This is a genomic window from Streptomyces sp. NPDC107500, from assembly GCF_055582785.1.
The window spans coordinates 169433-284775 of sequence record NZ_JBVJPF010000002.1; the positions used below are offsets into that span (position 1 = coordinate 169433).

The following is a 115343-nucleotide window of genomic DNA, read 5'->3' on the forward strand; positions in this document are numbered from 1 at the left end:
TACGTCCTGCCCAAGTCGGACCGGCCCTTCCCCGCCGGGCACACCGAGCTGTACTCGACCACCCTGGGCTGGCGCATGGTCAACCCGAGGATGGACCCGCAGTGGACGATCCCGCTCGGGGAGTCGGCGGAGCTGATCGCCGACAAGCACGGGATCACGCGCGAGCGGCAGGACGAGTACGCGCTCGCCTCCCACCACAAGGCCGCCCGCGCCCAGGCGGACGGCCTGTTCGACGCCGAACTCGCGCCGGTCCCGGTGGAGCGGCGCAAGGGCGACCCCGCGGACTTCGCCGCCGACGAGTGCGTACGCCCGACCGCCTCGCTGGAGGCGATGGCGAAGCTCAAGCCGTCGTTCCGGAAGACCGACGGCACGGTGACCGCGGGCAACGCCTCGCCGCTCAACGACGGCGCGGCAGCCCTGCTCCTCACCGACGCGGAGGGGCTGAAGGCCACCGGACGCGAACCGCTCGCCCGGATCTCCGCCACCGGCGTCTCGGCCACCGACCCGCACTACTTCGGTCTCGCCCCCGTCGAAGCCGTGCACCGTGCCCTGGCCAAGGCCGGGCGGACCTTCGCCGACCTGGACGTCCTCGAACTCAACGAGGCCTTCGCCGCCCAGGTGCTCGGCTGTGTCGCCGAGTGGCCGGAGTTCGACCCCGCGATCCTCAACCCCCGGGGCGGAGCCATCGCGCTGGGCCACCCGCTGGGCGCCTCCGGTGCCCGCCTCGCCGGGACCGTCGCCCACCAGCTGGCCCGCAAGGGCGGCGGCACCGGCGTCGCCACCCTCTGCATCGGTGTCGGCCAGGGCCTGGCCCTCGTCCTCGACCGCTAGCCAAGCCCCCTGTCACCCACGGGAATCCCCATGCCTCTCACCCAGCACGACATCGACGCGGAGATCGCGGCCGAGCACGCCGCGTACGAGAAGCGGGTCGCCGACGGCGCGCCCGTCGAGCACCACCCGCGCCGCGACTACGCCCCGTACCGCTCCTCGGTGCTGCGCCACCCGAAGCAGCCGCCGATCGCCATCGACGTCCGCCAGGACCCGGAGCTGGTGGAGCTGTCCTCCCCGGCCTTCGGGGAGCGGGACCTCACCGGGATCGACAACGACCTGACCCGGCAGCACACCGGCGAGCCGGTCGGCGAGCGCATCACCGTCTCGGGCCGGCTCCTCGACCGCGACGGCCGGCCCGTGCGCGGCCAGCTCGTGGAGATCTGGCAGGCCAACTCGGCGGGTCGGTACGCGCACCAGCGCGAGCAGCACGACGCGCCGCTGGACCCGAACTTCACCGGGGTGGGCCGCACCCTCTCCGACGACGACGGCCACTACCGCTTCACCACCGTGCAGCCCGGGCCCTACCCGTGGCGCAACCACGTCAACGCATGGCGTCCGGCGCACATCCACTTCTCGGTGTTCGGGTCGGCGTTCACCCAGCGGCTCGTGACACAGATGTACTTCCCGAACGACCCGCTGTTCCCGTACGACCCGATCCTCCAGTCCGTGACCGACGACGCCGCCCGGCAGCGGCTGATCGCGACGTACGACCACGGCCTGTCCGTGCCCGAGTTCTCGCTCGGCTACCACTGGGACATCGTGCTCGACGGCCCGAACGCCACCTGGATCGAAGAAGGACGCTGACCCCCATGACGAAGATCGACAACAGCGAGCCGGGGCGGGTCCCGCCCACTCCGTCGCACACGGTCGGCCCGTTCTACGGGTACGCGCTGCCCTTCCCCGGCGGCGAGGACATCGCCCCGGCCGGTCATCCGGACACGATCACCGTGCACGGGTACGTGTACGACGGGGAGGGCGCCCCGCTGCCGGACGCGCTCGTGGAGCTGTGGGGTCCGGACACCGAGGGCAGGACGCCGACCGCCGACGGCTCCATGCGGCGCGACCCCGCCTCCGGCGGCTTCCTGGGCCGCAACGGAGTGGAGTTCACCGGCTTCGGCCGGATCCAGACCGACGCTAACGGCCACTGGTACGCGCGGACACTGCGGCCCGGGGCACGCGGGCGGAGCGCGCCCTGCGTCAGCGTGTGCGTCTTCGCGCGCGGACTCCTCGTGCACCTGTACACCCGGATCTACCTGCCGGACGACCAGGCGCTGCTCGCCGCCGACCCGCTGCTGGCCCGGGTGCCGGCGGAGCGCCGCGACACGCTGGTCGCGGCGGACGAGGGCCGTGGGACGTACCGTTTCGACATCCGCCTTCAGGGCGAGGGCGAGACGGTCTTCCTGGAGTTCCAGTGACATCACCCGCGGATCCCGGCGACGCCGGCACCAGCCTGCTCGCCCCCGGCCGGGCGGGCTCACCGGCCGCGGCGGCGACCGGCGACCACGCCTACCTGCGGGCCCTGCTGGACGCGGAGGCGGCCCTGACCCGCGCCCAGGCCGCGCTGGGACTGGCGCCCGCCGGGGCGGCGGCCGCGGTGACGGAGGCCGCCGGTGATCCGGCCCGGTTCGACGTGCGGTCCCTGGCGGAACGCGCCCGCAGCGGCGGAAACCCGGTCATCCCCCTGGTGGCCGACCTGATCGGGGCGGTCGGTGAGGAGTACGGGCCGTACGTCCACCGGGGTGCGACCAGCCAGGACATCATGGACACGGCGACGATGCTGGTCGCCGCCCGCACCCTGGACCTGCTCCTCCCCGACCTCACGCGTACGGAACGCGCGCTGGCCGTGCTGGCCGCCGGGCACCGGGACACGGCGATGCCGGGCCGGACGCTCACCCAGCACGCCGTACCGACGACCTTCGGGCTGAAGGCGGCCGGATGGCGCGCGCTGGTCCTGGACGCCCGGGACCGGGTCGCCGCCGTACGCGACACCCTGCCCGCACAGCTCGGCGGCGCGGCGGGCACCCTGGCCGCCTTCGGGGCCTACGGCGCACCGGACCCGATGGCACTTCCTGCCGCCTACGCCCGCGAACTGGGCCTGCGGGCACCTCTGTTGCCGTGGCACACGCTGCGGACCCCGGTCGCCGACCTGGCCGGGGCCCTCACCTTCACCGCGGGGGCCCTCGGGAAGATCGCCGCCGACGTGCTGACACTCTCCCGCACCGAGATCGGCGAGGTCGCCGAGGGCGGGGGCGGCGGCTCCTCGGCGATGCCGCACAAGGCCAACCCCGTACGGTCCACGCTGATCGCGGCGGCGGCCCGGCGCGCGCCGCAGCTCGCGGCGGTGCTGTACGGCTCGCTGACCGCCGAGGACGAGCGTCCGGCGGGCGCCTGGCACGCCGAGTGGGAGCCGCTGCGCGACCTGCTGCGGCTGGCCGGCGGCGCGGCCCGGGACGCCGCCGAGCTGACCGAGGGGCTGCGGGTGCGGCCGGACGTGATGCGCGCGCACCTCGGCCTCACCCACGGGCTGATCGTGTCCGAGCGGCTCGCCGCCGGACTGACGCCGGTGCTCGGCCGGTCCCGCGCCAGGGCGCTGCTCACCGAACTGGCGGCGCGTACGTACGCCGAGGACCGGACCCTGGGTGAACTGCTCGCCGAGGTACCGGAGTTGCGCGGTCTAGACCTCGACGCCCTCACCGACCCCGTCCGCTACACCGGCTCCGCGGGAGCCCTGACCGACCGTGCCCTGGAGCGACGTTGACCATGCTCGACCACCTGGCCGAAGGCCCCGCCTCCGCACCCCCGCTGCTGCTCGGGCCCTCGCTGGGCACCTCGTACGCCCTGTGGGACGCGGTGGCACCCGAACTGTCCACGGGGCACCGGGTGATCCGCTGGGACCTGCCCGGGCACGGCGGTTCCGCGGCCGACCTCATCGGACCGGGCGCCACCGTCGGTGACCTCGCCGGGCTGGTGCTGGCCCTCGCCGACTCGCTCGGCGTGGAGCGGTTCGCCTACGCCGGGGTGTCGCTGGGCGGGGCGGTGGGCCTGCACCTGGCCGTGCACCATCCGGAGCGGGTGTCGTCGCTGGCGGTCGTCTGCTCGTCGGCGCACTTCAACGGCGCGAAGCCGTGGGAGGAGAGGGCCGCACAGGTACGCGCGGAGGGGCTGGCGCGGCTGGCGGACGGCGCGGACGCCCGGTGGTTCACCCCCGGGTTCACCGTGCCGCGGCTGGTCCGCGACCACCGGGACGCCGACCCCGGCGCCTACGCCGCCTGCTGCGACGCGCTGGCCGCCTTCGACCTGCGGGACCGGCTCGGCGACATCACCGCGCCGACGCTGCTGATCGCCGGGCGCGAGGATCCGGCCACACCGCCCGCGCATCTGCGGGAGATCGCCGACGCGGTGCCGGGCGCGACGCTCACGGAGATCCCCGGCGCCTCGCACCTGACGCCGGCCGAGCGTCCTGAGGCGGTGCTGACCGCCCTGCGGGCGCATCTGGGCGGCGACGCCCGGCGGGGCATGGCGGTACGGCGCGAGGTGCTGGGCGACGCGCACGTGGACCGGGCGCAGGCCCGCCAGTCCCCGTTCACCGCCCGTTTCCAGGACTTCATCTCGCGCTACGCGTGGGGCGAGATCTGGACCGACGAGACGCTGTCCCGGCGCGAGCGCAGCCTGGTCACGCTGACCGCGCTGGTCGCGCACGGCCACTACGAGGAGCTGGCCATGCACGTGCGGGCGGCCCGGCGCAACGGGCTGACGCCGGACGAGATCGGTGCGGTGCTGCTCCAGACGGCGGTGTACTGCGGGGTGCCGGCGGCGAACTCGGCGTTCGCGACGGCCCAGCGGGTGCTGGCCGAGGAGGACGGCACCCCGGGGTGAGGTCCCCGGTGCGGCGGCCGGTCAGCCCGTGTGCACCACCGCCAGCGCCTCGCGGGCCCGGGCCACCAGCCCGTCGGCGCCGCACGAGTCGGCCAGCGCCAGGCCCCGGTTCAGCTCGGCCGCCGAACGGGCCGCGATGCCGTACTCCACACGGGCGGCGGCGTGTTCGTACTGGCAGGGCGAGGCCTCCAGGTAGGTGACGGCCTGGGCGGCGAGCCGGACCGCGCGCTGGCCGGTCTCCAGCGCGGCGGCGCAGCGCAGGGCCTCTCCTATGGCGGTGTCGGTGCCGAAGCGCTCGGCCTGGCGGCGGGCGTCACTGGCCAGCCGGGCGGCGCGGCCGGGGTCCTCGGTGGCGAGGGCGCGGGCCAGTTCGGTCGCCCAGGGCACCACCACGGGGTTGTGCCGGCCGCGGGCGGCCGCGGCCTTCTCGGCGGCCTCCAGCTCGCCCACGCCCTCCTCGGTGCGGCCGGTCGCCAGCAGCAGCCGGCCGCGCACGGAGCGGGGGTCGGGGAGCACGATCGTCGACGGGTAGGGCGGGGCGAAGCCGTACTGGTCGGCGAGGGTGCGGGCCTCGGCGACGTGGCCGCGGGCGAGCAGGGTGTCGATCAGGTTGCAGATCGCCGACCAGTACAACGGCAGTCCGCGGCCGACGCGTTCGGCGATGCGCAGGGATTCCCGCAGCGACGTCTCGGCCTCCTTGAGGCGTCCTCGCCTGCGGTGGCCGAGGCCGACGTAGGCGTGCGCGAGGGAGAGGTGGCCGCCGCTCCAGCCCGCCGTCTCGTAGGCGCGCAGGGCCTCGGTGAACAGTGCCTCGGCGCGGTCGAGCCGGTCGGCGTAGGCGTAGGAGCTGGCCAGCATCATGGGCAGTTCCAGGCCCCACTCGGTGTCGGTCCAGCCGAGCCCGGGTGCGAGGCGGCCGTTGACCAGGGCCCGGTCGCACAGTTCGACGACCTCCTCGACGCTCTCGCCGTGCGTCATGGCGTCGAAGCCGCGCAGGATGAGCAGGGCGCGTTCGGCGTTGTCGCGGCCGGTGCAGGTGGCGGCGAGTTCGGCCAGGCGGGCGGAGCGGCGGGGCGAGGACGTCTCGCCCGCGTGGATGCCCTCCCACATGTACTGGGCGGCCTGGAGCCGCAGCCGCGCGGACGGGTCCGGGTTGCGGGCGGCCTCCGCCTCGACGGTGCGGACGGCCTCCTCCAGCTGGTCGTTGTGGAGCAGGGCCTGGGAGAGCCTGAAGACGGCGTCGACGCGCTGCTCGCCGTCGAGTCCCGGCATGGCGAGCGCGGTGCGCAGGTGGCCGATGGTGGTGGCGGGCGCGGTGAGGAGGGTGGCGCAGCCCAGCTCGAAGAGCACGCGCGCGTGCGTGTCGGGCAACGGCGGTTCCTGCAGGGCGCGTTCCAGGCAGCGGCGGGCCGCGTCCGGGGCGCCGACGGCCAGGTGTTCCCGGGCGGCCTCGCGCAGTTGCCCGACGACTTCCTGGTCGTCGTCGGGATAGACCTGGAGCAGGTGGCGGGAGGCGGCCGCGGCGCCGAGGCCGGAGTCGGTGACCAGTTGGGCCGCTATGCCGTGCATCGCCGTGCGCAGCGCGTCCGGGATGGAGCTGTAGACGGCGGTGGCGATCAGCGGGTGGACGAACTCCAGGTCGTCGTCGCCCGGTCGGCCGGGTGCGGGGCCGGCCGCGGCGAGGATGCGGGCGTCGGACAGCAGCTCGGCGCAGCGGGCGGCGTCGGCGCGGTCGAGGGTGGCGAGGCGGGCCACCATGTCGACGGTGATACCGCTGCCGAGGATGGCCGCGGCCCAGGCGAACCGGGTGGAGTCGACGCCGAGTTGTTCCAGGCGGGCGACGAGTCCGCCGCCCCGCGCGGAGCGGTTCAGGGCGCGCAGCTCGGCGGCCTCCGCCTCGACCGGCTGAAGCTCGCTGTCCTGGACCTTGGCGAGGAGTTCGACGGTCTCGTAGGGGTTGCCGCCGGTGACGGCCCACACCTCGCGGCAGAACGCGGCGTCGGCGTGGGCTCCCAGCGTGGCGCGGGTGAGTCCGGCCGTCGCGTCGGGGGTGAGGGCGTTGAGCGGGGTGAGGGGCCGGCCCACGGCGGCGGCCTCGTCGAGGTGGCGGGCGCTGTCGCCGCTCACGTCGCCGGGACGGCGGGCGAGGACGATCAACACCGAGGTCTCGTCGAGCCGGCCGGCGAGCGCGGCGAGCCAGCGCAGGGTCTCCTGGTCGGCCCAGTGGGCGTCGTCGACGAGCAGCACCAGCGGCCACTCCCGGCGGGCGAGGCGGCGCACGGCGGCGACCAGGCCGTCGCACACGCCCTGCGGGTCGGCCTGCCGCTCGCCGGGGTCCGCTATGCCGAGGGCGGGGCCGGCGATGTCGTACCAGTCGCCGAGGTACTCGCGGGCCTCCTCGGGCAGCATCGACACCAGTGCGGGCTGGAGGAGTTGGCGTACGACGTTGAAGGGGACGGACCTGAGGGTCTCGCCGCCGCGTGCCGACCAGACGGTGCAGCCGAGCGCCTCGGCGATGCGGCGCGTCTCGGCGAGCAGCGCGCTCTTGCCCACGCCGGCCTCGCCGCGCGCCTCCAGCAGCAGGCCGGGGGACGAGCGGTCGGCGCGGAGGGTGTGGACCGCCCGCGTGATGGTGGCGACTTCCTCGTCGCGCTCCCAGAGGGAGGCCGAGGCGGCGACCGCCCGCCGTACCTCCGTCATCCCGCTACCTCCCCAAGTCGCCCGAATGACGTACGAGCACTGAGCCTAGCCCTCCGGCCGGGCACGTGGTGCGTGGTCCGGCGAGCAGTTGCCGTGACGGGTGACTTGGGGTAAAGCCGGGACGACGCGCCGGGCCCGTCATCTGCGGCGGCGTCTGGCGGGCGGCGTCAACTCGTCGCTGCCGCGGGGCGTGGCGGGTCGGCGGCGGACTTCGTCGCGGGGCCTCTCATCCGGCTTTCACCGACGCCTCATACGGTGGGCACATGACGCAGGTGACTCCTCCCGGGTGGTACCCGGACCCCGGACAGAAGCAGGACGGTCCCGCCACCGAACGCTGGTGGGACGGCAAGGCGTGGACGGACCAGGTCCGCCCCGCCGGGCAGGACGCCGCGTGGGCCCCTCCCGCGCAGCCGCCGGCGCCGGGCGCGGCGCCGGGGCCGTACCCCGTGCACCAGGGATATCCGGGCATGCCCGTGCAGCCGCCGTCCGCGCGGCGGCGCCGGCTGACCACCGGCATAGCCGTCGCGGCGGCGGTGGCGGTGCTGGCCGGCATCGGTGTCGGTGTGTACGCGCTGGCCGGTGACGGCTCGGACGGCGACAGCGCGGGATCCTCGCAGCAGGACCGGCGCGGCCCCGGCGGCGAGGACGCCCCCTTCGGCGACCCGCCCGGAGGCGAGGGCGGAGGTGACGGCGAGTCGCCCGCGCCGGACTCGCCGGGCGAGTCGGAGCCGCCGACGATCGACAGCGGGTCGGTGCCGGACCTGCTGAGCGGGATCACCCTGCCCATCCCGGACGGCTGGTCCGGGCAGCAGTTGGAGGTCGGCGCGTCGGTGACGTCCGACGACAGCTACAAGTGCCCCGGCGACTCCTCCGCGACCTGCACCAAGGGCGGCGCCTACTCGGCCCCGTCGATGGTGCTGCGCACCAAGGGGGACACCGCGGAGGAGGTCGCGAAGGCCGACATCGAGGCGAACGCCGAGGAGTCCTACGGCGGCAAGTCCTACGGCGGGATCACCTCGCACAAGGAACTGGCGTCCAAGGCGGTCACGGTCGCCGGGCAGAAGGGCTACCTGGTCCGCTGGCAGGCGGTCACGGCCAAGGGCGCCGACGGGTACGTCCAGTCGCTCGCCTTCCCCTCGCCGGCCGATCCCGAGCGCATCGTCGTCGTCCGCTTCGGCGTCGACGTCGGGGAGAAGCAGGCCGTGCTCGACGAGATCACCAAGGGCATCGAGGCGGGCGCCGCCGGCGGCGGCAACGGGCAGGACGTCTGACCCGACCCGGACCGCACAATGATCGGCCGGGCGGGGCGCCCCTCCGCTCAGAGGGCGCCCCGGCCCGGCCGGGGGTGCGCGCCGCCCCCGTCCCCACGGTGCGGCGCGGGCAGACCACCGTCCAGTCATCCCATGGACGGCGGCCTGGGTCTCAGGGGAGGCCGAGCGCGGGGAGCACGACGGCCTCCACGAACCGGACGAGGTACTCCGCGTCGGCGTACTCGCCCTCGACGACGGGCCGCATCCGCAGCACGCCGAACATCTGCGCCGGCACGTACTCCAGGGCCGGATGGTCCGCGTCGACCTCGCCGCGCTCCACCCCGCGCCGCAGGATCTCCCGCAGCGCGGCGATCTCCGGTTCCACCAGCGCCTCGCGCAGCGCGCGCTGGAGCTCCGGGTCCTGCATGACCGCGTGCCCGAGCGCCTGGAGCAGGGTGTCCTTGCCGGACCACTCCCCCGCGATGCGGGCCGCCTGGCGCAGGTCCTCGGCGAGCGATCCGCTGTCGATGCCGGCGAAGCGCACCCGCCGGTGGGAGCGCAGGGCGGCGGCCACGAACTGGGGCTTGGTCCTCCACTGCCGGTAGAGCGTGGACTTGCTGCACCTGGTGCTGGCGGCGATGCCCTCCATGGTGACGGCGTCGTACCCGCAGGCCCGGATCTGTTCGAGCACGGCGTCGAAGAACTCCTGCTCACGCTCGGGCGTGATCTTGGAGCGGCGCGAGGTGCCGACCGGTTCCGGTCGGTCCGCGGCCTGCGACGTCATGGTCCCTGCTCCTCGTCCCGGTGTGCCTCGAGCGTGCCTCGAGTGTCTATCGATACGCCAGTGTACCGGTACCCGAGCGTATCGGTACACTGTCGTATCGGAACGAGGTCGTATCGATGAGAGGACGGGGGATGAAAGCCCGCAGCGAGCCCGCCGGAGCGGAGCCCCCACAGGCGGGGCCGGGCACGTCCGCGCGCCCGCCGCTCGTCCGCGAGCTGCTGCTCGTGGCCGGGCTCTTCCTCGTGTACAAGCTCGGCCGGCAGCTGGCGACGGGGCACACGGCGGAGGCCTTCCGCAACGCCCGCCGGGTGTGGGACGGGGAACGGGCGCTGCGCCTGCCCGACGAGGGCTCGGTGCAGTCCCTGCTCCTGCACGGCGACGCGCTGGTCCACTCGGCGAACACCTACTACGCCGCCGTGCACTTCCCGGCCACCGTGGCCTTCCTGGTCTGGCTCTACCTGCGGCGGCCCGCGCACTACGTGTGGGCGCGCCGGGTGCTGGCCGCCGTGACCGGCGCGGCGCTGGCGCTGCACCTGCTGTTCCCGCTCGCGCCGCCGCGCATGCTGGGCGCCGCCGGGATGATCGACACGGCCCGGGTGTACGGCCCCTCGGTGTACGGGCCGCCCGCCACGGACGAGTTGTCGAACCAGTTCGCGGCGATGCCGTCGCTGCATCTCGGCTGGGCACTGATGGTGGCGGTCGGCCTGGTCGTCGCGACCCGGTCGCGGCTGCGGTGGCTGTGGCTGCTGCATCCGCTGCTGACCCTGCTGGTGATCGTGGGCACCGCGAACCACTACTGGCTGGACGCGGTCGCGGCCACGGCGCTGCTCGGTCTGGCGCTCGCGGTGCTGCGCCCGCCGCACCGGCGGCGGTGCGCGCTGCCGCCGCGCCGGGCGCAGCCGCGGCGCCGGGCGGCGGCCGGGCCCGAGCTGGTCGGGGCGGCCCGGTGAACGCCGCTCTCGTCGCCGTCCTGCTGTCCCTGGTCTCCGCGTGCGCCTACGCCGCCGCGGCCGTCGCCCAGGAACGGCTGGCCAAGCGCGGCGCCGGGGCGGGGGCGCTCCGGCTGCTGGCGTCCGGTGCCTGGTGGTGGTCGGTCGCGCTCAACGCGTCGGCCGCCCTGCTGCACGTCGTGGCGCTGCGGTACGGGCCCCTCACCGTGGTGCAACCGCTCGGGGCGCTCACCCTCGTCGCGGCGGTGCCCCTCGGGGCGCGGCTGGCGGGCCGGCGAGTGAGCGCCGTGGAGTGGCGGGGCACCGGGCTGACCCTGCTGGGGCTGGGCGCACTGCTTCTCACCGCGTCGGGGCCCGCGCCCGACGACTCCCTGAGCGTGGCCGAGGCGCTGGCGGTGTCCGGCGCGACGGCCGCGCTGATCGGCGTGCTGGCCTGGCCCGGCTCCCGGCCGGGGCTGCGGCACGCGACGGGGTCCGGCATCGCCTCCGGGGTCGCCTCGGCGCTCACCCAGACGGTCACGGTCGCCGTCACGGACCGCTCGGCCCCCGTGCTCAGCGCGCAGGTCATCGGGGTGGCGGTGCTGGTGGCGGCCTTCGCGGCGGGCGGCCTGCTGCTGTCGCAGACCGCCTACCGGGGCGGCCTGGGCGCCCCCCTCGCCGTGGTGACGCTGGCCAATCCGGTGGCCGCCGCGGTGATCGGACTCTCGCTGCTCGGCGAGCGGCTGCGCGGCGGCCCGGGCGGCATACTCCTCGCCCTGACCGGCGCCGCGCTGGCCGGCTGGGGCGTGATCCATTTGAGCCGCGCGGCACCACACGCGCCCGACACCCTTGCCGCGGCCCCCGTACCGGACGCGGCGGCGGCACTGGTGCCCCGGCAGCCGGGGCCGGGGCACCTCAGCCGGCTCTGAAGGCCGGTCGTCGTCAGTCCGTGACGAGGGCCGGGTCGCTCACCCCGGGGTGGCCGTTCTCCACGTGCCCGCAGAAGCGGCGCAGGAACGCCGGGTCGGAGTCGGAGGTGACGGTCAGGTCGTACCAGCGCCCGCTCCGCTCCAGGTCGACGGTGTGGCGCACGGTGGTGCCTGGACGCACGGTGAGGGTCTTGCTCCGGCCGCCGTACGCGTTCTCCACCTTCAGCCGGACCACCGAGGTCCCGGCGTTGGTGAGGGTCAGCCGGACGTCGTCGCCGGTGTGCCGGGCGGTGGCCTCGGGTCCCGCGGTCTTGTTCGGCCCCTTGAAGACGCGCAGGAAGCCGTTGGGGCCGTGCACGGTCAGGTCGTACGAGCCCTTCGAGTACGCCGAGTTCCAGGTGTCCGCGACGGACTTGCCGGCCTCGGTGGTGTACGTCCAGGGACCGTCGGTGCGGTTGCCGGAGGTGATGAGGAAGGCGGCACCGGCCGCGGCGCCGGAGGCGAAGGTGAGCGTGAACTTCCCGGCCGCGGCGTCCACGGCGCCGTCGACGTGCGGGGCGTAGCGCAGCGGGCGGGTGGGGCGCCGGCCGCGCTCCTGCCGGGGCATGTCCGGGTCCGCGGGCGGCTTCGGGCGGTAGTCGGGGTGGCGTTCGCGGTCCGGCGGCTCGTAGGCGTCGGTGTCCGGCAGGGCGGCCGGGCGGCTGTCCTTGCGCGAGAAGTCGAAGGCGCTGGTCAGGTCACCGCAGATGGCCCGCCGCCACGGCGAGATCTGGGGCTCGCGCACACCGAAGCGGCGTTCCATGAACCGGATGACCGAGGTGTGGTCGAAGGTCTCGGAGCAGACGTATCCCCCCTTGCTCCAGGGTGAGACGACCAGCATGGGCACGCGCGGGCCGAGCCCGTAGAAGCCCTCGCGGTGACTGGCGCTGCCCTGGAAGACGTCGAGGGAGACGTCGACGGTGGACCGGCCCTGCGCGGCGGACTTCGGCGGCAGCGGCGGCACCAGGTGATCGAAGAAGCCGTCGTTCTCGTCGTACGTGATGAACAGCGCGGTCTTCGCCCAGACCGCCGGGTTGGCGGTGAGCGCGTCCAGGACCTGGGAGATGTACCAGGCGCCGTAGTTGGACGGCCAGTTGGAGTGCTCGGAGAACGCCTCGGGCGCGGCGATCCAGGAGACCTTCGGCAGCCGGTCCGCCTTGACGTCGGCGCGGAGCCGGTCGAAGTACCCCTCGCCGCTCTTCGCGTCGGTGCCGGTGCGCGCCTTGTCGTACAGGGGGTCGCCGGGCTTCGCGTTGCGGTACTTGTTGAAGTACAGCAGCGAGTTGTCGCCGTAGTTGCCGCGGTAGGCGTCGTCGATCCAGCCCCAGTGGCCGGCCGCGTCCAGGCCGTCGCCGATGTCCTGGTAGATCTTCCAGGAGATTCCGGCCGCCTCCAGCCGCTCGGGGTACGTGGTCCAGTCGTAGCCCAGTTCGTCGTTGCCGAGGACCGGGCCGCCGCCGGTGCCGTCGTTGCCGGTGTGGCCCGACCACAGGTAGTAGCGGTTGGGGTCGGTGGAGCCGATGAAGGAGCAGTGGTAGGCGTCGCAGACGGTGAAGGTGTCGGCGAGCGCGTAGTGGAAGGGGATGTCCTCGCGCGTCAGGTACGCCATGGTGGTGGTGCCCTTGGCGGGCAGCCAGCGGTCGTACTTCGCGTCGTGGTAGGCGTCCTGGCCGTCGGACCAGCCGTGCGGGAGCCCTTCGAGGAACTGCATGCCGAGGTCGTCGGCCTCCGGGTGGAACGGCAGCACCTCCTTGCCGTCGCTGCCCGGCTGGTGCCACACCGACCGGCCGCTGCCCAGCGTCACCGGATGCGGGTCGCCGAAGCCGCGGACACCGCGCAGCTTGCCGAAGTAGTGGTCGAAAGAACGGTTCTCCTGCATCAGGACGACGATGTGCTCGACATCCTCGATCGTCCCCGAACGGTGGTTCGCCGGGAGCGCCGCGGCCCGCTCGATGCTCGCGGACAGGGCGCTGAACGCGGAGGTGGCGCCCGCGAGTTGGAGGAACCTGCGGCGGTTGACGTCTGGCATGGGGGTGGGAGACCTCTCGCCTCGGGGGGTTCAACCGGCCGGGACGGTGCCGGATGATGACGGATTGCGCGCGAAAGGAGTGTTCCAGGAGCAGCAAACGTCAGGGAAGGGTCCGGTGGCGCTGGTGTGAAAGTCGCCGGTACGTGAGGTGTGCCGGGCCGGTCACCCGGGGATGGTCGCGATCATGACAGGCATGCACACGGAAGCACCCCCGGCCCGACGGCCCGTCCGCCAGCTCCTCGCCGCCTCGGTGGGCAACGCCGTGGAGTGGTACGACTGGTTCTCCTACACGGGCACGCCTGCACTCTACGTGCAGGCGCCCGACCTGCAAAACTTCAGGTCAGCACGGCTATCTGAGCGGATGCCCATGTGCAGATATCGCAGGGTGTCTCCACCTCTGATCACATCCATGCTGACCCATCGCTGACTTTCGTGACGACACGTCATTTCGTGGTCGGACCGCCGCGGGACCGACCCAGCGCCTGGCCAGCCGACACGCGTGCCGGATCATCCAGTTGGTCCCCCGCCGGAGCCCCTTCTTTGGGCGCCGGCGGCGTGCTGATGAGCCCGGTTGATCGTGAAGTTCACCAACACCGTCTACTACACGACTTCGACGGAGTCTTCGCGGACCTGAGCCTGTCCGAGCAGACTGGCCCAGGTGCCGTCCGCCTCCCAGCGGGCGAACCGTTGATAAGCCGTCTGCCATGGCCCGTAGCGTTCCGACAGGTCACGCCGCGGGACACCGGTCCGCAACCGCCACAACACCCCATTACTCACTTGCCGGTGATCTCGCCACGGCCACACACGGCCATCGACACCTGGCAACAAGGGCGCTATCCGCTCTCCCGCTCCATCCGTCAGCTCACCACGACCCACCATGAGATCAATTATCAGACAGGTCCTAGCACGCCACTACTCACAGCAAGCGGAGGCTGAACGATTGCAAAGACAGACTGCGGCGATACACTTCACAAGTCTTCCGGTAACCCTACGACCCACCACTCATCAGGGTCTTCCTCCGACGCCTCCGTGAGTGCATCAGCGGTCCCGGACGACGCAGTTTCCGGCAAGGTGCATTCGAACCACACAATCTTGCCCGTGCTTAGCCGGTCGCTGCCCCAGCGCCTGGACAACTTGTTAACTAGGAACAGCCCCATCCCACGGATCTCGCCCGCCTGCGGCTGCCTCATGCGGGGCATCCTTGACGCGTCGTCGCCGACCTCGCAGCGCAGCACGTCGGTGCGGAGCAGGCGCAGGGTGATCGGCCGTGAGGCGTACCGCACCGCGTTCGTGACGACCTCGCTGATGAGTAACTCGACCGAGCCCGTCATCTCCTCCAGGCCCCAGCGAGCCAGGGCGCTGCGGGCGAAGCGGCGGGCGCGGCCTGGCGCCGCGTCCTCCGGGTCAAGTAACCAGTACGCCACGTCGCTGGGCGCGATCCCGTCGAACCGGGCCGCGAGCAGCGCGATGTCATCGTCCCGGTCACCCGGGCCGAGCATATTAAGGACGTCGTCGCAGAGCGCCTCCAGCGGCGGCAGATGGCCCGGGCCGGTCGCCTGGGCCGCCTCGGCAAGGCGCACGCGCAGCTGCTCTATGCCGGTCCACACGTCCCGCAGCCGCGACTCGACCAGGCCGTCGGTGTACAGCAGCAGCGTCGCACCCGCGGGCGCGTCCAGCTCGACCGCCTCGAAGTCCACGCCGCCCACCCCGATCGGCACCCCCGGCGGCACCCGCAACACCTCGGCACGCCCACCCGGGTGCAGCAGCACCGGCGGCGGATGCCCGGCGCTGGCAATGGTGATGCGGTGCGCGACCGGGTCATACACGGCGTACATGCACGTCGCCACCCGGTCCGTGCCCAGCCGCTGCGCCTGCTCGTCGAGGTGGTGCAGAACCTCCTGCGGCGGTAGGTCGAGCCCGGCCAACGTCTGCGCCGTCGTACGCAGCTGCCCCATGATCGCGGCCGAGGTCATGGAGTGGCCCATGACGTCGCCGACGACGAGAGCGACCCGGCTGCCGGGCAGCGGTATCGCGTCGTACCAGTCGCCGCCGACCCGTGCCGTCTCCGCCGCAGCCAGATAGCGAGCCGCGAGCCGCACCCCGGTCACGCGCGGCAGCGACTCCGGCAGCATCGTGCGCTGCAACTTGTCCGCGATGTACGCCTCACGTCCGTACAGAATCGCCTTGTCAATGCCCAGCGCGCTGTGCGTGGCCAGCTGTCCGGCCACCAGGAGGTCGTCCGCGTCGAACACGGGCCTGTTCGACTGGCGCAGGAAGACCGCCGCGCCGATCACCCGCCGCCGCCCCCGCAGCGGCGCCAGGATTGCGCAGCGGCGTCCCAGCGGCACCGACCGGTCGCCGCCAAGCAGTTCGGGCAATGCGGCGAGCGCGATCGGCGAATCCGCGAACACTGCCCGGACGCCGCGCAATACTTCGGCAAGCGCACTGCCAGAGCGCACCTGACACAACTCAGCACTGCCCGTGCCCAATTCTCCCTTTGACGCGATGACTGCGGACAGTGGGGCAGCGTCTGTCTTCACGCGGTTTACCTCGCCGGCACTACGCTCAGTGCGGCGCAACCGCAGCACCATCGGCCCGGTCGGGCGCTCGTCACCGACCGGCAGCGGCTCGCGCAGGTAGACAAGCAGAGTGTCGGCGAAGCCCGGTACAGCGGTTTCAGAGAGGGCGCGCAAGATCTCGTCGACATCGAGCCCACCGGCAATGCGGGCCGTAGCAGAGGCAACAATCGACACCTTGCCATCTGGCTCCGGTTCGCTACTAATGCCCCCAAGTGTGCGAAGAACCTCATGGGCGGCTTGACCAAACGGCCTTACTTCGGCAGGAAGGCGGCGTAGCGCGTCGGGATTGTGCAGCACTGCGGGCACGCTCGTTGAGCGGTCCACCCGGGCGCTCACGTACTTCTCGAGCATTCCACACATGCGCCAGGCTTCGTGTTGAGGCAGGAGCTGCTTCAGCTCGTCCTCTACACCATCACGGAAGGCCATGACGAACACACCGCTACTCTGTGAGTGAAGTGACACGATGCCACTTGTGATCAGCTCGGCAATGTCGGCAGCGCCGGCTGCGGGCAGAAGCTCTTGCCGGATCAGTTGCAGCACAGGCAAACTCATCCGCCCTGCCAAGGAGCTCAGCACAGCTAGCTTGACCGCACCGGGTGAAGCAGTGCGGATAAATGCTTGGGCTAGGTCGATACGCGCAGCGTGGGGGCGCGAAGAACTGCCCCGCTGGACGCGTCCCGTGGCGGGGATGAGTATCGAGTCACAGCCAGCCGGGTCACCGCGCATCTGTGCGCGTGCCCATCGGCCGAGCGAGTGCGGGCTGAGTGACAGGACTGGGAGAGGGAACCATGACGGCAGACTGTCCCGAGGACTCTCGAGCAGCAGTGGTACGTCGAAGCGCAGTGTGGTACTACCGCCGCCCGGCACCGCTTGGGTGGCCGTTACTCCGGGAAGGTCGAGTGCTTTGCGTCGCCATAGTTTCGAGGGCAACGGATTTAGTAGCGCCACTGATGTCGACTGGGCCCACGCACGTAATTGCTGCCAGATTGTTTGCTGGTACCAGCCTGGGGCCGAGCAGTCCGAGACGACCAGGACCAGACGTCTGCCCTGCGGAGAAAGCGCATGGTCGGGCCCCGCCACCGCCCCCCGATGATCGTGAAGGATGGGCTGTGAGTCCTCGAATGTCAGTCCCCAGGTACGCAGAAGCCGGAAGGCTCCCAAATGGTCGAGGACACCTTCCAGTTCGGCGATCGTTTGCTTCCACACCTGCATGGACAGCGACCGGTCAACGATAAGCAGCAGGTCGAACCATCGTTCTGGAGCTGCTCGGAACGCCGGGATGAGCTCGCCACTGCGCGCGTACCCATGGATCGTCCGCTCGATGTCGAGTTCTGCATGAAGGCCGGTTTCCCACGGACGTTTGTAGGCCCGCAGGGCACGTAGGAGGTCCAGCGCATCGGGAAGAGCCCGCCCCTTGGCAACCCCGACTGGTTCACCCGACACGCTTCCAGGACTGTCAGCCAATTGCTCGTGCACGGCGACACCTGGATGGGATAACGTCCCTGCTGCCGTGCTGCTCTGCGGCCGCTCGCGCTCCCGAGCGCCGTCAACTCTAGGCGGTACCGGCCCCTGCGCGTCGGTGCGCGAGCGCCAGTGCTGGCTCCTCCCGCTGAGTGTGGCAGCCAGCCACACGGCTTCAGCCAGCGCCGTGGCGTCCAGGTTTGCCCCTTCTGCACGGAGATTTTGTAGCACGCGTGACAAATGGTCAGGCACGTGACAGCTCTCGCATGAGAAGGTCGGCGACCTCCTGCCGTCCCGCACTTTCTGGAGCAGCGGTGCCGGACATCACGTGGACGGCATTGAGCAGTTGGTCAATGGCTAGGCTGTCGCCGCCTTCCAATCGCGCGACGAAGTCCTCAACGAGGTCCCTGACCGGCCCCCCGTCATCGATGTCGATCTGCAGGTGAGCCATGATCATTCGTCGGAGGAGTGGAACTGTCGGAGGCGCCATGGTGTATCGGATGCACCTACGCAAAAAGGCGGCGGGGAAGTCGCGTTCACCATTGCTGGTCATCACAATGAAGGGAAATTCTGCGCAGCGTACACGACCTCGTTCGATGGCGTGATGGCCGTCACTCCCCCACTGCCGGACAGACACAACGTCGTCCTGATAGCGGGCGAGTTCGGGAATCTCGTATTCACCGCGTTCCAGAACATCGAGGAGGTCACTGGGTAGGTCGAGATCGCTTTTGTCTACCTCATCGATCAGCAACGCACGGGGATGGCGCGACGGCAGCAGAGCTGTGCCGAGCGGCCCTAGTTGCATGAATGGAGCGATGTCATCGACCCCGTCGGCCTGGCCGAGCCGCTGTGCATGAATCCGCCCCAGGGCGTCGTACCGGTACAGGGCCTCGCTTAGCGAGCTACGGGACGTGATGTGCCAGCGCAACACGGATCCAAGCTTCAGCTCATTGGCCACCTGCTCGATCACGGTCGACTTACCCGATCCAGCAGGTCCTGTCACAAGCAGCGGCCGACGCAGATGAAGCGCTGCGTTTACGGATTCCACCAGCCCCGCAGGCGGCTGGAACTCCTTCGCCATCGCGCCGCGCGGGAACGTCCGCCACGGCGGCGGGGGCGCCAGTTCAACCTCGCGCGGCACTCCATCCCCGGTGTAGTACGGATTCCAAGTCATGAAGCGCTCCCATTTACAGCATCGGGACTGTCGAACCAACTGCAGAAATCAAGCCATTCGATGTCGTGCCACACCGACCTCAGGTCAGCGAGCCGGTCGGATGGGTTCACGGAACCGCCCTGCCAACGTCGCCGGTACGCCTCAGCTAGTTCGGCAGGCAAGCGATCCCAAAAGATGTCAAGTAGTTCTTGCTCTGATGGTGGGAAGGTCCTGTTCGCATCAGGCCACAGCACGACCGGCACGTACGCCAACAGCATCTCCATCACCTGCTTCAGGTGGGAAGGCCGGTTCGAGAACGCCACCGCACGGGTGTACCTGCCAGCCTTCAATTGATCTCCGAGCTGCTGCGATTGACTCGCTTCGTGTTCCGCCAGCCAGTCGACAGGTGCCTTGGCCGTGCAGGTGCCCATCTGCTCCAGACCGGCCCGCGCGTGATCATTGATCCACCAGAGGTGAGCAGGAGGGTTCAGACGCATACTCCAGCGCACGACCACATCATGGTGCACGCCCAAACGGACGCCGAAGTCGGTTTCTTCAGGTTTCCAGCGCAGGAGAAGGGAGGTGGGCACGGCAACGTCCACCTGCCGCAGCGGTGCCCCGCGAAGCCGCGCGTGTTTGCACCCCCAGGCAACAGCTTCCCCGAGTTTCGCTTCGACAGCCGTCTGCGTCGGGGCACAGGTGATCTCCTCTCGTTCACCTACCTTGCCGTTGTCCAGCAGCCATAGGTCCAGCGACTCGGGCCAGTCATCCGCCACGGTCGCGTGCAGGCTGACCACAAGCCGCAGCCGTCGTGTCACCTGGCCTCGGCTGAGGGCCTCAATAGCGTCATTGAGCTCAATCCGCGCTCCGCAAGAATCAGCCCAATCAGCTATGTCGTCAGCGGAGAGGTCTCGGCCCACGTCAGCACCGAGAGCAGCGACGAAACGGGTGAGCAACGCTGTATCACTTGCGCCAACTCGTGGTGCACGTAGGACGAGCAGTTCGAGGAGGTCAGTGAGCAGGGCAGTACCTGTGCTGTCCGGCATCAATGCATACACGTCAGCAGGTAGCGTGGGTAACGCTCTGCGCAGGCGCTGGGTTGTGAGCTTGTCGCCTATCCAGGAGGTGAGGAAGGATTGGGTGACGAAGCAGGTGCGCAGGCTGTCCACGATGTGTACAGCCCGGTGGACGAGCGTAACCGGGCCTATCCCTGTGCCCGTTTCCTTGATCGTCTGGATGTCGTGCCGGAGCCGGTCCAGCTCAAGCAATGACCATGGTTCCGGCCAAGCCATCGCAGGGCCAACTGCTTCTATAGCCGACTTAAGGTCTGCGGCACCGAGCCAGCCAGGGCCTGGACGCTCACCACCCACGACGCGGGGGTTGCGTGACAACCACAGCGCTTGCGCCGCGAAATGATCGCCGTCATGCTCCAGGCTGACGACGTCTTGGCCAATCACCGAGTGCCGCAGCACCTCCCGCAACTCGGACACGCCGGCGTACTTTCCCGCGGTCGGGATGCCCTGTCTCACCAGCTCAGCAAGCCGACGGCTGAACACCATGCCGTGCGCCTTCTGATCGGCACCCGACGCCATGAGTAGCGACACTCGTGTACGTCCGCCCCGTACACCTGCGACGAGGGCCTTGACGTCCGGCACGGCTCCCGCGGCGTGGCAGGTATCAACCAGCGCAATGACGCCGTCGACGCCTGGCTGCTCCGCTGCCTGAACAATCAGGTGGCCGACATTCACCGCAGTGCTCAGTACGTCCGGCTCCGCGTCTGCGCCCATCACGTACAGCTCCGAACGTCCGCTTCCTGCCATCCCATGGCCGAGGAAGGCCAGAACTAGAGTGGCGCCGGCCTCCCCGGCCCGCCGGGTGGCGGCACGCACCGCAGCCTCGATCTGTGCCTGCGTGACGGCGGGGCCGTACAACAGGACGCCCCCGTCGCCCAACGCTGGCGCGCAGGCACCCAAGTCCTCTTGCTGTAGCACCTGCCCCAAGACCCGCGCGGCGCCTTCCAGCTCGATCAGATGACCCATGGCCTGATTCTGAGGGGCCACGATGAGAAGCAGTCGTGAGACGGTCACGCCGATGGCCTCTGCCCGGCAAGGCGGATAGCCTCCACGATCGGGCCAGCCACGCTGGCTTGCGCCAGATACTTGGTAGCCGTGTGGGCCCAGATGCCGTCGGAGTCCACCCGGTCACTGACAGGCAGGCAGCCTCCGGCGTTAGGCAGCACATCACGATCGAGCCACGGCCGAGGGGCAATGATGTCGTCCCGGTCCCAGTAATTGAGCCAGCGTTCCACGCAGTCCGGAGTGGCCGGTGGCTGCGGCTGCAGCCTGGGAAGCACAACGGTGCGCATGCCGATCGGGGAACCTATGGTCACCAGCAGTGGTACGGCGCCCCGATGCTGGTGCAGAGCCTCCAGGGCGACGATGCTTCCCAGAGAATGAGCGATGATGACCGTCGGCCGATCACCATTCAGAAAGCTGAGCATCCGTTCACGGATGCACTCGTCGAGCGTGCTCCCAGCATCGTCTGCTTCCGCTCTGCTCAGGTAACGGGTCACCTGAGCAAGATCACCCGCCATAAGCCGACCGCTCACCCATTGCCCCCCGCGCCGCATTCCGGGCAAAGCTAACAGAGTCGTACAGACGTTTACCAGGCGCCGTATGAGGTCTCCGCTGCCTTGGGTTTGCTGGTCCGCCATAAGTTCCACGCGCGCGTGCTGCAGCACACGTCGCTCCCCCATGTCAGGGTCGCCAGCCAACTGGGCGTCGATCATGCCCTCAAGCAGCCGCCGGAGCTCTTCACTCTCGCCTGCTGTAGCACCCGGCGTCGCCGCTCCTTGAGCCTGCGGAGACGTGAACAAATCCCCGTAATAGGCAAAGGCCGTGTCGCAGAAGGCGTTTTCGGCCAGTGCCGACCCCTCCGATGAATGGCCTGCCTTGCGGGCGCCGATGGCCAGGGCTGCGAGCCAAGAGTCGCGCTCAGCCTTGGGGTCCCGCGAACTACCTATGCCATGAACGAATAACAAAGCCGGTCTCACGCACTGGTCCCCTCCCGCGCCTGTGTTTCTCCACTTGCTGCACGAGGCCAACGCCACGACGTACAAGTGCAGTCGACGCAGTCCGCATGCCTGGAGAAGGATCGAGAGTAGCAAGTGAACCCCCCAGTCCGGGCTGTACCGCACAAGGTTGACCGACGAGTCACTGCAGCATCCTCAAGCAGGCGGTCACGTAGTTCGGCTTGCCGCCGGCAACAGGGCCTACCCACACCTGGCTGCGACGGCTCGGCATCAGCCCATCCGCGAACGGGGCGAACCAGTCGGAACATGGTCCGGGGCGCCGCTGCGGCGGGCGACCGCTCCCCTTACTGATCGTTTCAGAATGAGTTGAGCCACGTGTCTTGTGCTCGGCGATCTTGGTCGGCAGGGTGTTCCGGGTGCGTTCTGATCTTGTGGCCGATGATCTGTGGGAGCGCATAGCTCCGCTACTGCCTCCCACTCCTGAGCGGCGCCATCGTTACCCCGGACGCCTGCGTGTTCCGGACCGGACGGCGCTCGCGGGCGTCCTGTATGTGCTGCGGACCGGTGTCGCATGGCGTGACGTTCCCGCCGAGGCCGTCGGCTGTTCAGGGGTGACTGCGTGGCGTCGGCTTCGGGACTGGACCGAGGCTGGCATCTGGCCGCGCCTGCATGCCGCGCTACTGACCGAGCTGCGTCGCGCGGGGCTGCTGGATATGGACGACTGCGCTGTCGAGGGCTCACACGTGCGGGCCCTCAAAGGGGGGATCACGTCGGACCCTCGCCCGTGGATCGTGCCCGTCCCGGCACCAAGCACCATTTGATCGTCGACCGCCACGGAACTCCACTCGCCCTCACGCTCACCGGCGGGAACCGCCATGACGTCACCCAGCTCCTCCCGCTGCTGAACGAAGTCCCGCCGATTCGGGGCCGGCGAGGGCGGCCCCGCCGCAAGCCCCGGCGCCTGTACGCCGACCGCGGCTACGACTTCGACAAGTACCGCCGCCTGCTCTGGAAGCGCGGCATCAAGCCGATGATCGCTCGGCGCGGCGTAGCCCACGGTTCCGGACTCGGCAAGGTGCGCTGGGTCGTCGAGCGCACCTTCGCCTGGCTTCACCACTTCAAGCGCCTGCGAATCCGCTACGAACGCCGGGCCGACCTCCATCTCGGCCTACTCCAACTCGCGTGCAGCATCATCTGCCTGCGTCGGCTCCGCGTATCAGGATGAAGAAGGCGTCAGGACTGTGGACTCCGAGGGCCAGCCGAGAACGGTCAGCTCAGGCCACTGCTGTTGCCAGCGGGCCGCCTTGGCCTCATACACTTCGCGCGGGGCAAGCACCGGATTGGGGCGCACAACCAGGTTGAACACGTCGGAAAGCCCGTGCGGCGCGTAGACGCGCCACTGACCGCCCGGCTCCAGACGCACGCCCAGGCAGCAGGTGGTCGCCGCGAAGCTGTCGATAGCCGCCTCTGTGGACGCATGAGGAGCGCAGGCGACGCCGAACTTCTGTTCGTACCAGAGGTGGACGCGAGCCTCGTTACGGACCTCGACCTCCGCCGGTAGTCCTGTGAACACTTCGCCGGCGGCCTTGATCACTGCGTCCTCCGCCTCCCAGGACAAGTCCCGGTCATCAAAGTAGAAGACGTCGTAGTCCTTGATCCCGCTGGTGGGAAGTTCGTCCGTAACCACGTTCCAGACTGTCTGGAACAGGCAACCCGCCGTCACGTACCAATTGGGCAGGCCCAGTCCTGCCGTGCGGTTCAGCACCTCCACCAGCACCTCGTTACGGGCCAGCGCAGACTTCAGGGCGGCGAGCTGCTCGTCGAGCGGGAGGCGACCAATCATTGCCCATGCCTACCACGTGACGGGCCTACAACGCCCGCAGCCCCCTCCTGCGAGGCCCTCCCGAAGGATCTGATTCTGAAACGGTCAGTTAGTGCGTGCGCGTCTCATCAACAACCCAGGACAGATATGCCTCAGCTCCTCCGGTCACGGGCAGCGTGACCCACTGAGGGACGTCATACGGGTGCTTCTCATGCAGCCATGCCTCCAGGGCAGGGAGTCGGTCCGACGACGTCATGTAGGAGATCCGCCACTCCCGAGCCGTTTCGACCTTCCCCTGCCACCAGTAGTAGGCAGTGATGGGTGCATCGATGTGAACGCCCGCCGCCAACTTGCCCTCGACAGCGCCTCGGGCGAGCGACTTCGCCAGCTGCTCGTCGTCACTGGTCGTCTGCGCGATCACGATCTCGTGGTTCATGCGGCTGCCTTTCCGGCTCGGGTATGGCGACCCTATCCAGACGTCCGAAAGAGGCCGACGGGTGGTAAGGCTTCACTCAACTGCTGCCCCTGCTCGACGAGTAGCCGGCCATCGCGGGCTGGGGTGGGCAGGCTGCGCCGCTGTCCGGCTGCTCTGCCGAGAAGTCGCGGGCACGACCACCCCATCAACGGGTGTCCAGCAACGCACGGTACGTCCCGTGATCGCACGGCGGGGCGATCTCTACAGCACCGGCTTCATCCCCTCGGCCCGAGAATCCCTGCAGCGGGAAACCAGCAATGCCAGAGGTGGCAGGCTGTCCATGTGGCAGATGACTACCTTGGTCAGGATGTGTTGCTCGGCGGGCTTGCGCCGTCTCGTGTCGCGTACGTCATCAGGTTTGGGGATGACGATGGCTTCCGGCAGGCTGTGCGGTCGGCCAGTATGCGTTGGGGCGGTGAAGGTGAGCCCATCATCCAGCTGGCGCCCTCGGGTATCAGTCCCGGAGACCGAGATGTGGTCACCAGAGCGCGTGTCGAGGCCTTCGTACCGATTCGGCTTGGTCGCGATGAGGTAGAGCTGGTCGGCCGGGAACTGGGCCTCGCGGGTGTGGCGGTGAACCAGCTCACAGAGAACTCGATGTCACGACACAGTTACCCCCTCTCCGCGTTTACGCCCGGCGAAACAGCGCTGGTCGCCCAGCCGAGCGGTCCCCTATGGCAGGTGGCTGCAGCCGGTGACGTGGCGGCCCAGATGGTTGGCAGTTCACTCCTCCCAAACGTGCAGGCCCCGCTAGACGGTGTCATCGGGACCGTCCAGGGCCATTGGGGCACGCTTATCGCACGCACTGGCAGTCAGCTCGCTGCCTCTCAGACGGCCTTCAACGATCCGCTTGTGCTGTGGTTTGCTAACGAGTCGAACGCGCTGCCCGACTGTGTAGCGTTCTGGAACTTCCGAGCCTTGCGTCACCGTTCAGCCGGAGGCGGGGCTGCTTGGCTGCTGCCGGCCACGGAGGTTGGTGCCTGGACGGGCTTCGCTGAACAGCTGAGCTCCCGGCTCGCGATCGACGGATGGCGGAGCGTCGACGCGGTGCTCTGGAGTCTACAGGTGAGTCCGGAGAGGATGCACACGCTGGCTCAGGAGTGGTGCCTTACAGAAGGATCTTCGGATCTCTCACAGTTCGGCTGGCTTCCACCCGCATACGAGCAGGATGGAGACGACCAACGTGACCCAACGTATGCGGTCGTGGATCCCACACCTTTCCTGACGACCGTGTGGGACTGGGCTCCGACCGCTGATTTTGATGCACACCTGTTCAGGAGTCCTCGTGAAACACGCATCCGTTTCACAGCGCCAATACATCTCTACGACCGGGCAAGAGTACTACTCCGCATGACCAGTCCTTATTTCGACCGACTCCCCCGGGTGGGCGAGGTAGCAGAACTGATTCACCCCGAAAGCCGTTGGCAGGAGCACCGGCTACAGGTTCCGGTCCCCATCAGTGCCGGGGAGGTGAATCTAGCAATTACCTTGCCCACTCCGTATGAAGCACTATGCACGGTACTCGACAGGGCCACGGACCAGTGGGCCTTGTCGTCGAAGGGACGGCTAGCGGACTCCCTGCCGGACGAAGCCGGTGCTCTGGCCCTGGAGCCGGGTCTCTTCGCCGTGCTAACTGAGCTGATGACGCCCCGCTCAAAGGAGCTCGTCAAGGCGCTTAAGCGGGCAGTTCTCAGCGGAGCGGAATCTGTGGAGCTGGAAAGGTTGGCGTCGACATGGGGTGGCCGCACGCGAAGGCGCTACCGGCCGGTGAGTTCCCTGCCTGGGAGAGCAGAGGTGGCACGCACAGCCGCAGAACGTCTTGTCTCACACGGCTGGGCGCAGCGAGGGTTCCAGTGCTCATGCAGACGGTGCGGGTCGGATACGTTCGTCCCGCTCGACGAAGTAACGGCCCAGGCAATCTGCCCGGGCTGCGGCGTGCCTGCGGTCTACACGAGTGGCACGGATGGGCCAATCGTGCACTATCAGCTCAACACTTTTATCGACCAGGCAGTTGACCAGGGCATCTTCCCGCACCTGATGGCGATCGCCGTGCTGCAAGCAGAGGACCGCCACGCGTGTCTCCTGCCTGGGGTGGATGTGTGGCTTTATGACGAAAGCAACTCCAAAGAGGCAGACGTACTGGGTATTTTCCGAGGCGAGCTGCTTTCCGGCGAGGTCAAGACGAGCCCAGGGGACTTCACTGAGGACCAGATCAACCACGATGTAGATATCAGCACTCGTTTGGGTGCCACATATCACCTGATGGCAGCCGTACATCCGCTGTCGCCAGACAGCAGGGCGCTGGCTGAGCAAGCCTGCCACGTGCAGGGACTGAAGCTGATCACTCGCGACAACCTCCGGCTTCAAGAAGGCGCGGGAGTGAATACACAGGGCGAAGGCGGCGCTGCATAATTGTTTGATGACGCTGCGACCGCGCGATCTGCGGTGTCCGTCGTGGAGAGTCTCACCTCCCTCCCTAAGAGGGCATGCTCATCCCGGCCCGGCTGGCCCCCTCGCAGGTGGCCAAGATCAGATGGAGCTTCAGCAGGCCATCAAGGCGCTGAATCTCTGTAGCAGATTTTCCCGGCCGCCCCAAGCTGCACTCATTCGGCACCGTTGCACACCGGCCCGCTTATCACGGGCAGACGTCGACACCTGAGAGACGCAAGATGACTGCCGAATTCATGAACGTCAAAGAGACCGCCGACTACCTGAACATGTCTGTGACGTGGGTCTACCGCGAAGTACCGAAACAAGGGCTGTCGCCGTACAAGTTCGGGCGCGGTCGTAACGCCAAGGTGCAGTACAAGCTGTCAGAGGTGAAGTCCTGGGTGCTGCAGCAGCGAGTCGAATGACCGCCTGCCATGCCCTTCGGGCCCGGACCCCGGAGCGGGGTCCGGGCCCGAAGGGCATGATCGGTCCTCGACTCGTCGCACTCTCAGGCAGCGAGGTCGTGCAGCCCCCGGTCCAGGAGCCTGGCGGCTCGACCAATCGAGGCCGGCATCAGATGCCGGTAGATCCGGAAGGTGACCTCGATGCTCTTGTGCCCCATCCAGTCCGCGACATCAGTAATGGGGATGTTGTGCGCCAGGCAGTTTGACGCGAAGAAGTGCCGGTGCCCATAGATCGTCATGCCCCTGGGGATGTACAGGTTCTTGGCCGGCAGCTTCCGGTACCAGATGGCGTTGATCGTGCCATGATTCATGTGCTTCCCCTGGGTCCCCTGCAGGACGTAGCCGTCCTCGGTCGTGCCGTGCTTCTCGGCGAAGCGCTCGATCGACTCCCTGATGCTCCGGGGCAGCGGGACCTCGCGGAACTCACCCGGCTTGCGATGCTTGAGCTTTTCGAGCTTCTTCGTGCGGTAGTGGACCTGCTCCGTGACGCGGTAGACGTCGTCGGCCACGATGTTGTTCACGTTTAGTGCCAGTGCCTCGCCATTGCGCAGTCCGCAACCTGCCATCATGTCGACGAACATCGAGAAGCGATCGCTGGCGGCCGCCGCCTTTATCGCGATCACCTGCTCCTTGGTAGGAACGACCGCCCGCTCGGCCTCGTACTGCGGCGCGTCGACGCCCTCGAGCGGGTGCCCTTCGATCGCACCCTTCCGGTGGGCGTCGAGCAGTAGCGTCTTCAAGAGGACGAAGACCTTGAACTGCGTGGGGTCCGGTGTACCCAGGCGGTCCATGGTCGTCAGGAAGTTCTCCACCACCAGCGGAGTGAAGGTCTCCACGCGCCGTGATCCAAGCTCCGGAATCAGGTGGTTCCGCGCGAGGTGCTCATACTCGTACACCGTGCCGTAGGACAGCCGACGCTGCCGCCCCATGTAGTCACCGACGAAGTTCTCGAACCGCATCTGCCCGTAGTGGCGGATGAGCTCGGCTTTGGACGCAGGCGTCTTCGACTTCTGCGCGTACAGCGCGACGAGGCGGTCCTTAGCGTCGTCCTGGGTTCGGAAGCCGCTCTCCTCGCGTTGGTGGCCGCCGGCGTCGCGGTACCGGATGAAGTAGGGGTGCGGGCACTGGGTGGGGCGCTTGCAGTTGCACGCCTTGTCGAACGTGCCCATACCGCGAGCGAGCTGCTTGAAAGTGGATGGCAATGTACTGACCTCGGGCTCATGCTGACCTTTTGCTGACTCAGCGCCCGTGATTATGGATCTGGATGTCGGCCGCACCAAACGACACCGCCGGTCGGCGGGGGCGACTGGAGGAGGCCGGCGGCAGTGGGTCGAACGCTTCGACCCACGCGTGAGCAGGGATCCTTCTGGGAACGGGTCAGGATCATGACAGAGACCACCACGACCACGACCCGTCCTGCTCACCCGCTGCGCCAACTCCTCGCCGCCTCCGTCGGCAACGCCGTGGAGTGGTACGACTGGTACGCCTACACCTTCCTGGCCACCTACATCGCCGACCAGGTCTTTCCCGAGAGCGCGGACAACTCGCTGGTGCCGCTGCTGTCGACGTTCGCGGTGTTCGCCGTGGGCTTCTTCATGCGGCCCGTGGGCGGGCTGCTGATGGGCGCCATCGCCGACCGGAGCGGACGGCGCGCCGCGCTGACGGTCACCATCCTGCTGATGGGCGGCAGCAGCCTGCTGGTCGGCCTGACTCCGACCTACGCGGCGGCCGGGCTGCTGGCCCCGGTGGTGCTGGTGGTCGCGCGGCTGCTCCAGGGGCTCTCGGTGGGCGGCGAGTTCGCGGCCTCGACGACCTTCCTGGTGGAGTCGGCGGGGCCGGGGCGGCGCGGCCTGTTCTCCAGCTTCCAGTACGTCTCGACGACGGCCGGGCAGCTCGTCGCCTCCGGTGTCGCGACGGTGCTGGTGAACACGCTGAGCGAGGAGCGGATGAACGGCTGGGGCTGGCGCGTCCCCTTCGTCCTCGGGGCGGTGCTCAGCCTGGTCGGCTTCTGGATCCGGCAGGGCGCGCAGGAGACCCGCAGCGAGGAGCAGCGGCAGGCCCCGCGACCCGGCCTGTTCGAGGCGCTGCGCCGCCATCCGCGCGAGTCGCTGCTGATCTGCGGCATCACGGCGGGCGGCACCATCGCTTACTACACCTGGACGTCGTACCTGCCGACCTACGCCGAACTCAACACGGGCCTCGCCAAGTCGGACGCGCTGCTCGCGGGCACCATCTCGCTGGCCTTCTTCGCGCTGCTTCAGCCGGTGGGCGGCATGCTCTCCGACCGCTTCGGGCGCCGCCCCCTGCTGCTCTTCTTCGGCGTGGGTTTCGCCCTGCTGAGCGTGCCGCTGCTGCACTCCCTGCGGGACTCCTTCGCCGTCCTGTTGCTGGTGCAGTGCGCCGGGATGATCCTGCTGACCGGCTTCACCTCCATCAGCGCCGCGGTGAACGCCGAGATCTTCCCGCCCCGGGTGCGGGCGGCCGGTATCGGCTTCCCCTACTCGCTCACGGTCGCCCTGTTCGGCGGGACGGCGCCCTACGTGGGCACGCTCTTCAAGGACCTGGGCCATTCCGGCCTGTTCCCCTGGTACGTCGCCGTGCTGTGCCTGCTGTCCTCGCTGGTGTACCTGCGGCTGCCGGAGACGGCGCACAAGGAGCTGGAGCGCTGACGCCGCTGGGCGGCAGCGCCCCGGCCCACCTCAGCGCCGGCGCCCGCGCGGTCGCGGCACCTCCATGTCCTCCGGCCGCGGGCCCTGCCCGGCCACGACCCGCCGCCACGCCTCCCGGTACACGTCGGCCACCGGCCGGGCGGGGACGACGACGCCCAGGACGGGCGACTCGCCGTCGAGCAGGCCGTACAGCGGCAGCTTCCACCGCTCCAGCGGGAGGTGCGGGCCGGCGAGCCGGGTCCACCCGCCGGGCAGGAACAGCGAGCGTCCGGCCTTGGCCCGGCTGCCCTCCAGTACGAGGCCGGTGGCCGCGAGTTCGGCGCGGGCGGCCCGCAGCCTGGCGGTGCCGCCGCGCCGGGCGCCCCAACCGGTCCAGCGCGCGGTGTTGCGGTCCGTGGGGTCCGGCATGGCGAGCAGCATCAGGTAGAGGACGGCGGCGTCCTCGCCGATGTCGTGCCGTGCGGCCACCTCGGCGACCAGGCCGGGCACGGACCGGGCGGGGTCCTGCGGCCACCACAGGCCGTCCTGGTCGCGCTCGCCGGCCACCGGGTTCCCGGGGTCGGCGAGCAGTTCGGCGAACGGGCCGTCGTGGACCAGACGCAGCGCGGTCCGCTGCGCGTTCGGCCGCTGCCCGGCGAACAGCGCCGCCAGGTACGGGTCGTGACCGGCCGCGTCCAGCAGGACCGGACGGACGGCGGGGACGGGGTCGGACGCCGACCGCTCGGTGCCCAGCACGACCGCGCCGTAGCGGACGAAATCGTCACCGGTCTCGGTCGGTTCGCCCGCGGCCTGCCGGAACGCCTCCCAGTCGGTCTTGCCGTCCAAACCGATCAGCAGCCCGGGATGGGCCAGCCGGGCGCGCAGCGCGGTCAGTACGCCGGGCAGGACGGCACGGACCGGGTCGCCGGACGGGAGCCGGTGGGCGAGCCACGCGGCCATCGCCACCGCGCCCTTGAGGACGTGGCCGTCGAAGCCGGGCGTCCGCTCGGCGGACGTCAGGTAATAACGGCCGATGGTCCAGGTCAGGTCCTGGGTGAGGCGGGGCTCCGTGGCGAGGTCGACGAAGCCGCGCAGGGCGGCGGCCGGTGCCCAGCCCACGGGCTCCACGGTGCGGGCAGCGTCGTGCACCACCTCCTCGGGAACGGGGGTGCGCCGGCCCAGCCGCTCGTTCCAGACCCCGGCCGCGCGGGCGGCGTCGGGGCCGTGGGTCCACAGCCGGGACGGGTCGGCGGGCAGCAGCGCCGCCACGACGGCCTGCCGGGCGCCCGCGTCGAGGCCCCTCAGCTCCTCCTTGGCCACGCGGGCGTCGGCCGACCTCACCCCGATGGCCTTCAGCGTCGCGGAGGGCACGGCCTGCCGTACGTCGTCGATCAGGGGCAGGCCGGCGACCACCAGCCGGGCCATGGTCGGGGTGACGCCGGTGAGCCGGGCGAGCTCCTCGGCGGCGGCCGGGTACCAGGGTGCGGGACCGCGTTCCGCGAGCGTGGCGCGGAAGGCGGCGGCCCAGCCGGGCGCCCGGGCCGGCTCCGGCACGAACGGTTCCTGGGCGACCGCGGTGTACGGCGCGGGTGTCTCGAACCTGCCGGCCGGGTCGTGGTGGAGGGCCCCGTAGTGGCGGCCGGGGATCTCGTGCGCGCCGTGCTCCCGGACGAACTGGTACCAGCGGTCGGGGAAGACCAGGAACGCGCCGTCGGCCAGGTCGAGCACGGCGGCCCTGGTGTAGCCCTTCACGGCGTCCGGCCCGGTGAACAGGCCACCGTCCAGGCACAGGCGGACACGGCGCCAGTGGTCCGGGTCCAGTTCCGTGAGCTGCCGCGCGTCCAGTTCCGCGAGGAACGCCTCCAGTGCCTCCCGGTGTTCCGGCACGGTGGCCTCGGTGCCGGCCCGCAGGGCGACGACGGCCGGGAGGTGGGGCAGGGCCAGTGCGTTGAGGCGCTCGAGCGACGGCTGCCCGGGCAGGTCGGCATGGACCCGGCCCTCGGGTGCCGGTTCGGCCTCGCCCCGCGCGGACGGGCCGAGCAGGCCCGGCAGTCCGAAGAGGTGGTGGTCGAAGTCGTAGTACCGGCGGCGCTCGCCGTCGGTGAGGCCGACGCCGTTCAACGCGGATGCCAGCAGGAGGTCGCCGACGGCGGCCGGGTCCTCCCGCGGGGTGTCGCCCGCAACGGCGGCGTCGAGCCGTGCGCGCGCCTCGTCCAGGACGCGCTGCAACTCGGCGGCGTACCGCGTCACTCCGGCGATGCCCGCGCGCAGCGCCTCGTGGCCGACCCGCGGCAGCAGGCCGCGGACCAGGCCGGGCAGCGCGTCCCCGTCCTCGGACTCGTCCCCGGGTGTCTCCGCGACGGCCGCCGCGAGCAGTTCGGCAGCGGTGTCGTCGCCGATCCGACGCAGTGCGGCGGAGCCCTGCGGGTCGCGGGGCCGGAGCAGGTGCCAGTAGCGCAGGGGCGGCAGCAGGGCGGTGCCCGCGCTGAACGGGCCGGCCGTGTGGCCGCGCGTGACCTCGGCGAGGACCTTGCCGTCGCCGTCGAGCAGCCGGATGTCGGTGCCCGACCACCGCAGCACGGTCACCGGCCGGTCGGTGCCGGGGAAGACCAGCGCGTGCTCCGGGTCCTTGCCCACGCCGGGCGGTACGACGACCGACCGTCCGGCCAGGTCCTCGCCCCGCCGCGAACCGTCGGGCAGCGTGATCACCCGCCAGCCGAGCACTCCGCCCACCGGGGCGCCCACCGGGCCAGGCACCGCGGTGGGGGCGGGCAGCAGCCAGGCGGTGCCGAGGGTGCTGCCCTCCGGCGCGGCACGCAGCCCTTCGCCGAACCAGTCCGGCACGGCGGGCTCGCCCACCGCGCGGCCGTACGGGTCGTACGCGTGCCAGGCGCTGTTGGTCTCGTCGGACCAGTCCTCGATCCACACCCAGTACGAGGTGCCGTCGCCGATCACCGGCCGCCCGGACGGGACGTGGGTGTCGCCCCGCCGCAGGATGCCCTGGCCGGTGGTCCGGCCGCCCTCCGGGAGCGGGAGGGAGGCGGGTGGCAGGCCGTTGCCCCCTCCACTCCCGCCGCTCCCGTCCGCCTGGCATGCCTGGGAGTAGCGGACGGCGCCGTCCACCGCCGTCGGTGACGAGGGGTCGCCGTCGTGCCAGTAGCCGTGCGTGCTGGAGGTGGAGAACGAGTACCAGGTGACGAGCAGGCCGCCGTCCACGTAGCGGACATCGGGACGCCAGCGGTCGCCGTTGTCCGGGAGGCGCAGTTCGTGGCTGAGTACCGTGCCCTCCGCGTCGATCACCCGGGCGTGGTCGCCCTTGAGGACGATCAGCTGGGGCCACGCCTCACCCACCATCGTCTTGCGCGCCGCCTCCGGGGGCTCGGGCGAGCCGACCGCCTCGTCCCAGGCGGGCCAGCCCAGTTCGTCCAGGATGCCGGTGCGCAGGGTGCGCGCGAGGGCCGGGGCCATGCCGGGGGCCAGCGCTTCGCGTACGGCCTGCTCGGCGGTGGCCAGGACCTCGCCCGGCAGCCATCTCAGGGTCGTGAGGGGTTCCAGGTAGCCGGTGAATCCGCCCAGTTCGGCCGTGAGGTAACGGCGGCCGACCTCGGCCACCCACTCGGCCAGCATGGGGCGGCCGCCGGGCGACTCGGCGAGGGTGGTGACGGTGCGCCGATCCTTGTCCGCCCGCTCGTGGTCGGGACAGCCCGCCCGGAAGGCCGCGCGGAAACGGGGGTCGGCCGCCAGGGCGAGCAGGTCACGGCGCTCGTCGCGGGCCGCCCAGTTCTTCAGTCCGAGCCCCGGGCGGTCCTCGGGGTCCGCGACGGGTATCCGCAGGGCCAGGAGCTGGTCGAGGAGGTCGACGTCGCCGACCGGAGGCGGCAACATGGCTCCGGAGGACTGGAGTTCGGCGCGGAGCGGGTCGGCCATGCGGTCGACGAGCGGATACAGCTCCGCCGGGGCCAGGGACCGGTTGTCGGCGCCGCACAGTGCGAGGAACCTGCGCGCCCAGCCGGCCGTGCCGTCGGGGGAACGCTCCTCGGCGGGCCGTGCGGCGTCGCAGAGTCCGGCGGTGGCGCCGGACTTCTCCAGCAGCTCCAGCCACTGGGGCAGGTCCTCAGGCTCCCACTCGACGGGCAGCAGTCCCAGCAGGGTGCCGCGGACGGCGGGCTCCCGCCCGGCCAGTTCGAGAAGCGCGGCCCGGTGGGCCTTCCACCAGCCGGGCGGTGCCTTGACGGTGCCGGGCAGCGACAGCATCTCGCGCAGGTAGGCGATCTCCTCCGCCCGCGCGTTCTTGCCCGCGGCCGCCTTCGCGAGCCGGCGCAGGTCGGCCGCGCCCGGGCTGGACGGCGGCAGTCCGTGCGCCGCGAGCCGCGTGAACAGACCGCGCAGGTGCCGGAACGCGGTCGCGGCCGGCACCCGGGAGGACAGCCCCTTGGCGTATCCGGACAGGACCTTGGTCGGCACGGCGTCGGCCAGGGCGAACTCCAGGAACACCGCGTCCATGCGGGCCTCGTCGAACGGCAGCGCGTACGCAGTCTCGGCCTTGCGCGCGTTGACGAACATCTGGGCGGCGTACGACTGCTCCCCGGCGGCCAGGAACACCCGGCCGGCCTCCTCGTAGAAGGTCGGCAGGAAGTGCGGCACGGAACCGGCGAGGCGCTCGCCGATCGACTCGTACGTGGCGCGTGCTCTCTTGGCGCGGGAGCGCACCGTCCGCGCGACCCTGTTCATCTCCTCGACCAGGGACATGGCCAGATGGCCGTCCGAGGGATGCCGGACCAGGACCCATTCGGGGAAGCCCATGGCCCGGTGCTGCCCGACGCCGACCTCCACCGGTCCGCCCTCGGGCCTGAGTCCGAGGAACGGGGCGCCGGTGTCCCCGGAGGGGTCCTCGGCGATCAGCCGCACGACGGTCCGGCCGTCCAGGCCCGGATGCCGGTAGGCCCGCGTGAACACGGGCACCGCCCGGTCGCCGCCCCCGGTGGTGCCCGGCGGCAGGACGGCGCCGGCCCGGAGCAGTTCCGCCACCTCCTCCGCCGTCGTCCCGACCTCAGTGGTGCCGTCACTCATGCTCGCGTGCCTTTCTTGGAGGTGCGTACCGCCGTGCCGTTCACCGGGCGTCGTCCGTGGGCGCGGTGCGGCCGGCGTGCAGGGCGGCGGCCATGCGCATGCCTTCGGACCAGGCCACGGGGCCGATCTCGGCGAGTGGGAGGTACCGTCGGCCGTCCTCGACGCTCCAGGCCAGGCCGCCGGTCCAGGCCCTCTCCTCGGTGAAGGGGTCGCTCATGCCGACGGAGGCGGTGACGATCCGTCCGGCGTCCCGGATCCGGTCCACGACGCTGCTGCCGGAGATCCGGTAGCCGAGGGAGGTGGCGCGGGAGGAGAGGTGGAACCACGAGCGGTACTCGGCGCCGGCGAACTCGGTGACGTTGTGGGCCGTGGTACCGCTCCCACTGGGCCTGGTCCAGGTGCGGCGGTCGATCTGCTCGACGCCCTGGACCACGCCCGACTCGGCCGCGAACCGGCGCAGTTCCTCCAGCCGGGGCAGGAGGACGGGGTGGGGCATCGTCACCGTGCGCGGGGCCAGGCGGACGGTCGCGCCGTCCAGGCCGGCCAGCCGCAGTTCGCCCGACTCGGCCGCGTCGCGCAGGAAACCGGTCTCGTCGGGGTGGTCGCCGACGACAACGATGTCCCGCAGGGCCGCCCGCCACGCCTCGTCGGGCCAGACCCGCCCCAGCAGCCCCGTCGGTACCGGCAGCGAGGACACCATCCAGCGCTCGACCTGGGCGGCGCACTCGGCGGCGTGCCGGTCCAGCCATTCGGCGAACCGCTGGAGTTCGAGCACCTCGGGCCGGTCCCGTATCCCCTCCGGCAGGGACCTCTCCCGCTTCCCCTCCCGTCCGTCCGCGGACCGCGCCACCGCCGACCGGGCCACCACCCGGCCCTCCACCAGGGCGACTTCGTACTCGTCGCCCGCTGCCAGCCACCCCATGGATCCTTCGCCTCTCCGCTGCCGGGAACACGGCACAGCGCGTCCGGCGGCCCGGATCGGCGCGCCCCGCTGTGACGTTGGCGAAAGACTAGGGGCACCCACCGACAGTCCCCCGCGCGCACCGCTCCGTGCGAGCGGTCAAGGGAACCGTCCGCACGGGGCGGTGGATTTCGCGCCAGATTGAAGGACGACGTTTTCCGGCCGACTCCCACCCGAACGGACGTCCGTTCGCCTTGGCCGGTTTCGCGGACGGGGCTGCCCCGTGGGGCCGGTGTGCCGCCGTGGCCAGGATGACCGGGCCGACGACGCGCACAAGAGGGCGGAAGGCCGGATTCCCTACGGAGCCGGACCCGGTGCGGATGGGTGTGTTCTCCGCCTTGTCGGCCAGGACGGAGGCCGTTGTTCCGCCCCTGACGGGGCGCCGACAACGGCGGATTGACTCGGGTGCCGTTCGCACGTGCGTACGCTCCGTGTTCCACCCGCACGGATCAGGGCAGATGGCCTCGTGGCGCGGGGACGAGTGACTATCGGCTGTCCGAACCGGACGGGCCGAGACAAGGGGTGGGGGAGATGGTCCGTACGGTCGTGGTGCACGACGAGGCACTACTGCGGTCGGCGTTGGCGCAACTGCTCAGATCCGACGACACGCTGGAGGTCTCGGCGCTGTGTCCGGACAACGAGGCCCCGGACACCGAGGCGTTACCGGCGGACGTGTGTGTCGTGGACGGCGAGTGCCTCCAGGGACCGGACGACGCCCGGGCGGAGCGCCTGCGGGGCCGGTACGGGGACCGGCTCGTCGTCCTGACGACCGCCAAGCGGCCGGGGGTGCTGCGCCGGGCGTTCGAAGGGGGCGCGCTCGGGCTGGTGGACAAGAACGCCCCGGCGCACCGGCTGATCACGGCGGTGCACACCGTGGCCAAGGGCGAGCGCTTCCTGGACGAGACCCTCACCGTGGCCCTGCTGAAGGGCGCGGAGATGCCGCTGACCACCCGCGAACTGGGCGTGCTGTCCCTGGCCTCCCAGGGAGCGCCGATCGCCGAGATCGCCGCCCGGCTGCACCTGTCGCGGGGAACGGTCCGCAACTACATGGCGACGGCCATCCGGAAGGTGGGCGCCCGCAACCGGGTCGACGCGATACGCATCGTCCAGAGCGCCGGCTGGACGTGACGCGGCCGCGCCGTTGGCCGGCCGCGTCCCGCACGGACGTCCGCGGTCACGGCCGCCGCGACGGCTCTCCGTGCCAGTGGCCCGTCAGGTCGCGGTAGAGCGGAGACCGGTCCAGCACCTCCTCGTGGGTGCCGCAGACCGCGGCCACACCGTCCAGCACCAGTACCCGGTCGGCCCGGACGGCCGACGACAGACGGTGCGCCACCACCACCAGCGTGCCCGGCCGCCGGGCCAGGGCCTCCTCCGCGCGGGCCTCCGCGGCCGGGTCGAGGTGGCAGGTGGCCTCGTCGAGCAGCAGCAGGGGGGCGGGCGAGAGGTACGCGCGGGCCAGCGCGACGAGTTGCCGCTCCGCGTGGGTCAGTTCGGCGGGCCGCAACGGACCGTCGAGCCCGCCCAGGCGCTCGACCAGCGGCCGCAGCCCGAGTTCCCGGACGGCGGCGTCCAGGTCCGCCCGGTCCGCGTCCGGGCGGAGATAGGCGAGGTTGTCGCCGACGGTGCCGGTGAAGACGTACGCCTCCTGCGGGACCAGCGTGCGCAGGGCGGCGAGTTCGGCGACGGCGCGTCCGGTCACCGCCCGGCCGGCCACCCGGACCTCGCCGCCGCTCGGCGCGAGCGTTCCCGCGACGAGGCGGGTGAGGGTCGACTTGCCGATGCCGCTCGGTCCGACGACGGCGAGGTGTTCGCCCCGGACGACGCACAGGTCGAGCGAGTCGAGCACCGGCTCCGCGCGGACGCCGTAGGACAGGGTGACGGACCGCAGTTCCACCGCCGGGGCAGGCCGGGCGCCGGGCTCCTGCGGTCCGTCGGGTGCGGGTGCGCGGGCGGGGGCGGGGGACGCGGGTGCGGGCTCCGGCACCGGCGCGGGGCCGAGGATCCGGTCGAGGACGACGAGCAGCCGGGAGCCCGCCGCGCCCAGGGCGGTCATCAGCGTGTGCAGGGCCGGCAGCAGGGACTGCACGAGATAGGTGAACGCGCCGAGCAGCGCTCCCGCCGTCACGCCCCGCCCGCGCAGCCACGGCACCGCCACGAGCAGCGCGAGCACGGGCAGGTTACCGGCGACGCCGAGCGCCGTCGTGCGCACCGCCGCCCACCGGGCCAGGACACGGGCCGTCGCGGCGGCCTCGGCGACCAGTTCCACGCCGCGCCGCTCCGTCTCGGGCCCGGTCCCGCAGGCGGTGAGGTCCCGCAGGGCGGCACGTGAGCGGGTCGCGTGGTCGCCGAGCGCCTCGTCGGCGGCCAGGGCGCGGCGTTGGGCCGCCGCCATGGGCCGCAGGGTCGACAGGAACAGGGCGAGACCGACCGCCAGGGGCGGCAGGACCACCACGAGCAGCGCCGGATGCAGGGACAGCAGGCCGATCAGGGCTCCCGCGGCGGTGAAGACGAACGAGCGCAGGGTGATGACGAGACCGGCGAAGCTGTCCCGGGCGATCTCGACCTGGTTGGTCAGCCGGGAGACGGCCGCCCGGTCCGTTCCGCCGGGCCCGCCGAGGGCCGCCAGGGCCATGGACCGGTCGACCGCGCGCCGCACCAGACCGTCCCGCAGCGGCTCCGTCAACCCGGCGAGCTGCGCGAACACCCCTCGCACGACCGGAGCGCCGGACAGTACGGCGACCAGGGCGACCGCGAGCCACAGCAGCCCCCGGCGCGTGTCACCGGCGAGAAAGCCCTCGTCGACGGCGTGGGCGACCGCGAAGCCCACCAGGAACGCCTGCGCCGACTCCACCAGCGACCAGAGCCCGAGCCGGGCCAGCACGCCCTTGCGCCGGGCGAGGAAGCGGTGCGCCGGCGGGACGACGCGGCGCAGCGCCCCCGCCCCGTCGTCGGCCGGTGCGGGCGCGTGGCGGTCCCCCGCGGACGCGGACGTCACGGCCGTGCCTCCTCGGGCTCGGAGGCGGGGTCGAAGGCGGACTCGGAGGCGGAGTCGGATGCGGACTCGGAAGCGAGTTCGGACCCGGGCGTCGACGCGGGCTTCGACGCGGGTTCAGGCCCGGTCCGACGGCCGGACCCCGCGCGTGCCGCCGCGCCCCCGGTGCCCGCGGCGCCGAAGACGGCCCGGTAGTCCTCCGTCCGCCACAGGTCGTGGTGCGTCCCCACGGCCCGCACGCTCCCCTCCTCCAGCCACAGCACCAGATCCGCCCGGGCCGCCACCGAGGGGCGGTGCGCGATCACGAGCCTGGTCCCGGGCCGCACCGAGCGGCGCAGGGCGAGGTTCACCTCGTGTTCCGTGGCGGTGTCCAGACTGGACGTCGCGTCGTCCATCACCAGGAGCCGTCCGGCCTGTGCGAACGCCCGTGCCAGGCCGAGCCGCTGGTGCTCCCCGCCGGAGAGCGGCGCCCCCGGCAGCGGGGTGTCGTAGCCGTCCGGCAACCGGCGTACGAAGCCGTCGGCCCCCGCCGCCCGGGCCGCTCGCCGTACCTCCTCGGGGGAGGCCCGCCGCGCGCCGGAGGCGACCGCTTCGGCGACCGTGCCCTCCCCCAGTGCCGGGCGTTCGAAGGCGAACGCCACCTCGGTGCGCAGCGCCTCGCGCGTCAGCCGGTCGAGGCGGACACCGTCGAGCAGCACCTGGCCCTCGTCGGGGTCGATCAGCCGCCCCGCCACGGCCGCCAGGACGGACTTGCCCGCGCCGCTGCGGCCGACCACCGCGACCGTGGAGCCGCCCGGCACGCGCACGTGGTCGGCGCGCAGCACCTCCCTGCCGTCGCGCACCACGCGCACACCGCGCAGTTCGAGTTCGCCGGTGCCCGCCGGGGGCAGATGGCCCGTCCCGTGGGACAGCGCGGGCAGCCGTTCCAGCTCCAGGGTCCGTTTGCGTGCCTCGCGGCCCCGCACGACGGCGCCCAGCAGGGACGCCGCGCCGCCGACGCCGGCCGTGAGCTGTGCGTACCGGCCGGCGGCGAGCAGCTCCCCCACGCTCAGGTCCCCGGAGGCCAGGCGCAGTCCGCCGACCCCCGTGGCGACCAGGACCAGCAGCGGCACCAGGACGCCGCTCCGGCCCAGCGCCCGTCCGTGCAGGGCCCACATGTCCCGGCCCTGGGCGCCGAGTTCCGCCAACGGCGCCAGCACCCGGGCGCGTTCCCGGCCGGCGGTCCCCGCGGCGCCGATCGTCGCCGTGCCCTCCAGGGCCTCCAGCAACCCCGACGCGATCCTGGACTGGGTGCGCTGGTAGGCGGCGACCGAGGCGCCGGTGTCGCGGGCGAAGGTCCGCAGTACCAGGGCCAGGGCGGGCAGCCCGGCGCACACGCAGGCCGCCACCCACACGTCGACGAAGGCCAGCGCCACCAGGGCGCCCAGCGGGGTGACCAGCGAGGCCGCCAAGGCCGCCCGGGCCGCCGGGGCACCGCCCGCGTCGGCGGCGTTGAGGGTCAGGCGGGTGCCGACGTCCCCCGGCGGAAAGGGCCGGACGCGGTCCGGTACGGCGCCCAGCAGGCCGGTGAGGGCCCGGGAGCGGACGGATGCCGTCCATGCGGCGTTGCAGCCTCCGGTGAACAGCGCGGTCAGGCTGTCGAGGAGCAGTTCCCCCAGGAGGAGCCCGGCGCTCAGCGCGAGCCAGGGGCCGGCGTCGCCGCCGCCGTCGCGCAGCATCAGGTCGAGTGTGCGGCCGAGGACGACCGGCTGGGCCACCGCCGTCAGGGCGCCCGCGACCGAGCACAGCAGCACCAGTACCTCCGGCGCGCGCCCGGGACTCGCGGCGCCGGTCCCGTCCCGCGCCTCGGGCGCCCGCCGCGCCGGGGACCTGCTCGTTCGCACCAGCCAAGACCTTCCGTCCGTCCCACCGTGCCGGGACGCCGGTCGCGCGCCCCGTGGGGCCGTGGGGTGCGCGGACAGGCGTCGGCGCCCCGGGAGAGACCCGGGGCGCCAGGGCCGGGCGACACGGCTCACCATGTCGCCGCGGCGGTCAACTCCGGCGTCAGTTACAGGTCGTGACGCTCAGGCTGCTGTCGCCGCAGAGCAGCAGGCTGGCGCGGCTGCCTCCGGTCTCGACGTCGCCCATGGCCTCGTCCTTGGGGGTCTCCATCGACTGCAGGTCGAAAAGGTTCATGACTCTTCCCTTCGTACGGCAACAGGTGTGCTTTTTCACGACCCCGGGCGGGGCCGAGTCGGAGGGCCGCTGCTCGTGCGCAGCGGCGGCAGGAACGGCAGCCCGGCGGGCTCGTCGCCGAGGACGGAGGCGACGGCCAGCAGGCATCCGGCCGTTCCGGTGGAGAGGTCCATGGAGAGCCGCATCATCTGCTCACCGGGGAAGGCGAGCCGGTCGCGGTAGGACATGGCGTGCCAGGACAGCGCGTCGAGCTGGCGGCGCAGGGCCTCGGGGCCGGTGCCGGGTGCCGTGGCCGTGGTGCGGCCGAGGTGCAGCACCATTCCGGCGACGCCGCGGTAGAGGCCGGGCTGGGCGTAGAACATGGCCTGTGCGGCGGCCACGATCTCGCCTCTCGCCCGCTCGAACTCCTCGTCCTCGCGGTGCGCCAGGTAGTCGTCGAGGACCATGCCGATGCCCACGCTGCCCGCGCCCAGGTAGGGCATGGTGCGCCAGCCCTCGTCGACCTGGAGCGCGCCGCCCGCGCCGCGGACGCATTGGGCGAGGTCCTGGCGCAGCGCGTCGCGGGCGAGGTCGAGCAGGGCGCCGTCCCCGGTGCGTTCGTAAAGCCGCAGGAAGAGCAGGGCGCGTCCCGAGGCGCCGTACAGCAGCCCGGCGCGGGTCCGGCCGGACTTCTCCGCCGTGGTCCGCGTTCCGCCTGCCGCCAGGTCGGCGCAGCGCAGGGCGACCGTGCGCAGCGCGCTCTCCCCGGTGGTGGCGGCGAGCGAGTCCAGGGCCAGGCCCAGTCCGGCGGTGCCGCTGTGCAGGTCGGGGGCCAGGTCGTCGAGGGGCTGGTCGAGGAGGAGTTCGGCGAGGTCGAGCGCGCGGTCGCGGTGACCGAGGCGGTCGAGGGTCCAGGCGATTCCGGCGAGCCCGTCGTGGAAGCCGAGCGGCATGCCCGAGGGCGGTTGCTTGGTCCGCTCCAGCAGCCACTGCTCCCCGTCCTCGTCCCGGCCCGCCCCGCTCTCGGCCAGGGCGTACAGCACCCCCGCCGCTCCGTGGCCGAAGGCGAGGCCGCCGCCGGCGGTGGCGAACTGCGCGATGTCGCCGGGGTAGAGGCGGTCCGTGCGGGACGGCGTCGCGGAGGCGCGGACGGCCTCGGCCATCGAGTCCCGGCTGCGGGGCCAGTCGTCCGGGCGGACGGGCGCCACCGGCCCGGCCGGCCGTGGCACGGCGGGGACGCCGTCGGCGCCGGCCGTGATCTCGTCGACCGCCGCGTCCAGGAAGGCCCGGTCCACGGGGAACTGTTCGGCCACCACGTCGGCGAGGTGGGCCGCCTTGCGCCGGTCGAGCGCCAGCAGGCTGGTGAGCGGGAGGAACAGCGCGAGCCGCAGGCACGCCAGCGCGTACCGGTCCACGGCCACGCCCCGCCGGTCGGCGGGGGCCACGAACCCCGGGTTGGCCACGATCTGCCGGCCCGGTTCACCGACGTGGTGGGCGGCCTCGAAGTCCAGCAGGGCGATGCTGTCGTCCTCGCGGATCATGATGTTGAACAGGTGCAGGTCGTTGAAGACCACGCCGCGGGCGTGCACGTCGGCGACGGCACGCTCCACTCTCGCGTGGACGTCGAGGGCCCAGTCGGTGTACTCGGCCAGTCGGCGCTCGCCCGGCTCGGCCTCGATGAGCGGATGGCGGCGGGCGAAGAACGTGTTGAGCGGCTTGCCGTCGAGGTACTCCAGGACGAGGAAGTGGTGTTCCCCGATCGTGAGGTGGTCGCGCACCTCGGGCGTGCAGCCGAGGCCCGACAGCATCTCCAGCGCCCGGCGTTCGCGGTGCAGCCGGGTCACGGCGTCCGCCCCGTCGGCCGCGAGACCGGCGTGCGGACGGGCCTCCTTGAGGACGACCTGCTCGCCGGTGCGGCTGTCCCGGGCGAGGTAGACACCGCCGCCGTTGGAGAAGTGCAGCGCCGACTCGACGGTGTAGGGCAGCTCGGCCAGGGTCACCGCGGACCGGGCTTCGAGGTGCGGGCCCAGGAAGGCGAGCGGGGTGACCCAGTCCGGTACCCGGAAGACCGGGCCGCGCAGGTCGGGCACCAGGACGCCGTCGGGGCCGGTGACGGCGGGACGCAGCTCGCCGTCCGCGTCGTAGCAGTTGCGGCGGGTGAAGCCGCCGTAGCGGACGTGCACGGGGCCGTCGCCGATCCGGAGGTCGCTGAGGATGTGCGGTCCGGGTTCGCCGGCCAGCAGGCCGGACAGTTCTCCCACGAGCCGTTCGAAGTCCGCCTCGTCCGCCGGGTACACGGTGATGAACTTGCCGCTGCCGGCGCGGTCCGCGTACTTCGCGTTGCGCTGGTGCAGCAGGTAGCGGCTGGGCACGAACTTGAAGGCGGTGCCGCCGTCGACGCAGTGCCGCAGGACGCGCTCCAGCACGGACTCGGCGTTGTCGAGGCAGGCGGAGACGTGGATCTTCCAGCCCTGGTCGGGCAGGTCGGTCTCGACCGGGCGCAGGGCGAGCCAGTCCCCGCTCTCGTTGCGCTGCCACCCGGCCGGCACGGGGGCCAGGGCCGCGGCGTACCGGGCGTGCCGGGTGCCGCCGCGCAGGGCCGTGCGGTGCGGGGCGTCGTAGAAGGACGGATCCGCGTCGCAGTAGACGGCATAGCCCTTGTTCACGCCTTCTCCCTCCGCCGGTCGCTGACGGGGATGACGCTGTCACGCGGCGTACCGCTGCGGACAGTTACCGCTGTCATGACTCCGACGTGCGGAACGCACGGGTAACTTCGCGGGACGGTCGGCCGGGCGGAAGGTTTCCGCTGGACGGAAGGATCCTTGCCGGGGTGGGGACACGTCGCCATGGTGTGAGCCACACGACGTCGACGACGACGGGAGCGCCCATGCCGCACACGACCGCCTTCGCCAGGAACCAGTGGTACGTCGCCGCCTACCGCCACGAGGTGGGACGTGAGTTGCTGGGGCGCACGGTCCTCGGTGAGCCGCTGGTCCTCTTCCGCACACGGGGCGGCGCCCCGGTGGTCCTGCACGACCGCTGTGTGCACCGCCGCTTTCCGCTCTCCGAGGCGCCGACACGGCTGGACGGGGACAGGATCGTGTGCGGGTACCACGGCTTCACCTACGACCCGACCGGCACCTGCGTGTACGTGCCGGGCCAGAAACGCGTCCCGCGCACGGCCCGTGTCGCCTCCTATCCGGTGGCCGAGCGGGACTCCCTGGTGTGGGTGTGGATCGGCGACCCCGTCGCGGCCGACCCGGAGGCGATACCGCGCGCCCGGCACCTCGACTCCCCCGGCTGGGTCACGGTCCGCGGCATGGAGCCGATCGACGCCGACTACGGCCTGCTGGTCGACAACCTGCTCGACCTCTCGCACGAGACGTATCTGCACGGCGGCTACATCGGTACGCCCGAGGTCGCCGAGACGCCGATCACCACGGAGGTCGACGAGGGCGCCGGGATCGTCCGGGTGAGCCGGCACATGGACGACGCCGAGTGCCCGCCGTTCTACGCGAAGTCCACGGGTGTCCGGGGCCGCATCGACCGCTGGCAGGACATCGAGTACCACGCCCCCTGCCTGTACCTGCTGCACAGCAGGGTCGCCCCGACCGGTGTACCGCCCGCCCCCGACGGCGGCGACCCGGACGGCTTCCACACCGAGATCACCTACGCCATCACACCGTCCGCCGACGGGAAGGTGTACGACTTCTGGGCGGTCTCCCGGGACTGGGCGACGGATGACGCCGAGGTCACCGAGTTCCTGCGGAAGAACAACCACACGGTCGTCATGCAGGACGTGGACGCGCTCAACCTGCTCCAGCGCGCGCTCGGCACCGAGCGGGCCGGCTACCAGGAGCTGAGCATCAACATCGACACCGGCGGCCTGGCCGCCCGCCGCATCCTGGCCCGGCTGGCCGACGAGGGCGGGCGGCCGGCGGAGCGGGCGGCCCGGTGAGCGCCCGCCCCGGCGAGGTCTACCGCGTCGACTGGCTGCCCGGCACCGACGTCCTGCACGGCACCTGTCACTGCGGCGCCGAGCACACGGCCGGGGATCCGGTCGCGATGTGGGAGTGGATGCTCGCGCACCCGCGCGGGCACCAGCCCGTGGGCAGCGGCTCATGACCTCGCACGAGACCGGACTCGTCGTCGCGCGTCGGCAGCCGGCGGCGGAGGGCGTGCTCGCCCTGACCCTGCGCCACCCCCGGGGCGAGGAGCTGCCCCGCTGGCAGCCGGGCGCCCATGTCGACGTCGTCCTCGGCCCGGGCCTGGAGAGGCAGTACTCGCTGTGCGGCGACCCGGCCGACCGGGCGGTGTGGCGGATCGCGGTGCTGCGCGAGCCCGTCGGCCGGGGTGGATCGGCCTACGTGCACGAGGAGTTGAACGTGGGCGACCGGGTGCGGGTGCGCGGGCCGCGCAATCACTTCCGCCTGGAGGCCGCCCGCCGCTACCGCTTCGTCGCCGGAGGCATCGGCATCACCCCGATCCTGCCGATGCTGGCCGCCGCCGAGGAGGCGGGCGCCGAGTGGAGCCTGCTGTACGGCGGACGCACCCGGGCCGGCATGGCGTTCACCAGTGAGCTGGAGCGGTACGGCGAGCGGGTCACGCTCGTTCCCGAGGACGAGTCGGGGCGGCTGGACCTCGCCCCGGTGCTCGACGACGTGCCCGGGGACACCCTCGTCTACTGCTGCGGGCCCGGTCCGCTGCTGGACGCCGCCGGGGAGCGCTGCCCGGCGGGGAGGCTGCGCGTGGAGCGTTTCTCCCCCGCCCAGGCGCAGCCGGCGGGCCCGGAAACGCGGTTCGAGGTGGTGCTCGCCCGCAGTGGCCGCACGGTCGTCGTGGAGCCGGACGTGTCGGTGCTGGACGCGGTGCGCGGAGCCGGCGTCGAGGTGCTGTTCTCCTGCACGGAGGGCACCTGCGGCACCTGTGAGACCGAGGTCGTGTCGGGCGAGCCCGAGCACCGGGACTCGGTGCTCACCGAGGAGGAGCGGGCGGCCGGGGAGACGATGCTCATCTGCGTGTCCCGCTGTCGTGGCCGGCGGCTCGTGCTGGACCTGTGATCCGCAGGTCGGCGTCGATCCGGGCGACGGCCGCCAGGAGGTGCGGCAGCAGGTCGCGGCGCACCGACTCCAGGGAGTTGCGGCCGGCGTGCACCGCGATGTTCACCCCGGCCAGCACCTCGCCGTCCCGGTCGCGCACCGGTGCGGCGACCGACCTGAGGCCGTCCTCCAGCTCCTGGTCGACCAGTGCGTAGCCCTGGCGGCGCACCCGGCGCAGTTCGGCGCGCAGGGCGTCCACGGAGGAGAGGGTGCGGGCGGTGACCGGGCGCAGGTCGGCACGGGCCAGCCGGGTCTCGATCTCGGCGTCCGGCAGATCGGCGAGCATCACCCGGCCCACGGAGGTCAGGTGCGCCGGGAAGCGGGTGCCCACGGTGATCGACGCGGTCATGATGCGGCTGGTCGGGACCCGCGCGACGTACACGACGTCGTCGCCGTCCAGGACGCACAGCGAGGACGACTCCCGTACCTGCGCCACCAGTTGCTCCAGGTACGGCTCGGCGATCTGCGCCAGGGTGAAGCCCGCCAGATAGGAGTAGCCCAGCTCCAGCACGCGCGGGGTGAGGCGGAAGCGCCGGCCGTCGGTGTGGACGTAGCCGAGGTCGGCCAGGGTGAGCAGGAAGCGGCGGGCGGCGGCGCGGGTCAGGTCGCAGGCGCGGGCGACCTCGCTCAGGGTGCGGGCGGGATGGTCGGCGTCGAAGGCCCGGATGACCGCCAGGCCGCGTTCGAAGGACTTCACGAAGTGCGGGGCGCGGGGCGCGTCTTCGGACATCTGGCCTCCGGCGAAGGCCGCACGGCGAGCCGCGCGGCGGGACGGGCTGCACGAACGACCGTACGCGCTGCGCACGCTATGAGTGCGCCGCGCGCGGTGTCAACGAGCCGCGGTTGAATCCTCAACGGCCCATCGTGCCAAGCCCATTGACCCGGACTCCCCGGCGGCCCTACGTTCCCGCTGAGCACGTTCGTGCTGTCTGCGCACAACCTGTCGGAGTACCTGGTCCGGTCCCACAGGAGGAGCCATGCGTCGTCTGTTCGTCGGCCTCACGGCCGTGTCCGTCCTGACCGCCGCGACGGCGTGCGGCTCGTCCGACGACTCCGGGGAGCCGGGCGGGGCGGGCTCGTCCGGCTCCACCACCTCGGTCGAGGTCGGCCTCATCCCGATCGTCGATGTCGCGCCCCTGTACCTGGGGCAGAAGAAGGGCTTCTTCGAGGAGCGGGGGCTGAAGCTGTCGTTCGCCAGTGCGCAGGGCGGCGCGGCGATCGTGCCCGGCGTGGTCAGCGGCCAGTTCCAGTTCGGCTTCAGCAACATGACGTCCCTGATGATCGCCCAGTCCAACGGCGTACCCGTGAAGGCGGTGGCGAACGGCATCGCCTCCACCGGGGAAGTGGGCAAGGACTTCGAGGCGCTGACCGTCAAGGGCGACAGCCCGGTCAAGTCTCCGAAGGACCTGGAGGGCAGGAAGGTCGCCATCAATACGCTGAAGAACATCAACGAGACCGCGGTACGGGCCTCGGTGCGCGAGGCGGGCGGCGACCCGGACAAGGTGGAGCTGGTGGAGCTGGCCTTCGACCAGATGCCCGCCGCGCTCGACGCCGGCCGGATCGACGCGGCGATGGTGGTGGAACCGGCGCTGGCCACCGTCAAGAGCCAGGGCGGCCGGGAGATCGCCTCCCCCATGATCGACATCGCTCCGAAGCTCACGGTCGCCATGTACTTCACCTCCACGCGGTACGCGCAGGAGAACCCGGAGGTGGTGCGGAAGTTCCAGGAGGCCACCGCCGAGTCCCTCGCCTACGCCGACGCCCACCCGGACGAGGTGCGCGAGATCGTCACCACGTACACCAAGATCCCGGCGGACGTGCTGGCGAAGGTGACCCTGCCGAAGTGGCCGGCCGAGCCGAACCGCGCCGCCATCGAGGAACTGGCCCGGCTCGGCGAGGCGGACGGCCTCTTCGAGGAGTCGCCCGACCTGGACGAGCTGCTGCCGTGAGGGGTGGCAACGCCGTACTCGGTGCGGCCGGGCTCACGGCCTTCCTCGCGCTGGGCGAGGCGGTGCCGAGGCTCGGCCTGGTGAAGGAGGAGTACTTCCCGCCCACCACCCGGATCGCCGACGCGCTCGGCACCGAGGTCGCGGACGGCGCCTTCTGGACGGCGCTGTGCGACACCCTCACCGGCTGGGCGCTGGGCCTGGCGATCGCGGCCGTCGCCGGGATCGCCACCGGCGTGGTCCTCTCCGTGGTGCCGTACCTGCGCGAGGCCACGGCGTCCACGATCGAGTTCCTGCGCCCGATCCCGTCGGTCGCGCTGATCCCGCTGGCGGTACTGCTGTACGGCACCGGACTGCGGTCGGTGCTGCTGCTGGTCGTGTACGCGGCCTTCTGGCAGGTGCTGATCCAGGTCCTGTACGGCGTCCGGGACGTGGACCCGGTCGCCGAGGAGACGGCGCGGTCCTACGGTCTGGGCACCTGGGCGCGGATCCGGCACGTGCTGTGGCCGACCGCCCTGCCGTACGTGATGACCGGGGTGCGGCTGGCGGCGGCGGTCGCGCTGATCCTCGCCATCACCGCCGAACTCGTCATCGGCGCGCCGGGGCTCGGGGCCCGGATCGCCGTCGCGCAGACCTCTCAGGCGGTGCCCGAGATGTACGCGCTGATCGTCGTGGCCGGTCTGCTGGGGCTGCTGATCAACGTGGGGGCCCGGTCGGTGGAGCGGCGGGCGCTGGCCTGGCACCAGTCGGTGCGCGGGGAGGTGGCGGTGTGATGCGGGTGCTGTCGCGGCTGGTCCTCGCGCTCGCGCTGCCGCTGGCGCTCGTGGCCGTCTGGTGGGTGTCGTCGGCCGGCAGCCAGGACGTGTACTGGCCGCCGCTGCGCACCGTCCTGGAGTCCTTCCCCGAGGTGTGGACCGGCGAGCGCTGGCGCGGTGACGTGCTGCCCAGCGTCCTCAGGCTCGCGGCGGGCTACGCGCTCGCGGCCGTCACGGGCGTGGCGGTCGGCATCCTGGTCGGCTCCCACCGCCGGGTGCGGGCGGTGTGCGAGCCGGTGCTGGAGTTCCTGCGCGCGGTGCCGCCGCCGGTGCTGGTGCCGGTGATCATGCTGTTCGCGGGCATCGGCGACACCATGAAGATCGTCGTCATCGCGGCCGGCTGCGTCTGGCCGGTCCTGCTCAACACGGTGGAGGGCGTCCGGGCCGTCGACGCGGTGATGGCGGACACGGCTCGGTGCTACGGCGTCACCGGCGCCGCGCGGTTGCGGCACGTGGTGCTGCGCGCGGCCAGTCCGCAGATCTTCGCGGGTCTGCGGCAGGCGCTGTCGATCGGCATCATCCTGATGGTGATCAGCGAGATGTTCGCGGCGAGCAACGGGCTCGGCTTCACCATCGTGCAGTTCCAGCGGTCCTTCGCGATCCCCGGCATGTGGACCGGCATCCTGCTGCTCGGTCTGCTCGGCTTCGTGCTCTCGGTCCTCTTCCAGTTGGTCGAGCGGCGGGCGCTGGGCTGGTACCACGGCCTGCGCGCCGCCGCCCGGCGGTCCCCGTGACGTCTCCTCGAAAGGGCGGTCCATGCTCGACGTACGCGGCCTGAAGAAGGTGTACGAGGGGTCGGGGCGGCGCGTGGAGGCGGTGCGCGACCTGACCTTCAGCGTGGCGGCGGGGGAACTGGTCTGTCTGGTCGGCCCGTCGGGCTGCGGCAAGACGACGCTGCTGAGGTGTGTGGGCGGGCTGCTCGAACCGACGGCCGGGGAGGTGTTCCTGGCGGGCCGGAGGGTGGACGGCCCGCCGCCCGGCATGGCGTTCGTCTTCCAGGAGTACGGGCGCAGCCTCTTCCCGTGGATGCGGGTCGGCGAGAACGTCGAACTGCCGCTGCGGCAGAAGGACCTGGGCAGGGCCCGGCGCCGGGAACTGGTCGCGGACGCGCTGGCCTCGGTCGGCCTCGCGGACGCCGCCGGAGCCTACCCCTGGCAGCTCTCCGGCGGCATGCAGCAGCGGGTGGCCATCGCGCGGGCGCTGGCGTACGAGCCCGGGGTGCTGCTGATGGACGAGCCGTTCGCGGCGGTCGACGCGCAGACCCGTGCCGACCTGGAGGACCTGGTGCGGCGGCTGTGGCGGGAGCGCGGGATCACCGTCCTGTTCGTCACCCACGACATCGACGAGGCCGTCTACCTGGGCGAACGGGTGGTGGTGCTGTCCGCCTCCCCCACGGTCGTGCGCGAGCAGCTCGACGTCGACCTGCCGGCCGAGCGGGACCAGGTGCACACCCGGGTGTCGCCGCGCTTCGCCGAGCTGCGCACCCGTGTGTACGAGCAGATCCAGGCGGCGAAGCGGGGCACGCCCTCTCCCGTGAAGACCGACGCGCCGCCGTCTCACTGACCCGGGGCCGCCCACAGCCCCCGTACGTGCCCCAGGTGCCGTGTCATCACCGCGCGCACGGCCTCCTCGTCGCGGGCGAGCAGCGCGTCGAGGATCTCCAGGTGCTCCTCCGCCGACGCCTGGAGCCGCCCCTGTTCCACCAGCGCCGTCAGCCCGTAGAGCCGGGAGCGGCGGCGCAGGTCCCGTACGACCTCCACCAGGTGGGCGTTGCCCGCGAGTTCCAGCAGGCCCAGGTGGAAGCGGAGGTCGGCGTCGACGTACGCGATGAGGTCGCCGGCCAGCGCGGAGGTGACGATCTCCTCGGCGACGGGGCGCAGCGCCTGGAGGGCGACGGTGTCGGCGGTGGTGGCGAGCCCGGTCGTGGTGGGGATCTCGATCAGCGAGCGGATGTGGGTGTACTCGTCGAGCTGCCGTTCGGAGACGGCGGTGACCCGGAACCCCTTGTTGGGCACGGTGTCGACCAGGCCCTCCCTGACCAGGTCGAGCATCGCCTCGCGGACGGGGGTGGCGGAGACACCGAAGCGGGCGGCGAGGCCGGGCGCCGAGTAGACCTCGCCGGGGCGCAGTTCGCCCGCGATCAGGGCGGCGCGCAGCGCCTCGACGACCCGCTCGCGGTGGCTGGGCTTGCGGCCGCCGAGGACGGGCAGCGCGGGACCGGAGGCGCTCACAGCACGAATCCCGCCGGGAAGGGGTCCTCGGGGTCCAGCAGGTACTGGGCGGTTCCGGTGATCCAGGCGCGGCCGGTGAAGCTGGGCAGGACGGCCGGGTGTCCGGCGACCTCGGTGGTGCCGAGCAGCCGGCCGGTGAACCGGGTGCCGATGAAGGACTCGTTCACGAACTCGGTGTGCGGCGGGAGTTCGCCCCGGGCGTGCAGCTGTGCCATGCGGGCGCTGGTGCCGGTGCCGCAGGGCGAGCGGTCGAACCAGCCGGGGTGGATCACCATGGCGTGCCGGGAGTGGCGGGCGGTGGAGTCGGGTGCGGTCACCTGGACATGGTGGCAGCCGTGGATGGACGGGTCGTCGGGGTGTACGGGTTCGCCCTCGGCGTTGATCGCCGCCATCAGGGACAGACCGGCGGCGAGGATGTCGTCCTTGCGGGACCGGTCGAAGGGCAGCCCGAGCCGTTCCAGCGGCAGGATCGCGTAGAAGTTCCCGCCGTAGGCGAGGTCGTAGGACACCGTCCGGCCGTCGGGCAGGGTCGCCTCGCGGTCGAGGCCGACGGCGAAGGACGGCACGTTCCGCAGGGTCACGGCCCTGGCCGCGCCGCCCTCCACCGCGACCTCGGCGACGACGACCCCGGCGGGGGTGTCGAGGCGGATGGTGGTGACGGGTTCGACGACCTCGACCATGCCGGTCTCCACCAGGACGGTCGCCACGCCGATGGTGCCGTGGCCGCACATGGGGAGGTAGCCGGAGACCTCGATGTAGACCACGCCCCAGTCGCAGTCGTTCCGGGTGGGCGGCTGGAGGATCGCACCGCTCATGGCGGCGTGCCCGCGCGGCTCGTTCATCAGCAACCGCTTGACTTGGTCCCGGTGTTGGCGGAAGTACAGCCGCCGTTCGTTCATGGTCGCGCCGGGGATGGTGCCGATGCCGCCGGTGATCACCCGGGTGGGCATGCCCTCGGTGTGCGAGTCGACGGCGTGCAGGACGAGCTTGCTGCGCATGGTGCTCCCTTCCTCGCGGTCCCGCTACGCCAGTCCGGCCGCGAGGGCCTTCTCGGTGGCGGCGCGGACTGCGGCCTCCTGCGCGGGCAGCAGCGGCACGCGGGGTGGGCGGCAGGGGCCGCCGCGGCGTCCGGCGAGGTCCATGGAGACCTTGATGGCCTGGACGAACTCGACCTTGGAGTCCCAGCGCAGCAGGGGGTGCAGCTGCCGGTAGAGCGGTGCGGCCGTGGCCAGGTCGCCGGCGACGGCCGCGCGGTACAGCTCGACGCAGGCGGCGGGCAGCGCGTTGGGGAACCCTGCGATCCAGCCCTTCGCCCCGGCGGCCGCCAGCTCCAGCAGGACGTCGTCGGCGCCGGCCAGCAGGTCGAGGTCGGGGGCGAGTTCGGCGATGCGGTAGGCCCGGCGGACGTCGCCGGAGAACTCCTTCACCCCTTGGACGTGTCCCTCGCCGTGCAGTCGGGCCAGCAGTTCGGGCACCAGGTCGACCTTGGTGTCGATGGGGTTGTTGTAGGCGACCACCGGCAGCCCGGTCCGGGCGACCTCGGCGTAGTGCGCGAGGACGGAACGCTCGTCGGCCCGGTAGGCGTTGGGCGGCAGCAGCATCACCGCCCCGCAGCCCGCCTCGCCCGCCTGCTCGGCCCAGCGGCGGGCCTCGGCGGACCCGTAGGCGGCGACGCCGGGCATGACGCGCTGTCCGCCGACCGCGGCGACGGCGGTCTCGACGACCCGGGCGCGTTCCTCGGGGGTGAGTACCTGGTACTCGCCGAGGGAGCCGTTGGGGACCACGCCGTCGCAGCCGTTGGCGACGAGCCAGGCGCAGTGCTCGGCGTAGGCGTCGTGGTCGACGGAGAGGTCGTCGTGGAGCGGGAGCGCGGTGGCGACGAGGACGCCGCGCCAGGGACGGTGGTCGGTCATGAGGTTCCTCTCGCGGGATGCTGGGGGTCTTCTCTTCGCGGTTCGGGGTTCTCTTCTCGGGGTTCGGGGTCGTCTTCTCGCGGTTCGGGTTCGAGTTCGGGTTCGGGGCGGGCGAGGACGCCCAGCGGTACGGGGCGGGCGAAGACACGCCGTGAGGGCGCGGGTTCGCATCCGGCGAGGCCCGCGACGGCGGCGCCGCACATCCGGCCCTGGCACCAGCCCATCCCGGCCCGCGTCAGCAGCTTCACGGTGCGGACGTCGCCCGCGCCCAGCTCGTCGACGGCCTCGCGGACGGCACCGGCGGTGACCTCCTCGCAGCGGCAGACGAGGGTGTCGTCGGTGATCCGCCCGGCCCAGGCGGCGGGTGGGGTGAAGGCCGCGGCGAGGGCGTCCGCGGACCGCCGCAGCCGGGCGCGGGTCCTGGCGGCCGGTGCCCATCCGGCGGGGTCGGGCTCGGTGCCGCGCAGCCGGGCGGCGACCGATCGTCCGGCGATGTGTCCCTCGGCGAGCGCGAGCCCGGCGCCGCCGACACCGGTGGCCTCCCCCGCCGCCCACACGCCGGGGACGCTGGTGCGCTGTTCGGCGTCGACGGCCACCGTGGGTCCGTCCGGGCGGCAGCCGAGCCCGTCGGCGAGGTCGGTGTGCGGGAGCATGCCGTGGCCGACGGCCAGGGTGTCGCAGGGCAGGTACCGTCCGGTGCCGCGCCGCACGCGTCCGTCGGTGCCGAGGGCGGCGACGGTGACTCCGGTGAGGCGGTCGTCGCCGTGGGCGCGGACGACGGTGTGCCGGGTGCGGGGGCGGACGCGGTGGCGCAGCAGCCGGGCCGCGTATCCGGCGGCCTCGGGGAACTTGCCGGCCAGGTCGCGGGCGCACCGGGCGACGTGGCGCGGGTCGGCCGACTCCACCAGCGCCGCGACCCGCACCCCGGCCGCCGCGAGGCCGGTGGCCACGGGCAGCAGCAGCGGTCCGGTCCCGGCGACGACGGCGACCCCTCCGGGCACCACGAGGCCGCCCTTGAGCATGGCCTGGGCGCCGCCGGCCGTGACGACGCCGGGAAGTGTCCAGCCGGGGAAGGGCAGGACGTGTTCGTAGCCGCCGGTGGCGAGCAGCACCGCGTCGGCGTGCACGGTGGCCGGCTCCTCCTGCTCGGGGCCGAGCAGAGCGTGCACGGTGAAGGCACCGGACCCCGCCTCCACGTACCAGACGTGATGGTCCGGCAGGACGCGTACGCCGCTGGTGGCGAGTGCGTCCCGGAGCCGCTCCCAGGTGCGCCACTGGTGGTGCAGCGCCCGTGGCCGACGGGCGGCCAGTGCGGCGGCGGGCTGCCGGAAGTACTGCCCGCCCGGCCCGTCCGCGCCGTCCAGGACGGTGACCCGTACCCCTCGCGCGTCCGCCGCCAGCGCCGCCGCGAGCCCGGCCGGACCCGCACCGACGACCACGAGTTCAGTCCGCATGGCCCGTGCCCTCCTGGGTGCGGATCACGTCGCCGGGCCGCGCCGGCACCAGGCAGGCCCGCTGGTTGGGGCGGTCGTTGACGGTGACCAGGCAGTCGAAGCACACCCCGATACCGCAGAACACCCCGCGCGGGCGGCCCGACCCCAGCGTGGTGCGCCAGGAGGTGACGCCGGCCGCCCAGAGCACGGCGGCGACCGTCCGGCCGGGCAGCGCCTCGGTCGGCCTGCCGTCGACGGTGACCGTGAAGGGGGGCGCGGGCCGCGCCCGGACCAGCCGCAGCGGATTCACCGGACCTCCTCGGGAAAGCGGTCGGGGCGGAACGGGGCCAGGTCGAGGGCGGGCCGCGCGCCGCTCAGCAGCCCGGCGACCAGGTGCCCGGTGCCGGTGGACAGGCCGATGCCGGCGCCCTCGTGCCCGCACGCGTGGTAGAGGCCGGGCACCCTGGGGTCCGCGCCGACGGCCGGCAGGTGGTCGGGGAGGTACGGCCGGAAGCCGGCGTAGGCGCGCAGGGCCCGCACCCGTGCGAGGAAGGGGAAGAGCCGGGTCGCGCCGGAGGCCAGGGCCCGCAGCGCCGGGAGGGACACGGAGCGGTCGAAGCCGACCCGTTCCCGGCTGGCGCCGATGAGCACCGGACCGGCGGCGGTGCCCTCGACCACCGGTGAGGTCTGCAGGGCAGCCGAGTCGCTGGCCACGTCGGCGACGTAGTCCGCCGCGTACACCTTGTGCCGTACCCGGGGCGGCAGCGGTTCGGTGACGAGGACGTAGCCGCGCCGGGGCAGGACCGGCAGCCGTACGCCCGCCAGCGCGGCCACCTCGCCGCCCCAGGGCCCGGCCGCGTTCACGACCGCCGGGGCGTGCAGTGCGCCCCGGTCGGTGCGCACCCCGCGTACGGCGCCGTCCGGGGCGCGCAGGAAGCCGGTCACCGTGCGGCCGGTGTGCAGCCGGGCGCCGGAGGCCCGCAGCAGGTGGGCGGCGGCCAGGGCGGGCATGACCTGGGCGTCCTGCGGATAGTGCACGGCGCCCGCCAGGCCGGGGGCGAGGTGGGGTTCGAGGTCGGGCAGCCGGTCGGCGGGCACGGACACCGCCTCCACCCCGGCCGCCCGCTGCCCCGCGGCGAACGTCTCCAGACCGGTCAGCGCCTCGGGGGTGCCGGCGACGACGACTCCGCCCTTGGGCTCGTACTCGACCTCCCGGCCCAGTTCCCCGGCGAGCGCGGTCCACAGGCGGGCGGAGAGCAGGGCGAGGTCCAGCTCGGGGCCGGGCTCCTTGTCGGAGACCAGGAGGTTGCCCTCCCCCGCTCCGGTGGTGCCGCCGGCCACGTGGCCACGGTCCACCACGATCACGTCGAGCCCCTCGCGGGCGGCGTACAAGGCACAGGCCGCGCCCACCATCCCGGCTCCGACCACTACGACATCGCAGGTCAGCGACTCCGTCACGCCAGTACTATGTCACACACCACAGTGTCTGGGAACAGTGCCGCGGGCGGCCGTACCGCCGTTCACTCGGCTACGGGGACGACCCTCAGGTGGGAGGCGGCGGCGCGGCGGGCACGCTGCGGGCGATGCGAGGTGCGGCGCGGCTCGCGCAGGACGAGCGTCAGCCGGGTGTACCCCAACTCCTCCAGCGCCTGGGGCGTTTCGACCACGACCCGGCACTCGGTGGTGCCGCGGCGCGGGTCGGGGTGGTGCAGCGGCCGTACGGCACCGTCGTGTTCGACGGCCCGGGCGCCGACGGCGCGGACCCAGTGGGGCAGGCCCTGACGGTAGGCGGCCTCCATGATCGGGTCCTGGGCGATGTCGCGGCGCACCGCCTGGAGGCCCGGGTCGTGGCCGTACCGCTCCAGGGTGGCGGCGAAGTGCGCCAGCATGGGCAGGCACCAGCTCGACTCGTGCTCACCGAGCACCTCGGCGGCGTCCGGGTGGAACAGCACGAAGCGCAGGAAGTTGTCGTCCGGCATGGCCGTCGGGTGCGGTCCGGCGCCCCGGAAGAGTGTCCGGAAGGCGCCGTTGGCCAGCACCACGTCCCAGCGGTGGTCGACGACGAGAGAAGGGAAGGGCACGGCGTCCAGGAGGGCGGTGTAGTCCTGGAGATACGCCTGGGTCTCGGGGGTCGCGGGGCCGGGCGGCGGCGCCGGCCGCTGCCCTCCTGCCTGAAATGCCATCGGGAGGTCACCCCTCTTGCCTATGCGGCCTTCTCGCGGCGTCCCGATCCTGGTGCCCCGACGCGAGGCGTGTCAACTATCGTGGCATTTCGTGCCTGTTGACGGCTGAAATAGGCCACAGTTGTGGCGAGACCTGGATGTGAGTTCGAGCGGCAGGCTACTCTCCGGGAGTTCACGGCAACCGCTTGTGAGAAGCCTGTGAGGCCTGTGAGAGACATAGGGGAGCTGTCGGTGACGGGTGGCTTCGAGGATCCGGGCGCCATGCCGGCCACCGCGCCGGCCGCCGTAGTCGCCCGGGTCGCCGCGCTCGCGGACCGGCTCGGTGTGCCGCACGCCGAGGTCTTCGACGTCGGACGGCTGTCCGCGGCCTCCGGCGTCCCCGAGCCCGTGGTCGGCGCCCTGCTGGGCGGGCGGCCCGCGGGCGAGCCCGACGTGCAGACGCGTTTCCTGCAACGGCTCGACCTGCTGCGCCGCACCCGGCTGAAGCCGAACGGCCGCAAGTACACCCAGCAGGAGATCGCCGACGGCGCCGGCATGTCGCGGCAGCAGGCGGGCGCGCTCATCAACGGCGACCGGCGGCCGACCATGGAGCACTGCGACGCGCTCCAGCGCTTCTTCCGGGTGCACGCCGGATTCCTCACGGCCGAGGACCCCGAGGCGCTCGTGGGCGCCCTCCAGCACACCGAGCAGGAGTTGCTCCAGCAGCTCGCCGACCGGGAGCGGAGGGCGGCGGCCGTCGCCGACGACCCGCTGGAGCGGCTGTTGCAGGACCACGGGGTGCGCGGCATCGCCTGGCGCGCCGCCCAACTGCCCACCGACCAGCACCGCGACAAGGTCGCCGAGTGGCTGGACATGCTCCTGGAGAGCGTCAAGCGGCCCGAGTCGTGAGCCAGTCGTGAGCGTGGGGAGAACCGTGGGCATCGGCAAGGAGATGCGCCGCCTGTGCGGCGAACTGGTCGAGGAGCTGGCCCTCCCCGCACCCGCGCGGCCCACCGAGCTGTACGCGGCCCTGTGCGCGGCGATGAGCCGGCGGCGGGGCCGTCCCGTGGTCTTCCGGATGGCCGCCTTTCCCCCGGGGACGGCCAGCGGACTGTGGCTCGACATGACCGACCGGGACCTGGTCGTCGTCGAGGAACGCACCGCGCCGGAACACCAGTTGGTGATCCTCGGGCACGAGCTGTGGCACATGAAGGCCGGGCATCGCGGCCACCACGTCGAGGGCGCCACGGTGGCGGCCCGGCTACTGGGCGGGGACGGCGCGGACCGGGACGAGGAGGCGCTGCGGGCCACCGTGCGCGCGGTCGCCGCCCGCTCCCGCTTCGACCTCGCCGAGGAGAAGGAGGCGGAGGCCTTCGGTCTGCTGCTGGCCAGTAAGTGCCGGACGTGGCTGGCGGGTTCGGCGCTGCGCGGTCCGGTGCAGCGGGACCATCTGGCGGGGCGGATCGGCGCGTCGCTCGGCTACCTGGGCTGACGCCCCCCGGCGGGCGGGTGCGCGGGGCGCGGTCCGGCGGGATTGTCAGTGGTGGACGGCAAGCTGGAAGGGTGCCACCGCCGTGCGGGGGCACGTGACCGCCGACGTCGTTGTGGGGAGAGCCGGGCGATGACCACCGCCACCGTACTGACCGACCACGAGCGCGCCGCCGTGCAGGCCTATCTGCGCCTCCTGCACACGGTGCGGGCCGGCTTCGACACCGCGCCGGGACCGCCCGGCACGTCCCGCCCGCCGATCGTCCCGCCCTCGGTACTGGCCGAGGCGGACCGGGCCCTTCGGGCGGCGGGCCTCACGGGGAACGAGGAGGAGTTCTTCCGGCTGCTGCGAAGCCGGTGCCCCCGACCCTGACGCCCCCTCAGGCGAGCGGCACCGTGACCGCCGTCGCGACCAGACCGTCGCGGGCGTTCCAGCGGCCGTCGAAGTGGGTCACGCGCCGCCCGCCCACGCTCGGGCCGGGCACGAGGAGGGCGGCGCGCAGGGTGCCGCGGCACGGATCGACCGCGTCCACCGTCAGCTCGATGTCCGCCTCCGAGAAGTCCAGCCACAGCCCGGTGAGGGGGAACCACGCCTTGTAGACGGACTCCTTGGCGCTGAACAGCAGCCGGTCCCAGTGGATGCCGGGCCACCGCTCGGCCAGCAGCCGCAGCCGCTCCACCTCGGCGGGCAGCGCCACGCCCCGCAGGACGCCCTCCGGGAGGGGCCCGTCGGGTTCGGCGTCGATGCCGAGGGAGGCCAGGTCGGTGAGGCGGACCAGGGCGGCGGCGCAGTAGCCGTCGCAGTGGGTCATGCTCCCGGTCAGCCCGGCCGGCCAGCGCGGCGCACCGTGTTCCCCGGTCAGCACGGGCTGCGGGGGCACGCCGAGCTTCTCCATGGCCCGGCGCGCGCAGGACCGGACCACGGTGTACTCGCGGCGCCGCTTGGCGACCGCCCGTGCGATCCGCGGCTCCTCCTCCGGGTGGAGCGGGAGGTGCCCGGTGTCGTCGAGGCCGCGCGCCTCCACGACCACGACCGTGTCCGGCAGCAGTTCCTCGATCAGGGGAGCGGTCAAGAGGACGCCTCCTCGGACGCCGGCGACGGCAGGATGCGGCGCAGGCGCCCGGGCGGACCGGTCCGCCCCCGCCACTCGCGGGGATAGCCCACCGAGACCTCCTCGAAGCGGACGCCCTCGTGCCAGGTGGTCCGCGGGATGTGCAGGTGCCCGTAGACCATGGTGGCGACCCGGAACCTGCGGTGCCAGTCGGCGGTCCGGTCGGTGCCGCACCACATGGCGAACTCGGGGTACCACAGGACGTCGGTGGGGTGACGGTCCAGGGGGTAGTGGTTGACGAGCACCGTCGGCAGGTCCGCCGGGAGCGAGGCCAGTCTGCGCTCGGTGTGCGCGACCCGCGCGCGGCACCAGGCCTCGCGGCTCGGGTACGGGTCGGGGTGCAGCAGGAACTCGTCGTTGCAGACCACGCCGGTGCCGTGCGCGTACGCCAGCCCCTCGTCCGTGGTGGCGCACCCGTCGGGCAGGAACGAGTAGTCGTAGAGCAGGAAGAGCGGTGCGACGACCGCCGGGCCGCCCGCCCCCTCCCACACCGGGTAGGGGTCCTCGGGTGTGGTCACGCCCAGCTCGCGGCAGACCTCGACCAGGTGCTCGTAGCGCGCGACGCCGCGCAGGGTGACCGGGTCCTTGGGATGCGTCCACAGTTCGTGGTTGCCGGGGGCCCAGACGACCCGGCGGAAGCGGTCCGCGAGGGTGCCGAGGGCCCAGCGGACGTCGGCGACGGTCTCCGCCACGTCGCCGGCGACCAGGAGCCAGTCGTCGTCGGAGCCGGGCCGCATCTCCTCGACCAGCGCCCGGTTCTCCGCGTATCCGACGTGCAGGTCGCTGATGGCCCACAGCTGCCCCCGGCCGCCGGACGTCGGCGTCATCCCCCACCCCTTCGGCGTGCGCGTTTCCAGGCCACGAGATCACATCCCCCACCCCGTCACAAGAGCGGCCCGCCCCGGCCCGGGGCATCCGTGTGACGCTCGTTGCGCTCGGGGGCGCGGGTACCCCTATGATCGCCCCAACACCACCGCCACGACTCTCCCTTCACGCAGAGCGGCCCTGGTGTCCCTCCAAACCCCTGGCCGGGCACGGCCCGCTTCGCCCTGCCCGCGAACCCCGAGAGGCGGCTTGCATGGTTTCTCCCGTACGCGTCTGGCTCAACCGTACGTACGCGGAGAACGTCTTCTTCATGGATCAGCTGCGCAGAAATCCCGCCGACCGGGCCGTCGAGATCCATGCCACGCACGGCGACCCCGACTCCCCGGTGCTGGCCGCCGCGGACACCGCCGAGCTGGAGCCGGAGGGTCTGTCCCCGGCCGGTTACGTCGAGTACGCCCTGGACCAGTGCGCGCGACGCGGCATCGACGTGTTCGTGCCCCGGCTGCACCAGTCCGCGATCGTGGCCCACCGCGCCGAGTTCGAGGCGGCCGGTACGGCGCTGCTCGCGCCGCCCCCGGAGGCGGTGGCGGTCTTCCAGGACAAGGTGATCGCCTACGAGGCGGTGCGCGCGATCGGCGTGCCGGTGCCGCCGTGGTGGCGGGTCCGCACGGCCGACGAACTCGTCCTCGCGGTGGAGGAGCTGGAGGCGCACGGTCACCGGGCGTGCTTCAAGCCGGCCTCCGGCGCGGGCGGCGTGGGCTTCCGGATGGTCACCCGGGACTCCTTCTCCCTCGCGCACCTGACCGGGTTTCCGAGCCCGTCCGTTCCGCTGCCGCTGGTCGTCGAGGCGCTGCGGGCGGCCGAGGAGCCGGTCGACTGGCTGGTGATGCCGCGGCTCGAACAGCCGGAGGTGTCGGTGGACTGCCTCACCGGCCCCGACAACCGGGTGCGGCTGGCGGTGGGCCGGACCAAGAACGGCCGCCGCCGCGGGTTCACGCTCCACGAGCAGTGGCTGGCGCCGGCCCGGCGGATCGCGGAGGCCTTCGGGCTGCACCACCTGTCCAACGTGCAGTTCCGGATGTACGGGGACCGGCCGGTCCTGATGGACGTCAACACCCGGCCGGCCGGCGGGCTGCACCAGCTGGCGCTGTGCGGGGTCAACGTGCCGTGGGCGGCCGTCCGGCTGGCCCTGGGCGACGACCCGGGCGAGCTGGAGCCGCCGTTCCTGGGCCAGGACTACTCGGTGGTGTCCGGCCCGCGTCCCCTGCGGCCGGTGTCGCTGCCCCAGCAGCGCACGGACCCCGCCGCCGGTCCGGTCAGGACACCCGCCCCGGTGACCCCGGCCCCGCCGGCGGCGCGGTCCACCCGTCCACTTGACGTGCCGGCGCCGGACCCGGCCGCGGGGGCTCCGGCGTAGGCGGGCTGCCTCGGGTACGCCGGCGCCGGGTGGACCTCGCCGGGGTCGATACGCCACTGGGTCTGTCCCGCCCCCGGCGGGCCTCGTACGCTCGAATCCGCGCCCCCTCCCCCTCCCCTCCGGAGGACGCCCGGCCATGACCGCCCTCCCCCGCTCCACCCCCACCGCGCCCGAACGGCTGCTCTCCGTGCTCGGCGCCTTCGATCACGAGCACCCGGCGCTGTCCCTGACGGAGATCAGCCGCCGGGCCGGGCTGAGTCTGACCACCGCGCACCGGCTGGTCCGCGCCCTGACCCGGTGGGGCGCGCTGGAGCGGGACGCGTCGGGCGTCTACCACGTGGGCCTGCGGCTGTGGGAGGTCGCCGCGCTCGCCCCGCGCGGCCTCGCGCTGCGGCAGGTCGCGCTGCCGTACCTGGAGGACCTGTACGAGGCGACGCACGAGAACGTGCAGCTGGCGGTGCGGGACGGCGGCGAGGTCGTCTACATCGAGTGGCTGGCCGGCCGTTCGTCGGTCGGCGTGCACATCCGCGTCGGCGCCCGGTGGCCGCTGCACGCCACCGGGGTCGGGCTCGCCCTGCTCGCGCACGGCGAACCGGAGTTCCAGGAGGCGTACCGGGCGGGACCGCTCGCCTCCTTCACGCCGTACACGATCACCGACCCGGGGCTGCTGCGCCGGGTGCTGGCGGAGGTGCGGCGCACCGGCGCGGCGGTGAGCGACCGTCAGGTCACCGACGACGCGCTGTCGGTGGCCGCTCCCCTGTACGGCCCGGACGGGAAGGTGACCGCGGCCGTCTCGGTCGTCGTACCGCACGCCGGTGCCCGGGTACCGACGCTCGTCCCGGCGGTGCGGGTGGCGGCGCGGGGGATCTCCCGGGCGCTGGGGTGGCGTCCGGAAGCCGCGGCGGGGGGCCGTGGCACGCAGGATCCCGCGCGCCCCTCGTGACCCGGACACGCCCCGCGCGGTTGCACGCATTCGCCAGGTTCGCGACGTTCACGAGCTGAACTCCCGGGCCCGGCACGGACTTTCTCGGCTTCACCTCTTGACGACGGCGGCGCCCGAGAGCACATTGGCCGCACTCTGAGAGCGCTCTCACGCTTCCGTCCCCGGGGGCGCGCTCGGGGCGTACCGCTTCCCACTCCCGCATCTGAGAGGCGACCCCCCATGAGAGAGACCTCCGGCAACCCGCCCAGACGCCGGCCGCTGCGCCGCGCACTGGTGGCCGTGGTCGGCGCCCTCGCCCTCGCGGCGACCGCGACCGCGGTGACGGGCCCGTCCGCGAACGCCACCGTCCCACCGCCCCCGTCCGGGTGGACCCAGGTCTTCGCCGACGACTTCGACGGCGCGGCCGGCTCCGGCGTGAACACCTCCAACTGGCAGTACGCGACCGGCACCTCGTATCCCGGCGGCCCCGCCAACTGGGGCACCGGCGAGATCGAGACGATGACGTCGTCCACCAGCAACGTCTCACTGGACGGCGGCGGCAACCTGCGCATCACCCCGCGCCGCGACGCCGCCGGCAACTGGACCTCGGGCCGCGTCGAGACCAGGCGGGCCGACTTCGAACCCCCGGCCGGCGGCAAGCTGCGGGTGGAGGCCCGTATCCAGGTCCCGAACGTCACCGGGGCCGCGGCCAAGGGCTACTGGCCCGCGTTCTGGATGCTGGGCGGCCCCTACCGCGGCAACTACTGGAACTGGCCCGCGGTCGGCGAGATCGACATCCTGGAGAACACCCAGGGCCTCAACACCGTCTGGTCCACGATGCACTGCGGCACCTCGCCGGGCGGCCCCTGCAACGAGACCAGCGGCATCGGCGGCAGCACCGCCTGTCCCGGCGCCACCTGCCAGGCGGCCTTCCACACCTACCGGGTGGAGTGGGACCGCTCGACGAGCGTGGAGGAGATCCGCTTCTACGTCGACGGCAACAACTTCCACACCGTCCGCGCCAACCAGGTCGACGCGACGACATGGGCGAACGCCACCAACCACGGCTACTTCATCATCCTCAACGTGGCGATGGGCGGCGGCTTCCCGGACGCCTTCGGCGGCGGCCCGGACGCCGGCACGCAGCCCGGCCACTCCATGCTCGTGGACTACGTCCAGGTGCTGTCGGCCGGCGGGGGCGGCACCACACCCCCGCCGTCCGGCGGTGGCCGCGACGCCTACAGCGCCGTCGAGGCCGAGTCGTACGACGCCCAGTCCGGCACCATGACCGAGGGCAGTTCGGACGCGGGCGGCGGCCGCAACCTCGGCGCCCTCGCCAACGGGGACTGGGTCCAGTACAAGGGCGTGAACTTCGGTTCGACACCGGCCACGCAGTTCAAGGCCCGGGTGGCGAGCGGCGCTCCGGCCGGTGTCAGCGGTCTCGTGGAGGTGCGCCTGGACAGCAGGACCAGTACGCCGGTCGGCAGCTTCGCCGTGGGCAACACGGGCGGCTGGCAGTCCTGGCGCACGGTTCCGGCGAACATCGGGTCGGTGACGGGCACCCACGACGTGTATCTGACGTTCACCAGCGGCCAGCCCGCCGACTTCGTGAACGTGAACTGGTTCAGCTTCGGCCGCTGAGCCGCGAGCGGCCCGGACCCGAGCCCCCCGCAGGAGGGCGAAGGGGCTCCACACACCGTGGGGCCCCTTCGTCGTGCGCCCGACGGCCGACCGGCCGCTCAGCGCAGCTCGGCGCGGAAGGCCGCCGGCGTCTGGTCGGTGTGCTGCTGGAAGAACTTGGAGAAGTTCGCCGCGTCCGGGAAGCCGACCGCCGCGCCGACCCGGCCGATCGGCATCTCGGTGTGGGCGAGGAGCCGCCTGGCCTCCAGGACCACCCGCTTGTCGATGAACCCCTTGGGCGTCTCGCCGGTGGCGGCGCGCACCGCGCGGACCAGGGTGCGGCGGGAGTAACCGAGCGCGTCGGCGTAGGCGCTGACGCTGTGATTGGTGGCGAAGCCCCGCTCGACCGCCTCGCGGAACAGGGTGAAGGTCGTGTCCCACGGCGGGTCCGACCGCCCCTCGCGGGCCGCCTGGGCGGAGCTGACGGCCAGATGGGCCAGGCGGAGCAGGAACGCGGAGAGCGTGTGGCGCAGCACCGCGGTGTGCAGGCTGAGCGGCAGGGTCGTCGCGTCCTCGTACTCGCGCCGCAGTTGGCCGAGGGCGGCGGTCAGACCGGCCAGCCGCGCCTCGTCGGGGCGGAGCAGCGGGGGCAGGTCGTAGCGGTAGAGGCCGGTGGCCTCGACGGTGGCGCGCGGCAGGAAACCGGGCTGCATGGTGAGCACGGTTCCGCGGTACTCGCTGTCCGGCGAGAAGCGGTGGACCTGTCCGGGCCGGATCCACAGCAGATCGCCGGCGGTGGCCTCGTACTCGGTGAAGTCGATCATGTGCCGGACCGGGCCGCCGGTGAAGAGCATGACGACGTGGAAGTCGATGCGGTGGACGCGGTGCAGCGGGGCGTGCGCGTGCCAGGTGCGGCCCGCGCCCATGGGACCGATCTGCATACCGACGCCGAGGAGGCTGAGATCGACCGGGAAGGGAAACGTTCTGATCCCGTCGCCGCCGCTGCCGTCGCCGCCGTCTTGGCTGTTTTCGTCCGCCATGTCCTTCTCGTGCCGTCCCGCCCGTGCGCCCCGGGGCCGGGGCATGTCCCAGTTTCACCACAGGCTGGCACAGGACGACCTTCCCTCTCAAAAGTCAGACTTTTAAGTTTGAACGCGTAAGGCCAGTTCTCTCGCTCCGATCGAGGATTTCTTGAAGATGAGCACGCAGACAGTGGACAGCGCGGACCGCTTCGCATGGACCGAACTCGACCGGCGTGCCGTCGACACCGCCCGCGTCCTGGCGGCCGATGCGGTGCAGAAGGTCGGGAACGGACACCCGGGCACGGCGATGGCCCTGGCCCCGGCGGCGTACACGATCTTTCAGAAGGTGATGCGGCATGACCCCGCCGATCCGGAGTGGACCGGCCGTGACCGCTTCGTCCTCTCCCCCGGCCACACGTCGCTGACCCTCTACACCCAGCTCTACCTCGCCGGGTACGAGGTGGAGCTGGACGACCTCAGGGCCTTCCGCACGCACGGCTCCAAGACGCCCGGCCACCCCGAGTACGGGCACACCGCGGGCGTGGAGACGACGACCGGACCGCTCGGCCAGGGCGTGGCCAACGCGGTCGGCATGGCGATGGCCGCCCGCTACGAGCGCGGCCTCTTCGACCCGGGGGCGCCCGCGGGCGAGTCCCCCTTCGACCACACCGTCTGGGCGATCGTCTCCGACGGCGACCTCCAGGAGGGCGTCTCCGCCGAGGCGTCCTCGCTCGCCGGGCACCAGCGGCTCGGCAACCTCGTCCTCCTCTACGACGACAACCACATCTCCATCGAGGGCGACACGGCGACCGCGTTCTCCGAGGACGTGCTGAAGCGGTACGAGGCCTACGGCTGGCACGTGCACCGCGTCGAGCCCGCCGAGAACGGCGACGTCGACGTGCGCGCGCTGTACGAGGCGCTCACCGCGGCGCGGGCCGAGACCGGGCGCCCGTCCATCATCGCCCTGCGCACGATCATCGCCTGGCCCGCCCCGAACGCCCGGAACACCGAGGCCTCCCACGGCTCCGCCCTCGGCGCGGACGAGGTCGCCGCCACCAAGCGCGTCCTCGGCTTCGACCCGGAGCGGTCCTTCGAGGTCGCGGACGAGGTCCTGGCCCACACCCGCGAGGCCCTGGACCGGGGCGCCGAGGCCCACGCCGCCTGGGACAAGCGGATCGCCGCGTGGCGCGGCGAGCAGCCGGAACGTGCCGAACTCTTCGACCGCGTGGTCGCCGGCCGGCTGCCCGACGGTTGGGAGGACACCCTGCCGGTCTTCGAGACCGGCAAGTCCGTCGCCACCCGCGCCGCGTCCGGCAAGGTCCTCCAGGCGCTCGGCCCGGTCCTGCCCGAGCTGTGGGGCGGCTCCGCCGACCTGGCCGGGTCGAACAACACGACGATCGACAAGACGTCGTCCTTCCTCCCCGAGGGCAACCCCCTCCCGGAGGCCGACCCGTACGGCCGCACGATCCACTTCGGCATCCGCGAGTTCTCGATGGCCGCGGAGATGAACGGCATCGCGCTGCACGGCAACACCCGCGTCTACGGCGGCACCTTCCTGGTCTTCTCCGACTACATGCGCAACGCGGTGCGCATGTCCGCGCTGATGCAGCTGCCGGTGACGTACGTGTGGACGCACGACTCCGTCGGCCTGGGCGAGGACGGCCCCACCCACCAGCCGGTCGAACACCTCGCCGCGCTGCGCGCCATCCCCGGCCTGAACGTCGTCCGCCCGGCCGACGCCAACGAGACCGCGACCGCCTGGGCCGAGATCCTCCGGCGGCACGCCACCCACCCGGCCCCGCACGGCCTCGCCCTGACCCGCCAGGGCGTGCCGGTGTACGCGCCCAACCCGGACGCGGCGCGCGGCGGCTACGTCCTCGCCGAGGCGTCCACCGGCACCCCGGACGTCGTCCTGATCGCCACCGGATCCGAGGTCCAGCTCGCCGTGGCCGCGCGGGAGGCGCTGGAGGCGGAGGGCACGCCCACCCGGGTGGTGTCCATGCCGTCCGTCGAGTGGTTCGAGGAGCAGCCGCGCGCGTACCGCGAGGGCGTGCTGCCGCCGTCCGTGCGGGCCCGGGTGGCCGTGGAGGCCGGGATCGGCCTGACCTGGCACCGGTACGTGGGGGACGCGGGCCGCATCGTCTCCCTGGAGCACTTCGGCGCCTCCGCCGACGCCAAGACCCTGTTCGCCGAGTTCGGCTTCACCGCCGACCACGTGGCCGCCGCCGCCAGGGAATCCCTGGCCGCCGCCCGCGGCTGAGCCGACCGGATCCACCGGTCCGACCGCAGAAAGAGAAGATGATCATTGTGACCGAAGCAACCGCGCCCGCGGGAGCACTCAAGCGCCTGGCCGACCAGGGCGTCTCCGTCTGGCTGGACGACCTGTCGCGGCGGCGGATCGAGTCCGGCAACCTCGCCGAGCTGATCAGGACGAAGAACGTCGTCGGCGTGACCACCAACCCCTCGATCTTCCAGGCCGCCATCGGCTCCGGCGAGGGCTACGAGGAGCAGCTGGCCGACCTGGCGACCCGGGGCGTCACCGTGGACGAGGCGGTCCGCATGATGACCACCGCCGACGTCCGCGCCGCCGCCGACGTACTGCGCGAGGTCTACGACGCGACCGGCGGCCGGGACGGCCGGGTCTCCATCGAGGTCGACCCGCGCCTGGCCCACGACACGCGGGCCACCATCGCCGAGGCCCGCCAGCTGGCCTGGCTGGTCGACCGCCCCAACGTGATGATCAAGATACCGGCGACCAGGGCCGGCCTCCCGGCGATCACCGAGGTCATCGGTGCCGGGATCAGCGTCAACGTCACGCTGATCTTCTCCCTGGAGCGCTACGGCGAGGTGATGGACGCCTACCTCTCCGGTCTGGAGAAGGCGCGGGCGGCCGGCCTCGACCTGGCGGGCATTCACTCCGTCGCCTCCTTCTTCGTCTCCCGCGTCGACAGCGAGATCGACAAGCGGCTGACGCTGCTGGGCACCGAGGAGGCCCTCGCCCTGCGGGGGAAGGCGGCGCTGGCCAACGCGCGACTGGCCTACGAGGCGTACGAGAACGTCTTCGCGGGGGACCGCTTCACCGCGCTGGCCGGGGCCCGCGCCAACGCCCAGCGTCCCCTGTGGGCGTCGACCGGGGTGAAGGACCCGGCATTCCGGGACACCCTGTACGTGGAGGAGCTGGTCGCTCCCGGCACCGTGAACACGATGCCGGAGGCCACCCTGGACGCCGCCGCCGATCACGGCGACGTCCGGGGCGACACGGTCACCGGCGGGTACGCCCAGGCCCGGGCGGATCTCGCGGCCGTGGAGCGGCTCGGTGTCTCGTACGACGAGGTGGTGGAGCAGTTGGAGCAGGAGGGCGTGGCCAAGTTCGAGAACGCCTGGCAGGACCTGCTCGATGCCGTGACGAAGTCCCTCGACAGCAAGGGAGTTGACGGGGAATGAGCGAGGAGCTTCCCGCTACGACGGTCCACGAGACCAAGGCGACGAAGGAAGCCAAGGAGGCCCGCACGGCCCGGGAGGCCGCGGGACCTCTGCACGCCGAGGAGGCCGAGGAGTCCAAGGCTGCCGGGGCGGCGAAGGCGGCCGGGCCGGCCAAGGCGGCGCGGAGCGCGAAGAAGACCGGGCCGGCCCGCCCCGCCAGGGGGGCGAAGGCGAAAGCGGCCGACGCGAAGGCCGTCACGCCCGAGACACCGCTCGACTGGAGCAACCCCCTGCGCGATCCGCAGGACCGCCGCCTCCCCCGCATCGCCGGCCCCTCCGGACTGGTCATCTTCGGCGTCACCGGCGACCTCTCGCGCCGCAAGCTGATGCCGGCCGTGTACGACCTGGCCAACCGCGGTCTGCTGCCGCCCGGCTTCTCGCTGGTCGGCTTCGCCCGCCGGGACTGGGAGGACCAGGACTTCGCCGAGGTCGTGCACGACGCGGTCAAGGAGCACGCCCGGACGCCGTTCCGCGAGGAGGTCTGGCAGCAGCTCTCCGAGGGCATGCGGTTCATCCCCGGCGACTTCGACGACGACGACGCGTTCGAACAGCTGCGCAAGGCGGTGGCCGAGCTGGACGCCTCCCGCGGCACCAGCGGCAACTACGCCTTCTACCTCTCGGTGCCGCCGAAGTTCTTCCCGAAGGTGGTCCAGCAGCTCAAGAAGCACGGCCTGGCCGACGCGCCCGAGGGCTCCTGGCGGCGCGCGGTGATCGAGAAGCCGTTCGGGCACGACCTGGACAGCGCCCGTGACCTGAACGCGCTGGTGCACGAGGTCTTCGACCCGGAGCAGGTCTTCCGCATCGACCACTACCTGGGCAAGGAGACCGTCCAGAACATCCTGGCGCTGCGCTTCGCCAACCAGATGTACGAGCCGATCTGGAACCGGTCCTACGTCGACCACGTGCAGATCACGATGGCCGAGGACATCGGCATCGGCGGCCGGGCCGGCTACTACGACGGCATCGGCGCCGCCCGCGATGTCATCCAGAACCACCTCCTCCAGCTGATGGCGCTCACCGCGATGGAGGAACCCGCCTCCTTCGACGCGGCGTCCCTGCTCACCGAGAAGCTGAAGGTGCTCAGGGCGGTGCGGCTGCCCGACGACCTCGGCGACCACACCGTGCGCGGCCAGTACGCGGGCGGCTGGCAGGGCGGCGCACAGGTGCCGGGCTACCTGGAGGAGGACGGCATCGACCCGGCCTCCACCACCGACACCTACGCGGCGATCAAGCTGGGCGTCGACAACCGCCGCTGGGCGGGCGTCCCGTTCTACCTGCGCACCGGCAAGCGCCTGGGCCGACGGGTCACGGAGATCGCGGTCGTCTTCCAGCGGGCCCCGCACTCCCCCTTCGACTCCACCGCGACGGAGGAGCTGGGCGAGAACGCGATCGTCATCCGCGTCCAGCCGGACGAGGGCATGACGGTGCGCTTCGGCTCCAAGGTGCCGGGCACGTCGATGGAGATCCGGGACGTCTCCATGGACTTCGCCTACGGCGAGTCGTTCACGGAGTCCAGCCCGGAGGCGTACGAACGGCTGATCCTGGACGTCCTTCTGGGCGACGCCAACCTGTTCCCGCGCCACCAGGAAGTGGAAGAGTCCTGGCGGATCCTCGACCCGATCGAGGAGTACTGGGACACCCACGGCAGGCCCGCACAGTACGACTCGGGCGGCTGGGGACCGCGGGAAGCCGACGAGATGCTCGCACGAGACGGACGGAGCTGGCGCAGGCCATGAGGATCGACCTGACCGACACCACGGCAAGCAAGGTCAACAAGGCGCTGGTGCAGGGCCGCCGGGCCATCGGCACCCCGGCCGTGGGCATGGTGCTCACGCTGGTCATCGTCACCGACGAGGAGAACGCCTACGACGCGATCAAGGCCGCCGAGGAGGCCTCGCACGAGCACCCCTCGCGCACCCTGGTCGTCATCAAGCGCCACCCCCGCAACCTGCGCGACCGCACCCGTTCGCACCTGGACGCCGAGGTCCGGGTCGGCTCCGAGGCCGGCACCGGTGAGACCGTCGTGCTGCGCATGTACGGGGAGGTGTCCGAGCACGCCGACTCGGTCGTGCTGCCGCTGCTGCTGCCGGACGCCCCGGTCGTCGTGTGGTGGCCGGTGGACGCCCCGGACGACCCCGCGGGCGACCCGCTGGGCGCGCTGGCGCAGCGCAGGATCACCGACCTGTACGCGGTCGAGCGGCCGATGGAGGTCCTCGCCCGCCGGGTCCGCTGCTACGCGCCCGGCGACACCGACCTCGCCTGGACCCGGCTGACCCTGTGGCGGTCCATGCTGGCCGCGGCGCTGGACCAGGCCCGCGTGCCGGTGACCTCCGCGGTCGTCGAGGCCGAGGCGGACAACCCGGCGGCCGAGCTGCTGGCCCGCTGGCTGGAGGCGCGCCTCGGCGTCACCGTCGACCGCGTGGTCACCGACGGCCCGGTGGTCACGGCCGTCCGGCTCGGCACCGCGAACGGCGAGATCGTCATCGACCGGCCGGAGGGCCCGCTCGCCACGATGACCCTCCCCGGTCAGCCCCCGCGCTCCCTCGCGCTGAAGGTGCGCCCCACCTCCGAACTCATCGCCGAGGAGCTACGGCGCCTCGACGCGGACGAGATGTACGCCATCGCCCTGCGCGGCGAGGCCGGCAAGGAGACCCCTGTCCATGTCTGACTCCCCGAAGCTCAACCGGCGCCCCGAGTGGACCGCGCTCGCGGACCACCGCACGGACGCCATGGCGCGACCGGACCTGCGCGAGCTCTTCGCCGCCGACCCGGGGCGCGCGGAGCGGTACGTCGTGCGCGTCGGCGACCTGCGCATCGACTACTCGAAGCACCTCGTCACCGACGAGACCCTGGCGCTGCTCCAGGACCTCGCCGCCGCCACCGGCGTGTTCGGGCTGCGGGACGCCATGTTCCGCGGCGAGCGGATCAACATCACCGAGGACCGGGCGGTCCTGCACACCGCGCTGCGCGCCCCGCGGGACGCGGTCGTCGAGGTCGACGGTGAGAACGTCGTGCCGAAGGTGCACGCCGTCCTCGACAAGATGGCCGCCTTCTCCGACAGGGTGCGTTCCGGTGAGTGGACCGGTCACAGCGGGCGGCGCATCCGCAACGTCGTCAACATCGGCATCGGCGGCTCCGACCTCGGTCCGGCGATGGCGTACGAGGCGCTGCGGGCCTTCACCGACCGCTCGCTGACCTTCCGGTTCGTGTCCAACGTGGACGGCGCGGACCTGCACGAGGCGGTGCGGGACCTGGACCCGGCCGAGACGCTGTTCATCGTGGCGTCCAAGACGTTCACCACGATCGAGACGATCACGAACGCGACCTCGGCGCGTTCCTGGCTGCTTGACGCGTTCGACGGTGACGACAAGGCGGTGGCGAAGCACTTCGTGGCGCTGTCGACGAACGCGGAGAAGGTCTCCGGCTTCGGGATCGACACGGCCAACATGTTCGAGTTCTGGGACTGGGTCGGCGGCCGGTACTCGTACGACTCGGCGATCGGCCTGTCCCTGATGATCGCCATCGGGCCGGACCGCTTCCGGGAGATGCTCGACGGCTTCCGCATCGTCGACGACCACTTCCGCAACGCCGAGGCCCCGGCCAACGCGCCGCTGCTCCTAGGCCTGCTGGGCGTCTGGTACGGCAACTTCCTCGACGCGCAGTCGCACGCGGTGCTGCCGTACTCGCACTACCTGTCGAAGTTCACCGCCTACCTCCAGCAGCTCGACATGGAGTCCAACGGCAAGTCCGTCGACCGCGAGGGCCGCGAGGTGGAGTGGCAGACCGGGCCGGTGGTCTGGGGCACGCCCGGCACCAACGGCCAGCACGCCTACTACCAGCTGATCCACCAGGGCACCAAGCTCATCCCGGCGGACTTCATCGGCTTCGCCCGGCCGGTCGGCGAGCTGAGCGAGCAGCTGAAGGCCCAGCACGACCTGCTGATGGCCAACTTCTTCGCCCAGACCCAGGCCCTCGCCTTCGGCAAGACCCCGGACGAGGTGCGCGCCGAGGGAGTACCGGAGGAGCTGGTCCCGCACAAGACGTTCCGCGGCAACCACCCCACCACCACCGTCCTGGCCACCGAGCTGACCCCGTCCGTCCTCGGCCAGCTGATCGCGCTCTACGAGCACAAGGTGTTCGTGCAGGGCGCCATCTGGAACATCGACTCCTTCGACCAGTGGGGCGTCGAACTCGGCAAGGTGCTCGCCAAGCGCGTCGAACCCGCCCTGACCGAGGGGGCGGACGTACCCGGCCTCGATCCGTCCACGGCCGCGCTGGTGGCCGCCTACCGCGAACTGAAGGAAGTGCACTGACATGCAGATCGGTCTTGTGGGTCTCGGCAAGATGGGCGGCAACATGCGCGAGCGTCTGCGCAACGCCGGCCACACCGTCGTCGGATACGACACCAATCCCGATCGGGCCGACGTGAACAGCCTGGTCGACATGGTCGAGCAGCTGGACCGGCCGCGCGCCGTCTGGGTGATGGTCCCGGCGGGCGCCGCCACCCAGCACGTCATCGACCAGCTGGGCACGCTGCTCCGGCACGGCGACACCGTCATCGACGGCGGCAACTCCCGCTGGACGGACGACGAGAAGCACGCCGAGGAGCTGGCCAAGCACGGCGTCAACTTCGTCGACGCCGGCGTCTCGGGCGGGGTGTGGGGCCTCCAGAACGGCTACGCCCTGATGGTCGGCGGCGAGAAGGAGCACGTCGACGACCTCAAGCCGATCTTCGACGCGCTCAAGCCGGACGGCCCGTACGGATTCGTGCACGCCGGCAAGGTCGGTGCCGGGCACTTCTCCAAGATGGTCCACAACGGCATCGAGTACGCCATGATGCAGGCCTACGCCGAGGGCTGGGAACTGCTGGAGAAGGTCGACTCCGTGGACAACGTCCGCGAGGTCTTCCGGTCCTGGCAGGACGGCACAGTGATCCGCTCCTGGCTCCTCGACCTGGCCGTCAACGCCCTCGACGAGGACCACCACCTGGAGAAGCTGCGCGGGTACGCGGAGGACTCCGGAGAGGGCCGCTGGACCGTCGAGGCCGCCATCGACAACGCGGTGCCGCTGCCGGCGATCACGGCCTCCCTCTTCGCGCGGTTCGCGTCCCGGCAGGACGACTCCCCGCAGATGAAGATGATCGCCGCGCTGCGCAACCAGTTCGGCGGCCACGCCGTGGAGGCGACGAAGAAGTAGCGCACCGCGCCGGCAACACGTTGACGCGACCGGCCGGTTCGGGTCAGAGTCCCCGCGATGGAGATCAACGACCTGACACCGGCCGAGGCGCGCGTCTGGCGGGCGTTCGCCACGGGCACGAAGGTGGACTTCCGCGCCGCGGACGACGAGGACCCCGCCGACGGCGCCTCCTGGGGGCCGGAACGGACCGTGCGGGCGGCGGTGCTGCGCGCCCTGCTGCTCGACGGCCCCCGGGAGGACGGCGAGGTGCCCGCGCTGAGCCTGGCCGGCGCCCGCGTCACCGGGCGTCTGAAGTTGCAGTACGCCGAGGTCGACCACCCCGTGCGGTTACGGCACTGCCACTTCGACGAGGCGCCCCGGCTCTACGCGGCGCGGCTGCGCGAGCTGAACCTGAGCGAGTCCGTGCTGCCCGGCCTGATCGGGCACGCCGCTCGGGTGGACGGCGTACTGCGGCTGACCCGCACCCGGTTCGACGGGATGGTGCGGCTCGGCGGGGCGGAGATCACCGGCAGCCTGTACCTGGAGAGCACCCGGATCCACGCCCCGGACGCCGACGGCCCGGTACTCCAGCTGAACCAGGCGGTGCTCGCGGCCGACCTGTGGGCGCCGGGCCTGCACGCGCGGGGCGAGGTGCGCCTCACCGGGGCCCGGGTGACCGGGACGGTCAACCTCACGGACGCGGTGCTCGACCGGCCGGACGGCACCGCCCTCCAGGCCGAGACGCTCACGGCCGAGGCCGACGTGCTGATGCGGCACGCGGACGTCCGCGGCCGGCTGGAGCTGCGCGGCGCGCGGATACCCGGCCGCCTCGACCTGTCGCACGCCCGGCTGGCCAACCCCGGGGGTACGGCGCTGCGCGCCAGCAGTTGCGTGATCGGTGAACTCTGGCTGCGCGAGGGCCCGGTGGTGCGGGGCACGCTCAACCTGCGCCGCGCCCAGGTGGACGTGCTGTTCGTCCAGCCGGACGTGGTGGCGGACTGGGTCCAGCTCAACGACCTCACCTACACGTCGCTCATCCCCCACGAGCCCGCCGAGCGGCGGCTGCCGATGCTGGAGATGGGCGACAGCTACCTCCCTTTCACCTACGAGCAGTTGACCGCCGCGTACCGCCGGATCGGCGACGACGACGCGGCCCGGCTGGTGCAGCTCGCCAAGCAGCGACGACGCCGCCGCACCCTGCCCTGGTACGGCCGTCTGTGGGGACACCTCCAGGACCTCACGGTCGGCTACGGCTTCCGGCCGCTGCGCGCGGGCGGCTGGCTGCTGTCGCTGCTGGCGGTCGGCTCCCTCGCGTACGGGCTGCACCACCCGCCGCCGCTGAAGCCGCAGGAGGCCCCCGACTTCAACCCGGTCTTCTACACGCTCGACCTGCTGCTCCCGGTGATCTCCTTCGGCCAGGAGAACGCCTTCTCGCCCGAGAGCTGGTACCAGACCCTGTCCTACGTCCTGATCATCACGGGCTGGATCCTGGCCACGACGGTGATCACCGGCCTGACCCGCACCGTCAGCCGCCAGTGAGCCCCCGCGCCGCGTGCTGGGCGGCCAGCCGCACCGGCGCGTTGGCCGCGCCGTAGCCGCGGTGGCCGCCGTCGCGCTGGACGAGTTCGAAGAAGACCCGGCCGACGGTGCGGGTGTAGCAGTGCCGGAACTCCCCGTACGCGTCGCGGTCGTAGAGGATGCCCAGCTCCCGGTACGTCTCCAGCTCGCCGTCGGCGAACTCGAAGCGGGCCGCGAGATCGTCGTAGTAGTTGGCGGGGATCGGCAGCAGCGTGCCGCCGGCGGCGCGGAAGGCGCGGGCGGCGGCGACCACGTCGCCGGTGGCCAGGGCGATGTGCTGGGCGTGCGCGGTGTCGTCGACGGGTGCCGCGCCGACCGTCAGGACGATCCGGACGGCGCCGTCGTCCGTGCTGACGGCGCGGCTGCGCAGCAGCCCGTAGGGGTCGGCGACGTCCACGCTCTCCTGCGGGCGCAGTCCGAGGACACCGTGGTGGAAGAGCGCCGCCTCGTCGAACTGGTGCCAGGGCTGGGTGAGGGAGAGGTGGTCGACCCGCCAGGCGGCGCCGGCCACGGCCACGGCCCCGGTGTCCTCGAAGTCCGTGCGCCAGTCGGGCAGTCCGGGACGCCCGGTGGCGCAGAAGAACAGCTCCGTGCCGTCGGGGGCGGCCACCGCCTCCAGCGGTGTATCGCCCGGCGCGCGACGGCGCGGCAGCACGGGGGCGAGCAGTGCCTCGGCGCGTCGGGCCGCGCCCCGCGGATCCGGCGACTCCAGGCCGACGGCGGCCAGCCGGGTGCCGTCGCGGCGTTCGGCAGGACCAGTGTTGACCAGGACCCGGGCCTCGCCGCGCTGCCAGAGGTCGACGGGTTTGCCCCGGTGCCGCGCGGTGCGGGCGAAGCCCAGCGCGCCGAGCACCGCCGAGACGGGCGCGGCGTCGGGCGTGACCAGCTCGGCGAAGGCGACCCCGGTGGGTGCGGCGGGCGCGGGCGGGGCCGCGAGCCCGACGCTCTCCTGGAGGGTGAGCAGGGAGCGCCGGGCGTCCACGGCGGTGGGCCCGGCCTCGGACTGCCGGAAGACGTCGTTGAAGACCTCCAGCGACAGGGGGCCGGTGTAGCCGGCGCGCAGCACGTGGCGCAGCAGTCCGGCGACGTCGAAGCCGCCCTGGCCGGGGAAGCAGCGGTAGTGGCGGCTCCACTGGAGGACGTCCATCGCGAGCAGCGGGGCGTCGGCGAGCTGGAGGAAGAAGATCTTGTCGCCGGGGATGTCCTCGATTCCTTCGAGGTCCTTGGGGTCACGCGCGCGGGAGAGGATGTGGAAGCTGTCCAGGCAGGTGCCGAGCGCGGGGTGGTCCGCGCGCCGGACGACGTGCCAGGCGTGGTCCCAGGTGCTGATGTGGCGGCCCCAGGCGAGCGCCTCGTAGGCGACGCGCACCCCGTGCTCCCCGGCCAGGTCGGCCAGGCGGCTGAGCTGTCCGGCGGCGAGGTCGTCGTCGTCCACGGCGTGCGGGGAGACGCTGGAGCAGACCAGGACGGTGTCCGTGCCGAGCCTGTTCATCAGCTCGAACTTGTGCCGGGCGCGGCGCAGCGCGCGGGCGAACTCCTCCTCGGGCAGCGCCTCGACGTCCCGCATGGGCTGGTAGAGGTCGATGGTCAGACCGAGGTCGGCGCAGCGGGCGCGGATCTCCTCGGGGGTCAGCGGGCTGGCCAGCAGGTCGTTCTCGAAGATCTCCACGCCGTCGAAGCCGGCCCGGGAGGCGGCCGTGAGCTTCTCGGTGAGGGATCCGCTGAGGGAGACGGTGGCGATGGACGTCCGCACGTCGGTACCTCTTCCTACTCGGGACCTACTTGGGGGCGGCCACGGCGCCGGCCAGGCCGGTGATGTCGGCGAGCATCCGCACGGCGTCGGGTTCCCGCCCGGTGAACAGCCGGAACGCGTCCACGGCCTGGAAGACGGCCATGCCGCCGCCGTCGAGGGTGGCGCACCCCAGCGCGCGGGCGGTGCGCAGCAGCTCGGTCTCCAGCGGGCGGTAGACGACCTCGGCGACCCACAGCCCGGGGTGCAGCAGTCCGGCGGGCAGCGGCAGCCCGGGGTGGGCGGCCATGCCGGTGGGGGTCGCGTGCACGATGCCGTCGGCGCCGGTCAGCAGGCCGGGCAGCGCGTCGGGGCCGGCGCAGGCGGCGCGCCCGTCGCCGAAGTGCCCGTTCAGCTGGGCGGCGAGGGCGGCGGCCCGCTCGGGCAGCGCGTCGACGACGGTCACGCGTCCGGCGCCCAGGGTGAGGGTGGCGTGGGCGACGGCCGCGCCCGCCCCGCCGGCGCCGAGCTGCACGATCCGCTCCAGCGGCGCGTCGGACAGCCCGCGGGCGAAGGACGCGGCGAAACCGGTGACGTCGGTGTTGTGGCCGGTCGCGCGGCCGGCGTCGTCGAAGACGACGGTGTTCACCGCGCCGAGCGCCTCGGCCTGCGGGGCGAGCGCGTCCAGGTGCTCGATGACGAGCTGCTTGCACGGGTGGGTGATGTTCAGCCCGTCGAAGCCCAGGTCCCGGGCCGCGCGCACCAGGTCGCCCACCGCCTCGGGCGGGACACCGAGGCGGTCGATGTCGATCAGCCGGTACAGGTAGCGCAGCCCCTGCCGGCCGGCCTCCCGCTCGTGCAGTGCCGGACTGAGCGACGGGCCGATGCCGGAACCGATCAGTCCGACGAGAAACGAGTCCTTGGCCACCGGGGACGACCTCCTGAGCGGCCCGGGCTGCTGCCCGAGCGAGCAATGTACGAACCAGTACGTTAGTCATAGCAGGAGGGCGGGGCGTGAGGGAAGTCGGAGGCTTCTACAATCACCGGCACGCCCCAGCACGAAGTACCGCCCCAGCCGCCCGCAGCCGAAGGAATCCGATGACCAGCGTCGACGAACCGGCACGAACCGGCACGCGCACCCGCGACGCCGCCCGCACCCGGGCCGAGATCCTCGACGTGGCGACGCGCGAGTTCGCCCGGGCCGGCTACGACGGGGCCCGGGTCGACGAGATCGCCGCCCGCACCCGCACCACCAAGCGGATGATCTACTACTACTTCGGCGGCAAGGAGCAGCTGTTCACGGCCGTGCTGGAGCGGGCGTACGGCGTGATCCGGGAGGCCGAGCAGCAGCTCGACGTCGACCACCTGGACCCGGTGGCGGCCATCCGGCGCCTCGCCGAAGTGACCTTCGACCACCATGAGCTGCACCCGGACTTCATCCGCCTGGTCAGCATCGAGAACATCCACGACGCCGAGCACATCGCGTCCTCGGAGATGCTGGCCAGCATCGGCTCCCCGGCGCTCGACGTGATCCGCCGGATCCTGGACGAGGGGCAGCGGTCCGGCCTCTTCACGGCCGACGTCGACGCCGTCGACCTGCACGCGATGATCAGCTCCTTCTGCTTCTTCCGGGTCGCCAACCGGCACACCTTCGGCGCCCTGTTCGGGCGCGACCTGGTCGCGCCGGACCAGCGCGAGCACTACCGGGCGATGCTGGGCGACATGGTGATCGCCTATCTGACCGCGGAGCGCGCGGCGGACTGAACGCGGGCGCCCCGGAGCGACCGGACCCCTTGACACGTGGGAAACCTGCGCGCAACATCCCTTCCCAACCGCGACTAACTACCCAGTGGGTTAATTAGCCGAGCGGCCGACGGCACCCCTGCGCCGTCCTCCCCTCCGCTCACTCCGCCTACGGTGGAGTCCCCCGAAGGAGCAAGCCGTGTCCGTCCCCGCCCCCGCGTCCCAGGGCGCCGCCCCGCCCGGCCAGCCGAAGAAGGCCGCCACCGCCGCCTGGATCGGCAGCGCGCTGGAGTACTACGACTTCTTCATCTACGGAAGCGCCGCCGCGCTGATCTTCCCCGAGGTCTTCTTCGACGAGTCCGACCCGGCCACCGCGACCCTGCTGTCGCTGGCCACCTTCGGCGTCGCGTACGCCGCCCGCCCGGTCGGCGCGCTCTTCCTGGGCCACATCGGCGACCGCATGGGCCGCAAGAAGATCATGGTCTTCACGCTGATCCTGATGGGCGTCTCGACGTTCCTCATCGGCTGTCTGCCCACGCGCGACCAGGTCGGCACCCTCGCCCCGGTCCTGCTGGTGCTGTGCCGGATCATGCAGGGCATATCGGCGGCGGGCGAGCAGGCCAGCGCCAACTCGATGACCCTGGAGCACGCGCCGGGGCACAAACGCGGCTTCTTCACCAGCTTCACCCTCAGCGGCACCCAGGGCGGGCAGCTCCTCGCCACCCTGGTCTTCCTGCCCGTCGCCGCGCTCCCCGAGGAACACCTGCTGTCCTGGGGCTGGCGGGTGCCCTTCTGGCTGAGCGTGGTGGTCGCGGTCGTCGGCTACGTCATCCGCCGCAAGCTCGACGAGACCCCGGCCTTCGAGCAGCAGGCGGCCACGGAGGGCGTCGTGAAGATGCCGCTCGCGGTGCTGGCCCGGGACCACTGGGTGGACGTCCTGCGGGTGGTCGCGGGCGCGCTCATCGCCTCGGTCAGTACCATCTTCACGGTCTGGGCGCTGGCGTACGCCACGAGCGACTCGGTCGGCATGTCCCGTACCGCGATGCTGTGGGTGGGCGCCCTGGCCAACGTCGTGGCGCTCGGCGCGATCCCGCTGTGGGCGACGCTGTCCGACCGGATCGGACGGCGTCCGGTGTACCTGATCGGCGCGGTCGGCAGCGCGGTGGCGATGTTCCTGTACCTGTGGGCGATCTCCACCGGCTCCTACCCGCTGACGTTCCTGCTGGGCATCATCGCCTTCGGCGTGGTCTACAGCGCCGCGAACGGCGTGTGGCCGGCCTTCTACGGCGAGATGTTCTCCACCCGGGTCCGCCTGTCGGGCGTGGCGATCGGCACCCAGATCGGCTTCGCGGTGGCCGGGTTCGCGGTGACCTTCGCGGCGCAGATCGCCGGTCCGGACGGCGACGACTGGTTCGCGGTGGCGCTGTTCACGGCCGCGCTGTGCGTCCCGCCGGTGATCGCCGCGCTCACGGCCCGCGAGACCCACAAGGTGCCGACGGAGCGTCTCGGCGAGCGGGCGGGCCGCGAGGCGGCCGAACCGGAGAGGGTCACGGCCTGACCGCCGTGGCCGGTGGATCATGAGTGGGGATCCCGAGTTCCGAAGGGGGGTACGCGGGGTATGCCGGACGGGTCTTCGACGAACGACCGAGGAGAACGATGGCGATACCACCCCTGCGGCAGGAGACCGACGCGGGCGCGGCCGGGCTGGACGCCGAGGCGCTTGACCGGCTCGACCTGCACTTCGCGCGGCAGGTGGACGAGGGACGGCTGCCCGGCTTCCTGGTGGCCGTCGCCCGCGGCGGACGCGTCGCGCATCTGACGGTGCACGGTATGCGGGACCTCGCGGCCGGTCTGCCGGTGACGGCCGGCACCCTGTGGCGGATCTACTCCATGACCAAGCCGGTCACGTCCGTCGCCGTGCTGACACTGGTGGAGGAGGGCCGGCTGTCCCTGGACGACCCGGTGGCCCGGTACCTGCCGGCCTTCGCCGAACCGCGGGTGTACGTCCGGGGGTCCGGTGCCGACACCGTCACCCGGCCCGCCGGCGGTCCGGTCCTCGTCCGGCACCTGATGACCCACACGGCAGGGCTGACCTTCGGCTTCTACCACTCCCACGCCGTGGACGGCCTGTACCGGGCGGCCGGTCTGGAGTCGTCGGTGCGGCCGGGCGCCGACCTGGCCGAGACCGTCGACCTGTACGCGAGCCTGCCGCTCCAGTTCGAGCCGGGCACCGAGTGGAACTACTCGGTGGCCAGCAACGTCCTGGGGCGGCTGGTCGAGGTGGTGTCCGGACAGCCACTCGACGCATTCTTCGCCGCCCGGATCTTCGGCCCGCTCGGCATGACGGACACCGGCTTCCACGTCACCGACGAGCAGGCGGAGCGGCTGGCCGAACTGTACGGCGAGACGGACGACGGCTCCATCGAGCCGGTGCCCGGCCTCCCGCTGCGGGGCCGGCCGCGGCTCCTGTCGGGCAGCGGCGGCCTGGTCTCCTCCGCGTACGACGTGCACCGCTTCGCCGAGATGCTGCGGCGCCGCGGCGCACTCGACGGCGTCCGGGTGCTCGCCCCCGAGACGGTGGACCTGATGACCCGCAACCACCTCCCCGGCGGCGCCGACCTGCGCGCCCTCGGCAGCCGTCCCGCGCACGACCGGCCCGGCAACGACGGCGTCGGCTTCGGTCTCGGCGTCTCCGTGGTGACCGACCCGAGCCGCACGCAGTCGCCCTCCGGCCAGGGCACCTACGGCTGGAGCGGGGTGGCCACGACCACCTTCTGGGTCGACCCGGGCCGTGACCTGACGGTGCAGTTCATGACCCAGGTGCGGCCCCGGTCCTCGCACACCGTGTATCCCGACCTGAAGCGGCTCGTGCACGAGGCCCTCACGGACTGACCCGGCCACCGGGCTCAGGACGTCAGGTGGGCCAGCGCGTCCAGGTGGGGCAGGTGGTGGTCGAGGCGCTCCCGCTTCGTCCGCAGATAGGTGATGTTGCTCTCGCACGGCGGGATCAGCAGCGGCACCTCTTCGGCGACCTGGATGCCGTGCCGCACCAACGCCTCGCGCTTGCGGGGGTTGTTGGACATCAGGCGCACCGACCGCACCCCGAGGTCGCCCAGGATGCGGGCGGCGACGCCGTAGTCCCGGGCGTCCACGGGCAGGCCCAGGGCGAGGTTCGCCTCCACCGTGTCCAGGCCCTCCGCCTGCAACGCCATCGCGCGGAGCTTGGCGAGCAGCCCGATGCCGCGTCCCTCGTGGCCGCGCAGGTAGACGACGACCCCGCTGCCCGCGGCCACCACCGAGCGCAGCGCGGAGGCCAGTTGGTCACCGCACTCGCAGTGCTGGGAGCCGAAGGCGTCGCCCGTGAGGCATTCCGAGTGCAGCCGGGTGAGCACACCCTCGGCGCCCAGGTCGCCGTACACGAGCGCCACTTGCTCGTCGCCGCGCTCGTGGTCGAAATAGCCGAAAGCCCGGAATTCCCCGTACACGGTGGGCAGTGGCGTCACCACGACGCGTTCCACGTCCGTGCGCTGCGATGCCTTCTTGCCGAGTACACCAATTTTTTCTGTCATGATTCTCGCGTTCCTCAACAGATCTCTCAGCGGATCTCTCAGCAGATCTCTCAACAGGTTGCCCAACAGACACGAAAGGCCGTGCGGGAATGGATGCTTCACTTGTGCCGGCGGACACCTCGGAGGACGTGCGCAGGCGGGGCGCCGAACTGCCCCGGCAGGTGGCGGTGTTGCCGGTGGGCAGCTTCGAGCAGCACGGCCCGTACCTGCCGCTGGCGACCGACACGCTCGTCGCCTGCGCCGTCGCCCGGGAGATCGCCGCCGCGTACCCGGTGCACCTGCTCCCGCCGGTGACCATCGGCTGCTCGCACGAGCACGCGGACTGGCCGGGAACCGTCAGCATCTCCTCGGTCACCCTCCACGCGGTGGTCGGGGACATAGCCTCCTCGCTGCGCCGCTCCGGTGTCGAGGCCCTGGTCGTGGTCAACGGGCACGGCGGCAACTACGTACTGGGCAACGTCGTCCAGGAATCCTCCGCGCGCGGCGAGCGGATGGCGCTGTTCCCGGCCGCGGAGGACTGGGAGGCGGCGCGGCAGCGGGCGCGGGTGGCCACCTCGCTGCTCTCCGACATGCACGCGGGGGAAATCGAGACCTCCATTCTTCTGCACGCGCACCCCGAATCGGTCCGGCCCGGTTACGAGACCGCCGACTTCGTCGCTGACGACCGACGTCATCTGCTCTCCCTCGGCATGTCCGCCTATACCGATTCCGGTGTCATCGGGCGCCCTTCGCTGGGTTCGGCGGAAAAGGGGAAGGAACTGCTGGCGAGCCTCGCGGATTCCTTCGGGACGTATTTCTCTTTCCTGACCGCCGATCCGACCGCCGATCCGGCAGCCGGGAAGAGGCCGGGGCGCCGGTAGGAGCCGTCGGGGCGCGCGAACCGGCGGACGACGAGGACGACGACACCGGGCAGGCTCGCCACGAAGCTGAGCACCCCGTACACCACGGCCACGCCCAGCCCGGTGCCCGCGCCGAGCCCGGCCGCGCCGAACGCCCAGGCGGTGACGCCCTCGCGAGGGCCCCAGCCGCCGACGTTCAGCGGCAGCCCCATGGCGAGCAGCGCCAGCACGGCCAGCGGGGTGAGTTCGGCGACGGTGGCGCCGCTGCCGGCCACCCGGGCGGCGAGCCCGAACATCACCAGGTGCCCGGCGAGTACGACGGCGGACGACACCGCGACGCCCGGCAGGTTCCGCCGGGACAGCAGCCCTTGGCGCGCCTCGCCGAGCGTCGCCCGCAGGACCCGCCCGCCGCGCGCCGGAGCCCGGTTCATGCGCAGGGCGACGATCACGGCCAGCGCGCCCAGCACGGCCAGGGTGACGAGCGGGGCGGCGCGCCGGGCCTCGCCCAGCACCGGGGAGGGCAGCGTGAGCAGCACGACGACGCCGACACCGATCAGCGCGAGCTGTCCGGCGACCCGTTCGAGGACGACGGCCCGCACGCCGCGCCCAAGGTCGCCGGCGCTCCGCCCGTGGTGCACCGCGCGGTGCACGTCGCCCAGGACGCCGCCGGGGAGGGCGGCGTTGAGGAACAGGGCGCGGTAGTAGTCCGCGACGGCCGGTCCGAGGGGCAGCCGGATGCGCAGTCCCCGGGCCACCAGGGCCCAGCGCCAGGCGCTGAACACGGTGGTGACCAGCCCGATGCCGAGCGCCGCGAGCACGGTCGGCGCGTCGATCCGGCGCAGCCCGTCCAGGAAGACGCCGGTTCCCATCCGCCACAGGAGGACGCCGAGGATGGCGGTGCCCGCCAGGGTCCCGAGGTGGGCGCGCAGGGAGCGGCTGGCGGGGGCGGGCGGCGGGGTGTCGCCGACGGCGTCCGCCGGGGGCGCGGTGCGACGCAGATCCGCCGGTACGGCCGGAGCGCTCACGAGGCCCCGCCCGTCGGCCGGCACAGCGCCAGCAGGTCGGTGTGGTGGACCACCACGCGCAGGGTGCCGTCCCCACAGGCGGCGAGGCGCTCGTCCAGGTACGCCTCGGCCCGTTCGCGCAGCTCGGGGCGCTGTTCCACGGCCGCGCCGACCCACCCCCGCAGCCACTGCGCGGTGAGTGCGGCCTCGTCGGGGCCCAGCCGCCAGGGGCTGGGGTGCGCCCGCACCGTGGCACCGTGCGCGGCGAAGGCGTCCCGCGCCGCGGTGACCGCGTCCGGGCCAAGCAGGCCGGTGCGCCCCTGGTGGTCGTTGAACGCCTCGGCGATCTCGGCGTCCAGGGGGTGCGCGGGGGTGAGGTCGACGCGTCCGGCGACGGACAGGGTCAGCAGGGCCGCGCAGCCGGCCGCGGCACAGGCGGCGGCGAGGGTGCCGACCTCCTCGGCGGTCAGGACGTCGAGGAGCGCGGACGCCGTCACCAGGTGGGCGCCGGACAGCGCGTCCGGGGTGAGGCGGGCGAGGTCCCCGCGCAGCGTCTCGACGGTGACGCGGCTGCCGTCGGCGGCCGAGCGCGGGGCGCCGGCGGCGGCGAAGTGCAGCAGGTAGGGGTCGCGGTCGTGCAGCACCCAGTGCTGGGCGCCGTCGAGCCGCGGGGCGAGCCAGCGTCCCATCGAGCCGGTGCCGCAGCCCAGGTCGTGCACGACCAGTCCGCCGGTCCGCCCCGGCGGTCCCGCGAGGTGGGTCCGGAGCGGGTCGAGCAGGTCGTACGCGCGCGCGGCGGCGTCGGCGGGCTCGCGCAGCCGCAGCCATTCGGGCGCGTAGCGCGGCGGGTCGTCGGGCGCGGGGGCCTCGCGCAGGCGCAGGGTGGCGCGTTCGGCCGGGGCGAGGGCGGCGGTGGGAGCGGACTCGGTGGGCCGGGCCGTGGACCCGCCGGTCGGGCCCGCGCCGGGGATGACGCCGGTCGTGGACTCGCTCACGCCGTCCCCCCGGGTTCGCCGGGCAGCCGGTGCAGTACGCCGGCCAGGCTCTGGGCCGTGCTCGCCCAGCCGTTCAGCGCGGCGCGGCGGCCCCGGGCGGCGCTCTTCAGCCGGCGTCGCACGTCCGCCTCGCCGAACCAGCCGCGCAGCTCGGCGGCGAGCGCGGCCGGGTCCTCCGGCGGGACGAGGATGCCGGGCACCCCTCCGTCGGGCGCGCGCCCGACCGCCTCCGGGAGGCCGCCGACGTCCGTGGCGAGCACGGGGATACCGCGCGCGAGGGCCTCGGTCACCGCCATGCCGTACGTCTCGGCGTACGAGGTGAGGACCATCAGGTCGGCGGTGGCGTAGGTGGCGTCCAGTTCGGCGCCCGCCCTGGGGCCGGCGAGCACCAGCCGGTCCGTCAAGCCGTGCCGCGCGACGAGGTCCCTCAACTGTTCGACGTACTCGGGGTCGTGGCCGAGGCCGCCGACGCACACGCAGGTCCACGGCAGGTCGGACACCGCCGCCAGGGCCTCGACCAGCCGGTGCTGGCCCTTGCGCGGGGTGACGGCGGCGACGCACACCAGCCGGGAGACGCCGTCGGTGCCGGGCGCGAGGGGCGCGATGTCGGCGCCGGGCGCGGCGACGTGGACGCGGCCCGGGTCGAGGCCGTGGTGGGAGACGAGCCGCCGCACCGCCCAGTCGCTGGTGGCGACGACGGCCGGCACGGCCCGCAGCACCGCGCGCTCGCGGGCGTCCAGTTCGGCCGCGACGGCGGGGTCGAGGCCGGTCTCGTCGCCGAGCGGAAGGTGGACGAGGATGGCCATGCGCAGCCGCTCGGCCTCCGGGACGACGATCTCCGGCACCCCGCAGGCGACCAGGCCGTCCAGGAGGACGACCGCGCCGTCCGGCAACCGGCGCAGGACGCGCGCGAGTTCCGCGCGGGCGGTGTCGTCCGGCCGGGGCCAGTCACCGTCGACGGGCAGCCCCCGTACCCGCCAGCCGAAACCGGGCAGGTCGAGCCGCACCCGCCGGTCGTAGGCGTTGCCGCCGCTCGGCGCGGCCGGATCGTCGATCCCGCCCGGTACGACGAAGTGCACGGAGCGCAGGGACATGGGGATGATCCCGTCGTTCCTCCCGGACGCGGCCCGCGCGGCGATGTGGGAGGGGATCTGGGTGGGGACGTAGGTGAGGCGGGTGCGCCCCGCCGCCTCGACGGAGGTGTCGGTCACAGCGCACGCTCGTAACTCGCCCAGGCGACGTGCGACTCGTGCAGGGTCACGGTGAGACCGGCCAGGCCCTTGGCCCCCTCGCCGAGGGCGCCCTTGTGGACGCGTTCGGCGAGCCGGTCGGCGACGACCTTGGCCAGGAACTCGGTGGAGGTGTTGACGCCGGCGAAGTCGGGTTCGTTGTCGAGGTTGCGGTAGTTCAGCTCGCTGACGACGGCGCCCAGTTCGCGGGTGGCCAGTCCGATGTCGACGACGATGTTGTCCTCGTCCAGCTGCTCGCGCCGGAAGGTGGCGTCCACCAGGAACGTCGCTCCGTGCAGGCGCTGTGCGGGCCCGAAGACGTCGCCGCGGAAGCTGTGGGCGATCATGATGTGATCGCGGACGGTGATGCTGAACAACGGACGACCCTCCAGGTGTGGCACGTCTGATCCCCCGCCGATCGCTGCGCGGGGTGCCGTCTATTACGGCTGGAGGTCTTCCCTTGTTCAGCGGCCCGTACGTCTTTTCTCAAGGTCAGGCGAGGTCGGGCGGGGCCGGGCCGAAGGTCAGGCGCCGACGCCCTCCTGGTCGTACCGGATGCGGTGGCACAGGGCGGGGATCTCGCCGGAGGCCAGCCGGGGCAGTACGTCGGGGAGTTCGGCGAACGCGGACTCGCCGGTGACGAGGGCGTCCAGTGCCGGGTCGGCGAGCAGGTCGAGGGCGAGGGCGAGCCGGTCGGCGTAGGTGCGGGTGGCGCCGCGGGCCGGGGAGACGGTGCCGACCTGGCTGCTGCGCAGGGTCAGGCGCCGGGAGTGGAAGGCCTCGCCGAGCGGGAGGGCGACGCGCCGGTCGCCGTACCAGCTCAGTTCGAGGACGGTGCCCTCGGGGCGCAGCAGCTCCAGTGACCGGGCGAGCCCGGCTTCGGTGGCGCTGGCGTGTACGACCAGGTCGCGGTCGCCGAGCGCGTCGGCCGGGGACGCGAAGCCCACGCCGAGCGCCTCGGCGACCTTCGCGCGGGCCGGGTCGGCGTCGACCAGTTCGACCCGGACGCCGGGGAAGCGGGCCAGCAGGGCCGCCACCGAGCAGCCGACCATGCCGCCACCGACGACCGCGACGCGGTCGCCGACCAGGGGCGCCGCGTCCCAGAGGGCGTTGACGGCGGTCTCCACGGTGCCGGCGAGCACGGCCCGCTCGGCGGGGACCGCCGGCGGCACGGGCGTGACGGCGGCGGCGGGGACGACGTAGCGCGTCTGGTGCGGGTAGAGGCAGAAGACGGTACGCCCGACGAGCGCGTCCGGTCCCTCCTCGACCACGCCGACGTTGAGGTAGCCGTACTTCACCGGTCCGGGGAAGTCGCCCTCCTGGAACGGCGCGCGCATCGCCGCGTACTGGTTCTCCGGCACCCGGCCGGCGAAGACGAGGGTCTCGGTGCCCCGGCTCACACCGCTGTGGAGGGTGCGCACCAGCACCTCGTCCGCACCGGGTTCCGGCAGCTCCACCTCGCGAATCGTGCCCCGGCCGGGCGCGTCGAGCCAGAACGCGCGTGCCCTGCGTGTCATCGGATGTCCTCCTGAACGATCGGGAAGCCGCCCACGTACCGAGGGATGCACAGCCGCGCACAAGGTAGCGGCGTTGATCGACTCTGTCACACGGCCGGAGGGTGTTCGGTGGCCCTGAACAACACGTACGACGCATATGACGCGAGGCCTGTTCAGCAGGAGACCGCGGTGGGGGCGGGCGCGCAGATCCTGCTGCTGGCGCTGCTCGGCACGGCGATCGGGATGGGCACGGCGGGCTGGCTGACCGGCCTCGCCTTCGCGTTCGCGACCTGGGCGGTGCTGGCACGGGCCCTGCACCGGTCCCGGCCGGCGTCGTTCGGCCCGGCCAACCGGGTCACCCTCGGCCGGGCCACGCTGGTCGGCGGGGTGACGGCGCTGGTCGCGGACTCCTTCCGCAGCGCGCCGCCCGTCTCCCTCCTCGTCGGCCTCACCGCCGTGGCTCTGATCCTGGACGGCGTGGACGGGAAGGTGGCGCGCCGCACCGGTACATCCTCGCAGCTGGGGGCCCGCTTCGACATGGAGGTCGACGCGTTCCTCATCCTGGTCCTCAGCGTGTACGTCGCGATGGACCTGGGCCCGTGGGTGCTGCTGATCGGCGCCATGCGCTACGTGTTCGTCGCCGCGGCCCGGGTGTGGCCGTGGCTGACCGCCCCGCTGCCCCCGAGCACGGCCCGCAAGACGGTGGCCGCGCTCCAGGGCGTACTCCTCCTGGTGGCGGGCGCGGACCTGCTGCCGCGCCCGGTGAACGCGGGGGTGGTGGCGCTGGCCCTGGGCCTCCTGGTCTGGTCGTTCGGCCGGGACGTGCTGTGGCTGTGGCGCAGTACGCGGGCGGTACGGACGCCTGTGCGGCGCGCGGTACCGGAGCTGGCGGCGCGCTGAGGGCCCGGTGCCCGCTCCACGCCCGAACGCGGGACTCAGCCCCGAGCCCCGTCGGCGCAGGACCACATCGCCCGTCGCCACGACACGGACGCCCGTGCGGCGGACGGTTGGAGAATTCGCGGCGCGGTGAGAGCCGGGTCCGAGCGTGTGTCGTACCCGTCCACGCCGCCCCCGGCCCCAGGACTCAGTCCCGCCGGGGCAACAACACCACCGCGGCCAGCGGTACGGCGGCCAGCACCAGCCACGGGACCGTGGCCGACAACCCCGTGTCCAGCCCCGAGTCCAGCAGAAGGCTGGTCGCGGAGCTGCCCGCGAGGACGATGAGGCCGGACACCGAGGACAGTGCCCCCGTGTACAGCCCGAGCCGCCCGTCCTCGGCGAGGTCCGGCACCCAGGCGCGGGCGACGGGCGCGACCAGCATCTGCCCGAGGGTGAGCAGGACGACGAACCCGGCGGCGGGCGCCAGACCGCCCACCCCCGTCCACCCGGCGGGCCGGGCGAGCGCGACGGCGGCGAACCCGGCCGCGATCAGCCCGAGCCCCGCCACCATCGACCGGCGCGGCGCCAGCCGCTCCCCCGCCCACCGGGTCACCGGCAACTGCGCGCCCACCACGAGCAGCGAGGAGAGCGCGAACAGCCAGGCCAGCGGCGCCTGCGAACCGACGGCCCGCTCCACCTCGGCGGGCAGGGCGAGGTAGAGCTGGTTGTAGGCGAGCAGATAGGCGCCGTACGCGCAGCACAGCGCGAGGAAGCGGCGGTTGCGCAGGAGCAGCCGCGCGCCGCCGCCGAACCGGACGCGTGCCCGCCCGGGAATGTGCTGCGGCAGCAGCCACGCGTGCCCGGCGAGGACGAGCACGAAGACGCCGGCCCCGGCGAGACATGCCGTACGGAAGTCGACCGCGAGCAGCAGGGCACCCAGCAGCGGCCCGACGAACGCCCCCGCCTGCCCGGCGACGGTGAACAGCGCGAGCACCCGCGTCCGGTCCCCGTTCCCCTCCGCCTCCCACACCACGGCCTGGCGGGCGACCTCGGACTCGACGGCGGGCGAGAACAGCGCGGCGGCGAACCCGATGAGCAGCACCGCGCCGACCACGGCCCAGGTCCGCTCGGCGAACCCGAGCCACGCGAACCCGGCGATCCGCAGCACGCACCCGGCGAGCACCACGGGCCGGATGCCGTACCGGTCGGCGAGCGCCCCGCCGACCACGAACAGCCCCTGCTGGCTGAAGGTCCGCAGCCCGAGCACGAACCCGACCAGCCACCCCGCCATGCCGACGGACCGCCCCAGGTGCTCGGCGAGGAAGGGCAGGACGGCGAAGAACCCGATGTTGAAGGCGAGCTGGGTGAGGACGAGCAGCCGCAGCAGCGGGGAGAGCGGGGTACCCCGGCCGGTGGCCGCCCGGGGTGCCCGGCGGCTGGAGAGGGAGATCATCGGAGTACGGCCGGTTCCTTCCTCCCGGCGGGCCGCTCACCCGCGACGGCCGCCGAACGAGTAGGGCGGGGCCGGCGCAGCCCTCCGGCCGCGGTGACGGCCAGCGCGCCGAGCAGGGCGAGGACGGCGGCGGGGGCGAGGACGGCCCAGGGGGCGCGCTCGGCGTAGGGCTGGTTCTCGGCGAGGAGGAGTCCCCACTCGGGCGACGGCGGCTGGGCGCCGAGCCCGAGGAAGCCGAGCGAGGCCAGGGCGAGGGCGACGCCGGGCAGCCGGAGCAGGGCGTGGCGCAGGACCGGGGGCAGCACGGCGGGCAGCAGTTCGCGCCGCAGCAGGTACCCGCGCCCCGCGCCCAGCCCTCTGGTGGCGGTGATGTGCAGGGTGGCGCGCTCCTGCCGCAGCAGCGCGGCGGTGTGCGTGGCGAGCGGCGCCCAGGCGACGGCGCCGACGGCGAGGGCGGGCGTGGCCGCTCCGCTGCCCGCGACGGCGGTGACGAGGAGGGCCACGAGCACGGGCGGCACGGCGTTCACGGTGTCGACGAGCGGCGCGGACACGCGGGGTACGAGCCCGAGGAGGACGCCCGCGAGCAGGGCGGCGGCGGTGATGGCGGAGGCGAGGAGCAGCGTGTCCAGTGCCCCGTGACCGACGCGGGCGAGCAGGTCGCGGCCGAGGGCGTCGGTGCCGAAGGGATGGTCGAGGGAGGGGGCCCGCAGCCGCTGCCCGGTGTCGAGGGCCAGCGGGTCCCGGGCCAGCCCGAGCCCGACCACGGCGGCCAGGACGGCGGCGTAGAGGAGGGGCGGCAGTGCCCGGGCCGGCGGGGCGGGCCGGTGCAGGGAGGACAGGGCGCCGTCGCGCAGGGCGGGCCCGGTGAGCAGGCGGGCCGCGAGCCGCGTGGCACCGGTGGCGAGCGCGGCGAGGAGCACGAGGGCGAGGGTGCCGGCCTGGAGGACGGGGAGGTCCTGGGCGAGGGCGGCCTGGAGCGTGGTGCGTCCGAGCCCCGGGATGTCGAAGACCTGCTCGACGGCGACGGCACCGCCGGTCAGTCCGACGACGAACAGCCCGAGGTTGGGCAGCAGCGCGGGCACGCACCGCCGTACGGCCTGGCGGGCGATCGACCGTCCGGGCAGTCCGCGGGCGGCGGCGGCCAGCGCCCACGGTTCGCCGAACGCGCCGGGCAGCAGGTCGTCGAGCAGCCGCCCGAGCACGGCCCCGGCGGGCAGCCCGAGGGCGAGCGCGGGCAGTACGGTCCACTGGAATCCGTACCACCCCAGCGCGGGCAGCCACCCCAGCTGCACCCCGACGACGGTGGCGAGCACGGACGCGACGAGGAACTCGGGCAGCGAGGCGAGGACCGCGGACGCGGCCCCGCCGACGCGCCGCCCGCCGAGCCGCCGCCGGGCGCCCAGCCGGAGCGTACGGGCGCAGACGAGCCCGGCGGTGACGGCGGCGACCAGCAACGCGACGCCCATGAGCAGGAGCGAGGCACCAAGCGCCTGGAGCACACCGGGCAGCACGTCCCCGCCGGAGATCCACGACTCCCCCGCGTCACCGCGCACCAGCCCCCCGAGCCAGCCGCCGAGTACGTGCAGCGGCCCGCCGTCGAGCCCGATCTGGTGCCGGATGTCGGCGAGCACCTCGGGCGTCGGCTCGCGCTCGGCGGACCGCGCCTTGAGGACGGTGTACGCGGGGTCGGTGCGGGTGAGCCACGGCAACAGCCCGATCCCGCAGACGAGCCCGCCCGCGAGCACGACCCGCCACACCAGGGTGGCCACCCGCCGCCGCACGGTTCAGCGCCGGGTGCCGGTGCCGACGAGGGTGCGCTCGTACGGGTCGAGGATGACGCCCTGCACGTGGCCGGCGACGCCGGTGATGATCCGCTGGTGGACGAGCGGGACGACGGCGTCGCTGCCGAGGATGCGCGCCTCGGCGGCCATGGCGGCGTCCTGCCGCTTGGCGGTGTCGGCGATCTTCTCGGCGTCGGCGACGGCGCGGTCGACGCCCTTGTCGCAGAGCTGGGCGATGTTGTAACCGCCGTCGCAGGTGTAGTCGCTCGCGAGGACGGCGACGGGGTCGCCGGTGTCGAGCAGGGTGTTGCGGGCGAGCACGAAGGCGTCGAACTTGCCGTCGAGGGCGTCGCCTTCGAGCCGCGAGTACTCCCGCACGGTGAGCTCGACCTTGAACCCGGCCTTCTCCAGCTGCTGCTTGACGACCTGGGCGACCTCGGGCAGCTCGGGCCGGTTGTCGTAGGTGGCGAGCTTGATGGTCTCGCCGCCCGGCTTCTTGGCGTCCGCCCTCCCGACGGGCGCCGTCCGCTTCCCCTCGGCCCAGGTCACGGCGGGCCCGTAGACGCCGGCACCGGGGTCGCCGTACCCCTCGTAGACGTCCTTGGCGAACACGGAGGTGTCGAGCCCGGCCCTGGCGGCGGCCCGCAGGCCCGCGTCCTTGAAGGTGCCGGACGAGGCGTTGAGCAGCAGGCTGGTGGAGCGGGTGGTGGCGGTGTCGCGCCGCGTCTTCTCGTCGAGACTCGCCGCCTGGGCGACGGGAACGGCCTCGGCGATGTCCAGCTCCCCCGTCCGCAGGGCGTTGGCGCGGGCGGTGCCGTCGGCGATGAAGCGGGCGTCGATGCCGGAGGCCTGGGCGCGTCCGCCCCAGTAGTCGTCGAACCGGTCGAGGGAGGCGGAGGTGGCGCCGTTGACCTTGGTCAGCTCGAAGGGCCCGGTGGCGTTGCCGACGGGGTCGACGCGGCCGTCCTTCGCGTACGCCTTCTTGGACAGGATGGCGAGGCTGGGGCTGGAGAGCCGCAGCGGCAGTACGGGATCGGGCTCGTCGGTGGTGATCCGCACGACGCGCTCACCGCTCCCCTTGGCGGTGAGGGAGACACCGGCGAGGGCGGCCGGGGCGGGCTCGGCGTCGGTGGCCTCGGCGAGGGAGTCGGCGACGGCGGCGGGCGTGACGGCGGTCCCGTCCTGGAAGGTCGCGTCCCGAAGGCTGAATTCCCACGCCTTGTCCCCGTCCCTGCGCCAGGACTCGGCGAGCGCGGGGGCGGCCGAGCCGTTGGCGTCGAGCGAGGTGAGCCCTTCGGTCACGCCGAGCCGGCTGAGGAGCGTGGCGTCGGCGCCGTACGGCGAGAGGTTCTCGGCGGGCGGAAAAGCGAGCGCGACACGGAGCCGGGACCCGTCTCCGCCCTTGCCACCACCGTCGGTCCCGGGGTCAGCGGTGCCACTCCCGGAGGCGAAGCAGCTCGATATGAGCGGGAGGAGCAGGAGCGGGGCGAGCAGCCGGGGGCGGCGGTGGGAGGGCATGGTCCTCGGATCGATCTGGGAGCGGGAGAGGGCGGGGGCGGGCGGCGGTGCGCGCAGGACAGGAGCCTACATGGAAACGATTTTCACCCTTGACTCACCCCAGGGGAACGTCGAAGTGCACGATCCCCTGCCCACCGCCCGCATCCTCCCGCTCGTCGTGCACGACCTTGGCGAGCGACCGCCAGAAGGGCTCGGCGCCGGTCACGGCGGGGTCGGTGTGCAGGTAGACGGCGCGATATCCCCCGTCGGCGACGGCGAACGCCATCAACTCATCGACAAGTCGACGCGCGAGCCCACGCCGCCGATGCTCGGGCCGCACGTAGACGCGCCGCAGCTGCGCGGTCACCCCGGAGGGGTAGCGCTCGGCGACGTGCGCGGGATTCGGCGGGTGCGCGGGGCCACGGGAGTCGAGGGCACCGGTGGCGACGACCTCACCGCCCGCGTCGACGGCGACGAGAAGCGTGTGCCGGGCGGGGTCCACGTAGGCCCCGGCGAGGTCGATGATGTCGCCGTGCCAGCGGGGGACGTAGCCGGTACCGAAGTCGCGGTAGACGGTGTCGAGCATGACGGCTCGGGCGGGGGCCAGGTCGGCGCGGGTCGCTGTCCTGATGCTGTAGTCATCCATACGCACTTGCACATGGTACGCATCAGCGGAATCCCGCCTTTTCAGCGCCCTCGTCAGTGCGCCGCTTCGGCACGCATGAGGCGCCCGTTGACGCCATCGACGAACGCGTACAGGGCGCCGTCCGTGACAATGCTCTCGCCTTGTCCCTTGCGCCACGGGTCCACACCGATGACCGTGACGAGCGCGTTGCCGAGACCGACGACGACCCACCAGTCGCGCGTGCCCACCCGCACATGCCACGTGGACGCGACCCACTTTCCGGTGTCGGTTCGCACCTCGGCGGAGACCAGTTTCCAGCTCGCCGGGTCGAAGTGCGTCAGCTCGTCGACCGGTGCGCCCCGCTGCCGGAGACGCTCGGTGACATGCCCGCCGTGCGCCTTCAGTTCCACTGGCTCGCGCAAGATGTGGCGGACACGGGTGAACAGGGAATCCGGTCCCGACGCGCTGTGGAAACGGGCGGTCTCGAATCGAGGCGACACTATGAACTCCTGTACGGACTGTGGAGGGGAGCGGGCGGAATCACCCGCGTTGAGCGGACGGGCGCGGTCAGCGATGGCGCCAGAGCTGGTAGAGCCGAAAGACCTCCATCTGCCAGTCCGTCTCGAGGGACTCGTCAGGTACGCGATCTCGGCCATGACTGCGGAGGACGTGCCGGTAGAGCCCGTGCGGCGACAGGTCCGCACCGGTCACCAGGGCGGCGAGCAGCGGTTCCTCCGCCCGTGTCTGCTGGTCGACCATCACCAGAAGCTCACCCTGATCGTCGGGGTGAAGGTAGGGCAGCGCCCCGCCCAGCCGTAGGCGCAGATCTCCCCATGTGAGCGTTGTGCCGGCGCGCGCCGCGTCCTGGAGGAGGGTTCGCACCTGAGCGGCGAGGGGTACGAGAGCGCCCTGCTCCAGCCGGGGCACCGGACGGCGTCCCTCGGATACGGCCGCTGCCGTCCTGAGGGTGGGGGAGCCGTCGACGCGGCGGTCTGTGGGATGCGCGCGGTGGAGGCGCTGCCTGTGGTCTCTCCAGACGTCGGCCGCGCCCGCCGCGTCGGTCCAGTGAGGCCAGCCCAGGCCCAGGAGCACTTGGCGGAAGAAGGGAGGCGGGGTGTCGTTCGGTTGTGCCTGCTTGGAGAAGGTGATCAGGCTGGACAGCAGCGGTCGACGCGCTTTGGCGTGCGGTGCGTCGAGGGCCGTGAGCAGCCGTAGCTGACGCGTCTCGCTGACTTCCCGCGGGAGAGTCCCGGTCTGCTTGAGCAGTTCGTACCAGGTGATGGTGGTGCGCTCGCGGGCGGTACTGACCAGGACGCGGCCCAGTTCGGCGATGAGACGGTCGTCCGGAGCGGGAGCGACGTCCGTCGGTCCTGGGGTGCGCCCGGCCGGTAGCTCCTGCGCGTCCGGCTCGGCTGCCCGCGTTGTGGATGCGGACTTCTGCTCTGGGCCTGATGTCGTGGCCGCGCTCACGGGGCCCTTCTCCATGGGCACGGACGGTTTGAGCAGTTCCCATTCCGCCGCCTTCGTGACCGGCAGGCGAACCAGCCCCTCGGCCCGAAGACGCCAGCGGGAGGCGGGACCGGTGTCCCGAGGGCCTTCGAGCACTACGGCTTGCTGCGTCAGTACGTACACGTGCTGGGACACCAGGATCTGCGTCGACGCCGGGAGGGACACCCGAGCGCGGAACAATGCCGATCCGAGTGGCTGCGCGTCCACGTCGTAGACACGGCGACCGTTGGCCTCCGACAGCAGCGTGGCACCCGTGAAGGCGACACGCCCCGGCATGAGCGGGAGGACGGGACCGGTGAGCGGACCGGCCTGCGGCTCCGGCGATCCGTCCGACGGGGGTTCCGGTTCGGGGACGACGGTCGGTCGGTCGACCGGGCTCCGCGAAGGCTCGGCCTCTTTCGGCTGCAGCCCGTACGGAGTCTCCGTGAGCCAGGGAGTCAGGATCCCTGCGGGGGCCAGGCGGCACTTGTCGAGCGTTGTCCACGTGACCTCGTGGCCGGGAGGATGCGTTCCGACGTCGACGACGCGCGTGCCGTTCTCGGTCCGGCACCGGAAGCGCAGGGCGTATCCGGTGACCTCGAGTTCGAACGGGGCGAGCCGGCTCTCCGGCCCGTACAGGCGGATGGTGGACGGCTTTCCGGCCGGCGCGGCAAGCCGCTCCCCATCGGCCTGCCACTCCGTGAACGACCGTCGGGCCATCTGCACGTGGATGAGGCGGCGCTTCCTCTTGGACCCGAAGCGGACCTCGATCGCGTCGCTGCGAGCGCCCTTCTGCTTGACGTACTGAACGCTGACGTTCGGCTGACCCTGCTTGCGGAGCCACTTGTCGATGGCTCCGCCGATGTACAGGTGGTCGGCGCTGCTGTCACCGAGTGCGGTGCGGCTGCACCGGACGGGCGGGCGGTGGGCGAAGTGCGACTTCTTGTCGTCGCAGGCTCGCAGTGTGAGGAGCTTGCCGCACCCCCCGAGTAGGGTGCCGCAGGTGAAGGCGTTGGAGCTGTGCTCCCGTCGTAGTTGGGCCGCGGCCTGCCTCTCGTACGGGAGGAAGAGGGGGCGATGACCGTCGGGTCCGCCCAGCACGGCCGTCTGGACCTTACGGGTGTCTTCTTCACGTCCCACTGAGACCATCGCCGGCCGTCTCCTTGCTGTATGTGCAATGCGCTCGTCCCTCGTGAAAGTCGGGCGGCACGTGGTCTTCGACATCGCAGGGCCGGTCCAGGTTGTGCACGAGTCCGTCACATTCGAGGCCGCACCGCCTCACGGCCCGCCCCCCCGCTCAGCACCCGGGTACATGCAAGGTTCATGCCCTGCCCGTCGGGCCCCGACCGTAGGCTGGCGCTGGAGAAAGAGGGGGAGACGATGACTGACGACCGCAAGGGAATCGTTCCGGTGTGGACGCTGGCGACCGGTGATGTCCGGGTGCCCGCATTGGCCGGAGACGGGCCCATGACGGCTGAGCGCCTGGCCGAACTGCGCGGGGCACTGGCCGCCCTGGCAGACGAGCCGATCGCCACGCTGGAGGTACATCCGCTGCCCGACGAACTCGATCGCGGCCGGGGCGTCTCACTCGATGCCGCGAGCCCCTTGGCGCAGCACCTGTCGCAGCTCATCTCGCAATCAGCACGGAGTTCCTCGTCGGCAACGGCGACAGCTGCCGGCGAGGGCCTCTACCGCATGGTGATTCCGGCGAAGCTCGCCGCCCAGGTCGGTCAGGGCTGTCTTCGCCCGATGGTGGCGAAGGGCACGTCCAGTGCCATCCGAAGCGCGCTAGTGGACTCTTCGGGAAAGATCGCGGGCGCCGCGCGGTTCGTACCGGTCGGTCAAGCGGCAACGGCAGGCGCGGTCGGTGGAGCCGGGGCGACGGCGGGCGTGGCGGTCGGCGGCACCGCGATGCTCACCGTGGCCGCGCCGCTCGTCCTCATGGCCGTGGCGGTGGGGGTGAGCGCGCATGCCGACGGCAAGCGTCAGCAGGCCATCGAGCACATCACGGAGATGCTGGAACAACTGCAGGAGCAGGAACTCGAACAAGAGCACAGCACGCTCGACGGCTGCCGGGACGCCATCGACAAGGCCACCGCCATCCTGCTGGACCAGGGCAGGCCCGGAGTCTCGCTGGGTCTGGACTCGGCAGTGCACGCCATCAACTCTGCGCTGGGCGCGGTCGATCGCCGCCTTGCCAAGTGGCAGAGCGCACTCGACAAGCTGCCCGAGGGCCAAGCCGTCGATCTCGGCACGCTGACCAAGTCGTTCCCCGGCATCGACGACGATGGCGGCATCTTCCGCGCCCACCTGGAACTCGCCACCCTCGCCATCGCGTTGAAGCGGAGAGTCGTCGTCCTGCAGGCCGTCGAGCACGCGCAGAGCGACCCCAACAACCTGTTCGAAAGCTTCACCCGCGTCCTCAAGCGCGACCAGCAGCGTCTCGACGCACTGGAGTCGAGCCTTGCCGGCGTTCTGGTCCGCCTGTCGGCACTGGAACTGACCCGCCCGCAGGGACGGCGGCCCGTCTTCACGAACGTGGAAGTCGATCGCCTGATGCGCGCGGCCCACCGGATCCGTCAGCTGGGCGACGGCGTCGCGGTCGACAGCCGCGCGACCGACGTGGCGATTGAAATCGCCCGCGACGAGGAGGGTTCGGTAACCGTGTTCCCCGCGCTGACCGTGTCTGCGTGAACGCACTCGCACACCCCGTTTGCACGGTGGGTTCCGTCACTGTCGGTCGGTGACGTGGAACTCCATCCACTCGACTCCCGGGACGGTGAAGCGTGAGCCGGTGTTCACCGCAGCGATTCCTTCGAATTCACCGTCCGTGTCCGGAGCCCCAAGAGCCCAAGGTGTCGCGATCCGCCACGCGCTCTCAAGGACAGCGAGGAGCGCGGCATCCGGGCCGACCGATTCGAGCGGTGAGACCAGACGGAGTTCGGCAAGCTCGGGGTATTTCCAGTACCGCTCGTAGGTGTCGAGCCTCAGGGGCCTGTCCAGCCGAGCGGCAAGTCGACCGGCCACGCGCTCGGCCCCACGGCGGTCGTTGACGCGTGCGTAGCAACGCCACCGGATCGTCTCGAACACTCGGCTACTCGCCACGACTCACCCCTTGACCGTCCACGTCACCGAGTTCGACGTAATCCCCCGCACCTCCGCACTCCGCACCGCCGCCGTCCTGTCCACCACCCTGGCCGTCACCGTGTGGGCCCGGCGGCCCGACGGGACTCCGAGGGCCGCCGGTACGACCGACGTCCTGCCGCGGGCCTGCCTCGCCTCGCGGCCGTCGACGTACCAGCGGAGTTGCGGGCGGGCGAGGGTGCCGGCGGGCAGGGTGGCCAGGGAGACGGAGAGGCGGGCGAAGCGGGAGGTGCGGGTCGCGGGGTCGGCCAGGGGGGTGAGGGCGTTCGCCGAGCGGTAGAAGCCGGCGATCATCGCCTCGCGGCCGGGGAGGTTGAACTGGTCGGTGTTCAGGGACCGCATGATGGAGTTGGCGGTGGGGCGGTAGACGCCGTACTCGTAGTAGTCGCCGCCCTCGAAGGTGTCGACCACGCCGCCGCTCGGGTCGGTCTCCCCCAGCCAGTCGGCCCACTTGGTGCCCTGCGTGGCCATCCGGTCGGCGGTGAGCTTCGAGACGTTGGCCGCCGCCGGTTCGTCGCCCGGGTAGGCGCCGTAGCCGTCGTACTGGTACTCGTCGGCGAGGAGACCGATGGAGTGGGCCATCTCGTGGGCCGCTATCAGGGTGGACTGGGCGTTGTCGGAGGAGAGGGTCGAGACGCCGTCGTAGCCGTAGTCGCCCGCGAGTCCGGAGTAGCCGGCGCCGCCGTACTTGGTCGAGTTGGAGACCACGATCACCAGGTCGGTCGCCGGGGCCTTGTCGGCGTACGACTTGGTCTTGTCGAGGTCTACGCAGATCAGTCGTTCGATCTCGTCGCAGAAGAAGTACGAGCCGAGTGCGGTGTTCCGCGTGACGTCCTGTGTCGGGTCGCCCGTGACGCCGGAGTCCTGGGAGACGGCCTGCACCGCCCAGACGTTGAAGAGGCCCTCGTAACTCTTGTACGGCTCGATGTCCGTCACCGCGTCCCACTTCGCGCGGGCGTCCTGGAGGAAGTCCTCCTGCTGGGCGGCGGTGTAGCCGTCGCCGATGATCGTCACGTCCAGGCGGTCGGCGGTCGGACCCGTCTCGGCGATCGGGACCACCTCGCCGTCCATTGCCTCCGTTCGCTGCCGGGAGGCCGAGGGCGACTGGGTGTGCGGGCTGGCCGCCGGGACGTTCGTGCGGGCGCCCTCGCCCCTGGGGTCGGGGAAGTACTCGACGCCGACCCTGCCGCTCTCCCCCGTCGCCGTCGGGGCTTCGGCAGCGGCCGCGACCGTGCCGGTGGCGGGGAGTAGGACGGACAGGGCGAGGGCGGTCGCCGCCGCGGTTCCACGAATGCGTATGTGCACGGTGACAGGTCCCCACGACGACGGTGACGTAAGCGGTTGACGTAAGCAGAGATGTAAATGTGCTTACGCGTCGGAGTTAAATTAGAGGGCTGTTCCCTTTGCCGCAAGGGGTGTTGGGGATGCGGCGAGGTGTCAGCCGGATACCCGCAGCGCCTTCAGCAGCATCGGCAGCGACGCGTGCAACTCCCTCTCCCAGTAGGCCCATCCATGGGTTCCCGGACCGTAGAAGTTCGTCGTCACGTGCCTCGCGCCCACCCGCTTCAGCTCCACCGCCAGTGCGTGGTTCTGGCGGTTGAAGTCGGCCTCCAGGGCGCTCGTGCTGCCGGGCGGGTCGAGCGGGCCCGTGGTGCCGTCGCCGCAGGACAGGTAGACCGGGATCGACTTGAGGTGCCGGGCGAGGTGGAAGGGGTCGTGGGACTGCCAGATACGGCGCTGTGCCACGGGGTCGCCCCAGACGCGCAGCGGGTCGTCTCCCTGGCCGGCGAAGAAGCCCATGATGCGGTCGGTCGACTCGTCGTTGAGCAGGGGGTGCGCGGACGCCGAGTAGGCCGCGGTCGCCCTGAACATGCCGGGGTGCCGGGCCGCGTACGACAGGGCTCCCTGGCCGCCCATCGACAGTCCCGCCACCACGCGGTTGCCGCCGGCGCCCCAGTCGCTTTCCAGGAGGCGGCGCAGTTCCACCGTGTGGAAGGTCTCCCAGGCCGGGTCGCCGCCCTTGCCGTGGTTCCACCAGTCGCTGTACCAGCCGTTCCAGCCCGCCTCGGGCATGACGACCAGCACGTCGCGGAGGCTGTCCGTCTGCGCCACGTCGGTCATCGCGGTCCACGACGTGTAGTCGCCGCAGCAGCCGTGCAGGAGCCAGAGGGTGGGCCAGTGCTGGCGGTGGTTGCGGTCGGAGGGCTTCCAGCCGTCGGGGGTGAGGAGGCGGACCTTGACGGTGCGGCCGCCCAGGGCCGTCGAGCGGACGGACAGGTCGACCTGCCGGTCCGCGACCTGGGTGACGGCCACCACCTCCGCGCCGGGGCGGGAGGCGGCCGACGTCCCTGCGGCCCGCGCGGCGGGGGCCGTCGGGGCCAGTGTCGCGAGCAGCACGATCAGGAGCAGCACCGGGGCGAGGAACGCTCTGGCGCGCGGGCGGGGCGGGACGGTGGGCACGTTCGCGATCACGGCGGCTCCCTGGGGGTGGGTGGCTCTTCGTCGCGCTGTGGTGCGGGTCCTCGGATGCCTCACGGATGGCACACACATGTCCTACGGACGTCAGTGGCCGTGCTTGCGGGTCGGCTGGATCAACAACGCGTCTCCGACCGGGCGTTCGCCGGTCGCGTCGGACGGGGTGTTGATGACGGTGTCGTCCGTCACCATGGTCGTGGAGCCGCCGCCGTCCAGGTTGACGGCGTCGCGCAGGCCGAGCGACCTGGCGACCGCGGCGCTCTCGGGGATGCTCAGTCCGAGGGACCGGGTAGCGCGTCCGTCGGCGGTGACGAGTACGGTGCGGCCCGCTGCGTCCACGCCCGCCAGGGTGCGCGGATTGCGCTTGTGCACCCAGCCGTAGTACCAGCTCGGATCGTCGGGGTGCACCATGCCGTCGGCGGCGGGGGTGATGTGGACACGGCCGTCGCGGACCAGTTCCGGGCCGGCGTTCACGATGTCGGTGCGGGATGAGGGCCGGTACGCGTGGCCGCGGGCGTCCAGCAGTGTCGTGTTCACGCGCAGGCGGTCGCCGACGTGGGCCACGGCCGTCAGGTCCGCCGCGTGTCGGCCCGTCGCCTGGAGCGAGGTGCCGCCCGGCGGGAGGGTGCCGCCACGGGGGGAGCGTACTTCCACCACCCGGTCGTGCGCGTCCAGTACGGCCTCCACCCCCTCGCCCCCGGGTGTCCGGCCTCCCTGGAACTCGGGCGTGAAGGCGACCAGGTCGTTCGGGGTGGTGCAGGTGACGTCGTGCAGCGGCAGCGACGTGGGGAGGTCGCCCGGCGAGCCGCCGCAGTTCCTGATCAGGCCCGGCACGCGGTTGACGCCGCCCAGGCGCAGGGACGTCCCGCCCGCGGTGACCGTGCCCCGCCACGTGAAGCGGGTGACCCGGGTGCCCCGGGCGTCGTCGTGGAGCACCAGGCTCGGGCGGCCCGCCACCGGTTCGCTCAGCAGGCGCCCCTCGTAGACGCCGACACCGGCCGGGTCGCCCGGCGCGCCCGCCTTGGGGTCCAGGACGAAGAAGCCCGCGTTGACCGCGGCGGTCGCGTCGGCCGCCGCCGACAGCCGGCTGGTCGTCTCGCGGGCCTCCAGGTCGGGGCCGTACGACGCGTCGAGGCTGCCGCGGAAGGTGCGCGGGTCGACGGTCAGTACGTCCACGCGCCACGGGCCCCGGTCGGTGGCCTCGCCGTCCCAGCCCGTGTACACGGCGGATCCCGTGTATCCCGCCGCTGTCAGGCGGGCGCGTTCGGCCGTCGCGTCGGACTGCGCGTCGTACGCGCCGATGCGGACCCGCCAGCCGAGGGTGCCGCCGGTGTAGTCGGCCGTGCGCGGTGTCCGTACCTGCTCGACGCGGGCCTCGAAGCCCTTCTGGCGGAGATCGGCGGCGAGTTCGTCCGCGCTCGCCCGGTCCTTGAGGGCCGTCGGCGGCGCGTCCGGGTCGGGGGAGGTGTCGCCGCCCGGGATGGAGACCTCCACCGTCCAGTGGAGTGCCGGGTCCTCGGCGTTCCCGCGCACGATGCGGGTGAGGGTGACGCCCGGCTGGAGGGTCGTCGTGGTGCGAGTCTCGGGGAGGTCGCCGGGGCCCAGGGGGAGGGCCGCGCGGCTCGACGGATGGGGGTGCGGGGTCGCCGACGTGGGCGGGTCCGCCTGCGCCGGGAGTGCCCCCAGCACGGCGATGATGCCCAGTGCGGCGCCCGTGGCGCTCAGTCTCAGGTTCGTCCGGCTCTTCATCCGACCCGCCTCGTGCCGACCACGGACACCAACCGACGCATGCTGCGCACAAGTATCGACCCGTTACGGCTCGCGTCAAGAAGCGGTCTGCGAAGATGATGTTCCGACAGTCGGTCGCCACGCTCCTCCCGCCGGTGGCCCGCGAGTTGAGGACGGTGTCAGGCCGCATGACCTCCCTGAGCGGTGGCGAGAACGCCGCCCACCCGTACCGGGTCGACACGAGCAAGCCCCATCCCGCCCGGATGTACGACTACTTCCTCGGCGGCAAGGACAACTACGAGGTCGACCAGCGGGCCGCCGAGGAGTTCATGAAGGCGGCGCCCGAGGTGCGTGAGGGGGTCCTCGCCAACCGGCGCTTCATGCACCGCGCGGTCCGGCACGTGGTGGCCGAGGGCGGCGTCCGTCAGATACTCGACGTGGGCACGGGTCTGCCCACCGAGCCCAACGTCCACCAGATCGCGCGGGCCGTCGCCCCGGAGACCCGGGTCGCCTACGTCGACAACGACCCCATCGTCAGTACGCATTCGGCGGCGCTGTCGGACGACCCGGACACCGCCGTCGTCCTGGCCGACCTCCGCGACCCCCGCGCGATCCTCGACCACCCGGAGGTCCGCGAGGTCATCGACCTCGACCGGCCGGTGGCGCTGCTGCTGGTGGCGGTCCTGCACTTCGTCTCCGACGCGGAGGACCCGGCGGGCATCGTCGCCACCCTGCGCGACGCGCTGCCCGACGGGTCCTACCTCGTGCTGTCGCACGCGACGGGCGACGTCCACGAGGACCGCCGCGCGGACGCGGCGGCCGTCTACAAGAACGCCACCGCGTCCATGAACCTGCGCCGCCACGCCGACGTCCTCGACCTGTTCGGCGACTTCACGCTGGTCGAACCGGGGCTCGTCCGGGTCACCGACTGGCGCCCCGAGGAGACGCCCCGTCCTGACGCGCCGCCGATCGGCATCTACGGCGGAGTGGCGAGGAAGGGTGCCTGACGGACGGGCAGGCCGACCGGGGCCCTCGGCCGCCGCCCCGTGAGCCGTTCCGTCCGCTGCCCCGTCAACCATCCCGTCCGCTACCCCTTCTGCTCCACCCGCACCCAGTCCACCTCCGCCTGCACTCCCCCGGCCGCGATCCGGTCCACGCTGGACTGCGGCAGCCCCCAGTACGGGCTGGTGACCTTGTTCCAGCCGGCCGGGTAGGCGCCGCCCAGCGCCAGGTTCAGGATCACGTACTGGTCGTGGTCGAAGACCCACTCCCCCCGCGTCGACTCCAGCTTGTTCCGGGTCGTCTCCTGGACCACCCGGTCGTCGACGGAGAACTTCATACCGGTCGGCGTCCACTCCACCGCGTAGGTGTGCCACTGGTCGGCCCGGCCGCCGCCCGGGTACACCTGACGAGCCCCGATGTTGCCGTCCGCGGAGTAGCCGGGGCCGTGCAGGGCGCTGCTGGTCCAGTCTCCGTAGCCGATGTTCTCCATGATGTCGGTCTCGCCGGAGGCCGGCCAGGACACCGAGGGGTCGTCCACGTTGCTGCCCAGCATCCAGAAGGCCGGCCAGAAGCCGTCGCCGACCGGCAGCTTCATGCGGGCGCTGACCTTCCCGTAGGTGAAGTCGAATCTGGTGTTGGTGTCGATGCGTCCCGAGGTGAAGTCGTAGGTGCCGCCGCCTGCCTTGGTGCAGCCCTTGCAGTGCTTGGCGCGCAGGACGAGGGCGCCGTTCTCCAGGCGGATGTTGTCGGCGGAGTCGACGTACGCCTGGGACTCGCCGTTGACGGAGCCCATCTCCGTGCCGGTGCGCACGACCCGCCACTTGGCCCGGTCGAGGGAGCCGGACGTGAAGTCGTCGAAGAACGTGGTGCGGTACGTGCCGGACTGCTCGCCCGGCAGCGCCGGGTACGCCGCCGAAGCGCTGCCTCCCGTGCCCCAGACCTCGAACTCGTAGAGGCTGTAGCCGAACTGGGCGGTCGACGGGGCCGGGTTGTAGAAGGAGCGACGTTCCTTGCCGAGCATGCGGACGTAGCGGCCGGTGGCGGGCTGCGGCAGGCGGACGCTGTCGTGGCGGCCGGTGGCCTCGCCGGGGGACTTCACGTCGGCGCGGCGGGCGGCGACCTCACTCGCGGAGGGGCGGTACACGGTGCGCCAGGTGCGGTTGTCGTCCGAGACCTGGAGTTCGTAGTCGACCGCGTACGCCGCCTCCCAGTACAGGTCCACGGTGTCGACGACCGAGGTGGCGCCGAGGTCGACGGAGACCCAGCGGTCGGCGTTCCAGTCGCTGGACCAGCGGCTCACGTCGGCCTTCAGGTCGGCCGGGCGGCCGCCGTCGGTGACGAACGCCGGTGAGTTGCCCGCGTGCTGGTAGAAGTTCGCGTACGCCGGGTGGTTCAGGGCGAGGTTGGTCCGGGTGGTGGACGCGGGGGCCGGTTCGCCGCCGTAGACCTTGAAGGAGTAGAGGGAGTAGCCGTAGGGGGTGGCCCGTTCGACGCCGCGCATGCGGACGTAGCGGGCGGTGACCTCCTGCGGGTAGGTGTGGGCGGTGACCGGCCCGCCCGTACCCGCGGTCTCCGTGTAGAAGGGGGTCCAGTCGGTGCCGTTCCTCGACGCCTCCAGCACGTATCTCTTGCCGTAGGCCGCCTCCCAGTCCAGGGTCACGCGGTCGACGCGGATCGTGGCGCCGAGGTCGACGCGGATCCAGGCGGCGTCGGTGAAGTCGCTGGACCAGCGGGTGGCACCGTCGCCGTCGAACGCCAGGCCGGGTGCGGTGCCCGCGTTCTCGCTGGCCGAGGCGGTCACCGCGGCGGGGTTCGCGGTGTACGCGGATGCCGCGCGGTCGGTGTCCCAGGCCGCCGCGGCGGCGGACGGCTCGGCGGCCGCGGGGGTGGTGAGGACCGGGCCCGCCGCCAGCAGGGTCAGGGCGGTGAGGGCGGTCAGGAGGGTGCGGGGGGTACGGGATGGCATGGGGGTCTCCTCCGGACGAGTTACTGCCATTGATGAATGCCATGTACCTGTCATGCATGTGCTCGGCCGTACGGGCGGGCCGTGGTGGGCGCGGACTCCCGCATCCGCGCCCACCACGGGGTCAGGCCGCCTTGCGCTCGCTCTTCCGCGCCCGGCGGATGATGTCCGCGTAGTGCCGCCCGCTGCCCTTGACCGTGCGGACCTGGGTCGCGTAGTCGACGTGGACCAGGCCGAAGCGCTTGTCGTAGCCGTACGCCCACTCGAAGTTGTCCAGGAGCGACCAGGCGAAGTAGCCCGCCAGCGGGGCACCCCTGCGGGCGGCCGAGGCGCAGGCCGCGAGGTGGGCGGTCAGGTACTCCTGCCGCTCCGGGTCGTCGATCGTGCCGTCGGGGCGGACCACGTCGGGGAAGGACGACCCGTTCTCGGTGACGTAGAGCCTGCGCGGGCCGTACTCGTTCGTCAGGCGCAGCAGCAGGTCCTCGATGCCGCCGGCGTCGATCTCCCAGTCCATGCCGGTGCGCGGGACTCCGACCCGGCGGACGGTGCGGACGTGGGGGGCCGGTCCGGTGGGGTCGTCGGCGACGGTCTGGGGGAAGTAGTAGTTCAGGCCCAGCCAGTCCAGCGGTGCGCCGATGAGGTCCATGTCGCCGGGCTGCTCGGGGAGTTCGACGCCGTAGACCTCGCGCATGTCCTCCGGGAAGCCGCGGCCGTGGACCGGGTCGAGCCACCAGCGGTTGGTGTGGCCGTCCATCCGGCGGGCGGCGGCCAGGTCCTCGTCGCGGTCGGTGGCGGCGTGGATGGTGGAGAGGTTGTTGACGATGCCCACCTGCGCGCCCGGGGCCGCGTCGCGGATCGCGCGCATGGCCATGCCGTGGCCGAGGAGCAGGTGGTACGAGGCGCGCACGGCCGCCGTCAGGTCGGTCCAGCCGGGGGCCATCTTGCCCTCCAGGTGGCCGATCCAGGCCGAGCACAGCGGCTCGTTGAGGGTGGCCCAGTGCTGGACGCGGTCGCCGAGGCGTTCGGCGACGACGGAGGCGTACGACGCGAAGTGCTCGGCGGTCTTGCGCTCGGGCCAGCCGCCCCGGTCCTGGAGCGCCTGCGGCAGGTCCCAGTGGTAGAGGGTGACGGAGGGTGTGATGCCGGCCGCCAGCAGGTCGTCGATCAGCCGGTCGTAGAAGGCCAGGCCCTTCGCGTTGACCGGGCCGTCGCCGCCCGGCAGGACGCGCGGCCACGCGATCGAGAGGCGGTAGGCGTTGGTGCCGAGGCGCCGCATCAGCTCGATGTCCTCGTGCGTGCGGTGGTAGTGGTCGCAGGCGACGTCGCCGTGGTCGTTGTTGTCGATCTTCCCGGGGGTGTGCGAGAAGGTGTCCCAGATCGACGGCGAACGTCCGTCCTCCGCCACGGCTCCCTCGATCTGGTACGCCGATGTGGCCGTGCCCCACAGGAAGTCGTGCGGGAGTGCGGCGAAGTCGATGGTCACGTGGGTCCTCTCGGGTTCGGGAAGGTTGGTCGCGGTCACTTGACGGCACCCGCCGTCAGCCCCGCGACGAGATAGCGCTGGAGGAGCAGGAAGCCCGCCACCACGGGGACGCTGACCACCAGGGAGGCGGCCATGATCTGGTTCCAGTACACGTCGTTCTGAGTGGAGTAGCCCTGGAGACCGACCGCGAGGGTGCGGGTGGCGTCGTTGGTCATCACGGAGGCGAAGAGGACCTCGCCCCACGCGGTCATGAAGGCGTAGACGGCGACCGCGACGATGCCGGGGATCGCGGCCGGCACGACGACCTTGAACAGCGCGCGCAGCGGCCCGCAGCCGTCCACCAGGGCCGCCTCGTCCAGGTCGCGCGGCACCGAGTCGAAGTAGCCGATCAGCATCCAGATGGAGAAGGGCAGGGAGAAGGTCAGGTACGTGAGGATGAGGCCGCCGCGGGAGCCGAACAGGGCTATGCCGGTGGCGTTGCCGATGTTCACGTAGATCAGGAACAGGGGCAGCAGGAACAGGATGCCGGGGAACATCTGCGTGGACAGCACCGTCACCGAGAAGACGCGCTTGCCGCGGAACTCGTAGCGGCTGACCGCGTAGGCGGCGAAGACGGCGATCACCACGGAGCAGACGGTCGCCGCGCCCGCCACGATCAGCGAGTTGACGAAGTACTTCGCCAGCGGGACCGTCGACCAGATGTCGATGTAGGGGCGGATCGTCAGCTCGCTGGGCAGCCAGCGGAACTCGCTCGACACGTCCTGGAGCGGCTTCAGCGAGCTGGACACCATGACGTACACCGGCAGCAGGACGAAGCCGGTGAGCAGGGTGAGGAAGACGCGGCGGGTCCAGAGGAAGGAGCGCGGCGCCGCCATCGTGGACCTAGACATCGGCCGTCTTCCTCTCGCGGGAAGCCCGGGCGGCCCGGGGGGTCCTGGCGGACCGGGAGGTCAGGAACAGGTACACGCCCGTCACCAGCAGCAGGAAGAGCAGCAGCAGCACCGACATCGCGGAGCCTGCGCCGAAGTTCCAGGTGACGAACGACGACTGGTAGATGTGGATGGAGATCAGGTCGGCGGCCTCCGGCGCGGCCTTGCCGAACAGGACGAACGGCGTGTTGAAGTCGTTGAAGGTCCACAGGAACAGCACGAGGACCAGGACCTGGTTGACCGGGCGCAGCGACGGCAGGGTGATGCGGCGGATCTGCTGCCAGACGCCGGCCCCGTCCAGGGCGGCGGCCTCGTACAGCTCCTTGGGGATGTTCTGGAGGCCGGCCATGACGATGAGGAAGGCGAACGGCCAGCCCTTCCAGACCGACACCACGAGCAGCGCGACGAAGCTGTTGTCGCCGATCAGCCAGAAGGAGGGCTTGTCGGTGAGGCCGAGCTGGTCGTGCAGGACGTGGTTCACCAGCCCGTTGTCGTGCTGGAACATGAACGCCCAGGTGATGACGGCCGCGTAGACCGGCAGCGCGTACGGCACCAGGAAGATCGCCCGGAGCAGGCCGCGGCCGCGGAAGGTGTCCTGCATGCAGATCGCCGCGGCGGTGCCGATCAGCCAGCACAGCCCGACGGACAGCACGGTGAAGGCGCAGGTGACGAGGAACGAGTGGAGCAGGGCCTCGCCGACGGGCGCGTCGAAGTCGACCGACAGGCTGTAGTTGTCGAGGCCGGTCCACGGCGCGACGGTCCAGTCGCGGATGTAGAACTGGGTGAGCTCCTTGAAGCTCATCACGATGCCGATGACCATCGGCACCAGGTGGACGAGGAGTTCGAGGAGCAGGGCCGGCAGGAGCAGCAGGTAGGGCAGGCCGATGCGGCGGATCCGCCCGGGACGGCGGCGGGGTCCGCGCGCCGTCCCGGGGGAGCTCTTGCCGACCGTCCGCTCGCCGGGCCGCGCCGAGGCGGTCGTGGTGGTCATGGCGAGATCCGTGTCGTCGTGTCGGAGTCGGTGCGGGTCCGTGGGGGTCGGGGCGCGCTCACTTCGTCGGCATCTGCTGCTGGGCCTTGGCGAGCTTCTCCTTGACCGACTCGGCGGTGACCTCACGGCCGGCCGCGGCGTCCGCGAACAGCTCCTTCACGGCCGTGCCGACGGCGGTCTCGAACTGCGACTCGTCGGGCACCTGGGGCAGCGCGGCGGCGCTGGTGGCGAGGGTCTCCCGCAGCACGGCGGTGGCCTGGGTGTTGAAGGCCGGGTCGGTCTGTGCGGCCTTGACCGGCGGGATGGAGCCGTACGCCTCGTTGAGGATCTTCTGCTCGGCGTCGCTGGTCATGAACTTCACGAACTTGGTGGCGCCGTCGACGTTGTCGGTGTTCTTGAAGACGGCCATGTTGATGCCGGCGACCATGGAGTTGGTGGCCTTGCCGGTGCCGGGGGTGCCGGACGCGACGGGGGCGGGGGCGACGCCCCACTCGTCCTCCTCCATGCCCATGGTCTTGAAGGTGGCGGAGGCGGTCTGCCAGAGCACCATCGCCGTCTTGCCCTTGGCGAAGTCGCTGAGGGACTGGTTCTGCGCGTACTCGGCGTTGCCGGGGGCGATGACCTTGTCCTGGGCCATCAGGTCGACGTACTGCTTGACGGCCGCGACGGCGCCGTCGGAGGTGAAGTCGGGCTTGCCGTCGGCGGTGAAGAAGTCGGCGCCGTGCTGCTTGCCGAGGACGAAGACCTGGTGGATGTTGTTCGACAGGTTGGAGCCCTCGGCGCCGAGGGCCCACTTGCCGTCCTTCGAGATCTTCTTGCCGGTCTCGACCAGCTCGTCCCAGGTGGCCGGGGGCTTGGCGACGCCCGCGTCGGCGAACATCTTCTTGTTGTAGTAGAGCGCGTAGGCCATCGAGTACAGCGGGACGGCCGCCGGGTCCTGGCCCTCGACGCCGGTGGAGCCGAGCGCGGACTCCACGAACCGGTCCTTGCCGCCGATCTTGTCGAAGTTCTTCGCGTCCCAGGGCAGCAGCGCGCCGGTGGCCTGGAGGGAGGCGCTCCAGGTGTTGCCGATGTTGAGGATGTCCGGGCCCTGGCCCGAGGTGGTGGCGGTGAGGATCCGGTTGAGCAGGTCGGACCAGGGCACGACCTCCAGCTTCACCTTGATGCCGGTCTCCTTCTCGAACTTGTCCAGTTCGGGCTGGAGGACCTTCTTGTCGACCTCGACGCTGGCGCCCTGGTTGGAGGCCCAGTAGGTGAGTTCCTTCGGCGAGTCGTTGGATCCGCCGCCCGAGGAGGAACCCCCTCCGCAGGCCGAGGCGGCGAGAGCGAGAGACATGGTGACGGCGCCTACGGCCGCGGCTCGGATACTGCGCATGGCTCCTGGGGTCCCTTCCGGGAGTCGGTCGAGAAGTCCGAGGACGGCCCCGGTGTACTTCCCGAAGCCCCTCATGGCTTAATTTAGGACGTGAGTTAAACCCCGAGAGAAAGACTCGTCAAGGTGTCGCGCGCGGTCGAAGTGCGGGCGGAGGCGCTCAAGGAAGGGGCCGGATGGCCAGGCACAGCGGGCGAACGGTCCGTGACCTGCGGCGCGAGAGCCGCACCGCCGTTCTGCAACGGTTGTATTTCGACGGGCCGATGAGCCGGCTCGCGCTGGGTTCGGCGGCCGGACTGAGTTCGGGTTCCGTCAGCAACGTCGTCGCCGAACTGATCGCCGACGGTCTGGTCGAGGAGGCGGGCAGCCTCGGCGCGGACGGCGGCCGGCCGCGCACCCTCGTCCGGATCGCGGCAGACCGGGGCCGCCTGATCGGGGTCGACGTCGGCGAGACCCGGGTGCGCGTCGAGCTGTTCGACCTGTCGATGTCCGAACTGGCCAGAGCGGAGCGGGCGTTGCCCGGCCACGGGTCGCGCACGTACGACGTTCGGGTGGTCGCCGGGCACATCCTGGACGGCATCGCGGAGGTCCTCGGCGCCCCCGCCGCGGTCCAGGGTGAGCTGCTGGGCGTCGGCGTCGGGGTCCCCGGCATCGTGGAGCACACCACCGACGGCGCGCTGGTGCACGGGCAGACCATCGGGTGGGACGCGGTGCCGCTGGAGGCCCTGCTGCGGGACTCCGGGCGGCTGCCGGGGCACGTGCCGCTGTTCATCGACAACGGCGCCAAGACGCTGGGGCAGGCCGAGATGTGGTTCGGCGGCGGGCGGGGGGCGCACAACGCCGTGGTCGTGCTCTTCGGTTCCGGTGTCGGCGCCTGCGTCGTCACGGACGACGTGGAACGCGGCCGCGCGGTGGAGTGGGGGCACCTGACGGTGCGGGTGCGGGGGCGCCGGTGCCGGTGCGGGGCACGGGGGTGTCTGGAGGCCTACGCGGGCGCGGAGGCGCTGCTGGCGCGGTGGCGGGAGGCGGGCGGGCAGCCGCCGCCCGGCGCCGACGAGGAGGCCGCGCTGACCGCCCTGCTGTCCGCCGCCCGCCCCGGGGACGGGGGCGCGCCTGACCCCGTGGCGGCCCGGGTGCTGGCCGAGACCGCCGAGTACCTGGGCGCGGGCCTCTCCGACCTGATCAACCTCTTCCAGCCCGAGCGGGTCGTCGTGGGCGGCTGGGCCGGCCTCCAACTGGGCGCGCTCTTCCTGGAGTCGGTACGGGCCCACGCGCTCGCCCACGCGCTCCGGCACCCCGCCGGGCGGGTGGGCATCGCCCTCGGCCGCCTCGGCCCCGACGCCGTGACGGTCGGCGCCGCGACCCTGCCCCTCGCGGCCTTCTTCGCGCGCGGCGGCCGACAGCCACCGGTGACCGCCCCCGGGCCGGTACCGGCGTGGCGGGCGGCCCTCGGGGGACGGTTGGCGGGGCAGCGGGGTGGCGGTGAGGGCTCGGGCCGGGTGGACCGCGCCCCCGCGTGACGGCGCGGGGGCGCGCACGGCCGCTCGGGACGGTGGGGTGACGCCTACGCCGAGTCCCGCACCACCAGTTCCGGATCGAAGATCACCGACGTCGGCGCGGTGCGCTCGCCCCTGATGTGCTCGTCGAGGAGGCGGGCCATCGTGGCCGCCATCTCCTCCACCGGCTGGCGGACGGTGGTCAGCCGGGGCCGGCAGGTGACGGCCACGCTGGAGTCGTCGAAGCCGATGACCGCGACGTCGCGCGGGACCCGGCGGCCGTGGTCGCGCAGCACCTGCACGGCGCCCTGCGCCATCAGGTCGTTGGCGGTGAACAGGCCGTCCAGGTCCGGGTGTTCGGCCAGCAGCGAGGCCGCCGCCGCCATGCCGCTGTCGACGGTGAAGCCGCCCTCGGCCACCGGGACGTACGGGTGCCCGTGCCGGGCGAGGGCGTCGCGGAAGCCGGCCAGCCGCTCCTGGCTCGCCGCGACGGCCAGCGGCCCCGTGACGGTGGCGATCCTCCGGCAGCCCCGCTCCAGCAGGTGCTCGGCGGCCAGCCGCCCGCCGTCGCGGTGGGCGAGGTCGACGTAGCTGAGCGGCACCGGACGCCCCGGCCGGGCGAACAGCACCGCCGGCAGCCCGGCACCGGCGAGCAGGGCGGGCAGCGGGTCGTCGGGGTGGGTGGACACGACCAGGGCGCCGTCCGCGCCGCCCTGCCTGAGGTACGCCACCACCTCCTGTCGCGCCTCGGGCGTCTCGGCGAACATCAGCACCGGGTGCATCGAGCGCGGCCGCAGGTGCCCGACCACACCGCCGACGACACGGCCGAAGAACGGGTCGGCGAACACCCGGGTCGCGAACGCGTTCTGCTCGGTGTCCGAGGCGTCGCCCGCGCCGGAGACCACCAGGGCCACGGTCGTGGTGCGCCGGGTGACCAGCTGCCTGGCGGCCTGGTTGGGGGCGTACCCGGTCCGTTCGATGGCCCGGCGGACCAGGTCCTGGATGGCGGGGTCCACGTTGCGAACGCCGTTGACCACCCGTGAGACGGTGGCCCGGGAGACGCCGGCCTCGCGGGCCACGTCCTCCAGGGTCGGGGCCTGTCTGCTCATGCCCGCACCTTAACCGGCGAGGTCGGGCGCGTGGTAGAGCGCTCTCCCTCACTCCCGTCCGGCGCCCGGGCCCCTCACCTCCAGGTCCTCGGCCAGCGGCACCTCGCCGGCCGACCGGCCCGCCAGCACCCGCCAGCGGCCCTCCTCCGTACGCCAGGCACGCTCCTCGACGCACCAGTGGCGCAGCGCCCTCGCCGGGACGCGCACCGTCGCCGTGACCGTCTCCCCCGGCCGGGCGCGGACGGCCGTGTACCCGGCGAACCAGCGCACGGGGCGCTCGACGGCGGATCCTGGCCGGGCGAGGTACACCTGGACGACCTCCCGGCCGGCCCGCGCGCCGGTGTTGCGCACCCGCACCCGCACGGTCAGGTCGTCCCCCGCCCGGGCCTCGCTCGGAACGGTCAGCTCCTCGTAGGCCCAGGCGGTGTAGCCCAGTCCGTGCCCGAACCAGTAGGCGGGCGTGCGTGCGTGGCGCAGCCAGCCGCGGTGGCCGATGTGCAGGCCCTCGTCGTAGTGGAGGCGGCCGTCGGTCGGCCGGGTGCGGGTGACCGGGGCGTCGGCGAGGACGGCCGGCCAGGTGGTGGGCAGCCGTCCGCCCGGTTCCGTGTGCCCGAAGAGCACGTCGGCCAGTCCGCCGCCGCCCTCCTGGCCGGGGAACCAGGCGAGCAGCACCGCGCCCACGTCGTCGCGCCAGGGGAGTTCCACCGGGCCGCCGCCGTTGACGACCGCCACGGTGCGCGGATTGCCGGCCGCGACGGCGCGGACCAGCGCGTCCTGGGTGGAGCCGAGGGTGAGGGCCGTACGGTCGTAGCCCTCGCACTCGCCGTGCTCGGTGGTGCCCACCACCACGATCGCCGCGTCCGCCGCGGCGGCCGCGCGGGCCGCGTCGGCGAGTGACGCGGCGACGTCCGGGGCGGGCGGCGCCGCGCTGACGACCGTCGCCCGGCCGGTGCCGGGGGCCAGCTCGCGGCGGGCCACGAGCAGGGCGTCCTGGCCGACGGCGAGGTCGGCCTCGGCGTACTGGGCGGGCGGGTTGACGTGGACCACCGCCGGATCGTCGGTCGGCGGCGGGAAGTCGCCGGCCAGCAGGGGCCGTCCGTCCAGGACGAGGCTCATCCGGCCGAAGCCGGCCACGCCCAGCGTCCAGCGGCCCGCGGTACGGGGGCGCAGCCGGGCGGCGACCTCGACGGTGTGCGCGCCCGGTACCAGCCTGGGCTCCAGCAGGCGCCCTCCGCGCCGTCGTTCGGCGTACAGCTCGCGGCCGTCGGCGTCCAGCATCCGCAGCAGCACGCCGGGCAGCCCGGAGCGCGGGTCGGTGCACACGTCGTGGTCCAGCGGGGGCGCGGGACCGTCCGGACGGGGGCCCGGGACGTGGACGACGCGGGCACGGCCGCGCAGCGCGTCCCGGATGCCGTCGAGGACGGACACCTCCTCCCGTGGAAAGACACCGGCGCTGCCGCCGCCCTGCGTACGGGTCCGCGCGGCGTGCGCACCGATCACGGCGACCGTGCGCAGCCCTCCGGGGTCCAGCGGCAGGACGCCCCGGTTGGCGAGCAGCACGCTCCCGGCGGCGACGGCCCGGCGGGCCAGGGGCCTGCCCTCCGGGGCGACGGTCGGCCGGGACGCGGGCGGGCGCGTCTCACCGGCTCGCGGTCCACCACGGCCGGGCGCCTCTCGCGATCCGTCACCGCCGGGCACCTCTCGCGGTCCGCCTCCCCCAGGCGCCTCACGCGGTCCGTCGCCGCCAGGCACCGCTCGCCGTCCGCCTCCCCCAGGCGCCTCTCGCGATCCGTCACCGCCGGGCACCTCTCGCGATCCGCCTCCCCCAGGCGCCCCACGCGGTCCGTCGCCGCCAGGCACCGCTCGCGATCCGCCTCCCCCACACGCCTCTCGCGGTCCCCCGCCTCCGGGCGCCTCTCCTTCCCCCAACGCCCCCACCCACGCCGCGAGCCGCAGCAGGCGCCGCACCTTGTCGTCCACCGCGGCCTCGGGCACGACGCCGTCGGCGACCGCGCGGGCCAGCGCCTCGCCCCAGGGGCTGTCGGGGCCGGGCATGGCGAGGTCCAGCCCGCCGCGGGCGGTGTCCACCGTGGTGCGCACCGCGCCCCAGTCGGAGACGACGACGCCGTCGAAGCCCCACTCGCCCTTCAGCGGGCCGGTGAGCAGATCACTCGCCGTCATCGTGGTGCCGTCGACCGCGTTGTACCCCGCCATGACGAGCCGGACCCCGGCGGCCACCGCCGCCTCGAACGGCGCGAGGTAGACCTCCCGCAGCGCCCGCTCGCCCACCCGTACGTCGACGGTGAGACGGTCGGTCTCGGAGTCGTTGGCCACGTAGTGCTTGGCGGTGGCGGCCACCCCGTGGGCCTGGACACCGCGCACGAGCGCGGCCCCGATGCGGCCGGTCAGCTCGGGGTCCTCGGAGAAGCACTCGAAGTGCCGGCCGCCCAGGGGGCTGCGGTGCAGGTTGAGGGTC

At 72.4% G+C, this 115343-nt stretch carries 92 protein-coding genes and 2 pseudogenes (2 of these 94 running past the window's edge); 41 read left to right on the forward strand and 53 right to left on the reverse strand.

The window, feature by feature from the left end; translation table 11 throughout:
• The 5 genes in view from ACZ67M_RS06910 to pcaDC are tightly spaced (at most 30 nt apart) and all read left to right on the forward strand, a layout consistent with a single transcriptional unit that may run on beyond the window.
• A protein-coding gene (locus ACZ67M_RS06910; protein WP_392239878.1) for a thiolase family protein crosses the window boundary here: on the forward strand, window positions 1-831 show its 3' portion. Its footprint begins 372 nt before the window's first position; only the last 831 of its 1203 coding nucleotides appear in the window; its start codon lies beyond the left edge, outside the window; it ends in the stop codon at window positions 829-831.
• Between the two features lie 30 nt (window positions 832-861).
• Window positions 862-1635 carry a protocatechuate 3,4-dioxygenase subunit beta gene (pcaH, locus tag ACZ67M_RS06915; protein ID WP_361365025.1) on the forward strand — a complete coding sequence of 258 codons (774 nt, stop codon included), beginning with the start codon at window positions 862-864 and terminating at the stop codon, window positions 1633-1635.
• A gap of 5 nt (window positions 1636-1640) precedes the next feature.
• Entirely contained in the window at window positions 1641-2246 is a 606-nt protein-coding gene (pcaG, locus tag ACZ67M_RS06920; RefSeq protein ID WP_392017668.1) for a protocatechuate 3,4-dioxygenase subunit alpha, read from the forward strand.
• Entirely contained in the window at window positions 2243-3589 is a 1347-nt protein-coding gene (gene pcaB / locus ACZ67M_RS06925) for a 3-carboxy-cis,cis-muconate cycloisomerase (RefSeq protein WP_469849865.1), read from the forward strand. Before pcaG ends, pcaB begins: the two co-directional genes overlap by 4 nt.
• A gap of 2 nt (window positions 3590-3591) precedes the next feature.
• Window positions 3592-4707, forward strand: coding sequence for a bifunctional 3-oxoadipate enol-lactonase/4-carboxymuconolactone decarboxylase PcaDC (pcaDC, locus tag ACZ67M_RS06930; protein ID WP_392017926.1), 1116 nt, complete (start codon window positions 3592-3594; stop codon window positions 4705-4707).
• Between the two features lie 21 nt (window positions 4708-4728).
• On the opposite strand, the gene ACZ67M_RS06935 is transcribed toward pcaDC, so the two are convergent.
• A complete protein-coding gene (locus ACZ67M_RS06935; protein ID WP_469849867.1) occupies window positions 4729-7407 on the reverse strand; it encodes an ATP-binding protein in 2679 nt (892 codons plus the stop codon).
• Window positions 7408-7670: 263 nt separating this feature from the next.
• Between ACZ67M_RS06935 and ACZ67M_RS06940 the strand changes: the two genes are divergently transcribed.
• Entirely contained in the window at window positions 7671-8678 is a 1008-nt protein-coding gene (locus ACZ67M_RS06940; RefSeq protein WP_392102286.1) for a DUF2510 domain-containing protein, read from the forward strand.
• A 151-nt stretch (window positions 8679-8829) separates the two neighbouring features.
• On the opposite strand, the gene ACZ67M_RS06945 is transcribed toward ACZ67M_RS06940, so the two are convergent.
• Window positions 8830-9441 (reverse strand): TetR/AcrR family transcriptional regulator, encoded by a 612-nt coding sequence (locus ACZ67M_RS06945; protein ID WP_469849869.1) that lies wholly within the window; start codon window positions 9439-9441, stop codon window positions 8830-8832.
• A 131-nt stretch (window positions 9442-9572) separates the two neighbouring features.
• Here ACZ67M_RS06945 and ACZ67M_RS06950 point away from each other — a divergent pair, with 131 nt between their 5' ends.
• Both ACZ67M_RS06950 and ACZ67M_RS06955 read left to right on the forward strand, forming a co-directional pair.
• On the forward strand, window positions 9573-10391 hold the full coding sequence (locus tag ACZ67M_RS06950) for a phosphatase PAP2 family protein (RefSeq protein WP_392017660.1): 819 nt from the start codon (window positions 9573-9575) through the stop codon (window positions 10389-10391).
• Entirely contained in the window at window positions 10388-11299 is a 912-nt protein-coding gene (locus ACZ67M_RS06955; RefSeq protein WP_469849871.1) for a DMT family protein, read from the forward strand. The genes ACZ67M_RS06950 and ACZ67M_RS06955 overlap by 4 nt, the downstream gene beginning before the upstream one ends.
• A gap of 13 nt (window positions 11300-11312) precedes the next feature.
• On the opposite strand, the gene ACZ67M_RS06960 is transcribed toward ACZ67M_RS06955, so the two are convergent.
• From ACZ67M_RS06960 to ACZ67M_RS06985, 6 genes and pseudogenes are all read right to left on the reverse strand, one after another.
• A complete protein-coding gene (locus ACZ67M_RS06960) occupies window positions 11313-13367 on the reverse strand; it encodes a phosphocholine-specific phospholipase C (protein WP_392102283.1) in 2055 nt (684 codons plus the stop codon).
• Window positions 13368-13813: 446 nt separating this feature from the next.
• Window positions 13814-14246 (reverse strand): annotated as a pseudogene (locus ACZ67M_RS06965) (transposase); the annotation flags it as partial.
• An 89-nt stretch (window positions 14247-14335) separates the two neighbouring features.
• A complete protein-coding gene (locus ACZ67M_RS06970; RefSeq protein ID WP_469849872.1) occupies window positions 14336-17707 on the reverse strand; it encodes an SAV_2336 N-terminal domain-related protein in 3372 nt (1123 codons plus the stop codon).
• Window positions 17652-18581 (reverse strand): AAA family ATPase, encoded by a 930-nt coding sequence (locus tag ACZ67M_RS06975; protein ID WP_114531517.1) that lies wholly within the window; start codon window positions 18579-18581, stop codon window positions 17652-17654. Before ACZ67M_RS06975 ends, ACZ67M_RS06970 begins: the two co-directional genes overlap by 56 nt.
• Window positions 18578-20599, reverse strand: a complete 2022-nt coding sequence (locus ACZ67M_RS06980) for a vWA-MoxR associated conflict system protein (RefSeq protein WP_469849875.1) — start codon at window positions 20597-20599, stop codon at window positions 18578-18580. Before ACZ67M_RS06980 ends, ACZ67M_RS06975 begins: the two co-directional genes overlap by 4 nt.
• A gap of 44 nt (window positions 20600-20643) precedes the next feature.
• Complete coding sequence (locus ACZ67M_RS06985) at window positions 20644-21612, reverse strand: alpha/beta fold hydrolase (RefSeq protein WP_469849877.1); 969 nt, start codon at window positions 21610-21612, stop codon at window positions 20644-20646.
• 395 nt (window positions 21613-22007) lie between these two features.
• On the opposite strand from ACZ67M_RS06985, the gene ACZ67M_RS06990 reads away from it, so the two are divergent.
• Window positions 22008-22816 (forward strand): IS5 family transposase gene (locus ACZ67M_RS06990; RefSeq protein WP_469849879.1). Its coding sequence is split into 2 segments (ribosomal slippage): window positions 22008-22347 and window positions 22347-22816, totalling 810 coding nucleotides; the frame shifts between segments, so codons are not numbered across the junction.
• Here the strand turns inward: ACZ67M_RS06990 and ACZ67M_RS06995 are convergent.
• Both ACZ67M_RS06995 and cutA read right to left on the reverse strand, forming a co-directional pair.
• Window positions 22808-23434: a nucleotidyltransferase family protein gene (locus ACZ67M_RS06995; protein ID WP_469849880.1), complete on the reverse strand. Its 627-nt coding sequence runs from the start codon at window positions 23432-23434 to the stop codon at window positions 22808-22810. The two genes, ACZ67M_RS06990 and ACZ67M_RS06995, sit on opposite strands and share 9 nt — an antisense overlap.
• 88 nt (window positions 23435-23522) lie before the next feature.
• Window positions 23523-23849 carry a divalent-cation tolerance protein CutA gene (cutA, locus tag ACZ67M_RS07000; protein WP_469849881.1) on the reverse strand — a complete coding sequence of 109 codons (327 nt, stop codon included), beginning with the start codon at window positions 23847-23849 and terminating at the stop codon, window positions 23523-23525.
• 321 nt (window positions 23850-24170) lie between these two features.
• Between cutA and ACZ67M_RS07005 the strand changes: the two genes are divergently transcribed.
• Both ACZ67M_RS07005 and ACZ67M_RS07010 read left to right on the forward strand, forming a co-directional pair.
• The gene (locus ACZ67M_RS07005) at window positions 24171-26300 is read left to right on the forward strand and encodes a hypothetical protein (protein ID WP_469849882.1); all 2130 of its coding nucleotides are present in this window, start codon (window positions 24171-24173) and stop codon (window positions 26298-26300) included.
• Between the two features lie 257 nt (window positions 26301-26557).
• Window positions 26558-26743: a helix-turn-helix domain-containing protein gene (locus ACZ67M_RS07010; protein WP_469849883.1), complete on the forward strand. Its 186-nt coding sequence runs from the start codon at window positions 26558-26560 to the stop codon at window positions 26741-26743.
• 83 nt (window positions 26744-26826) lie between these two features.
• Here the strand turns inward: ACZ67M_RS07010 and ACZ67M_RS07015 are convergent, their stop codons facing one another.
• Window positions 26827-27951 (reverse strand): tyrosine-type recombinase/integrase, encoded by a 1125-nt coding sequence (locus ACZ67M_RS07015; RefSeq protein WP_469849884.1) that lies wholly within the window; start codon window positions 27949-27951, stop codon window positions 26827-26829.
• A 216-nt stretch (window positions 27952-28167) separates the two neighbouring features.
• Here ACZ67M_RS07015 and ACZ67M_RS07020 point away from each other — a divergent pair, with 216 nt between their 5' ends.
• A complete protein-coding gene (locus tag ACZ67M_RS07020) occupies window positions 28168-29451 on the forward strand; it encodes an MFS transporter (RefSeq protein WP_469849885.1) in 1284 nt (427 codons plus the stop codon).
• A 30-nt stretch (window positions 29452-29481) separates the two neighbouring features.
• On the opposite strand, the gene ACZ67M_RS07025 is transcribed toward ACZ67M_RS07020, so the two are convergent.
• A complete protein-coding gene (locus ACZ67M_RS07025; protein ID WP_469849887.1) occupies window positions 29482-34500 on the reverse strand; it encodes a DNA-binding protein in 5019 nt (1672 codons plus the stop codon).
• 40 nt (window positions 34501-34540) lie between these two features.
• Entirely contained in the window at window positions 34541-35422 is an 882-nt protein-coding gene (locus tag ACZ67M_RS07030) for a DUF4132 domain-containing protein (RefSeq protein ID WP_469849889.1), read from the reverse strand.
• 561 nt (window positions 35423-35983) lie between these two features.
• Here ACZ67M_RS07030 and ACZ67M_RS07035 point away from each other — a divergent pair.
• Window positions 35984-36589 carry a response regulator transcription factor gene (locus ACZ67M_RS07035; protein ID WP_361365051.1) on the forward strand — a complete coding sequence of 202 codons (606 nt, stop codon included), beginning with the start codon at window positions 35984-35986 and terminating at the stop codon, window positions 36587-36589.
• Window positions 36590-36635: 46 nt separating this feature from the next.
• Here the strand turns inward: ACZ67M_RS07035 and ACZ67M_RS07040 are convergent, their stop codons facing one another.
• The 4 genes from ACZ67M_RS07040 to lanKC all read right to left on the reverse strand — a co-directional run bounded on the left by ACZ67M_RS07040 (window position 36636) and on the right by lanKC (window position 43273).
• Window positions 36636-38456: an ATP-binding cassette domain-containing protein gene (locus tag ACZ67M_RS07040; RefSeq protein WP_469849891.1), complete on the reverse strand. Its 1821-nt coding sequence runs from the start codon at window positions 38454-38456 to the stop codon at window positions 36636-36638.
• Entirely contained in the window at window positions 38453-40336 is a 1884-nt protein-coding gene (locus ACZ67M_RS07045) for an ATP-binding cassette domain-containing protein (RefSeq protein WP_469849893.1), read from the reverse strand. Before ACZ67M_RS07045 ends, ACZ67M_RS07040 begins: the two co-directional genes overlap by 4 nt.
• Before the next feature lie 160 nt (window positions 40337-40496).
• Window positions 40497-40628 (reverse strand): mycelium formation morphogenetic lantipeptide SapB, encoded by a 132-nt coding sequence (gene ramS, locus ACZ67M_RS07050; protein ID WP_122620605.1) that lies wholly within the window; start codon window positions 40626-40628, stop codon window positions 40497-40499.
• A gap of 35 nt (window positions 40629-40663) precedes the next feature.
• Window positions 40664-43273 (reverse strand): class III lanthionine synthetase LanKC, encoded by a 2610-nt coding sequence (gene lanKC / locus ACZ67M_RS07055; RefSeq protein WP_469849895.1) that lies wholly within the window; start codon window positions 43271-43273, stop codon window positions 40664-40666.
• Window positions 43274-43494: 221 nt separating this feature from the next.
• On the opposite strand from lanKC, the gene ACZ67M_RS07060 reads away from it, so the two are divergent.
• From ACZ67M_RS07060 to ACZ67M_RS07070, 3 genes are read left to right on the forward strand one after another with little or no spacing between them, the layout of a single operon-like run.
• The gene (locus tag ACZ67M_RS07060; protein ID WP_469849896.1) at window positions 43495-44565 is read left to right on the forward strand and encodes an aromatic ring-hydroxylating dioxygenase subunit alpha; all 1071 of its coding nucleotides are present in this window, start codon (window positions 43495-43497) and stop codon (window positions 44563-44565) included.
• Window positions 44562-44732, forward strand: a complete 171-nt coding sequence (locus ACZ67M_RS07065) for a hypothetical protein (RefSeq protein ID WP_202558143.1) — start codon at window positions 44562-44564, stop codon at window positions 44730-44732. Before ACZ67M_RS07060 ends, ACZ67M_RS07065 begins: the two co-directional genes overlap by 4 nt.
• Window positions 44729-45667: a PDR/VanB family oxidoreductase gene (locus ACZ67M_RS07070; RefSeq protein ID WP_469849897.1), complete on the forward strand. Its 939-nt coding sequence runs from the start codon at window positions 44729-44731 to the stop codon at window positions 45665-45667. The genes ACZ67M_RS07065 and ACZ67M_RS07070 overlap by 4 nt, the downstream gene beginning before the upstream one ends.
• Here ACZ67M_RS07070 and ACZ67M_RS07075 read toward each other — a convergent pair.
• Window positions 45618-46436, reverse strand: a complete 819-nt coding sequence (locus ACZ67M_RS07075; RefSeq protein WP_467324180.1) for an IclR family transcriptional regulator domain-containing protein — start codon at window positions 46434-46436, stop codon at window positions 45618-45620. The two genes, ACZ67M_RS07070 and ACZ67M_RS07075, sit on opposite strands and share 50 nt — an antisense overlap.
• Window positions 46437-46683: 247 nt before the next feature.
• On the opposite strand from ACZ67M_RS07075, the gene ACZ67M_RS07080 reads away from it, so the two are divergent.
• Genes ACZ67M_RS07080 through ACZ67M_RS07095 form a run of 4 tightly spaced genes read left to right on the forward strand, consistent with a single transcriptional unit; the run spans window position 46684 to window position 50030 of the window.
• Window positions 46684-47655 (forward strand): ABC transporter substrate-binding protein, encoded by a 972-nt coding sequence (locus ACZ67M_RS07080; RefSeq protein WP_361365073.1) that lies wholly within the window; start codon window positions 46684-46686, stop codon window positions 47653-47655.
• Entirely contained in the window at window positions 47652-48425 is a 774-nt protein-coding gene (locus ACZ67M_RS07085) for an ABC transporter permease (protein ID WP_469849900.1), read from the forward strand. Before ACZ67M_RS07080 ends, ACZ67M_RS07085 begins: the two co-directional genes overlap by 4 nt.
• Window positions 48425-49201: an ABC transporter permease gene (locus ACZ67M_RS07090; RefSeq protein WP_385802179.1), complete on the forward strand. Its 777-nt coding sequence runs from the start codon at window positions 48425-48427 to the stop codon at window positions 49199-49201. The genes ACZ67M_RS07085 and ACZ67M_RS07090 overlap by 1 nt, the downstream gene beginning before the upstream one ends.
• Window positions 49202-49223: 22 nt before the next feature.
• Window positions 49224-50030: an ABC transporter ATP-binding protein gene (locus ACZ67M_RS07095; protein ID WP_385802177.1), complete on the forward strand. Its 807-nt coding sequence runs from the start codon at window positions 49224-49226 to the stop codon at window positions 50028-50030.
• On the opposite strand, the gene ACZ67M_RS07100 is transcribed toward ACZ67M_RS07095, so the two are convergent.
• The 7 genes from ACZ67M_RS07100 to ACZ67M_RS07130 all read right to left on the reverse strand — a co-directional run bounded on the left by ACZ67M_RS07100 (window position 50024) and on the right by ACZ67M_RS07130 (window position 56227).
• On the reverse strand, window positions 50024-50698 hold the full coding sequence (locus tag ACZ67M_RS07100; RefSeq protein WP_122620597.1) for a GntR family transcriptional regulator: 675 nt from the start codon (window positions 50696-50698) through the stop codon (window positions 50024-50026). The genes ACZ67M_RS07095 and ACZ67M_RS07100 overlap by 7 nt on opposite strands.
• The gene (locus ACZ67M_RS07105; protein WP_469849902.1) at window positions 50695-51696 is read right to left on the reverse strand and encodes a proline racemase family protein; all 1002 of its coding nucleotides are present in this window, start codon (window positions 51694-51696) and stop codon (window positions 50695-50697) included. The genes ACZ67M_RS07100 and ACZ67M_RS07105 overlap by 4 nt, the downstream gene beginning before the upstream one ends.
• A gap of 24 nt (window positions 51697-51720) precedes the next feature.
• Window positions 51721-52611, reverse strand: coding sequence for a dihydrodipicolinate synthase family protein (locus ACZ67M_RS07110; RefSeq protein WP_469849904.1), 891 nt, complete (start codon window positions 52609-52611; stop codon window positions 51721-51723).
• Complete coding sequence (locus tag ACZ67M_RS07115) at window positions 52608-54065, reverse strand: FAD/NAD(P)-dependent oxidoreductase (protein WP_469849906.1); 1458 nt, start codon at window positions 54063-54065, stop codon at window positions 52608-52610. Before ACZ67M_RS07115 ends, ACZ67M_RS07110 begins: the two co-directional genes overlap by 4 nt.
• Window positions 54055-54354: a (2Fe-2S)-binding protein gene (locus ACZ67M_RS07120; RefSeq protein WP_469849907.1), complete on the reverse strand. Its 300-nt coding sequence runs from the start codon at window positions 54352-54354 to the stop codon at window positions 54055-54057. The genes ACZ67M_RS07115 and ACZ67M_RS07120 overlap by 11 nt, the downstream gene beginning before the upstream one ends.
• Window positions 54351-55502, reverse strand: a complete 1152-nt coding sequence (locus tag ACZ67M_RS07125) for an NAD(P)/FAD-dependent oxidoreductase (protein ID WP_392102264.1) — start codon at window positions 55500-55502, stop codon at window positions 54351-54353. The genes ACZ67M_RS07120 and ACZ67M_RS07125 overlap by 4 nt, the downstream gene beginning before the upstream one ends.
• A gap of 62 nt (window positions 55503-55564) precedes the next feature.
• Window positions 55565-56227, reverse strand: coding sequence for an MmyB family transcriptional regulator (locus ACZ67M_RS07130; RefSeq protein ID WP_469849909.1), 663 nt, complete (start codon window positions 56225-56227; stop codon window positions 55565-55567).
• 231 nt (window positions 56228-56458) lie between these two features.
• On the opposite strand from ACZ67M_RS07130, the gene ACZ67M_RS07135 reads away from it, so the two are divergent.
• From ACZ67M_RS07135 to ACZ67M_RS07145, 3 genes are all read left to right on the forward strand, one after another.
• On the forward strand, window positions 56459-57115 hold the full coding sequence (locus ACZ67M_RS07135) for a helix-turn-helix domain-containing protein (protein WP_125489821.1): 657 nt from the start codon (window positions 56459-56461) through the stop codon (window positions 57113-57115).
• Window positions 57116-57158: 43 nt separating this feature from the next.
• Window positions 57159-57698, forward strand: a complete 540-nt coding sequence (locus ACZ67M_RS07140; protein ID WP_361365240.1) for a toxin-antitoxin system, toxin component — start codon at window positions 57159-57161, stop codon at window positions 57696-57698.
• Between the two features lie 129 nt (window positions 57699-57827).
• On the forward strand, window positions 57828-58067 hold the full coding sequence (locus tag ACZ67M_RS07145; protein WP_361365101.1) for a hypothetical protein: 240 nt from the start codon (window positions 57828-57830) through the stop codon (window positions 58065-58067).
• Between the two features lie 7 nt (window positions 58068-58074).
• On the opposite strand, the gene ACZ67M_RS07150 is transcribed toward ACZ67M_RS07145, so the two are convergent.
• Together ACZ67M_RS07150 and ACZ67M_RS07155 are read right to left on the reverse strand one after the other, a co-directional pair.
• The gene (locus tag ACZ67M_RS07150) at window positions 58075-58755 is read right to left on the reverse strand and encodes a 4'-phosphopantetheinyl transferase family protein (RefSeq protein ID WP_361365243.1); all 681 of its coding nucleotides are present in this window, start codon (window positions 58753-58755) and stop codon (window positions 58075-58077) included.
• Window positions 58756-58763: 8 nt separating this feature from the next.
• Window positions 58764-59633 (reverse strand): metallophosphoesterase family protein, encoded by an 870-nt coding sequence (locus ACZ67M_RS07155; protein ID WP_469849911.1) that lies wholly within the window; start codon window positions 59631-59633, stop codon window positions 58764-58766.
• A 251-nt stretch (window positions 59634-59884) separates the two neighbouring features.
• Here ACZ67M_RS07155 and ACZ67M_RS07160 point away from each other — a divergent pair, with 251 nt between their 5' ends.
• From ACZ67M_RS07160 to ACZ67M_RS07170, 3 genes are all read left to right on the forward strand, one after another.
• Complete coding sequence (locus ACZ67M_RS07160) at window positions 59885-61048, forward strand: ATP-grasp domain-containing protein (RefSeq protein WP_469849913.1); 1164 nt, start codon at window positions 59885-59887, stop codon at window positions 61046-61048.
• A gap of 136 nt (window positions 61049-61184) precedes the next feature.
• Window positions 61185-61991 carry an IclR family transcriptional regulator gene (locus ACZ67M_RS07165; protein WP_469849914.1) on the forward strand — a complete coding sequence of 269 codons (807 nt, stop codon included), beginning with the start codon at window positions 61185-61187 and terminating at the stop codon, window positions 61989-61991.
• 219 nt (window positions 61992-62210) lie between these two features.
• Window positions 62211-63611, forward strand: coding sequence for a glycoside hydrolase family 16 protein (locus tag ACZ67M_RS07170; protein ID WP_392017600.1), 1401 nt, complete (start codon window positions 62211-62213; stop codon window positions 63609-63611).
• 98 nt (window positions 63612-63709) lie between these two features.
• On the opposite strand, the gene ACZ67M_RS07175 is transcribed toward ACZ67M_RS07170, so the two are convergent.
• Window positions 63710-64630 (reverse strand): helix-turn-helix transcriptional regulator, encoded by a 921-nt coding sequence (locus ACZ67M_RS07175; protein ID WP_392017597.1) that lies wholly within the window; start codon window positions 64628-64630, stop codon window positions 63710-63712.
• 157 nt (window positions 64631-64787) lie between these two features.
• Here ACZ67M_RS07175 and tkt point away from each other — a divergent pair, with 157 nt between their 5' ends.
• Genes tkt through ACZ67M_RS07210 form a run of 7 tightly spaced genes read left to right on the forward strand, consistent with a single transcriptional unit; the run spans window position 64788 to window position 74809 of the window.
• Window positions 64788-66872 (forward strand): transketolase, encoded by a 2085-nt coding sequence (gene tkt, locus ACZ67M_RS07180; RefSeq protein WP_467324165.1) that lies wholly within the window; start codon window positions 64788-64790, stop codon window positions 66870-66872.
• 38 nt (window positions 66873-66910) lie between these two features.
• A complete protein-coding gene (tal, locus tag ACZ67M_RS07185; protein ID WP_469849917.1) occupies window positions 66911-68056 on the forward strand; it encodes a transaldolase in 1146 nt (381 codons plus the stop codon).
• Window positions 68053-69831 (forward strand): glucose-6-phosphate dehydrogenase, encoded by a 1779-nt coding sequence (gene zwf / locus ACZ67M_RS07190; RefSeq protein WP_361365123.1) that lies wholly within the window; start codon window positions 68053-68055, stop codon window positions 69829-69831. The genes tal and zwf overlap by 4 nt, the downstream gene beginning before the upstream one ends.
• Entirely contained in the window at window positions 69828-70763 is a 936-nt protein-coding gene (opcA, locus tag ACZ67M_RS07195) for a glucose-6-phosphate dehydrogenase assembly protein OpcA (protein ID WP_064730753.1), read from the forward strand. Before zwf ends, opcA begins: the two co-directional genes overlap by 4 nt.
• Window positions 70756-72408, forward strand: a complete 1653-nt coding sequence (pgi, locus tag ACZ67M_RS07200; protein ID WP_469849919.1) for a glucose-6-phosphate isomerase — start codon at window positions 70756-70758, stop codon at window positions 72406-72408. The genes opcA and pgi overlap by 8 nt, the downstream gene beginning before the upstream one ends.
• 1 nt (window position 72409) lies before the next feature.
• Window positions 72410-73291: a phosphogluconate dehydrogenase (NAD(+)-dependent, decarboxylating) gene (gene gnd / locus ACZ67M_RS07205; RefSeq protein ID WP_469849921.1), complete on the forward strand. Its 882-nt coding sequence runs from the start codon at window positions 72410-72412 to the stop codon at window positions 73289-73291.
• Window positions 73292-73348: 57 nt separating this feature from the next.
• On the forward strand, window positions 73349-74809 hold the full coding sequence (locus ACZ67M_RS07210) for a membrane-associated oxidoreductase (RefSeq protein WP_469849922.1): 1461 nt from the start codon (window positions 73349-73351) through the stop codon (window positions 74807-74809).
• Here ACZ67M_RS07210 and ACZ67M_RS07215 read toward each other — a convergent pair.
• Complete coding sequence (locus tag ACZ67M_RS07215) at window positions 74796-76601, reverse strand: sugar phosphate isomerase/epimerase and 4-hydroxyphenylpyruvate domain-containing protein (RefSeq protein ID WP_392102245.1); 1806 nt, start codon at window positions 76599-76601, stop codon at window positions 74796-74798. The two genes, ACZ67M_RS07210 and ACZ67M_RS07215, sit on opposite strands and share 14 nt — an antisense overlap.
• 25 nt (window positions 76602-76626) lie before the next feature.
• Window positions 76627-77505 carry a shikimate dehydrogenase gene (locus ACZ67M_RS07220; RefSeq protein WP_307016214.1) on the reverse strand — a complete coding sequence of 293 codons (879 nt, stop codon included), beginning with the start codon at window positions 77503-77505 and terminating at the stop codon, window positions 76627-76629.
• Between the two features lie 170 nt (window positions 77506-77675).
• On the opposite strand from ACZ67M_RS07220, the gene ACZ67M_RS07225 reads away from it, so the two are divergent.
• From ACZ67M_RS07225 to ACZ67M_RS07235, 3 genes are all read left to right on the forward strand, one after another.
• A complete protein-coding gene (locus ACZ67M_RS07225) occupies window positions 77676-78341 on the forward strand; it encodes a TetR/AcrR family transcriptional regulator (protein ID WP_361365138.1) in 666 nt (221 codons plus the stop codon).
• A 178-nt stretch (window positions 78342-78519) separates the two neighbouring features.
• Complete coding sequence (locus ACZ67M_RS07230; protein ID WP_469849924.1) at window positions 78520-79878, forward strand: MFS transporter; 1359 nt, start codon at window positions 78520-78522, stop codon at window positions 79876-79878.
• 104 nt (window positions 79879-79982) lie between these two features.
• Window positions 79983-81212 carry a serine hydrolase domain-containing protein gene (locus ACZ67M_RS07235; protein ID WP_469850686.1) on the forward strand — a complete coding sequence of 410 codons (1230 nt, stop codon included), beginning with the start codon at window positions 79983-79985 and terminating at the stop codon, window positions 81210-81212.
• A gap of 14 nt (window positions 81213-81226) precedes the next feature.
• Here ACZ67M_RS07235 and ribA read toward each other — a convergent pair whose 3' ends face one another.
• Entirely contained in the window at window positions 81227-81889 is a 663-nt protein-coding gene (gene ribA, locus ACZ67M_RS07240) for a GTP cyclohydrolase II (RefSeq protein WP_361365143.1), read from the reverse strand.
• Between the two features lie 89 nt (window positions 81890-81978).
• Between ribA and ACZ67M_RS07245 the strand changes: the two genes are divergently transcribed.
• Window positions 81979-82749 (forward strand): creatininase family protein, encoded by a 771-nt coding sequence (locus tag ACZ67M_RS07245; protein WP_469849926.1) that lies wholly within the window; start codon window positions 81979-81981, stop codon window positions 82747-82749.
• Between the two features lie 104 nt (window positions 82750-82853).
• On the opposite strand, the pseudogene ACZ67M_RS07250 reads toward ACZ67M_RS07245, so the two are convergent.
• The 5 genes and pseudogenes from ACZ67M_RS07250 to ACZ67M_RS07270 form a co-directional block, all read right to left on the reverse strand.
• Window positions 82854-83597: pseudogene (locus ACZ67M_RS07250) on the reverse strand (lysylphosphatidylglycerol synthase transmembrane domain-containing protein); the annotation flags it as partial.
• Window positions 83598-83749: 152 nt separating this feature from the next.
• Entirely contained in the window at window positions 83750-84727 is a 978-nt protein-coding gene (locus tag ACZ67M_RS07255) for an SAM-dependent methyltransferase (RefSeq protein WP_469849927.1), read from the reverse strand.
• Complete coding sequence (locus tag ACZ67M_RS07260; RefSeq protein ID WP_392013388.1) at window positions 84724-85938, reverse strand: glycosyltransferase family 4 protein; 1215 nt, start codon at window positions 85936-85938, stop codon at window positions 84724-84726. Before ACZ67M_RS07260 ends, ACZ67M_RS07255 begins: the two co-directional genes overlap by 4 nt.
• A complete protein-coding gene (locus ACZ67M_RS07265; protein WP_122619063.1) occupies window positions 85935-86333 on the reverse strand; it encodes a 6-pyruvoyl trahydropterin synthase family protein in 399 nt (132 codons plus the stop codon). Before ACZ67M_RS07265 ends, ACZ67M_RS07260 begins: the two co-directional genes overlap by 4 nt.
• Window positions 86334-86480: 147 nt before the next feature.
• Window positions 86481-87473 carry a zinc-dependent alcohol dehydrogenase gene (locus ACZ67M_RS07270; protein ID WP_469849928.1) on the reverse strand — a complete coding sequence of 331 codons (993 nt, stop codon included), beginning with the start codon at window positions 87471-87473 and terminating at the stop codon, window positions 86481-86483.
• Window positions 87474-87581: 108 nt separating this feature from the next.
• On the opposite strand from ACZ67M_RS07270, the gene ACZ67M_RS07275 reads away from it, so the two are divergent.
• Complete coding sequence (locus tag ACZ67M_RS07275) at window positions 87582-88352, forward strand: CDP-alcohol phosphatidyltransferase family protein (protein WP_451856615.1); 771 nt, start codon at window positions 87582-87584, stop codon at window positions 88350-88352.
• Between the two features lie 184 nt (window positions 88353-88536).
• Here the strand turns inward: ACZ67M_RS07275 and ACZ67M_RS07280 are convergent, their stop codons facing one another.
• From ACZ67M_RS07280 to ACZ67M_RS07305, 6 genes are all read right to left on the reverse strand, one after another.
• Window positions 88537-89784 carry an MFS transporter gene (locus ACZ67M_RS07280; RefSeq protein ID WP_469849931.1) on the reverse strand — a complete coding sequence of 416 codons (1248 nt, stop codon included), beginning with the start codon at window positions 89782-89784 and terminating at the stop codon, window positions 88537-88539.
• Entirely contained in the window at window positions 89781-91565 is a 1785-nt protein-coding gene (locus ACZ67M_RS07285) for an ABC transporter permease subunit (protein WP_392013396.1), read from the reverse strand. Before ACZ67M_RS07285 ends, ACZ67M_RS07280 begins: the two co-directional genes overlap by 4 nt.
• Before the next feature lie 3 nt (window positions 91566-91568).
• Complete coding sequence (locus ACZ67M_RS07290) at window positions 91569-93083, reverse strand: ABC transporter substrate-binding protein (protein ID WP_469849932.1); 1515 nt, start codon at window positions 93081-93083, stop codon at window positions 91569-91571.
• A gap of 94 nt (window positions 93084-93177) precedes the next feature.
• On the reverse strand, window positions 93178-93708 hold the full coding sequence (locus tag ACZ67M_RS07295; RefSeq protein ID WP_469850687.1) for a GNAT family N-acetyltransferase: 531 nt from the start codon (window positions 93706-93708) through the stop codon (window positions 93178-93180).
• 53 nt (window positions 93709-93761) lie between these two features.
• Window positions 93762-94187 carry a hypothetical protein gene (locus ACZ67M_RS07300; protein ID WP_385793425.1) on the reverse strand — a complete coding sequence of 142 codons (426 nt, stop codon included), beginning with the start codon at window positions 94185-94187 and terminating at the stop codon, window positions 93762-93764.
• 67 nt (window positions 94188-94254) lie between these two features.
• Complete coding sequence (locus ACZ67M_RS07305; protein WP_469849934.1) at window positions 94255-96324, reverse strand: competence protein CoiA family protein; 2070 nt, start codon at window positions 96322-96324, stop codon at window positions 94255-94257.
• A gap of 231 nt (window positions 96325-96555) precedes the next feature.
• Between ACZ67M_RS07305 and ACZ67M_RS07310 the strand changes: the two genes are divergently transcribed.
• Window positions 96556-97869: a hypothetical protein gene (locus ACZ67M_RS07310; protein WP_469849935.1), complete on the forward strand. Its 1314-nt coding sequence runs from the start codon at window positions 96556-96558 to the stop codon at window positions 97867-97869.
• A 36-nt stretch (window positions 97870-97905) separates the two neighbouring features.
• Here ACZ67M_RS07310 and ACZ67M_RS07315 read toward each other — a convergent pair whose 3' ends face one another.
• From ACZ67M_RS07315 to ACZ67M_RS07330, 4 genes are all read right to left on the reverse strand, one after another.
• Window positions 97906-98265, reverse strand: a complete 360-nt coding sequence (locus ACZ67M_RS07315) for a hypothetical protein (protein ID WP_469849937.1) — start codon at window positions 98263-98265, stop codon at window positions 97906-97908.
• Window positions 98266-98283: 18 nt separating this feature from the next.
• Entirely contained in the window at window positions 98284-99624 is a 1341-nt protein-coding gene (locus ACZ67M_RS07320; protein WP_469849938.1) for a M64 family metallopeptidase, read from the reverse strand.
• A 132-nt stretch (window positions 99625-99756) separates the two neighbouring features.
• Window positions 99757-100791: an alpha/beta hydrolase gene (locus ACZ67M_RS07325; RefSeq protein ID WP_469849940.1), complete on the reverse strand. Its 1035-nt coding sequence runs from the start codon at window positions 100789-100791 to the stop codon at window positions 99757-99759.
• Between the two features lie 90 nt (window positions 100792-100881).
• Complete coding sequence (locus ACZ67M_RS07330) at window positions 100882-102543, reverse strand: phosphodiester glycosidase family protein (RefSeq protein ID WP_469849941.1); 1662 nt, start codon at window positions 102541-102543, stop codon at window positions 100882-100884.
• A gap of 167 nt (window positions 102544-102710) precedes the next feature.
• Here ACZ67M_RS07330 and ACZ67M_RS07335 point away from each other — a divergent pair, with 167 nt between their 5' ends.
• Window positions 102711-103529 (forward strand): SAM-dependent methyltransferase, encoded by an 819-nt coding sequence (locus tag ACZ67M_RS07335; protein ID WP_469849943.1) that lies wholly within the window; start codon window positions 102711-102713, stop codon window positions 103527-103529.
• Between the two features lie 80 nt (window positions 103530-103609).
• On the opposite strand, the gene ACZ67M_RS07340 is transcribed toward ACZ67M_RS07335, so the two are convergent.
• The 5 genes from ACZ67M_RS07340 to ACZ67M_RS07360 form a co-directional block, all read right to left on the reverse strand.
• A complete protein-coding gene (locus ACZ67M_RS07340) occupies window positions 103610-105490 on the reverse strand; it encodes a discoidin domain-containing protein (protein ID WP_469849945.1) in 1881 nt (626 codons plus the stop codon).
• A gap of 121 nt (window positions 105491-105611) precedes the next feature.
• Window positions 105612-106970, reverse strand: coding sequence for a GH1 family beta-glucosidase (locus ACZ67M_RS07345; protein ID WP_469850688.1), 1359 nt, complete (start codon window positions 106968-106970; stop codon window positions 105612-105614).
• Window positions 106971-107005: 35 nt separating this feature from the next.
• Entirely contained in the window at window positions 107006-107845 is an 840-nt protein-coding gene (locus ACZ67M_RS07350; protein WP_361358876.1) for a carbohydrate ABC transporter permease, read from the reverse strand.
• 7 nt (window positions 107846-107852) lie between these two features.
• Window positions 107853-108890, reverse strand: coding sequence for a carbohydrate ABC transporter permease (locus ACZ67M_RS07355; RefSeq protein WP_469849947.1), 1038 nt, complete (start codon window positions 108888-108890; stop codon window positions 107853-107855).
• 58 nt (window positions 108891-108948) lie between these two features.
• On the reverse strand, window positions 108949-110265 hold the full coding sequence (locus ACZ67M_RS07360) for an ABC transporter substrate-binding protein (RefSeq protein ID WP_385793445.1): 1317 nt from the start codon (window positions 110263-110265) through the stop codon (window positions 108949-108951).
• 173 nt (window positions 110266-110438) lie between these two features.
• Here ACZ67M_RS07360 and ACZ67M_RS07365 point away from each other — a divergent pair, with 173 nt between their 5' ends.
• Complete coding sequence (locus ACZ67M_RS07365) at window positions 110439-111782, forward strand: ROK family transcriptional regulator (RefSeq protein WP_469849949.1); 1344 nt, start codon at window positions 110439-110441, stop codon at window positions 111780-111782.
• Between the two features lie 44 nt (window positions 111783-111826).
• Here the strand turns inward: ACZ67M_RS07365 and ACZ67M_RS07370 are convergent, their stop codons facing one another.
• Complete coding sequence (locus tag ACZ67M_RS07370) at window positions 111827-112867, reverse strand: LacI family DNA-binding transcriptional regulator (RefSeq protein ID WP_392102221.1); 1041 nt, start codon at window positions 112865-112867, stop codon at window positions 111827-111829.
• Between the two features lie 48 nt (window positions 112868-112915).
• On the reverse strand, window positions 112916-115343 hold the 3' portion of the coding sequence (locus tag ACZ67M_RS07375; protein ID WP_469849951.1) for a glycoside hydrolase family 3 C-terminal domain-containing protein. Its footprint extends 308 nt past the window's final position; 2428 of the gene's 2736 nt are visible here — the last part of the coding sequence; its start codon lies beyond the right edge, outside the window; its stop codon occupies window positions 112916-112918.

Excerpts from the sequence above, each read along its gene's own strand:
- ACZ67M_RS07295 (WP_469850687.1), bottom strand. The coding sequence starts at position 93,708 with ATGGATGACTACAGCATCAGGACAGCGACCCGCGCCGACCTGGCCCCC.
- ACZ67M_RS07090 (WP_385802179.1), top strand. The coding sequence starts at position 48,425 with ATGCGGGTGCTGTCGCGGCTGGTCCTCGCGCTCGCGCTGCCGCTGGCG.
- ACZ67M_RS06945 (WP_469849869.1), bottom strand. The coding sequence starts at position 9,441 with ATGACGTCGCAGGCCGCGGACCGACCGGAACCGGTCGGCACCTCGCGC.
- ACZ67M_RS07175 (WP_392017597.1), bottom strand. The coding sequence starts at position 64,630 with ATGGCGGACGAAAACAGCCAAGACGGCGGCGACGGCAGCGGCGGCGAC.
- opcA (WP_064730753.1), top strand. The coding sequence starts at position 69,828 with ATGAGGATCGACCTGACCGACACCACGGCAAGCAAGGTCAACAAGGCG.
- ACZ67M_RS07170 (WP_392017600.1), top strand. The coding sequence starts at position 62,211 with ATGAGAGAGACCTCCGGCAACCCGCCCAGACGCCGGCCGCTGCGCCGC.
- ACZ67M_RS07330 (WP_469849941.1), bottom strand. The coding sequence starts at position 102,543 with ATGAAGAGCCGGACGAACCTGAGACTGAGCGCCACGGGCGCCGCACTG.
- ACZ67M_RS07370 (WP_392102221.1), bottom strand. The coding sequence starts at position 112,867 with ATGAGCAGACAGGCCCCGACCCTGGAGGACGTGGCCCGCGAGGCCGGC.
- ACZ67M_RS07160 (WP_469849913.1), top strand. The coding sequence starts at position 59,885 with ATGGTTTCTCCCGTACGCGTCTGGCTCAACCGTACGTACGCGGAGAAC.
- pcaG (WP_392017668.1), top strand. The coding sequence starts at position 1,641 with ATGACGAAGATCGACAACAGCGAGCCGGGGCGGGTCCCGCCCACTCCG.
- ACZ67M_RS07225 (WP_361365138.1), top strand. The coding sequence starts at position 77,676 with ATGACCAGCGTCGACGAACCGGCACGAACCGGCACGCGCACCCGCGAC.
- ACZ67M_RS07075 (WP_467324180.1), bottom strand. The coding sequence starts at position 46,436 with ATGTCCGAAGACGCGCCCCGCGCCCCGCACTTCGTGAAGTCCTTCGAA.
- pcaDC (WP_392017926.1), top strand. The coding sequence starts at position 3,592 with ATGCTCGACCACCTGGCCGAAGGCCCCGCCTCCGCACCCCCGCTGCTG.
- ACZ67M_RS06995 (WP_469849880.1), bottom strand. The coding sequence starts at position 23,434 with ATGATTGGTCGCCTCCCGCTCGACGAGCAGCTCGCCGCCCTGAAGTCT.
- ribA (WP_361365143.1), bottom strand. The coding sequence starts at position 81,889 with ATGACAGAAAAAATTGGTGTACTCGGCAAGAAGGCATCGCAGCGCACG.
- zwf (WP_361365123.1), top strand. The coding sequence starts at position 68,053 with ATGAGCGAGGAGCTTCCCGCTACGACGGTCCACGAGACCAAGGCGACG.
- ACZ67M_RS07155 (WP_469849911.1), bottom strand. The coding sequence starts at position 59,633 with ATGACGCCGACGTCCGGCGGCCGGGGGCAGCTGTGGGCCATCAGCGAC.
- cutA (WP_469849881.1), bottom strand. The coding sequence starts at position 23,849 with ATGAACCACGAGATCGTGATCGCGCAGACGACCAGTGACGACGAGCAG.
- ACZ67M_RS07110 (WP_469849904.1), bottom strand. The coding sequence starts at position 52,611 with ATGACCGACCACCGTCCCTGGCGCGGCGTCCTCGTCGCCACCGCGCTC.
- ACZ67M_RS07360 (WP_385793445.1), bottom strand. The coding sequence starts at position 110,265 with ATGCGCAGTATCCGAGCCGCGGCCGTAGGCGCCGTCACCATGTCTCTC.
- ACZ67M_RS07365 (WP_469849949.1), top strand. The coding sequence starts at position 110,439 with ATGGCCAGGCACAGCGGGCGAACGGTCCGTGACCTGCGGCGCGAGAGC.
- ACZ67M_RS07335 (WP_469849943.1), top strand. The coding sequence starts at position 102,711 with ATGACCTCCCTGAGCGGTGGCGAGAACGCCGCCCACCCGTACCGGGTC.
- tal (WP_469849917.1), top strand. The coding sequence starts at position 66,911 with ATGATCATTGTGACCGAAGCAACCGCGCCCGCGGGAGCACTCAAGCGC.
- ACZ67M_RS07070 (WP_469849897.1), top strand. The coding sequence starts at position 44,729 with ATGACCTCGCACGAGACCGGACTCGTCGTCGCGCGTCGGCAGCCGGCG.
- ACZ67M_RS07340 (WP_469849945.1), bottom strand. The coding sequence starts at position 105,490 with ATGCCATCCCGTACCCCCCGCACCCTCCTGACCGCCCTCACCGCCCTG.
- ACZ67M_RS07245 (WP_469849926.1), top strand. The coding sequence starts at position 81,979 with ATGGATGCTTCACTTGTGCCGGCGGACACCTCGGAGGACGTGCGCAGG.
- ACZ67M_RS06960 (WP_392102283.1), bottom strand. The coding sequence starts at position 13,367 with ATGCCAGACGTCAACCGCCGCAGGTTCCTCCAACTCGCGGGCGCCACC.
- ACZ67M_RS07270 (WP_469849928.1), bottom strand. The coding sequence starts at position 87,473 with ATGACACGCAGGGCACGCGCGTTCTGGCTCGACGCGCCCGGCCGGGGC.
- ACZ67M_RS07355 (WP_469849947.1), bottom strand. The coding sequence starts at position 108,890 with ATGACCACCACGACCGCCTCGGCGCGGCCCGGCGAGCGGACGGTCGGC.
- ACZ67M_RS07105 (WP_469849902.1), bottom strand. The coding sequence starts at position 51,696 with ATGCGCAGCAAGCTCGTCCTGCACGCCGTCGACTCGCACACCGAGGGC.
- ACZ67M_RS07165 (WP_469849914.1), top strand. The coding sequence starts at position 61,185 with ATGACCGCCCTCCCCCGCTCCACCCCCACCGCGCCCGAACGGCTGCTC.
- ACZ67M_RS06935 (WP_469849867.1), bottom strand. The coding sequence starts at position 7,407 with ATGACGGAGGTACGGCGGGCGGTCGCCGCCTCGGCCTCCCTCTGGGAG.
- tkt (WP_467324165.1), top strand. The coding sequence starts at position 64,788 with ATGAGCACGCAGACAGTGGACAGCGCGGACCGCTTCGCATGGACCGAA.
- ACZ67M_RS07080 (WP_361365073.1), top strand. The coding sequence starts at position 46,684 with ATGCGTCGTCTGTTCGTCGGCCTCACGGCCGTGTCCGTCCTGACCGCC.
- ACZ67M_RS06975 (WP_114531517.1), bottom strand. The coding sequence starts at position 18,581 with ATGACTTGGAATCCGTACTACACCGGGGATGGAGTGCCGCGCGAGGTT.
- pgi (WP_469849919.1), top strand. The coding sequence starts at position 70,756 with ATGTCTGACTCCCCGAAGCTCAACCGGCGCCCCGAGTGGACCGCGCTC.
- gnd (WP_469849921.1), top strand. The coding sequence starts at position 72,410 with ATGCAGATCGGTCTTGTGGGTCTCGGCAAGATGGGCGGCAACATGCGC.
- ACZ67M_RS07060 (WP_469849896.1), top strand. The coding sequence starts at position 43,495 with ATGCCGCACACGACCGCCTTCGCCAGGAACCAGTGGTACGTCGCCGCC.
- ACZ67M_RS06940 (WP_392102286.1), top strand. The coding sequence starts at position 7,671 with ATGACGCAGGTGACTCCTCCCGGGTGGTACCCGGACCCCGGACAGAAG.
- ramS (WP_122620605.1), bottom strand. The coding sequence starts at position 40,628 with ATGAACCTTTTCGACCTGCAGTCGATGGAGACCCCCAAGGACGAGGCC.
- ACZ67M_RS07280 (WP_469849931.1), bottom strand. The coding sequence starts at position 89,784 with ATGATCTCCCTCTCCAGCCGCCGGGCACCCCGGGCGGCCACCGGCCGG.
- ACZ67M_RS07140 (WP_361365240.1), top strand. The coding sequence starts at position 57,159 with ATGCGCCGCCTGTGCGGCGAACTGGTCGAGGAGCTGGCCCTCCCCGCA.
- ACZ67M_RS07310 (WP_469849935.1), top strand. The coding sequence starts at position 96,556 with ATGACTGACGACCGCAAGGGAATCGTTCCGGTGTGGACGCTGGCGACC.
- ACZ67M_RS06950 (WP_392017660.1), top strand. The coding sequence starts at position 9,573 with ATGAAAGCCCGCAGCGAGCCCGCCGGAGCGGAGCCCCCACAGGCGGGG.
- ACZ67M_RS07210 (WP_469849922.1), top strand. The coding sequence starts at position 73,349 with ATGGAGATCAACGACCTGACACCGGCCGAGGCGCGCGTCTGGCGGGCG.
- ACZ67M_RS07095 (WP_385802177.1), top strand. The coding sequence starts at position 49,224 with ATGCTCGACGTACGCGGCCTGAAGAAGGTGTACGAGGGGTCGGGGCGG.
- pcaH (WP_361365025.1), top strand. The coding sequence starts at position 862 with ATGCCTCTCACCCAGCACGACATCGACGCGGAGATCGCGGCCGAGCAC.
- ACZ67M_RS06980 (WP_469849875.1), bottom strand. The coding sequence starts at position 20,599 with ATGGGTCATCTGATCGAGCTGGAAGGCGCCGCGCGGGTCTTGGGGCAG.
- ACZ67M_RS07030 (WP_469849889.1), bottom strand. The coding sequence starts at position 35,422 with ATGGGGTGGCTGGCAGCGGGCGACGAGTACGAAGTCGCCCTGGTGGAG.
- ACZ67M_RS07025 (WP_469849887.1), bottom strand. The coding sequence starts at position 34,500 with ATGAGTGACGGCACCACTGAGGTCGGGACGACGGCGGAGGAGGTGGCG.
- ACZ67M_RS07010 (WP_469849883.1), top strand. The coding sequence starts at position 26,558 with ATGACTGCCGAATTCATGAACGTCAAAGAGACCGCCGACTACCTGAAC.
- ACZ67M_RS07130 (WP_469849909.1), bottom strand. The coding sequence starts at position 56,227 with ATGGCATTTCAGGCAGGAGGGCAGCGGCCGGCGCCGCCGCCCGGCCCC.
- ACZ67M_RS07145 (WP_361365101.1), top strand. The coding sequence starts at position 57,828 with ATGACCACCGCCACCGTACTGACCGACCACGAGCGCGCCGCCGTGCAG.
- ACZ67M_RS07115 (WP_469849906.1), bottom strand. The coding sequence starts at position 54,065 with ATGCGGACTGAACTCGTGGTCGTCGGTGCGGGTCCGGCCGGGCTCGCG.
- ACZ67M_RS07290 (WP_469849932.1), bottom strand. The coding sequence starts at position 93,083 with ATGCCCTCCCACCGCCGCCCCCGGCTGCTCGCCCCGCTCCTGCTCCTC.
- ACZ67M_RS07350 (WP_361358876.1), bottom strand. The coding sequence starts at position 107,845 with ATGGCGGCGCCGCGCTCCTTCCTCTGGACCCGCCGCGTCTTCCTCACC.
- ACZ67M_RS07305 (WP_469849934.1), bottom strand. The coding sequence starts at position 96,324 with ATGGTCTCAGTGGGACGTGAAGAAGACACCCGTAAGGTCCAGACGGCC.
- ACZ67M_RS07020 (WP_469849885.1), top strand. The coding sequence starts at position 28,168 with ATGACAGAGACCACCACGACCACGACCCGTCCTGCTCACCCGCTGCGC.
- ACZ67M_RS07015 (WP_469849884.1), bottom strand. The coding sequence starts at position 27,951 with ATGGGCACGTTCGACAAGGCGTGCAACTGCAAGCGCCCCACCCAGTGC.